This is a genomic window from Caballeronia sp. LZ029 (genome assembly GCF_031451275.1).
Lineage (GTDB): Bacteria > Pseudomonadota > Gammaproteobacteria > Burkholderiales > Burkholderiaceae > Caballeronia > Caballeronia jiangsuensis.
The window spans coordinates 491,573-606,915 of record NZ_JARUXO010000002.1; the positions used below are offsets into that span (position 1 = coordinate 491,573).

General features: G+C 63.9%; 75 protein-coding genes (2 of these 75 running past the window's edge). 37 read left to right on the top strand and 38 right to left on the bottom strand.

The annotated features are described in order from the left end of the window. The 5 genes in view from QCE73_RS17225 to QCE73_RS17245 are tightly spaced (at most 49 nt apart) and all read left to right on the top strand, a layout consistent with a single transcriptional unit that may run on beyond the window. Positions 1 to 871, top strand: the 3' portion of a protein-coding gene (locus QCE73_RS17225) for a CoA transferase (protein ID WP_309882552.1). Its footprint begins 365 nt before the window's first position; 871 of the gene's 1,236 nt are visible here — the last part of the coding sequence; its start codon lies beyond the left edge, outside the window; its stop codon occupies positions 869 to 871. Continuing rightward, positions 864 to 2,003 carry an acyl-CoA dehydrogenase family protein gene (locus QCE73_RS17230; protein ID WP_309882553.1) on the top strand — a complete coding sequence of 380 codons (1,140 nt, stop codon included), beginning with the start codon at positions 864 to 866 and terminating at the stop codon, positions 2,001 to 2,003. Before QCE73_RS17225 ends, QCE73_RS17230 begins: the two co-directional genes overlap by 8 nt. Before the next feature lie 21 nt (positions 2,004 to 2,024). Continuing rightward, on the top strand, positions 2,025 to 2,774 hold the full coding sequence (locus QCE73_RS17235; RefSeq protein ID WP_309882554.1) for an electron transfer flavoprotein subunit beta/FixA family protein: 750 nt from the start codon (positions 2,025 to 2,027) through the stop codon (positions 2,772 to 2,774). A 13-nt stretch (positions 2,775 to 2,787) separates the two neighbouring features. After that, positions 2,788 to 3,720 (top strand): FAD-binding protein, encoded by a 933-nt coding sequence (locus QCE73_RS17240; RefSeq protein WP_309882555.1) that lies wholly within the window; start codon positions 2,788 to 2,790, stop codon positions 3,718 to 3,720. Positions 3,721 to 3,769: 49 nt separating this feature from the next. Next, on the top strand, positions 3,770 to 5,200 hold the full coding sequence (locus tag QCE73_RS17245) for a cytosine permease (protein WP_309882557.1): 1,431 nt from the start codon (positions 3,770 to 3,772) through the stop codon (positions 5,198 to 5,200). Positions 5,201 to 5,206: 6 nt separating this feature from the next. Here QCE73_RS17245 and QCE73_RS17250 read toward each other — a convergent pair whose 3' ends face one another. Both QCE73_RS17250 and QCE73_RS17255 read right to left on the bottom strand, forming a co-directional pair. Then, positions 5,207 to 5,410 carry a hypothetical protein gene (locus QCE73_RS17250; protein ID WP_187603668.1) on the bottom strand — a complete coding sequence of 68 codons (204 nt, stop codon included), beginning with the start codon at positions 5,408 to 5,410 and terminating at the stop codon, positions 5,207 to 5,209. A gap of 58 nt (positions 5,411 to 5,468) precedes the next feature. Then, on the bottom strand, positions 5,469 to 6,482 hold the full coding sequence (locus QCE73_RS17255; protein WP_309882559.1) for a prohibitin family protein: 1,014 nt from the start codon (positions 6,480 to 6,482) through the stop codon (positions 5,469 to 5,471). A 137-nt stretch (positions 6,483 to 6,619) separates the two neighbouring features. Here QCE73_RS17255 and QCE73_RS17260 point away from each other — a divergent pair, with 137 nt between their 5' ends. After that, positions 6,620 to 7,363 (top strand): methyltransferase domain-containing protein, encoded by a 744-nt coding sequence (locus tag QCE73_RS17260; RefSeq protein WP_309882561.1) that lies wholly within the window; start codon positions 6,620 to 6,622, stop codon positions 7,361 to 7,363. 106 nt (positions 7,364 to 7,469) lie between these two features. Here QCE73_RS17260 and QCE73_RS17265 read toward each other — a convergent pair whose 3' ends face one another. Further along, a complete protein-coding gene (locus QCE73_RS17265) occupies positions 7,470 to 7,829 on the bottom strand; it encodes a DUF6072 family protein (protein WP_035499066.1) in 360 nt (119 codons plus the stop codon). Between the two features lie 173 nt (positions 7,830 to 8,002). Here QCE73_RS17265 and QCE73_RS17270 point away from each other — a divergent pair, with 173 nt between their 5' ends. The 8 genes from QCE73_RS17270 to QCE73_RS17305 all read left to right on the top strand — a co-directional run bounded on the left by QCE73_RS17270 (position 8,003) and on the right by QCE73_RS17305 (position 53,496). Beyond that, on the top strand, positions 8,003 to 9,304 hold the full coding sequence (locus tag QCE73_RS17270) for an NtaA/DmoA family FMN-dependent monooxygenase (protein ID WP_309882562.1): 1,302 nt from the start codon (positions 8,003 to 8,005) through the stop codon (positions 9,302 to 9,304). Between the two features lie 4 nt (positions 9,305 to 9,308). Then, complete coding sequence (locus QCE73_RS17275) at positions 9,309 to 22,532, top strand: non-ribosomal peptide synthetase (RefSeq protein WP_309882563.1); 13,224 nt, start codon at positions 9,309 to 9,311, stop codon at positions 22,530 to 22,532. Continuing rightward, positions 22,525 to 24,045, top strand: coding sequence for a 4-hydroxyphenylacetate 3-hydroxylase N-terminal domain-containing protein (locus QCE73_RS17280; protein ID WP_309882564.1), 1,521 nt, complete (start codon positions 22,525 to 22,527; stop codon positions 24,043 to 24,045). Before QCE73_RS17275 ends, QCE73_RS17280 begins: the two co-directional genes overlap by 8 nt. A 13-nt stretch (positions 24,046 to 24,058) precedes the next feature. After that, a complete protein-coding gene (locus QCE73_RS17285; RefSeq protein WP_309882566.1) occupies positions 24,059 to 24,262 on the top strand; it encodes an MbtH family protein in 204 nt (67 codons plus the stop codon). A gap of 20 nt (positions 24,263 to 24,282) precedes the next feature. Then, positions 24,283 to 25,917 (top strand): cyclic peptide export ABC transporter, encoded by a 1,635-nt coding sequence (locus QCE73_RS17290; RefSeq protein ID WP_309882567.1) that lies wholly within the window; start codon positions 24,283 to 24,285, stop codon positions 25,915 to 25,917. A gap of 220 nt (positions 25,918 to 26,137) precedes the next feature. Further along, positions 26,138 to 26,335 (top strand): MbtH family protein, encoded by a 198-nt coding sequence (locus tag QCE73_RS17295; protein WP_309882569.1) that lies wholly within the window; start codon positions 26,138 to 26,140, stop codon positions 26,333 to 26,335. A gap of 10 nt (positions 26,336 to 26,345) precedes the next feature. Beyond that, entirely contained in the window at positions 26,346 to 27,242 is an 897-nt protein-coding gene (locus tag QCE73_RS17300; protein ID WP_309882571.1) for a cupin-like domain-containing protein, read from the top strand. 85 nt (positions 27,243 to 27,327) lie between these two features. Next, on the top strand, positions 27,328 to 53,496 hold the full coding sequence (locus QCE73_RS17305; protein ID WP_309882572.1) for a non-ribosomal peptide synthase/polyketide synthase: 26,169 nt from the start codon (positions 27,328 to 27,330) through the stop codon (positions 53,494 to 53,496). A gap of 127 nt (positions 53,497 to 53,623) precedes the next feature. Here the strand turns inward: QCE73_RS17305 and QCE73_RS17310 are convergent, their stop codons facing one another. Further along, the gene (locus QCE73_RS17310) at positions 53,624 to 54,280 is read right to left on the bottom strand and encodes a GAF domain-containing protein (protein WP_309882573.1); all 657 of its coding nucleotides are present in this window, start codon (positions 54,278 to 54,280) and stop codon (positions 53,624 to 53,626) included. A 228-nt stretch (positions 54,281 to 54,508) separates the two neighbouring features. On the opposite strand from QCE73_RS17310, the gene QCE73_RS17315 reads away from it, so the two are divergent. Genes QCE73_RS17315 through QCE73_RS17330 form a run of 4 tightly spaced genes read left to right on the top strand, consistent with a single transcriptional unit; the run spans position 54,509 to position 64,517 of the window. After that, positions 54,509 to 55,393 (top strand): alpha/beta hydrolase, encoded by an 885-nt coding sequence (locus QCE73_RS17315; RefSeq protein WP_309882574.1) that lies wholly within the window; start codon positions 54,509 to 54,511, stop codon positions 55,391 to 55,393. Further along, a complete protein-coding gene (locus QCE73_RS17320; RefSeq protein ID WP_309882576.1) occupies positions 55,381 to 57,072 on the top strand; it encodes a cyclic peptide export ABC transporter in 1,692 nt (563 codons plus the stop codon). The genes QCE73_RS17315 and QCE73_RS17320 overlap by 13 nt, the downstream gene beginning before the upstream one ends. Positions 57,073 to 57,116: 44 nt before the next feature. Continuing rightward, positions 57,117 to 64,292 (top strand): non-ribosomal peptide synthetase, encoded by a 7,176-nt coding sequence (locus tag QCE73_RS17325; RefSeq protein WP_309882578.1) that lies wholly within the window; start codon positions 57,117 to 57,119, stop codon positions 64,290 to 64,292. A 15-nt stretch (positions 64,293 to 64,307) separates the two neighbouring features. Next, the gene (locus QCE73_RS17330) at positions 64,308 to 64,517 is read left to right on the top strand and encodes an alpha/beta hydrolase (RefSeq protein WP_309882580.1); all 210 of its coding nucleotides are present in this window, start codon (positions 64,308 to 64,310) and stop codon (positions 64,515 to 64,517) included. Here QCE73_RS17330 and QCE73_RS17335 read toward each other — a convergent pair. The 5 genes from QCE73_RS17335 to QCE73_RS17355 all read right to left on the bottom strand — a co-directional run bounded on the left by QCE73_RS17335 (position 64,497) and on the right by QCE73_RS17355 (position 69,351). After that, a complete protein-coding gene (locus tag QCE73_RS17335) occupies positions 64,497 to 65,243 on the bottom strand; it encodes an SDR family oxidoreductase (protein ID WP_309882582.1) in 747 nt (248 codons plus the stop codon). The two genes, QCE73_RS17330 and QCE73_RS17335, sit on opposite strands and share 21 nt — an antisense overlap. A 4-nt stretch (positions 65,244 to 65,247) precedes the next feature. Next, positions 65,248 to 65,610, bottom strand: coding sequence for a hypothetical protein (locus QCE73_RS17340; protein WP_309882583.1), 363 nt, complete (start codon positions 65,608 to 65,610; stop codon positions 65,248 to 65,250). Positions 65,611 to 65,743: 133 nt separating this feature from the next. Continuing rightward, positions 65,744 to 66,850: a PHB depolymerase family esterase gene (locus tag QCE73_RS17345; RefSeq protein ID WP_309882585.1), complete on the bottom strand. Its 1,107-nt coding sequence runs from the start codon at positions 66,848 to 66,850 to the stop codon at positions 65,744 to 65,746. Positions 66,851 to 66,940: 90 nt separating this feature from the next. After that, the gene (gene phaP / locus QCE73_RS17350) at positions 66,941 to 67,522 is read right to left on the bottom strand and encodes a TIGR01841 family phasin (RefSeq protein ID WP_309882586.1); all 582 of its coding nucleotides are present in this window, start codon (positions 67,520 to 67,522) and stop codon (positions 66,941 to 66,943) included. 95 nt (positions 67,523 to 67,617) lie between these two features. After that, the gene (locus QCE73_RS17355; protein WP_309882587.1) at positions 67,618 to 69,351 is read right to left on the bottom strand and encodes a M57 family metalloprotease; all 1,734 of its coding nucleotides are present in this window, start codon (positions 69,349 to 69,351) and stop codon (positions 67,618 to 67,620) included. A 393-nt stretch (positions 69,352 to 69,744) separates the two neighbouring features. Between QCE73_RS17355 and QCE73_RS17360 the strand changes: the two genes are divergently transcribed. The 4 genes from QCE73_RS17360 (at position 69,745) to QCE73_RS17375 (ending at position 71,563) form a co-directional block, all read left to right on the top strand. After that, positions 69,745 to 69,948, top strand: a complete 204-nt coding sequence (locus tag QCE73_RS17360; protein WP_035499088.1) for a cold-shock protein — start codon at positions 69,745 to 69,747, stop codon at positions 69,946 to 69,948. Between the two features lie 177 nt (positions 69,949 to 70,125). Beyond that, complete coding sequence (locus QCE73_RS17365; protein ID WP_035499089.1) at positions 70,126 to 70,344, top strand: hypothetical protein; 219 nt, start codon at positions 70,126 to 70,128, stop codon at positions 70,342 to 70,344. Positions 70,345 to 70,347: 3 nt separating this feature from the next. Continuing rightward, positions 70,348 to 70,488, top strand: coding sequence for a hypothetical protein (locus QCE73_RS17370; protein WP_309882589.1), 141 nt, complete (start codon positions 70,348 to 70,350; stop codon positions 70,486 to 70,488). Positions 70,489 to 70,564: 76 nt separating this feature from the next. Further along, positions 70,565 to 71,563: a serine protease gene (locus QCE73_RS17375; RefSeq protein WP_309882591.1), complete on the top strand. Its 999-nt coding sequence runs from the start codon at positions 70,565 to 70,567 to the stop codon at positions 71,561 to 71,563. Here the strand turns inward: QCE73_RS17375 and rpoD are convergent. The 3 genes from rpoD to QCE73_RS17390 form a co-directional block, all read right to left on the bottom strand. Further along, complete coding sequence (gene rpoD / locus QCE73_RS17380; protein ID WP_309882593.1) at positions 71,560 to 73,482, bottom strand: RNA polymerase sigma factor RpoD; 1,923 nt, start codon at positions 73,480 to 73,482, stop codon at positions 71,560 to 71,562. The genes QCE73_RS17375 and rpoD overlap by 4 nt on opposite strands. 99 nt (positions 73,483 to 73,581) lie before the next feature. Then, positions 73,582 to 73,797, bottom strand: a complete 216-nt coding sequence (locus QCE73_RS17385; protein WP_035499201.1) for a hypothetical protein — start codon at positions 73,795 to 73,797, stop codon at positions 73,582 to 73,584. Positions 73,798 to 73,861: 64 nt separating this feature from the next. Continuing rightward, the gene (locus QCE73_RS17390; protein ID WP_035499091.1) at positions 73,862 to 74,143 is read right to left on the bottom strand and encodes a hypothetical protein; all 282 of its coding nucleotides are present in this window, start codon (positions 74,141 to 74,143) and stop codon (positions 73,862 to 73,864) included. 476 nt (positions 74,144 to 74,619) lie between these two features. Between QCE73_RS17390 and QCE73_RS17395 the strand changes: the two genes are divergently transcribed. Beyond that, positions 74,620 to 74,883 (top strand): hypothetical protein, encoded by a 264-nt coding sequence (locus tag QCE73_RS17395; protein ID WP_309882596.1) that lies wholly within the window; start codon positions 74,620 to 74,622, stop codon positions 74,881 to 74,883. Between the two features lie 37 nt (positions 74,884 to 74,920). Here QCE73_RS17395 and QCE73_RS17400 read toward each other — a convergent pair whose 3' ends face one another. Then, a complete protein-coding gene (locus tag QCE73_RS17400; RefSeq protein WP_309882598.1) occupies positions 74,921 to 75,586 on the bottom strand; it encodes a TetR family transcriptional regulator in 666 nt (221 codons plus the stop codon). Positions 75,587 to 75,765: 179 nt separating this feature from the next. Here QCE73_RS17400 and QCE73_RS17405 point away from each other — a divergent pair, with 179 nt between their 5' ends. The 4 genes from QCE73_RS17405 to QCE73_RS17420 all read left to right on the top strand — a co-directional run bounded on the left by QCE73_RS17405 (position 75,766) and on the right by QCE73_RS17420 (position 81,300). Then, the gene (locus QCE73_RS17405; protein WP_035499094.1) at positions 75,766 to 76,893 is read left to right on the top strand and encodes an HlyD family secretion protein; all 1,128 of its coding nucleotides are present in this window, start codon (positions 75,766 to 75,768) and stop codon (positions 76,891 to 76,893) included. Continuing rightward, entirely contained in the window at positions 76,886 to 78,451 is a 1,566-nt protein-coding gene (locus tag QCE73_RS17410) for an MDR family MFS transporter (RefSeq protein WP_309882600.1), read from the top strand. Before QCE73_RS17405 ends, QCE73_RS17410 begins: the two co-directional genes overlap by 8 nt. Before the next feature lie 4 nt (positions 78,452 to 78,455). Further along, the gene (locus QCE73_RS17415; RefSeq protein ID WP_404989781.1) at positions 78,456 to 79,955 is read left to right on the top strand and encodes an efflux transporter outer membrane subunit; all 1,500 of its coding nucleotides are present in this window, start codon (positions 78,456 to 78,458) and stop codon (positions 79,953 to 79,955) included. 385 nt (positions 79,956 to 80,340) lie between these two features. Then, positions 80,341 to 81,300 carry a dienelactone hydrolase family protein gene (locus QCE73_RS17420; RefSeq protein ID WP_309882601.1) on the top strand — a complete coding sequence of 320 codons (960 nt, stop codon included), beginning with the start codon at positions 80,341 to 80,343 and terminating at the stop codon, positions 81,298 to 81,300. Positions 81,301 to 81,312: 12 nt separating this feature from the next. On the opposite strand, the gene QCE73_RS17425 is transcribed toward QCE73_RS17420, so the two are convergent. The 6 genes from QCE73_RS17425 to QCE73_RS17450 all read right to left on the bottom strand — a co-directional run bounded on the left by QCE73_RS17425 (position 81,313) and on the right by QCE73_RS17450 (position 85,650). Further along, positions 81,313 to 82,062 carry an IclR family transcriptional regulator gene (locus QCE73_RS17425; RefSeq protein WP_035499101.1) on the bottom strand — a complete coding sequence of 250 codons (750 nt, stop codon included), beginning with the start codon at positions 82,060 to 82,062 and terminating at the stop codon, positions 81,313 to 81,315. An 18-nt stretch (positions 82,063 to 82,080) separates the two neighbouring features. Next, complete coding sequence (locus tag QCE73_RS17430; RefSeq protein WP_035499103.1) at positions 82,081 to 82,833, bottom strand: amino acid ABC transporter ATP-binding protein; 753 nt, start codon at positions 82,831 to 82,833, stop codon at positions 82,081 to 82,083. After that, positions 82,830 to 83,474, bottom strand: a complete 645-nt coding sequence (locus QCE73_RS17435) for an amino acid ABC transporter permease (protein ID WP_187609235.1) — start codon at positions 83,472 to 83,474, stop codon at positions 82,830 to 82,832. The genes QCE73_RS17430 and QCE73_RS17435 overlap by 4 nt, the downstream gene beginning before the upstream one ends. A gap of 21 nt (positions 83,475 to 83,495) precedes the next feature. Continuing rightward, positions 83,496 to 84,212 (bottom strand): amino acid ABC transporter permease, encoded by a 717-nt coding sequence (locus QCE73_RS17440; protein ID WP_035499107.1) that lies wholly within the window; start codon positions 84,210 to 84,212, stop codon positions 83,496 to 83,498. A gap of 51 nt (positions 84,213 to 84,263) precedes the next feature. Beyond that, positions 84,264 to 85,106: a transporter substrate-binding domain-containing protein gene (locus QCE73_RS17445; RefSeq protein ID WP_035499109.1), complete on the bottom strand. Its 843-nt coding sequence runs from the start codon at positions 85,104 to 85,106 to the stop codon at positions 84,264 to 84,266. Between the two features lie 280 nt (positions 85,107 to 85,386). Continuing rightward, the gene (locus QCE73_RS17450; RefSeq protein WP_309883145.1) at positions 85,387 to 85,650 is read right to left on the bottom strand and encodes a DUF4148 domain-containing protein; all 264 of its coding nucleotides are present in this window, start codon (positions 85,648 to 85,650) and stop codon (positions 85,387 to 85,389) included. A gap of 191 nt (positions 85,651 to 85,841) precedes the next feature. Between QCE73_RS17450 and QCE73_RS17455 the strand changes: the two genes are divergently transcribed. The 3 genes from QCE73_RS17455 (at position 85,842) to QCE73_RS17465 (ending at position 88,090) form a co-directional block, all read left to right on the top strand. Beyond that, positions 85,842 to 86,291 (top strand): YaiI/YqxD family protein, encoded by a 450-nt coding sequence (locus tag QCE73_RS17455; protein ID WP_309882604.1) that lies wholly within the window; start codon positions 85,842 to 85,844, stop codon positions 86,289 to 86,291. 124 nt (positions 86,292 to 86,415) lie between these two features. Then, positions 86,416 to 87,189, top strand: a complete 774-nt coding sequence (locus QCE73_RS17460; RefSeq protein WP_309882605.1) for an alpha/beta fold hydrolase — start codon at positions 86,416 to 86,418, stop codon at positions 87,187 to 87,189. A gap of 13 nt (positions 87,190 to 87,202) precedes the next feature. Then, positions 87,203 to 88,090, top strand: a complete 888-nt coding sequence (locus QCE73_RS17465; RefSeq protein ID WP_309882606.1) for an alpha/beta hydrolase — start codon at positions 87,203 to 87,205, stop codon at positions 88,088 to 88,090. Between the two features lie 7 nt (positions 88,091 to 88,097). Here the strand turns inward: QCE73_RS17465 and QCE73_RS17470 are convergent, their stop codons facing one another. Continuing rightward, a complete protein-coding gene (locus QCE73_RS17470) occupies positions 88,098 to 90,038 on the bottom strand; it encodes an AMP-binding protein (RefSeq protein WP_309882608.1) in 1,941 nt (646 codons plus the stop codon). A gap of 293 nt (positions 90,039 to 90,331) precedes the next feature. Here QCE73_RS17470 and QCE73_RS17475 point away from each other — a divergent pair, with 293 nt between their 5' ends. Next, positions 90,332 to 91,528: an acetyl-CoA C-acetyltransferase gene (locus QCE73_RS17475; protein ID WP_309882609.1), complete on the top strand. Its 1,197-nt coding sequence runs from the start codon at positions 90,332 to 90,334 to the stop codon at positions 91,526 to 91,528. Between the two features lie 135 nt (positions 91,529 to 91,663). After that, complete coding sequence (locus QCE73_RS17480) at positions 91,664 to 92,812, top strand: porin (protein WP_309882611.1); 1,149 nt, start codon at positions 91,664 to 91,666, stop codon at positions 92,810 to 92,812. A gap of 42 nt (positions 92,813 to 92,854) precedes the next feature. Here QCE73_RS17480 and QCE73_RS17485 read toward each other — a convergent pair whose 3' ends face one another. The 3 genes from QCE73_RS17485 to QCE73_RS17495 are packed head-to-tail and all read right to left on the bottom strand — an operon-like array spanning position 92,855 to position 94,657. Next, complete coding sequence (locus QCE73_RS17485; protein ID WP_309882613.1) at positions 92,855 to 93,262, bottom strand: SgcJ/EcaC family oxidoreductase; 408 nt, start codon at positions 93,260 to 93,262, stop codon at positions 92,855 to 92,857. Next, positions 93,262 to 93,492 carry a hypothetical protein gene (locus QCE73_RS17490; protein ID WP_035499207.1) on the bottom strand — a complete coding sequence of 77 codons (231 nt, stop codon included), beginning with the start codon at positions 93,490 to 93,492 and terminating at the stop codon, positions 93,262 to 93,264. Before QCE73_RS17490 ends, QCE73_RS17485 begins: the two co-directional genes overlap by 1 nt. A 10-nt stretch (positions 93,493 to 93,502) precedes the next feature. Beyond that, positions 93,503 to 94,657: an acyl-CoA dehydrogenase family protein gene (locus QCE73_RS17495; protein WP_309883147.1), complete on the bottom strand. Its 1,155-nt coding sequence runs from the start codon at positions 94,655 to 94,657 to the stop codon at positions 93,503 to 93,505. 250 nt (positions 94,658 to 94,907) lie between these two features. Here QCE73_RS17495 and QCE73_RS17500 point away from each other — a divergent pair, with 250 nt between their 5' ends. Then, positions 94,908 to 95,813, top strand: coding sequence for an SDR family oxidoreductase (locus tag QCE73_RS17500; protein WP_404989789.1), 906 nt, complete (start codon positions 94,908 to 94,910; stop codon positions 95,811 to 95,813). A gap of 16 nt (positions 95,814 to 95,829) precedes the next feature. Continuing rightward, complete coding sequence (locus QCE73_RS17505) at positions 95,830 to 96,708, top strand: MaoC/PaaZ C-terminal domain-containing protein (protein ID WP_309882616.1); 879 nt, start codon at positions 95,830 to 95,832, stop codon at positions 96,706 to 96,708. Between the two features lie 39 nt (positions 96,709 to 96,747). On the opposite strand, the gene QCE73_RS17510 is transcribed toward QCE73_RS17505, so the two are convergent. The 5 genes from QCE73_RS17510 to QCE73_RS17530 form a co-directional block, all read right to left on the bottom strand. Continuing rightward, positions 96,748 to 98,421 (bottom strand): electron transfer flavoprotein-ubiquinone oxidoreductase, encoded by a 1,674-nt coding sequence (locus QCE73_RS17510; RefSeq protein ID WP_309882618.1) that lies wholly within the window; start codon positions 98,419 to 98,421, stop codon positions 96,748 to 96,750. Positions 98,422 to 98,450: 29 nt separating this feature from the next. Then, the gene (locus QCE73_RS17515) at positions 98,451 to 99,635 is read right to left on the bottom strand and encodes a CoA transferase (protein ID WP_309882620.1); all 1,185 of its coding nucleotides are present in this window, start codon (positions 99,633 to 99,635) and stop codon (positions 98,451 to 98,453) included. Between the two features lie 14 nt (positions 99,636 to 99,649). Further along, a complete protein-coding gene (locus tag QCE73_RS17520; RefSeq protein ID WP_309882622.1) occupies positions 99,650 to 100,495 on the bottom strand; it encodes an enoyl-CoA hydratase/isomerase family protein in 846 nt (281 codons plus the stop codon). Between the two features lie 153 nt (positions 100,496 to 100,648). Then, positions 100,649 to 101,437, bottom strand: coding sequence for an IclR family transcriptional regulator (locus QCE73_RS17525; protein WP_035499125.1), 789 nt, complete (start codon positions 101,435 to 101,437; stop codon positions 100,649 to 100,651). 7 nt (positions 101,438 to 101,444) lie between these two features. Further along, positions 101,445 to 102,299, bottom strand: coding sequence for a helix-turn-helix domain-containing protein (locus QCE73_RS17530; RefSeq protein WP_309882624.1), 855 nt, complete (start codon positions 102,297 to 102,299; stop codon positions 101,445 to 101,447). A gap of 355 nt (positions 102,300 to 102,654) precedes the next feature. Between QCE73_RS17530 and QCE73_RS17535 the strand changes: the two genes are divergently transcribed. Then, positions 102,655 to 103,209 (top strand): DUF2889 domain-containing protein, encoded by a 555-nt coding sequence (locus QCE73_RS17535; protein ID WP_309882626.1) that lies wholly within the window; start codon positions 102,655 to 102,657, stop codon positions 103,207 to 103,209. Beyond that, a complete protein-coding gene (locus QCE73_RS17540; protein ID WP_309882628.1) occupies positions 103,182 to 104,456 on the top strand; it encodes an acetyl-CoA hydrolase/transferase C-terminal domain-containing protein in 1,275 nt (424 codons plus the stop codon). Before QCE73_RS17535 ends, QCE73_RS17540 begins: the two co-directional genes overlap by 28 nt. Here the strand turns inward: QCE73_RS17540 and QCE73_RS17545 are convergent. The 9 genes from QCE73_RS17545 to QCE73_RS17585 form a co-directional block, all read right to left on the bottom strand. Continuing rightward, positions 104,430 to 105,374 (bottom strand): LysR substrate-binding domain-containing protein, encoded by a 945-nt coding sequence (locus QCE73_RS17545; protein WP_309882629.1) that lies wholly within the window; start codon positions 105,372 to 105,374, stop codon positions 104,430 to 104,432. The genes QCE73_RS17540 and QCE73_RS17545 overlap by 27 nt on opposite strands. 54 nt (positions 105,375 to 105,428) lie before the next feature. Next, a complete protein-coding gene (locus QCE73_RS17550; protein ID WP_309882631.1) occupies positions 105,429 to 106,577 on the bottom strand; it encodes a CoA transferase in 1,149 nt (382 codons plus the stop codon). Continuing rightward, positions 106,567 to 107,793, bottom strand: coding sequence for a CoA transferase (locus QCE73_RS17555; RefSeq protein ID WP_309882634.1), 1,227 nt, complete (start codon positions 107,791 to 107,793; stop codon positions 106,567 to 106,569). Before QCE73_RS17555 ends, QCE73_RS17550 begins: the two co-directional genes overlap by 11 nt. Positions 107,794 to 107,815: 22 nt before the next feature. Further along, positions 107,816 to 108,235 (bottom strand): OB-fold domain-containing protein, encoded by a 420-nt coding sequence (locus QCE73_RS17560; protein WP_309882635.1) that lies wholly within the window; start codon positions 108,233 to 108,235, stop codon positions 107,816 to 107,818. 10 nt (positions 108,236 to 108,245) lie between these two features. Continuing rightward, entirely contained in the window at positions 108,246 to 109,457 is a 1,212-nt protein-coding gene (locus QCE73_RS17565) for a thiolase family protein (RefSeq protein ID WP_309882637.1), read from the bottom strand. A gap of 11 nt (positions 109,458 to 109,468) precedes the next feature. Continuing rightward, entirely contained in the window at positions 109,469 to 109,966 is a 498-nt protein-coding gene (locus tag QCE73_RS17570; RefSeq protein ID WP_035499213.1) for a MaoC/PaaZ C-terminal domain-containing protein, read from the bottom strand. Positions 109,967 to 109,995: 29 nt separating this feature from the next. After that, positions 109,996 to 111,141, bottom strand: a complete 1,146-nt coding sequence (locus QCE73_RS17575; protein ID WP_309882639.1) for an acyl-CoA dehydrogenase family protein — start codon at positions 111,139 to 111,141, stop codon at positions 109,996 to 109,998. A gap of 179 nt (positions 111,142 to 111,320) precedes the next feature. Then, the gene (locus QCE73_RS17580; RefSeq protein ID WP_309882642.1) at positions 111,321 to 112,475 is read right to left on the bottom strand and encodes a CaiB/BaiF CoA-transferase family protein; all 1,155 of its coding nucleotides are present in this window, start codon (positions 112,473 to 112,475) and stop codon (positions 111,321 to 111,323) included. Between the two features lie 15 nt (positions 112,476 to 112,490). After that, positions 112,491 to 113,813: an aromatic acid/H+ symport family MFS transporter gene (locus tag QCE73_RS17585; RefSeq protein WP_309882644.1), complete on the bottom strand. Its 1,323-nt coding sequence runs from the start codon at positions 113,811 to 113,813 to the stop codon at positions 112,491 to 112,493. 259 nt (positions 113,814 to 114,072) lie between these two features. On the opposite strand from QCE73_RS17585, the gene QCE73_RS17590 reads away from it, so the two are divergent. Further along, positions 114,073 to 114,873 carry an SDR family oxidoreductase gene (locus tag QCE73_RS17590; RefSeq protein ID WP_309882645.1) on the top strand — a complete coding sequence of 267 codons (801 nt, stop codon included), beginning with the start codon at positions 114,073 to 114,075 and terminating at the stop codon, positions 114,871 to 114,873. A 21-nt stretch (positions 114,874 to 114,894) separates the two neighbouring features. Here the strand turns inward: QCE73_RS17590 and QCE73_RS17595 are convergent, their stop codons facing one another. Further along, a protein-coding gene (locus QCE73_RS17595; protein ID WP_035499136.1) for a DsbA family oxidoreductase crosses the window boundary here: on the bottom strand, positions 114,895 to 115,343 show its 3' portion. The gene runs 196 nt beyond the window's last position; only the last 449 of its 645 coding nucleotides appear in the window; its start codon lies off the right edge, out of view; its stop codon occupies positions 114,895 to 114,897.

Consider the following 115,343-nt stretch of genomic DNA (forward strand, 5'->3'; position numbering starts at 1 on the left):
TGCGAGCGTGTCGGGCTTCGGGCAGACCGGCCCCGAATCGCACCGGCCCGCCTACGACATCATTCTGCAAGCGCTGTGCGGGCTCATGGACGCGACCGGCGCGCCCGACGGCGAGCCGACGCTCGTCGGCGATTCCGTGTCCGACGTCGTGAGCGGCATCTTCGCGTCCTGGGGCGTGCTGGCCGCGCTCGTCGCACGCGATCGCACGGGCAAGGGCACGCATGTCGATGTATCGATGTTCGACGCCACGCTGAATCTGACCGCTGCGCTCGTCGCCCGCTATGCGGCCACGGGCGTCGCGCAATCGCGCGTCGGCAATCGCCATCCGACATCCGCGCCGTTTGGCGCGTATCGCGCGTCGGACGGCCACTTCGTCGTCGCGGTGCTCAACAACAAGCTGTTCGCCCGCCTCGCCGATGCGATCGACCAGCCCGAACTTGCCGACGACCCGCGCTTCGCGAACGACACCTCGCGCTGCGCGCACGAAGCCGTTCTGCGTGCGTGCATCGAGCGATGGGCAGCGAAGCGCTCGGTCGCCGACGTCAACGCCGCGCTGAGCGCCGCGGGCATTCCCGTCGCGCCGATCCAGAGCATCCGGCAGGCGCTCGACAGCGATCACGCGCGGATGCGCGGCGTGCTCGTCGATACCGTCGCAGCCGATGGCACGACGATGCGCCTGCCCGCGCAACCGCTCAAATTCTCGGCGTATCCGAACCCACGCACGACGCGCGCGCCGCGCATCGGTGAACACACCGCGACGGTCCTCGAAGACCTGCTCGGCCTCGACACGACAGCGATCGCCTCGCTCGCCGCGTCCGGCGTCGTGCATACCGGCGAACCCGACATCATCCAGGAGAAAGATCTTGCTTAAGCGACTGGGCGTCACCGACGCCGACCTCGAAATCGCGGACGCGATTCGCCGTTTCGCGCAGGCCGAACTCGCGCCGCACGCGGCACAGGTCGATCGCGAAGAAATCCCGACGACGCGTTATGTCCGCGCACTCGCCGAACTCGGCGTGATGGGCATGAACCTGCCCGAACGCTGGAACGGAATCGGCGCATCGCCGGCGGCGATCATTCTCGCGCTCGCTGAAATCGCGAAGGCATGCGCGGCCACGTCGTCGATGATCGGCGCGCACTATCTCGCGACCGATTCGATTCTCATCGGCGCATCGGATGAACTGCGCGAGCGCTATCTGCCGGACGCCGCGACCGGCGCGAAGCTCGGCGCCTTCGCGCTGACCGAGCCGCAGGCAGGCTCCAATCCCGCGGGCATGACGACGCAGGCCCTGCGCGACGGCGACAGCTATCACATTCGCGGCGTGAAGCACTTCATCTCCAACGCCGACGCGGCGCAGTTCATCGTCGTCTATGCGAAGACCTCGCCCGCGCAAGGCACGCGCGGCATCAGCGCGTTCGTGGTCGATCGCGACACGCCGGGCGTCACCGTCTCGCTGCCGGAAAAGCTGATGGGCATTCATGGCGCGCCCGCGCATGAAGTCGCGCTGGATTGCGTGGTGCCCGCCGCGAACCGGATCGGCGACGAAGGCAGCGGCTTTCGCACCGCGATGAAGGTGCTCGACAACAGCCGCCTAGATGTCGCGGCGACGAGTCTCGGCATCGCCGAAGCGGCATTCGGCGATGCGGTCGAATGGGCGAAACAGCGGCACGTCGGGGGCGAGCCGCTCGCGAACAAGCAGGGCTTGCAGTGGTCGTTCGCCGACATGAAGACGCGTCTCGAAGCGGCCTGGCTTCTGACGCTTCAGGCCGCCGCGCGCCGCGCCGCCGGTGAATCGTTCACGGAGATGGCGTCGATGGCGAAGCTCTACGCATCGGAGATGGTGTCGTTCGTCACGGACGCCGCATTGCAGGTTCACGGCGGCTATGGCTTCACGCGCGAGATGAGAATCGAGCGCCTCGTGCGTGACGCGCGCATCCTGCGGATCTACGAAGGTTCGTCGGAGATTCAGCGCACCGTCATCGCCCGTTCGCTGTTCGCTTGACACTACATCGGGAGACGAGTCGTGAAGGTTCTTGTAGCAGTCAAACGCGTCGTCGACGCGAATGTGAAAGTGGGCGTGAAGTCCGATCGATCCGGCGTCGATATCGCGAACGTGAAGATGTCGATCAATCCGTTCGATGAGATCGCTGTCGAAGCCGCCGTGCGCTTGAAGGAGGCCGGTGTCGCGACCGAAGTGATCGCCGTGTCGTGCGGTGTCGCGCAGTCGCAGGACACGCTGCGCACGGCGCTCGCGATCGGCGCGGACCGCGCGATTCTGGTGGAATCCAACGCGGAGTTGCAGCCGCTCGCGGTCGCCAAATTGCTCAAGGCGCTGGTCGACAGGGAACAGCCACAACTCGTCATCCTCGGCAAACAGGCCATCGACGACGATTCGAATCAGACCGGCCAGATGCTCGCCGCGCTGGCCGATCTGCCGCAAGCGACATTTGCTTCGGACATTGCAGTCGATAGCGGCTTCGCGACCGTCGCGCGCGAAGTGGACGGCGGCGCCGAAACCTTGTCGTTGAAACTGCCTGCCGTCATCACGACCGACCTGCGCCTCAACGAGCCGCGTTACGTCACGCTGCCGAACATCATGAAAGCGAAGAAGAAGCCGCTCGATACGGTTCGGCCTGAAGAACTCGGCGTCGATGTCACGCCGCGCCTGCAAACGCTCAAGGTCAGCGAGCCGCCGAAGCGCGCGCCCGGCGTGAAACTGCCTGGCGTGCAGGCGCTGATCGACAAGCTCAAGACCGAAGCCAAGGTCCTTTGACGGAGACAGGGAAATGACGATTCTGGTTATCGCGGAACATGGCAACACGTCGGTCAATGCGGCGACGTTGAAGACCATCGGCGCGGCGCGGAAGATAGGCGCGGATATTCATGTGCTGATCGCCGGTTATCAAGCTCATGGCATTGCAGAAGAGGCGGCGAAGATCGCGGGCGTGTCGAAAGTGCTGCTGGCCGATGCGCCGCAACTCGAAGCCGGCCTCGCGGAGAACATCGAAGCGACGGTCCTGCCGATCGCCGCGAACTACTCGCATATCCTCGCGCCCGCAACGGCCTTCGGCAAGAACGCGATGCCGCGCATCGCCGCGAAGCTCGATGTCGCGCAGATCAGCGATATCACCGCCATCATCGCCGACGACACCTTCGAACGCCCGATCTACCCGGGCAACGCCATCGCCACGGTGCGATCGGCCGATACGGTCAAGGTGCTCACGGTACGCGCGACGAGCTTCGATGCGGTATCGGCGGAAGGCGGAAGCGCTGCGATAGAGCGCATCGAAGCGGCTGCGGATCGCGGCCTGTCGCGCTTCGTCAACCGCGCAGCGACGAAGCTGGAGCGCCCCGAACTGACGAACGCCGGCACCATCGTGTCGGGCGGACGCGGCCTCGGCAGCGGCGAGAACTACGCGAGGATGCTCGAACCGCTCGCCGATAAACTCGGCGCGGCGCTGGGCGCATCGCGCGCCGCCGTCGATGCGGGCTTCGTCCCGAACGACTATCAGGTCGGGCAGACCGGCAAGATCGTCGCGCCGCAGTTGTATGTCGCCATCGGCATTTCGGGGGCGATCCAGCATCTCGCCGGCATGAAGGATTCGAAGGTGATCGTCGCGATCAACAAGGACCCGGACGCGCCGATCTTCGGCGTGGCCGACTACGGTCTCGTCGGCGATCTGCACGACATCGTGCCGGCTTTCGTCGACGCGATCTGAATTCGCACACATCTTACTCACGAAGTGCCTTACCGCTCAGGAGACGAGCATGGAACGTAACACTTCAGCACCCGCCGCGAACGCCTCGCTGATCGAGCGCCGCTCGATCGACTATATTCCCGACGCGGAGCGCCACGGCAGTCTGTTCAGCCAGTTCACCCTGTGGTTCGGCGCGAATCTGCAGGTCACGGCGGTCGTCGTCGGCGCGCTTGCGGTCGTGCTCGGCGGCGATGTGTTCTGGTCGCTGATCGGATTGCTGATCGGCCAGGTCATCGGCGGCGCGGTGATGGCGTTGCACGGCGCGCAGGGCCCGCAACTCGGCCTGCCGCAGATGATCTCCAGCCGCGTGCAGTTCGGCGTGTACGGCGCGATCATTCCGCTCGTGCTCGTCTGCGTGATGTACATCGGCTTCTCGGCGGGCGGCACGGTGCTCGCGGGACAGGCCATCGGCGCGCTCCTGCATACGGACAACACGACATCGATCCTGATCTTCGCGGCGCTGATCGTGCTGCTCACCGGTTTCGGCTATCGCGTCATTCACGCGATGGGCCGCGTGTCGAGCATCGTCGGCACGCTCGCGTTTCTGTATCTGTTCGCGAGCCTGCTGCACGGCCATGCGCCCGATACGCTGCTCGCGAACCGGCACTTCACCGTGGCTTCCTTTCTGCTGGCGATTTCGCTGTCGGCGTCGTGGCAGATCGCGTACGGGCCGTATGTCGCGGACTATTCGCGCTGCCTGCCGAAGTCCACTTCCGCACGCAAGACTTTCTTCGCCGTGTTCAGCGGCACGGTGATCGGCGCGCAGGTATCGATGACCTTCGGCGTGCTGGCTGCTGCGCTCGCCGGCGAGCGCTTTTCGGGACACGAGGTCGGGTTTATCGTCGGACTCGGTGCGACGGGCGCGATTGCCGCCGTGCTCTACTTCACGATCGCGCTCGGCAAGCTCACGATCACCACGCTCAACGCCTATGGCAGCGTGATGTCGGTCGCGGCGATCGTCACCGGCTTCGGCGGACAGCGCGAGATCTCGTCACGCACGCGGCTCGTCTTCGTGCTGCTGAGCGTCGCGGCATCGAGCGGACTCGCGCTCGCCGGACAGCACTCGTTCCTGAAGGCATTTTCTTCGTTCCTGCTGTTTCTGCTCGTGTTCTTCACGCCGTGGAGCGCGATCAATCTCGTCGATTACTACTGGGTCACGCGCGAACGCTACGACGTGCCCGCCCTCTTCGATGTCAACGGCCGCTACGGACGATGGAATGTCACGGGCATCACGGTCTATGCGCTCGGCGTGCTCGTGCAGATGCCGTTCGTCGCGACCGGCTTCTATACGGGCGCGTGGGTCGATGCGCTGGGCGGCGTCGATATATCGTGGATCGTGGGCATCGTCGTGCCGGGCATTCTGTACTACGCGATGTCGCGGCTCGGGCGATCGCAAGCGCCGGAGCGTGTCGCTTCCGAAGCGATGCCCAATGCGGATTAGCCTCGCCTAAATCTTCTGCTTGTCCCCGCGATAGATGATCTCGACATTCTCCGGCGAAGGCGTCAGAAGCAGGAGGCCGACGAACACGATGATCGGCGTGATGAACAAGCTCAGAAGAAACGTTCCGAGATAGCCAAGATGCGTGCGCCGGCCGCGATACGCGACGAGCAGGCTCAGAACGATATAAACGAGGCTGGGAATCACAATCATGATGGCCTCCCGTGATCGTCGCGGCTGCAACGAGCAATCAGCTTAACATCACAAGCATCTAACGTTGTTTAGCGCCTGGATTGGCGGCTCGCGACACGTTGGTTTCATCGCCGGGCGCGGTGCCGCCGCTGCTTTCGGAAGCGGCGGCGCCCGCGTCGCCGGCTTTTGGAAAGAGCTTCGGAAGATCGCGCCATTGCGGCAGCGGATGCGACTGCGGGTCGATCACTTTCGGCGCGGGAAGATCCGGCTGCTTGGCGATGTCGCTTCCGAGAATCAACGGAAGCTGATCTTTCCCGCCGCCGACCACGACGATCTTCGAGTTGCTGGAGTTCGACAACTGCACGGTCGCTTCGATGCCTCGCCATGTCAGCAACTGAGGCGTCAGCGCATTGGCGACGATCGAATAGAACGTCTGAATGCCGATGGCCTCGATCCGCTTGCGCTCCGCTTCGTCCTGCGCCTGCGCGATCAGGAATTTATACGCCTGCGCATTCTGTTCTTCCGTGAGCTTTCTGTTGATCGAGTCGTTCACCGTGGTCGGCAGATCGAGATCGCGCACGACGACGCGCTCGAAGAAAATCAGCCCCTTCGCAGCCGGCGATCCGTGCATCTTCTCCAGTATGCGGCCTTCCAGCTCTTCGACATTGATGCGATAAAGATCATGCGGATCGCATTTGCCGATGATGTCGCGCACGGCGCCGAGCGAAATCGGGCGCACGACCCGGTCGACGTAGTCATAGCCGACTTCCTGATGCAGCTTCCCCGCGTTATCTGGCACCGGCCGATACAGCACGGAAATCTGCACCTGAACGCTCAGGCCGTCGCGCGCGAGCGCGTGCACACTTTCGTCGAGCGTCTTGGTCCTGACTTCGTAGGTATAGATCCGGTCGAACGGCCACTTGATGTTCAGCCCTTCGTGATAGACGAAGTCCGTCTCCGTGCCGTGTCTCAGCAAGCGATAGAGCACGCCGACATGGCCCGCCGGAATGATGATGAACGTGAAGGGAATCAGCAGCAGCACGATGACGCCGACGACGAGCGACACCGCGATGAACTTTTCGCTGCGGCTCATCCGATACCGGACGTGCCTGACTATGCGGTGCTTTTGAGGTTCGGAAGCCTCGTCATCGACTGGATCCGCTGGGCTCATCTGGCATCAACTCGTACGGATAACGAATAATTTGCAGAATTTTGCGGCGCAAAAAGTGTTTGCATAGTAACATCAAGCGCAAGATCGGACGACACCTGCACACGGAAATGCTCGCTCCCGCATCGGCCTCCATTCCCTCGGTAGACAGCGCTGCAACGCCCGCGCAATTGCGCCGCTTCTTCTATGCCGCGTATTGCGACACGCCCGCGCCCTTCCGATGGTTGAGCGCGATTCGCCCTTACGTCTGTCCTTACGACAAACTGCTGCCCTTCATTCGCGACGACGCCGAGGTTCTCGACGTGGGCTGCGGCGCGGGATCGCTGCTCACGCTGCTCGCGGCGATGAAAAAGATTCGCCGTGGCGTGGGTTGCGACGTCATGGCGCCGCCGCTGGAATCGGCGCGTGCCGCAGCGCAGCGTATCGACGCACAAGACATTCTGACGTTCGAGCACGTACGGTCGGTCGCCGAAGCGCCGGAAGGTCCGTTCGACGTCGTTGCGATGGTGGACGTCCTGCATCACGTCCCGCCGGGAAGCAGAAGCGACGTATTCGCCGCCGCGGCGCAGCGCGTCAAAGCGGGCGGCATTTTTCTCTACAAGGATATGACCGCGCGCCCGGGCGGGCGTCGGCTGGCCCACAATATCGACGATTACATCTTCACGCGCGAGTGGGTGGAGCAAGTCCCCGAAGGCGCCGTGGAAACCTGGGCCGGCGATCACCGGCTCGCTCTCGTGCATGGTGAATTCATTCCCCGTCTGATCTATGGGCACGAGCTTCGGGTGTTTCAGCGACTCGAGCATTGAAACGAGCGTGCACATGCTTTCAGATGCGCGGCGAGTGCTTCGGGCGCATCTGAAAAGTTATGCTCGGTGATGTTTGCAATCGTATCGGCAGAGAGCCGATGGGGAATTACTCGGCAGGCGGGCTCGCCGCTTCCGCTCTGGCCTTTCGCGTCTCCTTCGCCTTGGTGACGAGATCGTTGACGTGGTTCCACAGGTACTTGTCAGTGACCGATTTCGAGTAGGAATCGGCCGCCGCCAGCAGCAGACCGACCGGCCCGAAAAGCATCTTGATGCCGATGCCCGCGGCGACATGCGCAGCGCCATTGACGACATTTCCATCCATCAGGAGACTCGCGCCGGGGACGAACGCTTCGCCCACGAGCTTCACGCCATTGGTGGCCGGACTCGTGCTGCGCGTCACAGTGGGCGTGTCGCTGGTAATTCTTTCCGTATGAGGAGTCTCGGTGACCGCGGTGTTGTCTTTCATGTCTTGGCCCTCAGGTCAACTTAATTGACAACTTCAACCACACTAGAACAATATACGCAGAAATTCCGGTGACTACCAGTAAAAAGGTGGTGTCGCATGTTCGTACGAAACCCTGCTGGAAATGATTCCATCAAGGCATCACAAACGTGTGACATGGTACGCGGAGCCGCATCGTGACGCGCCGTCACATGCTTTTATCGGCTTACGTGCTGGTGCCCGGAAGTCACTTCGGCGCCATGTGGCGCCATCCCTATAGCGAAACCGATTTCTGCGATCGCAGGCTCTACGAAAACCTGGCTCGCAGCCTCGATCGTTATGGTTACGACTATGCGTTCGTGCCGGAATCGCTCGCCGTTCCAATGGGTGAAGATGGCGAATGGCAAACGATGACGAGCCGCGGTGCGAGCGGCGCGATCCGTCACGATCCCGCCTTGCTCGTTGCGCCGATGATCGGCGTCACGCGCCGCCTGAGGTTCACGGTCACGCTGTCGACGACCTATATGGAGCCTTATCATATCGCCAGAACGCTTAGTACACTGAATCATTTTAGTCAAGGTCGAATGGCGTGGAATGTCGTCACGTCGGCGGGGCCGAGCAACGGCATCAACTTCGCGCATCTGACATCGCTCGATCATCGCGATCTTTACGATCGTGCGGAAGAAGTGCTGACGGTGTGTCACGACCTGTGGTCATCGTGGGATGAAGGCGCGCTCGTTGCCGACAAGAAGTCCGGAGTCTATGCCCGCGCCGACAAGATCCATCAGATCGATCACAAGGGCCGTCACTTCGATATACGCGGCCCGCTGACGCTGCCGTATCGCGGCGGTCCCACGCTGATGGCCGCGGGCGTCTCGCCGCGAGGCCGCGACTTCGCGGCGCGCTGGGCGGAAGTCATCTTCGCGATACAGAGCGAGCCCGCCGCGATGCGCGAACTGCGCGACGACGTCCGCGCACGCGCCGCGCGCATGGGACGCTCGCCGCAGGACATACGCCTGATGGCGGCGGTGCAACCCGTGATCGGCGAGACGCGCGAAATCGCCGAGGCCCGCGCCGCGCATCTCGACACGCTCGTGGACCCCGATGCAGCGCGAAGCTATCTGGCGGCGATGCTGGGCCTCGACCTGTCGGGCGTTTCGGGCGATGCACCCTTGCAGCCGATTCTCGAAATTCAGCGCAAGCGGCCCGCGGTCGATGCGGGCGGCACGCTGGCGTGGCTTGCGAAGCTGCTCGATGTGAAACCCGACATTCGCGTCGATGATGTCGCCATCGGGCTGTCGGCGAGCACGGGCACGCCACGTCTCATCGGTACGGCGTCCGATGTCGCCGATCAACTGCAGGCGTTGTTCGAAGACTGTTGCGACGGCTTCGTCATCACGCCGACGCATTTTCCGGGCACCTTCGAGGAATTTGGCCGCGCCGTGATTCCCGAGCTGCGTGCACGTGGATTGACGTCCACTCATCATCAGGATGGCTGATTGAATGGACGCGTTGACCGATCCGATCGACGGCGGCCACGACGCGACGCGCTGGTCCGCCGACGAGCTGACGACGCTGACCGTATGCGACCTTCTGGAGCGTCAGGCCGCGCGCACGCCCACGACCGTGGCGTTATTGCACGGCGCGCGCCAGATGACGTACGCGGAACTGAACGTGCGCGCGAACCGGCTGGGCGATATGCTCATGTCGCACGGGCTCGGGCCGGGGGACATCGTCGCGATCGCGCTGCCGCGTTCGTTCGACATGGTGCTGGCCATTCTCGGCGTGCTCAGAAGCGGCGCGGCCTATCTTCCGCTCGATCCCGCGTATCCGGTTGATCGGCTCGCCTTCATGGCGCGCGATGCGCGGCCGTCGTGCGTGCTGACCAACACGAGCCTCGCCGCCGAGCTCGCCGAAATCGTGCGGGAGATTCCGATACTGCATATGGTCGATCTCCCCGCGAGCGATCATGTCGCGCGTGAGGATACAGCGCATCGCAGGGAAGCACGGCCGCTCGATGCGGCGTATGTCATCTATACGTCGGGCTCGACGGGCCGCCCGAAAGGTGTGGTCGGCCTGCATGCCGGCCTCGTCAATCGACTGTGCTGGGTGGCCGAAACCTACGCGTTCGCGCCCGGTGAAACGGTGCTCGCCAAAAGCTCGATGAGCTTCATCGATGGCGCGACGGAACTGCTCGCGCCGCTGATCGCCGGCGCCACGGTCGCGCTGACCGATGCCGACGTCGCCAGAGACCCGGCGCTGCTGGCGGCCGAGATTCCGCGTCTGGATATCGGCCGCATCACGGTTGTTCCCAGCTTGCTCGCGGCGCTGCTCGATCAGCCCGATCACGTCGCGCTCAACCGCTGTCCACTCTGGATATGCAGCGGCGAAACGCTGCCGCCCGCGCTGGCGGAACGCTTTGCCGCCTGCGTGCCCGATGCCTGTCTCGTCAATTTCTACGGGTCGTCGGAGGCGAGCGGCGACAGCCTGCATGCCGTCGCCACGCCGGCCAACGGCGCGCCCGTCGGCCACGAGATCTGGAACACATCGGCTTATGTGCTCGATGAACGCCTGCAACCCTGCGCCACGGGCGAAGCCGGCGAGCTCTATCTCGCGGGCGCGGGACTGGCCCGAGGCTATCTCGGACAACCCGGCCTCACGGCAGAGCGCTTTCTGGCAGACCCGCACGGTCCGTCCGGCTCGCGAATGTATCGCACCGGCGACCGGGCGCGACGGCGCGGCGACAACGAAGTCGAATATCTCGGCCGCGCCGACAGGCAGGTCAAGATACGCGGCTTTCGCGTCGAGCCGGGCGAAATCGAGGCTGCGCTCTTCGGGCATCCGCATGTCGCGGCGGCGGCCGTCCTCCTTCAGGTAGATGCGCCGGGCGATGAACGGCTCGTCGCTTATGTCGTGCCCGTGGCCGGCTATGAAGAAGCCGCCGTGCGCGAGTCGCTGGCGCGCCGGATGCCCGACTACATGCTGCCGTCGGCCTTCGTCGCGATGTCCGCGTTGCCGCTCCTTCCCAACGGCAAGCTCGATCGCGCCGCCTTGCCCAAAGCGATGCGTGACGGCGCTCGCGGTCCTTCCGGCAGAACGCCCGTCGAGATCGAACTCGCGCGCCTGTTCGCCGATGTGCTGCGGCTGGATGACGTCGGCATCCACGATGACTTCTTCGCATCGGGCGGCCATTCGCTGCTTGCCGCACAGCTCGCGAACCGGATACGCGCCGTATTGCAGATCGATGCGAGTGTCAGCGATGTGTTCCGCGCGCCGACCGTCGAACGGCTTGCCGCGTTGCTCGAAGGCGGCGGCACGCGGCGGCTGCGCCTGTCGGCGGAGGCATCGCGCGAGCGCGCCTGCCTGTCGGCGGGACAGCAGGGATTGTGGTTTCTGGCGCGGCTGGGCGATGGCGCGGCGGCCGCCGCCTACAACCTGCCCTACGCCTTCGAGCTGTCCGGTCCGTGCGATGCGCACGCGCTGCGCCTCGCGCTTCACGATGTCGCCGCCCGGCACGACAGCCTGCGCACGCTCTTTCGTCATGCGGACGACGGCCCGTATCAGCATGTCCTGCGCGCGAGCGAACTCGATGACCTGCTCGCCGTGACGGACATCACGCCCGCCGAACTCGATCGCCATATCGCCGACGAGACCGGCGCGCCCTTCGACCTCGAAAGCCGCGTTCCCTTCAGGGCGCGCCTGCTGCGCTGTACGCAAGATCGCGCCGTATTGGTTTTCAACTTTCACCACATCGCCTTCGATGGCGCGTCGCTCGCGCCGTTTCTGCGCGACGTATCGACGGCCTATGCCGCGCGGCGCGCCGGCACGCGACCGGACCTGCCGCCGCTGCCGGTGCAATACGCCGATTTCGCCGACTGGCAGCGCAAGCTGCTCGGCTCCGTCCACGAAACGGGCAGTCTCGCGCAACGGCAGCTCGCCTACTGGCGCGGCATGCTGGCCGAGCTTCCCGACGAATTGCCGCTGCCGCGCGTGCGCCCGCGACCGGCCGACGCGCTGGGCCGCGCCGAACGCATCGCGTTCCGGATCGATCCGGATTTGCATCGTCGCGCGGCGCACTTCGCGCAGGCTCATCACGCCACGCTCTTCATGGTGTTGCAGTGCGCGCTGGTCGCGGTGCTGCGGCGTTTCGGCGCCGGTACCGACGTGTTCATCGGCACGCCGGGCGAGGGGCGCTTCGACGAGCAGCTCAAGGACCTCGTCGGCTACTTCGTGAACAGTCTGGTGCTGCGCGTCGATGCGAGCGGCAATCCGACGTTTCGCGAACTGCTCGCACGCGTGCGCGATGTCGATCTCGCCGCCTACGCCAATCAGGATGTGCCGTTTTCGAGCATCGTGGAGACGCTCAATCCCGAGCGCGGCGCCGCGCGTCATCCGCTGTTCCAGGTTGCGCTGACGCTCGAATATGGCGATGATGCGCGGCTCTCGCTGCAAGGCCTGACGGCGACGCCGCGCGCCATCGGCAATGCGGCGGCCAAGTTCGATCTCGCGTTCGAATTCATCGCCCACGGCGGCGACGATGACGGTCACGGCATCATCGAAGGCAGCCTCGAATTCGCCGCCGCTCTGTTCGAGCCCGCCACGGCCCGCCGCATGACAACCGCGTTTCAAGGTCTGCTCGATCAGGCCATCGCCGATCCCGACGCGGGCATCGGGCGTCATGTCGTGCTCGCGCCGGAGGAACGCGCGGCGCTGCTCGGATTCGGCGCGCCATCGCAGACGCGCCAGCGGGAAGCGCAGTCGATCCCGCAACGCTTCGCGCAGATCGTCGAGCGGCAGCCGCATGCCATCGCGTTGCGTTGCGGCGCGCACGCACTGACGTATCGGCAGCTCGACCGGATGTCGAACCGGCTCGCGCATCGGCTCGCGGCGCACGGCGTCGCGCTCGAAACGCGCGTCGCCGTCGATATGGCGCGCTCGCTTGAGTTGATCGTCGCGACGCTCGCCATCGTGAAGGCCGGCGGATGCTATCTGCCGCTCTATCGCGGTCAGCCGCCTGAGCGCATACGGCGCATGCTCGAAGACACGCAAGCCGCGCTCGTGCTCCACGATACCGACACACACCCCGGCTATGGCGCCGTGGCAACGCTGCGCATCGATCCCGCGATGCTCGACGAAGGCGACGACAGTGCCCTCGCCATCGACATCGCGCCGCAGTGCCTGATCAACGTCATGTACACGTCCGGCTCGTCCGGGCTGCCCAAAGGCATCGAGCTGACGCACAGGGGCATCGTCGATATGGCGATGGATCTGCTCGATCTTACGGCGCAACGCGTGCTGTTCCAGTCGGCCTATGCGTTCGACGCCAGCAGCTATGAAATCTGGAGCGCGCTATTGCGCGGCGACGAGCTCGCCGTGGCTTCATGCGAGCAGTTGACGCCCGCCGATCTGCGCCGCGAAATCGCCGGCCACGGCGCGAACAATCTTCTTCTGACGACGAGCCTTTTCAATCTGCTGGTCACGGAAGACCTGGAGTGCCTGAACGGCCTGCGCACGATCCTGACGGGCGGCGACACGGCCTCGGTCGCGAGCTTCCAGCGCGTCTTGCAACGCTTTCCGGAGATCACCCTCCTGAACTGCTACGGCCCGACCGAGACCAGCGTGTTCGTCACAAGCTTTCCGGCGAGGCCCGACCGGCGGCTGCGGCATCCGGTTCCGATCGGCGCGCCGCGTGCTTCCGCGCAGATTCACGTGCTCGACGACTTCCTGAACCTTTGCCCGATCGGCGTGGCGGGCGATCTCTATATCGCGGGCGATGTCCTCGCGCGCGGATATGTCGGGCAGACGGGCATCACGGCCGAGCGCTTCGTCGCCGATCCCTACGGACGGCCCGGCGCGCGCATGTACCGCACCGGCGATCTCGCGCGCTGGAACGAACAGGGCGAGCTGGAATTCGCCGGCCGCGCCGATCAACAGGTGAAGGTGCGCGGACTGCGCGTGGAACCCGGCGAAATCGAAACCGCGCTGTCCGAGCAGCCCGCGATCCGCGCGTGTGCGGTGCTGGCGCAGCAGGACGGCGCGACCGGCAGCCGTCTCGTGGCTTATGTCGTCGCCGACGAGCATTACGACGAGCGGCATGTGCGCGCGGCGCTCCGGCAGCGTCTGCCCGACTACATGGTGCCGGTCGGCTTCGTGAGGCTCGACAGGCTTCCGATCACACGAAACGGCAAGCTCGACCGCAAGGCGCTGCCGGCCTATCAGGCGCGAACATCGGCGACGCGCCCGCCCGCGACGCCGCGCGAAGCCGCGCTGGCGAAGCTGTTCGCGGACGAGCTCGATATCGAATCCGTCGGTGCGGACGATGGCTTCTTCGCGCTGGGCGGCGACAGCATCCTGTCGATTCAACTCGTCAGCCGCGCGCGCAAGGCGGGGCTCGTGCTGACGCCCGCGGATGTCTTCCGCGAAAAGACGCCGGCTGCGCTCGCTGTCGTCGCGCGCGATCTGAGCATCGAGCCGCAGGCCGCCGATGCAGCATGGCCGGACATGCTGGCCGCGTTGCGAGCCGACGTTCCCGACGCGGCGGACGTTCTCCCGCTCGCGCCGTTGCAGGAAGGGCTGTTCTTCCATGCCATGTTCGACGCCGCCGGTCCCGATCCGTACATCGTGCAACTGGTGCTCTCGTTCGAAGGCGACCTGAACCGTAACCGGCTGCATGCCGCGCTGAACAGCCTGATCGAACGGCACGAAGCGTTACGTGTCAGCTTTCACGCCGTCGATGGACGCACCGTGCAGGCGCTGCGCCGCGCCGTCGAAACGCGCTGGCGAGACATCGATCTAACCGACGCCGCGAATCCGCACGACGCGCTCGCGGACTGGCTTCGGCAGGACCGCGAGCATCGCTTCGATCTGACTTCGGCGCCGCTGCTGCGCGCCGCCCTGCTGCGGCTCGGCCACGGTCATCATCGGCTGGTGCTGAGCCTTCATCATCTCCTGATCGATGGCTGGTCGATGCCCGTCATCGTGTCCGAGCTGATGCAGGCTTACGCCGGCGAAGCGCTCGGCCATGCGCCGCCGTTGCGCGATCAGTTCGTCTGGCTGGCGAAGCAGGATCGCGAGTCCGCACGCAGCGCGTGGAAGGCGGCGCTCGACGGGCTGGACGGACCGACGCGTCTCGTCGCCAACGCGGACCCCGGCGCGAACGCCGCGCGGCAGGAATCCGTCGCCGGCACGCTCGATACGGAAACGACGGCGCGTCTCGTTGACTGCGCGCGCCATCGCGGCCTGACGCTGGCCACCTTCGCGCAGGGTGCGTGGGCGATCCTCCTCGGCCATTGGGCCGGGCGGCACGATGTCGTCTTCGGCGTCACGGCAGCGGGACGGCCGGCCGAGTTGCAAGACGTCGAAAAGCGCGTCGGGCTTTTCATCAACACGCTTCCGCTGCGCGCGACCCTGCACGCCGGCGAGACGGTCGCGCAGTTGCTCGAACGCATCCAGCGGGACCAGTCCGCGCTGCTGCCTCATCAGCACATCGGGTTGACCGAGGTGCAGGCGCTCGTCGGGCACGGCGAGTTGTTCGACACGCTGGTGGTCGTCGAAAACTATCCCGCCGCGCGCATGCAAAGCGAGATCGACGGCGTCGTGCTGGCAGGGATGACCGTCAACGACACGACGCACTATCCGGTCAGCCTGATGGTCACGCCGGGGCGCGAACTGGAGTTGCGGATCGATCATCGCGCGGATCGGGTGTCCGCCGACGATGCGCGGCGGCTTCTCGCCACGCTCGTGCAAATCCTGCGGTCGATGGCGGCGCAGCCGGACGGTCTCGTCGGGCGCATCGACCTGCTTGCGCGCGGCGAACGCGACGAGATCGAGCGCTGGAACGCAAGCGCGCATCCCGTCGATCAGGACGATGTCGCGGCGCGCTTCAGCGCCCAGGCGGCGCGCACGCCGGACGCCATCGCGGTGACGCAGGGATCGGATCAACTGACGTATCGCGAACTCGACATGCGCTCGAACGCGCTGGCTCATTTCCTCGTCGAGCACGGCATCGGGCCGGAGCGCATCGTCGCCCTGACCATGCACCGGACGCCCGACATGGTTATCGCGATGCTCGGCGTGCTCAAGAGCGGCGGCGCCTATCTGCCGGTCGATCCGCATTATCCGCAGGCACGCATCGACGCGATGCTCGCCGATGCGCGGCCCGCGCGCACGCTCTCCACGCTGCCGCCGCTCGCGGGCTGGCCCACCAGCGCGCTCGTGCGCGCCGTCGCGCCCGGTCATCCCGCGTATGTCGTCTATACATCGGGTTCCAGCGGCAAGCCGAAGGGCGTCGTCGTGACGCGTGCGGGCATCGCGAGTCTGGTCGGCGCGCAGGCCGAGCGCTTCGGCATCACGGAAGCATCGCGCGTGTTGCAGTTCGCGTCGCTCTCGTTCGATGCCGCCGTCTCCGAAGTGCTCGTCACGCTGCTGCGCGGCGCGCGCCTCGTTCTCGCCGATCCGGCGTTGATGTCGGCGGAGCGTCTCGCCGGGCTGATCCGCGAGCAGGACATCACCTGCGTGACGCTGCCGCCCGCGCTGCTGGCGGTCATGGACCCGGCGACGATTCCCGCCGCGTGCACGATCGTCACCGCCGGCGAGGCGATCTCGCCCGACACGGCGGGACGCTGGTCGAACGGGCGTCGGCTCATCAACGCCTACGGGCCGACGGAAGTCACCGTATGCGCGACGATGAGCGACGACCTCGCCGGCCAGCTCGCGCCGCCGATCGGACGTCCGGTGTGGAACAGCCAGGTGCATGTGCTCGACGCCTGCCTGCGACCGTGCGCGGCGGGCGTGACCGGCGAGATCTACGTCGCGGGCGCGGGACTGGCGCGCGGATACTTCGCGCGGCCCGACCTGACGGCCGAGCGCTTCGTCGCCAATCCGTTCGGCGCGGCAGGGACGCGGCTTTATCGCACGGGCGATCTGGGACGCTGGCGAGCCGATGGCCAACTCGACTATCTCGGCCGCGCCGATCAGCAGATCAAGTTACGCGGCTTTCGCATCGAGCCGGGAGAAATCGAAGCCGTGCTGATGGAAGACGATGGCGTGCGCTCCTGCGCCGTCGCCGTGCGTGAACGACAGCTCGTCGCCTACGTCGTGCCGGCATCGACGTTCGAAGCGCAATCGCTGCGCGCCGCCGTCGCGAGACGTCTGCCCGCGCACATGGCGCCGTCGGCGTTCGTGGTGCTCGACGCGCTGCCGCTCACGCCCAACGGCAAGCTCGATCGCAAGGCGTTGCCCGCGCCGCCGCGCGAGGTATCGGCGCGGCGCGTTCCGGCGACCGAACGGGAAGCCGCGATCGCGCGGCTCTTCGGCGAAGTGCTCGACCGCGAGGATGTGCAGGCGGACGACAGCTTCTTCGCGCTGGGCGGAGACAGCATCCTGTCGATCCGCTTCGTGAGCCGCGCGCGTGCGGCGGGTCTCGATCTGAGCCCGGCCGATGTGTTCCGGCACAAAACGCCATCCGGCCTCGCGCAGATCGCCGGCGTTCTCTCCGATGCCGGACGCGCCACGGCATCGCCGCCAAAAGACGATGCGACCGGCCGCGTGCCCGCCACGCCCATCATGCGATGGCTAAGCGGGCGCGGCGGCGCGATCGGCGCATTCAGCCAGTCCATGCGGATAAGCTTGCCGGCCAACGCGCGTCACGCGACGCTCGTGCAGGCATTGCAGGCGGCAATCACGCGGCATGCGTTGCTGCGGGCGCGTCTTATCGACGGAGAACTCGATGTAACCCCCGGCGACGCCGATGCAGCGACGCTGCTGCAACGGATCGATGCACGCGACTGGACCAGCGCCGAAGTCGAACGCGACGCCGCGCGTCAGCAACACTCGCTCGAACGATGGCTCGCGCCGCAACAGGGCCGCGTGCTGCGGGCCGTCTGGTACGACCGGCGCGCGGCGGCGAGCATGCTCCTGCTCACGATCCATCATCTCGTCGTGGATGGCGTGTCATGGCGCATCCTGCTCGACGATCTCGCAGAGGCCTACGATCTCGCCGCGCGCGGCCAGCCGTGCGTCCTGCCGCCCGTGCCGACGTCCTTTCACCGCTGGGCGCGCCATCTTCACGAGGATGCGCACGCCGCGCGGCGCGTCGCCGAACTCGATCGCTGGCGATGGATCGTCTCCGCCGCCGACTTGCCGCTCGCCGCGCGCCCGCTCGAACGCACCGACACGCTGGCGACGGCGCGCCGCGTGAGCGCGCAGCTCGACGCCGCGACCACGATGCGACTGCTCGGCAGCGTTCCCGCGTTGTTCCGCGGCGGCGTGAACGACGTCCTGCTCGCGGGCTACGCGCTCGCCGTGGCCGGATGGCGCGGCGCGAGCGGTCCGGTCCTGCTCGATCTCGAAGGGCATGGCCGCGAGCCGGGCGACAGCGGCCTCGATCTGTCGCAGACGGTGGGCTGGTTCACGAGCCTTCATCCCGTGCGCATCGATATCGACAGCGTCGAAACCGGCGCGATGCCGCTTTCCGCGCTCGTGAAGCGGGTCAAGGAAGCGTTGCGGGCGCTGCCGGATAACGGCATCGGATATGGGCTGCTGCGCTATCTCAATGCGCGGACGGCCGCGCATCTGCAAGGCGCGCGCGCGCAACTGTCGTTCAACTATCTCGGCCGCTTCGGCGGTTCGGGCGGCGTCTGGTCGGCGGCAGGCGGCCTGTCGCTCGAAGGCGGCGACGATGCCGATGCGCCCTTGTCCCATGCCATTGCGCTGGATGCACAGGTCATCGACGGCGACGACGGGCCGCAGCTGCACGCGCACTGGACCTTCGCGGGCGGCCTGTTCGACGAGACATCGATTCGCGAACTGGCCCGCCGCTGGTTCGACGCGCTCTGCGGCATGGCGCGGCTCGAATCCGGCGGCCTGACGCCATCGGATGTCGGCGGCGATTTCACGCAAGCGGAGATCGACGCAATCGAGATCGCGACGCCCGGCGCGCAGGACATCCTGCCGCTTCTGCCCTTGCAGGAAGGGCTGTTGTTCCATTCGCTCTACGATGCGTCCGGCCCCGATCCCTATATCGCGCAAGTTTCGCTGACCTTGGAAGGACACGTCGATGCCGCGCGTCTGCGGACCGCGGCGGACGCGCTGCTGGCGCGTCACGAAGCCTTGCGCGTGAGCATTCGCACCGTGAGCGGGCGGCCGGTTCAGGTCGTCGCCGGTTCGGTGAACGCGCCGTGGCGTGCGGTGGATATTTCGGGCGCGCAAGACATCGCCGGGGCGCTGTCGGCCCTGCTCGCGTCGGAACGCGAACGCCGCTTCGATCTCGAACGCGCGCCGCTCCTGCGCTTCGCGCTCGTCAAGACGGGTCCGCGACGGCATCGGCTCGTGATGAGCAACCATCATCTGCTGCTCGATGGCTGGTCGATGCCGGTCGTGGTGTCCGATCTGATGTCGCTGTATGCGGGCGATGCGCCGAAACCCGCGTTTGCGCTGCGCGATCAACACGCATGGCTGAAGCGCCAGGACAAGGCGGCCGCGCGCGCCGCCTGGCGCGAAGCGCTGCGCGGACTGGACGGGCCGACTCGGCTGACGCGGCCCGAACCGGGTTCGCCTGCGCCCGACGCGCGCACGATCCGTATCGATCTGCCCGAGAGCCTGAGCGGCGCGCTCGTCACGCTGGCGCAACGCCACGAAGCGACGATGAGCACGATCCTCCAGGCCTCCTGGGCCGTGCTGCTCGCCCGGCTCACGGGACGCGGGGACATCGTGTTTGGCATCACCGTGTCGGGGCGTCCCGCCGAGTTGCCGGATATCGAGCGGCGCGTCGGCCTCTTCATCAATACGCTGCCGCTGCGCGTCGCGCTCGATCCGGGCGAGCGCTGGCCCGATCTGTTCCGGCGCATGCAGGCGGCGCAAGCGGACCTGTTGCCGCATCAGCATCTCGGCCTCACGGAAATCCTGGAGCAGTCCGGACACGGCGAACTGTTCGACTCCCTGCTGATCGTCGAGAACTATCCGATGGATGCTCGCCGCCTGCACGGCGCGTCGGATGGGCTCGCGATCGCGGGCATCGACGGTTACGACGGCACGCACTATCCCGTGACGCTCGTCGCGATGCCGGGCGAACGCATGACGCTGCGTCTCGATTGCCGGATCAGCCAGTTCGATGCCGAAGCAGCGCACAAGTTGTTGAACCGGTTCGTGCGCGTGCTGGAGCACGTCGCGGCGGCGCCGGAAGAGGCGGTCATCGCCCGCGATCTGCTCGCGCTCGCCGAAGCCGAACGCATGAGCGCGTGGAATCGAACGACGCGCGCCATTCCCGATGACGACGTCGCGGCGCAGTTTTCGCGGCAGGCGCGGCGCACGCCTGAGCTCGTCGCGATCGAGCAGGACGAAACGCGCTGGACTTACGCCGATATCGACCGGCGCTCGGATGATTTCGCACATGCGCTGATCGCACGCGGCATCGGACCCGACGATCTGGTCGCGCTGACCTTGCCGCGCACGCCCGACATCGTGGTGGCCATGCTCGGCGTCCTGAAGAGCGGCGCGGCCTTCCTTCCGATCGATCCCGCTTATCCGCAGACGCGCATCGCGACCATGCTCGCCGACGCAAAACCCGCGCTCGTCGTCGAACGCTTGCCGGCGCACGACGGCGGCGTCGCGGTATTCGCCGCCATCGCGCCCGCTGCGCGCGCCGAGCATCTGGCCTATGTGATCTATACGTCCGGCTCGACCGGCACGCCCAAGGGCGTCGCGGTGCCGCGCGCCGGCCTCGTCAACCTGCTTGCGGCGATGCAGGAGCGCATCGGCCTGAAATCCGGCGACCGCCTGCTCGCGGTGACGACGCTGGGCTTCGATATCGCGTGCCTCGAATTGCTCGGTCCGCTGCTCGCGGGCGCGACGATCGTGCTGGCCGCCTCCGACGACGTGAAGGATCCGCGCCGGCTCGCGCGCCTCGCCGATGCATCGCGGGCGAACGTGATGCAGGCGACGCCGACACTCTGGGACGCGCTGCTGCGCGAAATCGAAGATGGGCCGCAGCCCGCGTTCAAGCTCGCGCTGACCGGCGGCGAAGCGCTGTCCGCGCGCCTCGCGGAACGGCTGCGCGCTCATGCCCGCCGCGTGATCAATGTCTATGGGCCGACCGAAACCACGATCTGGTCGACATCGGCGGAGCTTGCGGCGGACCGGGCGCGAAACGGCATCGGACGGCCGGTCTGGAATACGCGCGTGCATGTGCTCGATCGCTGGCTGGGCCGCTGCCCGCCGGGGACGGCTGGCGATCTCTATATCGCCGGGCGGGGACTCGCGCGCGGATATATCGGCAGGCCCGATCTGACCGGCGAGCGTTTCGTCGCCGATCCCTACGGCGCGCCGGGCGAACGCATGTATCGAACAGGCGATCTGGCACGCTGGTCCGCCGACGGCGAACTCGAATTTCTCGGCCGCTCCGATCATCAGGTCAAGATACGCGGCTTTCGCGTCGAGACTGGCGAGGCGGAAGCCGTGTTGCGCGCGCAGGCATCGGTGCGTGACTGCGCCGTTGCGCTGGTGGACGGGCAACTGGCCGCTTATGTCGTCGCCGATGCGGACTACGACGAAGCCCAGGTGCGCGATGCACTCGCCCGCAGTTTGCCCGACTACATGGTGCCGGCAAGCTTCACGACGCTCGATCGCCTGCCCGTGACGCTCAACGGCAAGCTCGATCGCGCCGCGTTGCCAGCGCCCATGCACGCGCCGCGACGCTTCCTCGCCCCGCGCGACGCCCGCGAAGCGGAACTGGCGCGGCTCTTCGCGGAGGCGCTGGAGCGCGAGGCCGTATCGATCGACGATAACTTCTTCGCGCTCGGCGGACATTCGCTGCGCGCGGCGCGGCTCGTCAACCGCGTCCGCGATTCGCTGGGCGTGGATCCCGGCATTCGCGCGCTGTTCGAGGCGCCGACCGTCGCGCGGCTGGCCGCGCGGCTGCGGCACGGTCAGGCGTCGGATGCGCTCGCGCCGCTGTTGCCGCTACAACATGCGAGCGCCGCCGCGCCGCTCTTCTGCGTGCATCCCGGATATGGCCTGAGCTGGTGCTATGCGACGCTCATTCCGCATATCGGCGTCGATGTTCCGCTCTACGGTCTGCAATCCCCGATGCTGAGCGGCGAGGCGCCGCCGCCTTCGGTCGCCGGGCTCGCGGACCGGTATATCGCGCATATCCGCACGATCCAGCCGCGCGGTCCGTATCGCCTGATGGGATGGTCGTTCGGCGGCCTCGTCGCGCATCGGATCGCGACGAGCCTCGAAGCGCAGGGCGAGACCGTCGCGCATGTCGTGCTGCTCGACAGCACGCTGCCCCAGAGTCCGCCGCACGACACGCTCGCGCCGGCCACGCATCTTGGCAATGTCCTCGCGATGATCGGCTATCCGGCCAGCGACACCGCGCCCGGCGCGCTGCGCTGGGACCGCGTGATGGACCATATGCGCGCGATCGAAAGCCCGCTCGCGCATGTACCGCAAAGCGCGTTGCCGGCGCTGGTCGAGGTCACCGCTTGTCATGCGGCGCTCGCCGCCGCGTTCCGGCCCGCGCCGCTCAGCGCGCCGGTCACGTTCATGCGCGCCACGGCGACGCCGTCCGGCGAATCGTCGCTGCGTGCATGGCGCGCGAGCGCACGCGGCGCGCTCGACATCATCGATGTGCCCTATGAACACGACCACATGATGCGGGCCGACGCGCTCGCCGTCATCGGACCGATCATTCGTGATCTATTTGCCAATCGGGTGAGACACAGTGAATGAGCTATCGCGGCATCTGGCGGCGCGGCCGCTGACCGGTCGGGCATTCATCGACAGCCTGCAGGACGGACGCGAGGTCTTCTTCGACGGCGAGCGGATCGACGGCATCGCGACTCATCCGGCGTTCCGCAACAGCGCGCGCTCGCTGGCGCGCCTCTACGACGCCCTGCACGATCCCGCGCAGCAACCCGGCCTCACCTGCGCGACCGATACGGGCAACGGCGGCTACACGCACTGTTACTTCCGGCACGCGCGCAACGCGGAGGATCTCGTCGCGCAGCAGCAGGCCATCGCGGCATGGGCGCGCCTCACCTATGGCTGGATGGGACGCACGCCGGACTACAAGGCGTCGATCATGAACACGCTGAACGTGAACGCCGATTACTACGGGCCGTTCGCCGGCAACGCCCGGCAATGGCACAAGCTCGCGCAGGAAACCGTGCCCTTCATGAATCATGCGCTCGCCAATCCGCCGATCGATCGCGCGCGGCCCGAGAAGGCGCAGGACGTCTACATCCATATCGACGAGGAAACCGACGGCGGCCTCGTCATCTCGGGCGCGAAGGTCGTCGCGACGTCCGCCGCGTTCACGCACTACACGTTTCTCAGCCATCACGCCGGCATCGCCAAAAGCGACAAGAGCCGCGCCGTCATGTTCTTCACGCCGATGAACGCGCCGGGGCTCAAGCTCATCTGCCGGAACTCGTACGAATATCAGGCGACCCAGGTGTCGAGTCCCTTCGATTCGCCGCTCAGTTCCCGCTTCGACGAGAACGACGCAATCCTGATCCTCGACCGCGTGTTCGTGCCGTGGGAGAACGTGCTGAGTCACGGCACGGACGCCATGCCGCCGGATTTTCCGACCGCGTCCGGGTTCATGCACGGCACGAGCTTTCATGGCTGCACGCGATATGCGGTAAAGCTGGACTTTCTCACCGGGCTGCTCTCGAAAGCACTGCACGTCACGAGCGGCGACGAGTTTCGCGGCAATCAGGTGTTGCTCGGCGAGGTCATCGCGCTGCGTCACATGTTCTGGTCGCTCGCCAACACGATGGCGCGTCAGCCCGACCGCTGGATCGACGGCGCCGTGCTGCCGAATCTGCACGCCGCGCTGGCGTACCGCGCGCTCGCTCCGGATTCGTATGGGCGCATCAAGGAGATCGTCCACAAGATCGTGGCGTCCGCGCTGATCTATCTGCCCTCTTCCACGCGCGACTTCGACAACCCGGAAATCGACCGCTATCTGTCGCGCTACGTTCGCGGCTCCAACGGCATCGGGCATCGCGAACGCATCAAGCTGATGAAGCTCATGTGGGACGCGGTCGGCACCGAGTTCGCGGGGCGTCACGAGCTGTACGAACGCAATTACATGGGCAGCCACGAAGAAGTGAAAGTGCATCTGCAAGCGATGGCGTCGGCGGACGGATCACTGAAACAGATGACGGATCTCGTCGATCAGTGCCTCGCCGACTATGACGAACACGGATGGGTGAATCCCGTCTGGAAAACGCCATGACCCGGAGAGCGAGATGAATCCTTTCGATGACGAGACCGGCGAGTTTTTCGTTCTGCGCAACGATGAAGGGCAGCATTCACTGTGGCCGTCGTTCGCGGCCGTGCCCGCCGGATGGAACCGCGTGTTCGGCGTGGCGACGCGTCATGCATGCATCGACTACATCAACGAAAACTGGACCGACATACGGCCGGCGAGTCTGCGGCGTGAAGCGCCGTAGCATGGAGACCACGAGCACCCATGAAATTCATCAAGCTGCTGTTCGGCGAGGCCCGGCGCAATCGCACGCCCTTGCTGCTGGCATCGACATTGCCAGGGGTGATGATGTCCGGCGTGATCGCGCTGGTCACGACCGTGGCGAACTACGATCAGTCGAAGGGGCCGAATCTCTATCTGATGGCGTTCTTCGTCATCGCGAGCGTGGCGCTGCTTCTCGCGATGAACTATGCGCTCAACGCCACCACCGCCGTGATCTCGAACTTCATCCTGCAAAAGCGCCTGGACATCGCGCGGGCGGTGCGCTCGCTGGATCTGGAGGCCTATGAAAACATCGGCGCGATGCGCGTGGATTTCGCCATCGGCCGGGACTTGCAGACGATCGAGGAAGCCGCGCCGACCGTCATCGTGCTGATCTATTTCGTCACGCAATTATTGTCGTCGGCGCTGTATATCGGTTACCTGTCGCTGATCGCTTTCGCGGTCACGCTGCTGTTTCTCGGGGTCGCGACGTTCTTTTATCGCAGCAGTTATGCGCATGCGGAAGCGCTGTCGAAAGAAGCGACGGAACTCGAAAGCGCGTTTCGTTCCAGCTTCGATCATCTGTTGCGCGGCTTTCGCGAGATCAAGATGAATGCGCGCCGCGATACCGATCTCTTCGACAATTACATCGTGCAACGCGCGCTCGCCGTGCAGGATTTGCGCGTGAGTTCAGGCCGTGGCTTCAATCGCGGACAGACTCTAAGCGACGCGTTCTTCTACGGCCTGCTCGGCTGCATGGTGTTTCTGACGCCGTACTACATCAGCAATTCATCGACGCCCGCGAAGATCATTCTCGTCATCGTGTTTTCCGGCGGGGCCATCGCCAGTCTGATTCAGGCGCTGCCGGCGGTTTCCCGCGCCGATCTCGCGGTCGATCGGCTGCACGCGCTCGAACGCGAACTGGAGCAGGCGAAACGCGCGGCCGAAACGGGCCCCGGCGCATCCGCGCCCGTACTGGCGCATGGCATCGCGCTGCGCGACGTGAGTTACACCTATAAGTCGCCGGGCGAGCAGCAAGGCTTTCACGTCGGTCCGTGCGATCTGTTCATCAAGGCCGGAGAGATCACGTTCATCGCGGGCGGCAATGGCAGCGGCAAATCGACCCTGCTGAATCTGATCACCCAGTTATATGCGCAGGATGCGGGCGAAGTGCGCTGGGATGACAAGACCGTCACCGATGCCAACGCGACAGCCTACAGGCAGCTCTTTTCGGTGATCTTCTCCGACTTCCATCTGTTCGACCGTCTCTATGGCCTCGACGCCGCGCACGACGATCTGGCCGATCTGATTCGGGAAATGGACCTGTCCGACAAGGTTCACTACAACCTCGGGCGCTTCAGCACGACGGACCTGTCGAGCGGTCAGCGCAAGCGGCTCGCGATGGTGAGCGCGCTCGCGGAAGGCCGGCCCGTGCTGATCTTCGATGAATGGGCCGCCGATCAGGACCCGCAGTTCCGTCGCTATTACTACGAGAAACTTTTGCCGAGGCTGAAGGCGGCGGGCAAGACGATCATCGCCGTCAGTCACGACGATCGCTGGTTCAACGCCGCCGACAAGGTCGTCTGGATGGAAGAAGGCAAAGTCCAGCGCGTGATGACGACACCCGCCGCTACATGAACGCTTCGTGACACGCGCGATGACGTTCAATTCCGCTTGATCCGGAATCGAAGCCGATATGTAATAGCGAGGCATTCCTCATCACTGGCGCAAGACGCTCATCGGTCTGGGGCGCGCCGCTTCCGGCATGGCCGGATTGCCTGCGCGACTTCTAATTCATTGCTAACTCCCGGCGCCTATATTTCGTTGCAACCCGAAGCACGAACAAGGGAGCAACAGCATGGACAACCCATTCGACGACGATGACGGCACGTTCTGTGTCCTCATCAACGAATCGCGGCAGCGCTCGCTCTGGCCCGCTCATCTCGACGTTCCTGCCGGCTGGGAAGTGGAGCATACGATTAGTTCACGAAAGCAATGTCTGGACTACATCGATGCGCACTGGACCGATCAGCGGTCCGACCGAACCCCGATATGAGGAGTGGAAAATGACGAAGCGCGTCGTGAAAGTTATCGATCTCGTTCCGGGCCGGGCTGTACAGCTTGCGGCCATCGACAATCAGGCGATCGACCACGAAAGGTTCTGGCGCGACCATGTATGCGCACAGCAACCCGTCGTGATCAGACACGCTGTCACGAATTGGCCCGCTTTCAGGAAATGGGGCACGCCCGGCTACCTCGAAGCGCTGGCGAATCGCCAGGTGGGCGTGTCGGATACGTTCAACGCCAGTCCGGCCGGCGTCTGGTATCAAAACCTCCCGAAGTACGGTCTCGATGAAGCGATCGCGTGTCTGCGCAACGCGGGTCCGGACGACACCTTCGCCATTCGCGCCTTGCCGATTCCGCAGGAATGGAAGGCCGACCTCGGAAGCTACGATTTTCTGCACGCGAACCGGGATTTGCCGCCACGCGCTTATGCGCGCGACCGCCTCTTCATCTATCGGAATGCCTCGACCGAATGGCATTACCACACGACGGACGAGACGCTGACAACGCAGATCGTCGGCAGAAAGCGCGTCTCGATGTTCAGGCTCTCGAAGGAAGACTGGCATGCATACGCCGTGCCGATCAAATCCAACCTGCATCACATGGATGAACGGGCGCGCTTCTTTCCGGCGGACGCATCGCTGACCAAGTTCGAAGCGACGCTCGAACCCGGCGACGTTCTCTATATTCCGCCGTTCTGGTGGCATGGCGTCGATCCCGCCGATACCGGATTCGGCATCACGCTGGCGCATTGCTTCCGCACGCCGTTCAACCGGCTCGGCTCGCTCAGCGATCCGGCCGTGAAGGACGTGATCCGGGCACAGGGCAGTCTCATGCTGGCGCTTCGCATGAGAGCCTTCGTCGCGCTGGGCTCGCTTACCCGAATCGTGAATCCCTGAAGTGTTTCGTCCAGAACTCGCGTAACGATGTTTTCGAACATCGGTTTCCGGAGCACCCGCGTGCTCTCATTTACGGATTGATGCCATGCTCAGCCTTCCTCTCGCCCCCGCTCAATCGGGCATCTTCTTTCGACAGCAACTCGATTTGCGCGATCCGCGCTTCAATCTCGCGCAGCTGACGGAGATCATCGGACCGCTCGATGTCGAAGCGCTCAACGCGGCGCTGCGCCGGACGGTCGGCGAAGCGCAGGCGATGCAGGTGCGCATCGTCGTCACGGATGGCATGCCGCATCAGGTGGTGCCGGACGAGATGGAAGATTTCGCGCTTCGGGTCGTCGATGTCAGCGATGCGCCCGATCCTGTCGAAGCGATCGATCGGGAAGTGCAGGCCGCGCTCGCCAGCGCCATCGATCTCGACCGATACCCGCTGTTCGACGGTCAGCTTTTCCAGGCAGGCCCGACGCGGTTCTTCCTGTTCCAGCGGATACATCACATCGCGTTCGACGGCTTTTCGTTCTTCCTTTTCACGCAACGCCTCGCGGCGATTTATTCGGCGCTGGTCGAAGGACGCGAGCCCGCGCCGTGCGCGTGGGGACAACTCGCCGAACTGATCGACGACGATAACGCGTATCGCGCGTCGAATGCGTTCGAGAGCGATCAGCAGTTCTGGCGCGAATATCTGGCGGACTGCCCCGAGCCGGTGATTCTCGCCGAGTGCATGGCGCACGAGCCGATTCGCGCGGACATCACCACACAGGCGATCGCGCAGATGCGTCTGTCATCCGAAACGACGCAGCGTCTTCGGCAAGTCGCCGAACGCCACGGCGCGACGTGGCCGCAGTTCGTCACGGCGGTCATGGCCGCGTATGTCGCGCGTCTGAGCGGACAGCCCGAAGTGGTGCTCGGCTTTCCGGTCACGGCGCGAGTCGGCCGGCGGGCGAGAAACGTGCCCGGCATGATGTCCAACGCATTGCCATTGCGCGCGATGCTCGGCGCGGATACGTCCATCATCGATCTGCTCGGCGACGTCTCGCGGCAGAGCCGGCGCATCCTGCGTCATCAACGCTATCGTGTGAAAGACATACGGCGCGATGTGGGGCGCATCGAATCCGACAGGCCGCTCTTCGGCCCCACGGTCAATATCATGCCGGACTATAGCCTCGCGCTGGAGTTCGCCGGCTGCCGCATCGGATCGAATCGCTCTTTCTACGGAACCCCCGACGATCTCGCGCTGATCATCCACGACGAGGGCGACGAACTCGGTATCGAACTGATGTTCGACGGCAATCCGTCGCTCTATTCGTCCGAAGACGTGGATGCCCATGCAAGGCGCATCACGCGTCTGCTCGAAAACGCGCTCGAGCAGCCCGAAGCGCCGCTGCATTCGTTCGAGCTCCTTCTGCCCGAGAGAAAGGCGTGGCTCCAGTTGTGGAACGACACGGCCGCGCCTTATCCCGAGCATCTGTGCATTCATCAGCTTCTCGAAGATCAGGTTCGACGCTCGCCCGATGCCATCGCGCTCGAATGCGACGGCGAGTCGCTCACGTTCGCGCAACTCAATGCGCGTGCGAATCGTCTCGCGCATCGGCTGATCGCGGCGGGCGTGCGTCCGGAAGACCGCGTGGCGCTGTGCATGGCGCGCGGCATCGGCGCGATCGTCGCGCTGTTCGGGATACTCAAGTCCGGCGGCGGCTATATTCCGCTCGATCCGGCCTATCCGGGCGAGCGCCTGAGCTACATCCTCGGCGATACGGCGCCCGTGCTCCTGATCGCCGATGCCGCCGGACGCAAGGCGCTGGGCGATACCGGCGCGCTCGCCGTTCTCGATCCCGACGCGTCGCACGACGATGCACTCCCGCAAGGCGATCCGCTCGTGCCCGGCCTCGCCTCGCATCATCTCGCCTACGCGATCTATACGTCCGGCTCGACCGGCAAGCCGAAGGGCGTGATGGTCGAGCATCGCCATGTGGTGAATCTGCATCACGCGCTGCATTCGACGGTGTTCGCGCATTGCGCCCCGCACTCGGGCGTGACGCTGAACGCCAGCATCGCCTTCGATGCCTCGGTGCAAAACCTCACCGCGCTGCTCGGCGGACATCGGCTCGTCATCGTTCCCGCCGACGTGCGCACCGATGCGATGGCCCTGGTCGAGTTTCTCGATACCGCCCGCATCGATGTGTTCGACTGCACGCCGACGCAGCTCGATTCCCTCTTCTCCGCGGGTCTGCTCGAACAACGCACGTCGCCGCTGACGGTGCTCGTGGGCGGCGAGCCGCTCACGCCGCAGACGTGGAACCGTCTCGCACGGGCCGAGCAGATACGCGCCTTCAACGTCTATGGTCCGACCGAATGCACGGTCGATGCGACGGTCGCGGAGATCACGACCGAACAGGCGCGACCCGTCATCGGCAAGCCGCTCGCCAATACGCGCACCTATGTTCTCGATGCGCTGCGGCGCGCGGTGCCTCCCGGCGCGGTGGGCGAACTCTATATCGGCGGCGCGGGCGTGGCGCGCGGCTATCTGAACCGGCCCGAACTCACCGCTGAGCGCTTCCTCGACGATCCCTTCGTTCCGGGCGCACGCATCTACCGCACCGGCGATCTGGCGCGCTTTCAGCTCGACGGCAATATCGAGTTCCTCGGCCGCAACGATCATCAGATCAAGATTCGCGGCTTTCGTATCGAACCCGGCGAGATCGAAACGCAAATCCTCGCGCATCCTTCGGTGCGTGAGGCGGTGGTCATCGCGCGGGCGCGGCATCAGGGTTCGCAGGATCAGCAGCTCGTCGCCTATGTCACGCTCTTTTCCGGGACCGATGCCAGCGCGCTGCGTGAGCATCTCGCCTCGCGTCTGCCTGACTACATGGTGCCTTCGGCCTTCGTCACGCTCGACGCGCTGCCGCTCACGCCCAGCGGCAAGCTCGATCGCCGCGCGCTGCCCGATCCGCAAGCCGATGCGTTCGCGTTGCGTCCGTTCGAAGCACCGCAGGGCCGAACCGAAATCGCGCTCGCCGATCTGTGGGCCGAATCGCTCGGCCTGGAACGCGTGGGCCGTCACGACAACTTCTTCGCCCTCGGCGGCCACTCGCTGCTTGCGGTGACGCTCATCGAACGGCTGCGGCGCATCGGCCTGCATGCCAGCGTGCGCGACCTGTTCGCCACGCCGGTGCTCAGCGCGCTCGCGGCTTCGCTCGAACATGCCGCGCCGAAGCCCGAGATCGTCGTGCCGGCCAACGCGATAACGCCCGGCTGCACCGCGATCACGCCGGACATGCTTCCGCTCATCACGCTGACGCAGACGGATATCGATCGCATCGTCGAACAGGTGCCCGGCGGGCTCGCGAATGTTCAGGATATCTATGCTCTTGCCCCACTTCAGGACGGCATCCTGTTCCATCACATGCTGACGACGGAAGGCGATCCGTATCTGCAAACGGCGCGCCTCGCCTTCGACAGCCGCGCCCGTCTCGATGCATGGCTCGATGCGCTGCAACAGGTCGTCGAGCGGCACGATATCCTGCGCACCGCGTTCATCCACGATGGACTCAGCACGCCCGCGCAAGTGGTCTGGCGCAAGGCACCCGTGTCCATTAACGAAATCGCGATCACGCAGGGCGACGCCGCGGAACAGCTTGCCCGACATTTCGATGCCCGCACACAACGCCTCGATCTCACGCAGGCTCCATTGATGCGGATAGCGCTTGCCCCCGAATCGGAAAGCGGGCGCTGGCTCGTGCAATTGAACTGGCATCACCTGATCGGCGATCACGCGACGCTGGAAGTCATGCATGCGGAAATCGGCGCGATCCTCAACGGCCGGGGACAGTCGCTCGGCGCGGCCCAGCCGTTCCGCGATCTGGTCGCACAGGCGCGGCTCGGTGCGGCTCAGGACGCGCACGAAACCTTCTTCCGCGACATGCTCGCCGACGTGAGCGAACCCACGCTGCCCTTCGGCCTCACCGACGTTCATCATGACGGCTCGGCCGTCGCCGAAGCACACGCGACGCTGCCGGCGTCGCTCGATACGCGTCTGCGCGCTCAGGCCAAAAGCATCGGCGTGAGTCTTGCGAGCCTGTGTCATCTCGCCTGGGCGCGCGTGCTCAGTGCGGGCAGCGCGCTCGATTCGGATGGGCGCATCGTGTTCGGCACCGTGCTGCTCGGACGCATGCAGGCGGGTGTCGATCAGGCGCTCGGCCTTTTGATCAACACGCTGCCGATTCGCCTCGACGTGAACGATGCATCGGTCGCCGATAGCGCGCGCCGCACGCATGAGCGTCTCGCGGCGCTGTTGCAGCATCAGCATGCGCCGCTCGCGCTCGCACAGCGATGCAGTGGCGTCGCGGCTCCCGCGCCGCTCTTCAGCGCGCTGCTCAACTATCGCCACAATCAGGCATCGGCGGATGAGCGCGAAGCCTTCGAAGGTATCGAACTGCTCGGCGCGGAGGAGCGCACCAACTATCCGCTGACGCTTTCGATCGACGATAACGGCGACAGCCTCGAACTCACCGCGCAGACCGTCGCGCCGCTGTCGCCCGAGCAGTTGTGCGGATATATGGAGCAGGCGCTTTCGAGCCTTGCGCAGGCGCTCGAACAGGCGCCCGATACGCCGGTGAATCAGCTCGACGTGTTGCCGCCCGCCGTCCGCAACCTGCTCGTGCATACATGGAACGACACGGGCGCAACGTATCCGTCGGGTTACTGCATCCATCAGCTCTTCGAGCAACAGGCTCGACGAACGCCCGATGCCATCGCGCTCGTCTTCGAGGACGCGTCGCTGACGTATGGGCAACTCAATGCACGTGCGAATCAGCTTGCACATCGTCTGATCGCGCTGGGCGTATGCCCGGAAGATCGCGTGGCGTTGTGTGTGGAGCGTGGCATCGGCATGATCGTCGCGCTCCTGGCGATACTCAAGGCGGGCGGCGCATACGTGCCGCTCGATCCGGCTTATTCGGGCGAACGTCTGAGCCATATCCTCACCGACTCCACGCCCCGGCTCCTTCTCGCCGATGCGGCCGGCCGTGAAGCGCTCGGCGATACCGGCGCGCTGACCGTGCTCGATCCCGATGCATCGCTCGATGACACGCTGCCCCAGGACGATCCGCAAACGCCCGTCGCGCCTCCTCATCTCGCCTATGTGATCTACACCTCGGGCTCGACCGGCAAGCCCAAGGGCGTGATGGTCGAACATGCGCAGATCGTGCGTCTCTTCGATGCCACGCAGGACTGGTTCGGCTTCGACGAGCGCGATGTCTGGTGCCTGTTCCACTCGTTCGCCTTCGATTTTTCGGTCTGGGAGTTGTGGGGCGCGCTGCGCTACGGCGGCAAACTCGTGATCGTGCCGCAGCATGTGGCGCGCTTCGCACCCGACTTCCTTGGCCTGCTTCAGCGCGAGGGCGTGACCGTTCTGAATCAGACGCCCAGCGCGTTTCGCGCGCTCATTCAGGCGCAGGAAACGAACGATGCGCCCGATGCGTTGCGCTATGTGATCTTCGGCGGCGAGGCGCTGAATCCGTCGATGCTCGAACCGTGGTACGCGCGGCATTCGGACCAGAAGCCGCGTCTGATCAACATGTACGGCATTACCGAGACGACCGTGCACGTGACGTACCGGCCGCTGACTCGCGATGACTGTGCGGTCAGCAGCAGCCCGATCGGCGTGCGTATTCCCGATCTGACGGTCTATCTGTTCGATGCGCAAGGTCGGCTCGCGCCTGTCGGTGCGGTGGGCGAGTTGTATGTCGGGGGCGCGGGCGTGGCGCGGGGTTATCTGAATCGTCCGGAGCTTACGGCCGAACGTTTTATCGATGATCCGTTCGTTTCGGGCGGGCGTCTTTATCGGACCGGTGACCTTGGACGTTATCTTAGCGATGGCAGTCTGGAGTTCTTTGGTCGTAACGATCATCAGGTCAAGATTCGCGGCTTCCGGATCGAGCTGGGTGAGATCGAGGCGCAGATCGCCAGTCATCCGGCGGTGCGGGAGGCGGTGGTTATCGCGCGTGCTCGACAGCAGGATTCGCAGGATCAGCAGCTTGTCGCTTATGTCACGCTGGTATCCGAGATCGACGTGAACGCGCTGCGTGAACATCTCGACTCGCGTCTGCCCGACTATATGGTGCCATCGGCCTTCGTCGTGCTCGATGCGCTGCCTCTGACGCCCAATGGCAAGCTCGATCGTCGTGCATTGCCCGATCCGCAGTGGCAAGACCTTGCTGCTTATGTCGCGCCGCGCACGTCGCTCGAACATTCGCTCGCGGAGTGCTTTGCCAGTGTGCTCGGTCTCGAACGTGTCAGTGTCTTCGATAACTTCTTCTCGCTCGGGGGTCATTCCCTGCTCGCGACGCAGCTTGTGTCGCGTCTGCGTGAAGCGCTTTTGATCGAGTTGCCCTTGCGCACGCTTTTCGATGCGCCCAGCGTTGCTTCGCTAGCCGAGGCGCTGTCACTTGACGAACCATCTACTGGCACGTTGCCGCCTTTGGAGGCACTTGAGCGCCCTGCGTATGTGCCGCTGTCGTTCGCACAGGAACGCCTGTGGTTCCTCGAACAGTTGAATCCTGGACAGTCCACGTATCACATTCCGATCGCCCTGCGTCTGCATGGCTCACTCGATGTTCGAGCGTTCCATGCCGCGCTGAATGCGCTCGTCGCGCGTCACGAGAGCCTTCGCACGTCCTTTGCTCAACACGACGGTCAAGCCGTACAGCACATCGCTCCGACACTGGAACTTTCACTGCCGCTCATCGATGTCCACGCCACTGAAGTCCGGCGACTGGCACAAGACGAAGCACGTCGTCCCTTCGATCTTCAACGCGGTCCGTTGCTGCGCGCTCAACTGCTGCGCCTCGAAGAAGACGAACACGTTCTGCTGTTCACCATGCATCACATCGTCTCCGATGGCTGGTCCACCGGCGTGCTGGTGCGTGAACTCGGTGCCTGCTACACCGCTGCACTGCGCAATGAACCTCCGCCGCTGGAACCCCTGGCCGTGCAATACGCCGACTACACCCTGTGGCAACGCGACTGGCTTGCCGGTGCCGAACTCGATCGACAGACTCAATACTGGCGCAGTCAACTCGCCGAACTCGCGCCGCTCGATCTGCCCACCGATCGTCCACGCCCGGCGCAGATCAGCGGACGCGGTGCGACGCTGCCCTTCGCGCTGAACACCGAGGTCACCGATCGCCTGCATGCGCTCGCTCAACGCGAAGGCGTCACGCCTTTCATGCTGCTGCTCGCCGTGTTCCAGACATTGCTCGCGCGGCTGTCGGGGCAATCTGAAGTCGCTGTTGGCTCGCCTATTGCCAATCGCACACATGCGCAGATCGAGCCGCTTATCGGCCTGTTCGTCAATACCCTTGTCCTGCGTGCCGATCTGTCCGGCTCGCCCTCCTTGCGCGATCTGCTCGCGCAAGTGCGCGACACGACGCTGGCCGCGTATGCGCATCAGGATTTGCCCTTCGAAAAGCTGGTCGAAGCGCTCGCGCCGGTACGCGATACGAGCCGCACGCCGCTGTTCCAGGTCATGTTCGTGTTGCAGAACGCGCCGATGGAAGCGCTCGCCTTGCCTGGTCTCACGCTGACCTTGCTGCCCGCAGCCGAAGCGGGCGCCAAGTTCGATCTCACGCTGAGTCTGACGCATACGCAAGACAGTCTTGCAGGCACGCTCAGCTACGCCACTGATCTGTTCGATGAGGTCACCATCGCACGGCTGGGTGAACGCTTCACGCGATTGCTTCAACAAGCGCTCGATCAGCCCGATGCGCCGCTGCATGCGCTTGAACTGGTATTGCCGGAAGAGCGCGCACTGCTCGAAAGTTGGAACGACACGGCTGCTGCCTATCCCGAACATCTGTGCATTCATCAACTCTTTGAGCAACAGGTTCGACGCACGCCCGATGCCATCGCGCTCGTCTTCGAAGATGAGTCGCTCACGTATGCGCAACTCAATGCGCGTGCGAACCGGCTTGCGCATCATCTGATCGCGCTGGGTGTGCGTCCTGAAGATCGCGTGGCGCTGTGCATGGAGCGTGGCATCGGCATGATCGTCGCGTTGATGGCGATACTTAAAGCAGGCGGTGCCTACGTGCCGCTCGATCCGGCGTATCCGGGCGAACGTCTGAGTCATATCCTCACCGATGCCACGCCCCGCCTGCTGCTCGCTGATGCCGCCGGACGTGAAGCATTGGGCGATACCGGCACGCTCACCGTGCTCGATCCCGCTGCATCGCTCGACGGCTCGCTGTCGCAAGACGATCCGCAAACGGACGTCACCCCGCATCACCTTGCGTACGTGATCTACACGTCCGGTTCAACCGGCAAGCCCAAGGGCGTCGCGATCGAGCACCGGACGCTGGTCGCATCCACCTTCGCCCGCCACCAGTTCTACGAGCACGCAGCCAACGAGCGCTTCCTGCTGCTTTCGTCCCTCGCCTTCGACAGTTCCGTCGCCGGTCTCTTCGGGACGCTCACGAACGGAGGTTGCCTCGCTCTCGTCGATATCGACACTGCAAGAGATCCGAACGCAATCATCAGGCTCGTGCGCAATCGAGACATTACGCGCGTGTTATGCGTGCCGTCGCTCGGTCAGGCCATTCTCGACAGCATGTCGTCGAGCGGAGAGCATAAGCTTCGCGAGATCATCGTCGCGGGCGAAGCGTGTCCGCCGAATCTCGCGCGACAAAGCTCGACACTGCCCCGGCCAGTGCTGCTCTATAACGAATACGGTCCGACCGAAGCGACTGTATGGGCGACGGCGTATCGATGCCTTCCTGAAGAAACGAATCTGGTGCCGATCGGCCGGCCCATTGCCAATACACGCATCTATCTGCTCGATGCGCAGCGTCAGTTGATGCCGCCGGGTGCGGTGGGCGAGTTGTATGTCGGCGGCGCGGGTGTGTCGCGGGGTTACCTCAATCGTCCTGAGCTTACCGCCGAACGTTTCCTCGATGATCCGTTTGTTCCCGGTGCGCGTATGTATCGCACGGGCGATCTCGCAAGATATCGTGCCGATGGGAATATCGAATTCCTCGGCCGCAACGATCATCAGGTCAAGATTCGCGGCTTCCGTATCGAACTGGGTGAGATCGAGGCGCAGATCGCCAGTCATCCGGCTGTGCGGGAGGCGGTGGTTATTGCGCGTGCTCGACATGAAAAGACGCAGGATCAGCAGCTTGTCGCTTATGTCACGCTGGTATCCGAGATCGATACGAGCGCCTTGCGTGAACATCTCGATTCGCGTCTGCCCGACTATATGGTGCCGTCCGCCTTCGTCGTGCTCGATGCGCTGCCTCTCACACCCAATGGCAAGCTCGATCGCCGTGCATTGCCTGATCCGCAGTGGCAAGACCTTGCCGCTTACGTCGCGCCGCGCACGTCGATCGAACATTCGCTCGCGCAGTGCTTCGCCAGTGTGCTCGGTCTCGAACGTGTCAGTGTCTTCGATAACTTCTTCTCGCTCGGTGGTCATTCGCTGCTCGCGACGCAACTCGTTTCGCGTCTGCGTGAAGCGCTCTCTATCGAGTTGCCCTTGCGCACGCTGTTCGATGCGCCCAGCGTTGCATCGCTCGCTGAGGCGCTGTCGCTCGAAGAACCATCTACTGGCACGTTGCCGCCTTTGCAAGCACTTGCACGTCCGGCACACGTGCCACTGTCCTTCGCACAGGAACGCCTCTGGTTCCTCGAACAGTTGAATCCCGGGCAGTCCACGTATCACATCCCGATCGCCTTGCGTCTGCATGGCTCGCTCGATGTTCGTGCGTTTCATGCCGCGCTGAATGCGCTCGTCGCCCGTCACGAAAGCCTGCGCACTTCGTTTGCGCAACACGACGGTCAGGCCGTACAGCACATCGCTCATGAACTGGAACTTGCACTGCCGATCATCGATGTCCACGCCACTGAAGTCCAGCGTCTGGCACAAGACGAAGCGCGTCGTCCCTTCGATCTTCAGCGCGGTCCGTTGCTGCGTGCTCAACTGCTGCGCCTTGAAGAAGACGAACACGTCCTGCTGTTCACCATGCATCACATCGTCTCCGATGGCTGGTCCACCGGCGTGCTGGTACGTGAACTCGGCGCCTGCTACACCGCCGCACTGCGCAATGAACCGCTCGCGCTTCCGCCTCTGGCCGTGCAATACGCCGACTACACGCTGTGGCAACGCGACTGGCTCGCCGGCGCTGAACTCGATCGACAGACTCAATACTGGCGCAATCAGCTCGCCGAACTCGCGCCGCTCGATCTGCCCACCGATCGTCCACGGCCCGCGCAGATCAGCGGACGCGGTGCGACGCTGCCCTTCGCGCTGAACGCCGAACTCTCAGAGCGCCTGCATACGCTGGCTCAACGTGAAGGCGTCACGCCCTTTATGTTGCTGCTCGCTGTGTTCCAGACGCTGCTCGCGCGCTTGTCGGGGCAATCCGAGGTTGCTGTTGGTTCGCCTATTGCCAATCGCACACATGCGCAAATCGAGCCGCTTATCGGCCTGTTCGTCAATACGCTGGTGCTGCGTGCCGATCTGTCCGGCTCGCCCTCCTTGCGCGATCTGCTCGCGCAAGTGCGCGACACGACGCTGGCCGCGTATGCGCATCAGGATTTGCCTTTCGAGAAGCTGGTCGAAGCGCTCGCGCCGGTTCGCGATACCAGTCGCACGCCGCTGTTTCAGGTCATGTTCGTGTTGCAGAACGCGCCGATGGAAGCGCTCGCCTTGCCTGGCCTCACGCTGACCTTGCTGCCCGGGGCCGAAGCCGGCGCCAAGTTCGATCTCACGTTGAGTCTGACGCATACGCAAGACGGGCTTGCAGGCACACTCAGTTACGCCACCGATCTGTTCGATGAAGTCACCATCGCACGGCTGGGTGAACGCTTCACGCGATTGCTTCAACAAGCGCTCGATCAACCCGATGCGCCGCTGCATGCGCTCGAACTGGTATTGCCGGAAGAGCACGCATTGCTTGAACGCTGGAACGACACGGCTGCTGCCTATCCCGAACACCTGTGCATTCATGAACTCTTCGAGCAACAGGTACTACGTACGCCCGATGCGCTCGCACTCGTCTTCGAAGATGAGTCGCTGACCTACGCGCAACTCAATGCGCGTGCGAACCAGCTTGCGCATCATCTGATCGCGCTGGGCGTGAAGCCGGAAGAACGCGTGGCGCTGTGCATGGAGCGTGGCATCGGCATGATCGTCGCGTTGATGGCGATACTCAAGGCAGGCGGCGCTTACGTGCCGCTCGATCCGGCGTATCCGGGCGAACGTCTGAGTCATATCCTCACCGATGCCACGCCCCGCCTGCTGCTCGCTGATGCAGCCGGACGCGAAGCGCTGGGCGATATCGGCACGCTCACCGTGCTCGATCCCGCTGCATCGCTCGATGGCTCGCTGTCGCAAGACGATCCGCAAACGGACGTCGCTCCGCATCATCTTGCGTACGTGATCTACACGTCCGGTTCCACTGGCAAGCCCAAGGGCGTGATGGTCGAGCATCGCAATGTCGCGTATCTCCATCGCGCATTGCAATCGACGGTGTTCGCGCATTGCGCTCCGAACTCCGGCGTCAGTCTGAATGCAAGCATCGCATTCGACTCCTCGCTGAAGAGCCTCACGTCCTTGCTCGCGGGACATCGACTGATTTTGATCCCAGCGGATGTGCGCACCGATGGCTCTGCGTTGATCGAATTTCTCGATGCGCGCGACGTCGATGTGCTCGACTGCACACCCACCCAGCTCGACGTGTTGATCACCACCGGCCTGCTCGAACAGCGGCGATCCGAGCTGACGTTGCTGGTGGGCGGCGAAGCACTCTCGCAGCAGACATGGATTCAGCTCGCACATGCCGATCAGATCCGCGCGTTCAACGTCTATGGTCCGACCGAGTGCACCGTGGATGCCGCTCTCACGGAGATCACAATTGAACAGATGCAGCCCGTCATCGGCAAGCCGATTGCGAACGCACGCATCTATCTGCTCGATGCGCAACGTCGGTTGATGCCGCCGGGCGCGGTGGGCGAGTTGTATATCGGTGGTGCAGGCGTGGCGCGGGGTTATCTGAATCGTGACGATCTCACTGCCGAGCGTTTCCTCGATGATCCGTTCGTTCCCGGTGCGCGTATGTATCGCACGGGCGACCTCGCAAGATATCGCGCCGATGGGAATATCGAATTCCTCGGCCGTAACGATCATCAGGTCAAGATTCGTGGCTTCCGTATCGAACTGGGTGAGATCGAGGCGCAGATCGCCAGTCATCCGGCGGTGCGGGAGGCGGTGGTTATCGCGCGTGCTCGACAGCAGGATCAGCAGCTTGTCGGGTACGTCACGCTGACATCCGAGATCGACACGAGCGCCTTGCGTGAACATCTCGATTCGCGTCTGCCCGACTATATGGTGCCGTCTGCCTTCGTCGTGCTCGATGCGTTGCCGCTGACACCCAATGGCAAGCTCGATCGCCGCGCGCTGCCTGATCCGCAGTGGCAAGACCTCGCCGCTTATGTCGCACCGCGCACCTCACTCGAACATTCGCTTGCGCAGTGCTTCGCCAGCGTGCTCGGTCTCGAACGTGTCAGTGTCTTCGATAACTTCTTCTCGCTCGGTGGACATTCGCTGCTCGCGACACAACTCGTGTCGCGTCTGCGTGAAGCGCTTTCTATCGAGTTGCCCTTGCGCACGCTGTTCGATGCACCCAGCGTTGCTTCGCTTGCCGAGGCATTATCACTCAATGAACCATCTACTGGCACGTTGCCGCCTTTGGAGGCAGGTCCGCGTCCAGCACATGTGCCACTGTCCTTCGCACAGGAACGCCTGTGGTTCCTCGAACAGTTGAATCCCGGACAGTCCACGTATCACATCCCGATCGCCTTGCGTCTGCATGGCGCGCTCGATGTTCGTGCGTTTCATGCTGCTCTGAATGCGCTCGTGGCGCGTCACGAGAGCCTGCGCACGTCCTTTGCGCAACACGATGGTCAGGCCGTGCAGCACATCGCTCCGGCACTGGAACTCGCACTGCCGATCATCGACGCCCAAGCCGCCGATGTCCAGCGCCTGGCACAAGACGAAGCGCGTCGTCCCTTCGATCTTCAACGCGGTCCGTTGCTGCGCGCTCAACTGCTGCGCCTTGAAGACGATGAGCACGTCTTGCTGTTCACCATGCATCACATCGTTTCCGATGGCTGGTCCACTGGCGTGCTGGTACGTGAACTCGGCGCCTGCTACACCGCTGCACTGCGCAATGAACCTCCGGCACTGCCGCCTCTGGCCGTGCAATACGCCGACTACACGCTGTGGCAACGCGACTGGCTCGCCGGCGCTGAACTCGATCGACAGACTCAATACTGGCGCAATCAACTCGCTGAACTTGCGCCACTCGATCTGCCTACCGATCGTCCACGCCCCGCGCAGATCAGCGGACGCGGTGCGACGCTGCCCTTCGCGCTGAACGCCGAGCTCTCAGAGCGCCTGCATGCGCTCGCTCAACGTGAAGGCGTCACGCCTTTCATGTTGCTGCTCGCCGTGTTCCAGACGCTGCTCGCGCGGTTGTCGGGGCAATCTGAAGTTGCTGTCGGTTCGCCTATTGCCAATCGCACACATGCGCAGATCGAGCCGCTTATCGGCCTGTTCGTCAATACGCTGGTGCTTCGTGCCGATCTGTCCGGCTCACCTTCCTTGCGTGATCTGCTTGAGCAAGTGCGCGACACGACGCTTGCCGCCTATGCGCATCAGGATCTGCCCTTCGAGAAGCTGGTCGAAGCGCTCGCGCCGGTACGCGACACGAGCCGCACGCCGCTGTTTCAGGTCATGTTCGTGTTGCAGAACGCGCCGATGGAAGCGCTCGCCTTGCCCGGCCTCACGCTGACCTTGCTGCCCGGGGCCGAAGCCGGCGCCAAGTTCGACCTCACGCTGAGTCTGATGCACACACAAGACGGTCTTGCAGGCACGCTCAGCTATGCGACCGACTTGTTCGATGAGCGCACCATCGCGCGGCTGGGTGAACGCTTCAAGCGCTTGCTTCAACAAGCGCTCGATCAGCCCGATGCGCCGCTGCATGCGCTCGAACTCGTGTTGCCCGAAGAGCACGCACTGCTCGAAAGTTGGAACGACACGGCTGCTGCCTATCCAGAACATCTGTGCATTCATCAGCTCTTCGAGCAACAGGTTCGACGTACGCCCGATGCCATCGCGCTCGTTTTCGAAGATGAATCGCTGACCTATGCGCAACTCAATGCGCGTGCAAACCGGCTTGCCCATCATCTGATCGCGCTGGGTGTAAGGCCGGAAGAACGCGTCGCGCTGTGCATGGAGCGTGGCATCGGCATGGTCGTCGCGTTGATGGCGATACTCAAGGCAGGCGGTGCGTACGTGCCGCTCGATCCCACCTCTGTCGCCGAACGGCTCGAGTACATGCTCGACGATGCGCAAGTGTCGTTGCTCCTTACTGAACCGCAGCTTCTCGAACGCTTCACGGACATCGCGCGGAACGTGAACGTAGTCTGTCCCGACGTCGAAGCGAGTCGTATCGAAACCTGCGCGGATACGGACCCCGCCGCCAACGTGTTCTCCCGTCACCCGGCCTATGTGATCTACACCTCCGGCTCCACGGGCAAGCCGAAGGGCGTCGTCCTGAGTCACCGGAACCTCGCCAATTATCTGAGCGGCGTGCTGGCGAGAATGAACGTCCGCGCGCAGAGCAGCATGGCCCTGGCTTCGACCATCGCCACCGACCTCGGCCATACGATCCTGTTCGGTGCGCTGGTGGCAGGGCATGAACTGCACGTGCTGTCGACCGAGCGGACGTCCGATGGCTACCTCTTCGGGCAATACATGCGTGAACGCAATATCGATGTGCTGAAGATCGTGCCCGGTCATCTGCGCGCGCTCGTCGACGTGACGCTCGATACGCCTGCATTGCCCGCGCAATTGCTGGTGCTGGGCGGAGAAGCGACCCGCTCCGACTGGATCATGTCCTTGCAGGCGCTGAAGCCCGGCCTGCGCGTCCTCAATCACTATGGTCCGACGGAAACAACCGTGGGCGTGCTGACCCACGCGCTGAACGACGCCATCTCCTATGGCACGTCGATTCCCATCGGACAGCCGCTCGCCAATACACGCGCATACGTGCTCGATGAAAACCTGCGCCATGTGCCGATCGGCGTCATCGGCGAGCTTTATATCGGTGGTGCGGGTCTCGCGGACGGTTATCTTCGGCGCGCGGCGCTTACCGCGCAACGGTTCGTCGCCAGTCCCTTCGTTCCCGGCGCGCGCATGTACCGCACGGGCGACCTCGCACGTTATCGCGCCGACGGTAACATCGAGTTCCTTGGCCGCAACGATCATCAGGTCAAGATTCGCGGCTTCCGTATCGAGCTCGGCGAGATCGAAGCGCATTTGACCGATCATCCGGCGGTACGCGAAGCGGTGGTCATCGCGCGTGCGCGGCATGAGGAGTCTCACGATCAGCAACTCGTCGCGTATGTCACGCTGACATCCGATATCGATGTCAGCGCCCTGCGCGAATATCTCGCCTCGCACCTGCCCGACTACATGGTGCCTTCGGCTTTCGTCGTGCTCGATGCGCTGCCGCTTACGCCCAACGGCAAACTCGATCGTCGTGCATTGCCCGATCCGCAAGCCGATGCCTTCGCGCTGCGTCCCTTCGAAGCGCCGCAAGGTGCCACCGAAACCGCGCTCGCCGATCTGTGGGCCGAATTGCTCGGCCTCGAACGCGTCGGCAGGCAGGACAACTTCTTCGCGCTCGGCGGCCACTCGTTGCTTGCCGTGACGCTCATCGAGCGCATGCGCCGCGTCGGCCTGCATGCCAGCGTGCGCGACCTGTTCGCCACGCCCGTGCTCTGTGCGCTCGCGGCTTCGCTCGAACATGGTGCCGTTGCCGCAGAGATTGTCGTACCAGCCAACGCGATAACACCTGACTGCACCGCACTCACGCCGCCCATGCTGCCGCTGATCACGCTCACGCAGACGGACATCGATCGTATCGTCGCTCAGGTGCCCGGCGGCCTCGCCAACGTGCAGGATATCTACGCGCTCGCGCCGCTTCAGGAAGGCATCCTGTTCCATCACATGCTGACCACCGACGGCGATCCGTATCTGCAAACCGCGCGTATCGCCTTCGATAGCCGTGCGCGGCTCGATGCGTGGCTCGATGCCTTGCGCGAGGTGGTCAAGCGCCATGACATCCTGCGCACCGCCTTCATCTACGACGGCCTCAGCACGCCCGCGCAAGTGGTCTGGCGTGACGCGCCCCTGTCGATCGACGAGATCAGTCTCACGGAGGACAACGCTGCCGATCAGCTTGCTCGACATTTCGATGCGCGCTCACAGCGTCTTTCTCTCGCTCAGGCTCCGCTGCTTCGACTCACCCTCGCTCGCGAACCCGGCTCGGCACGCTGGCTGGCGCTGCTCGTCTGGCATCACCTGATCGGCGATCACGTCACGTTGGAAGTGGTCCAGAAGGAAATCGCGGCACTGCTCGATGGTCGCGCACACACGCTCGGCACGGCTCAGCCGTTCCGCGATCTGGTCGCGCAGGCGCGGCTCGGCGCGACCCGGCAAGAGCACGAAGCGTTCTTCCGCGACATGCTCGCGCAAGTCAGCGAACCCACGCTGCCCTTCGGCCTCACCGACGTTCATCACGATGGCTCGGCCGTCGCCGAAGCGCGCGTTACGTTGCCCGCATCGCTCAATACGCGCCTGCGCACTCAGGCCCGCAGCATCGGCGTGAGTCTCGCGAGCCTGTGCCATCTCGCGCTGGCACGTGTGCTCAACGCTGCCAGTGCGTCAAATCCGGATGGTCACGTCGTGTTCGGTACGGTGCTGCTCGGACGTATGCAGGCAGGGGTCGATCAGGCGCTGGGTCTGCTCATCAACACGCTGCCGATTCGTCTCGATGTGAACAATGCATCGGTCATCGATAGCGTGCGTGACACGCATGAACGGCTCGCCGCGTTGTTGCAGCATCAGCACGCGCCGCTCGCGCTCGCTCAGCGATGCAGTGGCGTCGCCGCGCCCGCGCCGCTCTTCAGCGCCTTGCTCAACTATCGCCACAATCAGGCCTCGACCGATGAACAACAGGTCTTCGACGGTATCGAGCTGCTCGGCGCCGAAGAACGCACCAACTATCCGTTGATGCTCGCGGTCGAAGACGATGGCGAGAGCCTCGGCCTCACTGCGCAGACACTCGCACCGTTGTCGCCCGAGCAACTGTGCGGCTACATGGAGCAGGCGCTGTCGAGTCTTGCGCAGGCGCTCGAACAAGCCCCTCAGACGCCGGTGAATCAGCTCGACGTGTTGCCGCCCGAGACCCGCACCTTGCTGGTCCAGACGTGGAACGACACCGCTGCCGCCTATCCCGAACATCTGTGCATTCATCAGCTCTTCGAGCAACAGGTGCAACGTACGCCCGATGCTATTGCACTCGTCTTCGAAGATGAATCGCTGACTTACGCGCAGCTCAATGCGCGTGCGAATCGGCTTGCACATCATCTGATTGCGCTGGGTGTACAGCCGGAAGACCGCGTGGCGCTGTGTGTGGAGCGTGGCATCGGCATGGTCGTCGCATTGATGGCGATACTCAAGGCAGGCGGTGCATACGTGCCGCTCGATCCGGCGTATCCCGGCGAGCGTCTGAGCCATATCCTCACCGACTCAACGCCACGGCTGTTGATCGCCGATATAGCTGGCCGTGAAGCGCTGGGCGATACGGGTTCTCTGCGCGTACTCGATCCCGATGCATCGCTTGACAGCTCGTTGTCGCAAGACGATCCGCACACAGACGTCGCTTCGCATCATCTCGCTTACGTGCTCTTCACCTCCGGCTCGACCGGCAAGCCCAAGGGCGTGATGGTCGAGCATCGCGAGATGCTGAACTTCCTCTGCTCGATGCGCGATGTCACCGCGATGCGCGCAGCCGATACGCTGCTCGCCGTCACGACCATCTCCTTCGATATCGCCGGGCTGGAGCTGTATCTGCCCTTGAGCACCGGTGCGTGCGTGGTGCTTGCCCGCAGAAGCGACGCAGCCGATCCGCTTGCGCTTCAAACGCTGCTCGCGAAGCACGGCATTCACTTCATGCAGGCGACTCCGGCAACCTGGCGCATGCTGCTCGATGCGCAGTGGTCGGGCTCCGCACAACTCACGGCGTTGTGCGGTGGCGAAGCCTTGTCCGAGGGACTGGCTGCGCGTCTGGGCGAGAAGGTCAAGTCGTTGTGGAATCTTTATGGTCCTACCGAAACTACGGTCTGGTCCTCGTGCTATCAAACCGGGCTCGAAGCGAGTACGTCATCGACGGTGCCGGTTGGTCGTCCGATCGCCAATACTCGCATGTATCTGCTCGATGAGCGCTATCAACTGGTGCCGCCGGGTGCGGTGGGCGAGTTGTATATCGGCGGGGCTGGAGTGGCGCGGGGTTATCTGAATCGTGACGATCTCACCGCCGAACGTTTCCTCGATGATCCGTTCGTTCCCGGTGCGCGTATGTATCGCACGGGCGACCTCGCAAGATATCGTGCCGATGGCAATATCGAGTTCCTCGGCCGTAACGATCATCAGGTCAAGATTCGCGGCTTCCGTATCGAACTGGGTGAGATCGAGGCGCAGATTGCCAAACATCCGGCGGTGCGGGAGGCGGTGGTTATTGCGCGTGCGCGCCAGCAGGATCAGCAGCTTGTCGCGTACGTCACGCTGGTATCCGCGATCGATACGAACGCCTTGCGTGAACATCTCGACTCACGTCTGCCCGACTACATGATGCCGTCGGCCTTCGTCGTGCTCGATGCGCTGCCGCTGACACCCAATGGCAAGCTCGATCGCCGTGCATTGCCCGATCCGCAGTGGCAAGACCTTGCCGCTTATGTCGCACCGCGTACGTCGATCGAACATTCGCTCGCGCAGTGCTTCGCCAATGTGCTCGGCCTCGAACGCGTCAGCGTCTTCGATAACTTCTTCTCGCTCGGTGGTCATTCGCTGCTCGCAACACAACTCGTGTCTCGTCTGCGTGAAGCGCTTTCGATCGAATTGCCCTTGCGCACCCTGTTCGATGCGCCCAGCGTTGCATCGCTTGGCGAGGCGCTGTCCCTCAACGGACCGTCCGCTGGCACGTTGCCGCCTTTGCAGGCGGGTCCGCGTCCAGCACATGTGCCACTGTCGTTCGCACAGGAACGCCTGTGGTTCCTCGAACAGTTGAACCCCGGACAGTCCACGTATCACATCCCGATCGCCTTGCGTCTGCATGGTGCGCTCGATGTTCGCGCGTTCCATGCTGCTCTGAATGCGCTCGTCGCCCGTCACGAAAGCCTGCGCACTTCGTTTGCACAACACGATGGTCAAGCTGTGCAGCACATCGCTCCGGCACTGGAACTTGCACTGCCGCTCATTGATGCCCAAGCCGCCGATGTCCAGCGACTGGCACAAGACGAAGCGCGTCGTCCCTTCGATCTTCAACGCGGCCCGTTGCTGCGCGCTCAACTGCTGCGCCTTGAAGAAGACGAACACGTCCTGCTGTTCACCATGCATCACATCGTCTCCGATGGCTGGTCCACCGGTGTGCTGGTGCGTGAACTCGGTGCCTGTTACACCGCCGCGCCGCGCAATGAACCGCTCGCGCTGCCGCCTCTTGCCGTGCAATACGCCGACTACACGCTGTGGCAACGCGACTGGCTCGCCGGTTCGGAACTCGAACGCCAGACTCAATACTGGCGCAATCAACTCGCCGGACTCGCGCCGCTCGATCTGCCCACCGACCGTCCACGTCCCGCGCAGATCAGCGGACGCGGTGCGACGCTGCCCTTTGCGCTGAACGCCGAACTCTCCGATCGCCTGCATGTGCTGGCTCAACGTGAAGGCGTCACGCCTTTCATGCTGCTGCTCGCCGTGTTCCAGACGCTGCTCGCGCGGCTGTCGGGGCAATCTGAGGTTGCAGTGGGTTCGCCTATCGCCAATCGCACACATGCGCAAATCGAGCCGCTTATCGGCCTGTTCGTCAATACGCTGGTGCTGCGTGCCGATCTTTCAGGCGCACCCTCGTTGCGTGATCTGCTCGCACAAGTGCGCGATACGACGCTGGCCGCGTATGCGCATCAGGATTTGCCCTTCGAAAAGCTGGTCGAAGCGCTCGCGCCGGTACGCGACACCAGTCGCACGCCGCTGTTTCAGGTCATGTTCGTGTTGCAGAACGCACCGATGGAGGCGCTCGCCTTGCCCGGTCTCACGCTGACCTTGCTGCCTGGGGCCGAAGCCGGCGCCAAGTTCGATCTCACGCTGAGTCTGACGCATACGCAAGATGGTCTCGCAGGCACGCTCAGCTACGCCACCGATCTGTTCGATGAAGTCACCATTGCACGGCTGGGTGAACGCTTCACGCGATTGCTTCAACAAGCGCTCGATCAACCCGATGCGCCGCTGCATGCGCTCGAACTAGTATTGCCCGAAGAGCACGCACTGCTCGAACGTTGGAACGACACGGCTACTGCCTATCCCGAACATCTGTGCATTCATCGACTCTTTGAGCAACAGGTTCAACGTACACCCGATGCGCTCGCGCTCGTCTTCGAAGATGAATCGCTTACTTATACGCAACTCAATGCGCGTGCGAACCGGCTTGCGCATCATCTGATCGCGCTGGGTGTGAGGCCGGAAGAACGCGTCGCGCTGTGCATGGAGCGTGGCATCGGCATGATCGTGGCGTTGATGGCGATACTTAAAGCGGGAGGCGCTTACGTGCCGCTCGATCCGGCGTATCCGGGCGAGCGTCTGAGTCATATCCTCACCGACGCCACGCCGCGCCTGCTGCTCGCCGATGCAGCCGGACGTGAAGCACTGGGCGATATCGGCACGCTCAACGCGCTCGATCCCGATACATCGCTCGATGGCTCGTTGTCGCAAGACGATCCGCAAACGGACGTCGCCTCGCATCACCTTGCGTACGTGATCTACACCTCCGGCTCAACCGGCAAGCCCAAGGGCGTCGCCATCGAGCACCGGAACGCCGTCAACTTCCTGACCTGGAGTCACGAGGCCTTCACGCCGGAAGAGCTTTCGCAAACGTTGTTCGCAACCTCGCTCAATTTCGATCTCTCGATCTACGAATGCTTCGCGCCCTTGACAAGCGGTGGAACAGTCCATCTGGTCGACAACGTCCTCGCGCTCATGAGGCGTCCGCAGGAGGTCAGCCTCATCAATACGGTGCCATCGGCTATCACGTCGCTGCTGGATGCATGCGCATCGCTGGCATCGGTCCGGACGATCAACCTCGCCGGCGAGCCGCTGAAGCTCGCGCTGATGAAGCGAATCTTCGCGGAAACCGGGATCGATCGGCTGTGCAATCTGTACGGCCCCTCCGAGACGACGACGTACTCGACCTGGATACAGATGCACAAGGGCGAGCGTTTGACGGAGACCATCGGCAAGCCCATCGCGAACACGCAGATTTATCTGCTCGATGCGCAACGCCGGCCGGTGCCGCTCGGCACGGTGGGCGAACTCTATATCGGCGGAGCAGGCGTGGCGCGTGGCTATCTGAATCGGCCCGAACTCACTGCCGAGCGCTTCCTCGACGATCCCTTCGTTCCCGGCGCGCGCATGTATCGCACGGGCGACCTCGCACGTTATCGCGTCGATGGCAACATCGAGTTCCTCGGCCGCAACGATCATCAGGTCAAGATTCGCGGCTTCCGTATCGAACTCGGCGAGATCGAAGCGCATTTGACCGATCATCCGGCGGTGCGCGAAGCAGTGGTCATCGCCCGTGCGCGGCATGAGGAATCGCAAGATCAGCAACTCGTCGCGTATGTCACGCTGATCACCGATATCGATGTCAGCGCCCTGCGCGAATACCTCGCCTCGCACTTGCCCGACTACATGGTGCCTTCGGCCTTCGTCGTGCTCGATGCGCTGCCGCTTACGCCCAACGGCAAACTCGATCGTCGTGCATTGCCCGATCCGCAAGCCGATGCCTTCGCGCTGCGTCCCTTCGAAGCGCCGCAAGGTGCCACCGAAACCGCGCTCGCCGATCTGTGGGCCGAATTGCTCGGCCTCGAACGCGTCGGCAGGCAGGACAACTTCTTCGCGCTCGGCGGCCACTCGTTGCTTGCCGTGACGCTCATCGAGCGCATGCGCCGCGTCGGCCTGCATGCCAGCGTGCGCGACCTGTTCGCCACGCCCGTGCTCTGTGCGCTCGCGGCTTCGCTCGAACATGGTGCCGTTGCCGCAGAGATTGTCGTACCAGCCAACGCGATAACACCTGACTGCACCGCACTCACGCCGCCCATGCTGCCGCTGATCACGCTCACGCAGACGGACATCGATCGTATCGTCGCTCAGGTGCCCGGCGGCCTCGCCAACGTGCAGGATATCTACGCGCTCGCGCCGCTTCAGGAAGGCATCCTGTTCCATCACATGCTGACCACCGACGGCGATCCGTATCTGCAAACCGCGCGTATCGCCTTCGATAGCCGTGCGCGGCTCGATGCGTGGCTCGATGCCTTGCGCGAGGTGGTCAAGCGCCATGACATCCTGCGCACCGCCTTCATCTACGACGGCCTCAGCACGCCCGCGCAAGTGGTCTGGCGTGACGCGCCCCTGTCGATCGACGAGATCAGTCTCACGGAGGACAACGCTGCCGATCAGCTTGCTCGACATTTCGATGCGCGCTCACAGCGTCTTTCTCTCGCTCAGGCTCCGCTGCTTCGACTCACCCTCGCTCGCGAACCCGGCTCGGCACGCTGGCTGGCGCTGCTCGTCTGGCATCACCTGATCGGCGATCACGTCACGTTGGAAGTGGTCCAGAAGGAAATCGCGGCACTGCTCGATGGTCGCGCACACACGCTCGGCACGGCTCAGCCGTTCCGCGATCTGGTCGCGCAGGCGCGGCTCGGCGCGACCCGGCAAGAGCACGAAGCGTTCTTCCGCGACATGCTCGCGCAAGTCAGCGAACCCACGCTGCCCTTCGGCCTCACCGACGTTCATCACGATGGCTCGGCCGTCGCCGAAGCGCGCGTTACGTTGCCCGCATCGCTCAATACGCGCCTGCGCACTCAGGCCCGCAGCATCGGCGTGAGTCTCGCGAGCCTGTGCCATCTCGCGCTGGCACGTGTGCTCAACGCTGCCAGTGCGTCAAATCCGGATGGTCACGTCGTGTTCGGTACGGTGCTGCTCGGACGTATGCAGGCAGGGGTCGATCAGGCGCTGGGTCTGCTCATCAACACGCTGCCGATTCGTCTCGATGTGAACAATGCATCGGTCATCGATAGCGTGCGTGACACGCATGAACGGCTCGCCGCGTTGTTGCAGCATCAGCACGCGCCGCTCGCGCTCGCTCAGCGATGCAGTGGCGTCGCCGCGCCCGCGCCGCTCTTCAGCGCCTTGCTCAACTATCGCCACAATCAGGCCTCGACCGATGAACAACAGGTCTTCGACGGTATCGAGCTGCTCGGCGCCGAAGAACGCACCAACTATCCGTTGATGCTCGCGGTCGAAGACGATGGCGAGAGCCTCGGCCTCACTGCGCAGACACTCGCACCGTTGTCGCCCGAGCAACTGTGCGGCTACATGGAGCAGGCGCTGTCGAGTCTTGCGCAGGCGCTCGAACAAGCCCCTCAGACGCCGGTGAATCAGCTCGACGTGTTGCCGCCCGAGACCCGCACCTTGCTGGTCCAGACGTGGAACGACACCGCTGCCGCCTATCCCGAACATCTGTGCATTCATCAGCTCTTCGAGCAACAGGTGCAACGTACGCCCGATGCTATTGCACTCGTCTTCGAAGATGAATCGCTGACTTACGCGCAGCTCAATGCGCGTGCGAATCGGCTTGCACATCATCTGATTGCGCTGGGTGTACAGCCGGAAGACCGCGTGGCGCTGTGTGTGGAGCGTGGCATCGGCATGGTCGTCGCATTGATGGCGATACTCAAGGCAGGCGGTGCATACGTGCCGCTCGATCCGGCGTATCCCGGCGAGCGTCTGAGCCATATCCTCACCGACTCAACGCCACGGCTGTTGATCGCCGATATAGCTGGCCGTGAAGCGCTGGGCGATACGGGTTCTCTGCGCGTACTCGATCCCGATGCATCGCTTGACAGCTCGTTGTCGCAAGACGATCCGCACACAGACGTCGCTTCGCATCATCTCGCTTACGTGCTCTTCACCTCCGGCTCGACCGGCAAGCCCAAGGGCGTGATGGTCGAGCATCGCGAGATGCTGAACTTCCTCTGCTCGATGCGCGATGTCACCGCGATGCGCGCAGCCGATACGCTGCTCGCCGTCACGACCATCTCCTTCGATATCGCCGGGCTGGAGCTGTATCTGCCCTTGAGCACCGGTGCGTGCGTGGTGCTTGCCCGCAGAAGCGACGCAGCCGATCCGCTTGCGCTTCAAACGCTGCTCGCGAAGCACGGCATTCACTTCATGCAGGCGACTCCGGCAACCTGGCGCATGCTGCTCGATGCGCAGTGGTCGGGCTCCGCACAACTCACGGCGTTGTGCGGTGGCGAAGCCTTGTCCGAGGGACTGGCTGCGCGTCTGGGCGAGAAGGTCAAGTCGTTGTGGAATCTTTATGGTCCTACCGAAACTACGGTCTGGTCCTCGTGCTATCAAACCGGGCTCGAAGCGAGTACGTCATCGACGGTGCCGGTTGGTCGTCCGATCGCCAATACTCGCATGTATCTGCTCGATGAGCGCTATCAACTGGTGCCGCCGGGTGCGGTGGGCGAGTTGTATATCGGTGGTGCGGGCGTGGCGCGGGGTTATCTGAATCGTGACGATCTCACCGCTGAGCGTTTCCTCGACGATCCGTTTGTTCCCGGTGCGCGTATGTATCGCACGGGCGACGTCGCACGTTATCGTGCCGATGGCAATATCGAGTTCCTCGGCCGTAACGATCATCAGGTCAAGATTCGCGGCTTCCGGATCGAGCTGGGTGAGATCGAAGCGCAGATCGCCAGTCATCCGGCGGTGCGTGAGGCAGTGGTTATTGCGCGTGCTCGCCAGCAGGATCAGCAGCTTGTCGCGTATGTCACGCTGACATCCGCGATCGATACGAGCGCCTTGCGTGAGCATCTCGATTCGCGTCTGCCCGACTATATGGTGCCGTCGGCCTTCGTCGTGCTCGATGCGCTGCCGCTCACGCCCAACGGCAAGCTCGATCGTCGTGCGCTGCCCGATCCGCAGTGGCAAGACCTTGCCGCTTATGTCGCACCGCGTACGTCGCTCGAACATTCGCTCGCGGAGTGCTTTGCCAGCGTGCTCGGCCTCGAACGTGTCAGTGTCTTCGATAACTTCTTCTCGCTCGGTGGACACTCCTTGCTCGCCGTACAACTGATGGCGCTTATCGACGCCCGGCTCGGCCAGAACATATCCATCCGGGTCTTGTTCAACGCCCCATCGGTGGCCGAACTGGCGGACCATCTGAGCACTGCCCCTTCGAACACGGAATTCGACGCGATCCTGCCGATCCGTACCCCCGGCGACGGCACGCCGCTGTTCTGCATTCATCCGGTCGGCGGACTCGCCTGGAGCTACGCGGGACTTGCTCAAAGCATCGAAGGAAATCGGCCAATCTACGCCGTGCAGACGCCCGCGCTCCAGCAACCCGACTACAGTCCCGCGACTATCGCAGAGATGGCGAGCGATTACATCGCGCGCATCCGGAGCGTTCAGCCTCAGGGGCCCTATCGGCTGTTAGGCTGGTCCTTCGGTGGACTGGTTGCCTATGAAATGGCGACGCAGCTTCAACGCGCCGGCGAGACCATCGATCAGCTCGTTCTGCTGGACTCGCGTCTGCCCGATGGCCGGGAAGCACGCGAATTCGACGAATGCGCGCTCATGGCAGCGGCCTTTTCCAACATGCCCGAGGAACTGACGCTCGCGCTTCGCGAGATGCAGACGACCACGGAACGTGTCGACGCCCTGCGGCAGCATCGGCTGATTCCGGCCTACATCACCGATGGACACGTGATGACGCTGATCGATGCAACGCGGCGGAACATGCATCTGCAAGGCACGTTCGCGCCAGCGCAGTTCGGCGGCGATATCGTCTACTTCACGGCCACGCGGTCCGAAGCGGACGGTCAGGCGCGGCATGTCGCGCAATGGCGCGAGCGGGCGGAAGGCGCTGTCGTGAACTTCGATATCGATTGCGCACACGGCGAAATGTGCCAGCCCTCCTCACTCGCGACGATCGGACGAAGTCTCGCTTCGCTGAGCGTCTTCGAAGGTGCGGCGCGTCGTCATCCCGGTGAGGAACTCGGCGTGAAGTGAAGCTTGCCATCGGCTCCACGGCCGATGGCAAACAACGAAGAGGAGAAGTCAGATGATCGTGCGAATCTCACCAACAAAAAAAGCGGCGGCGCATGGCGCGCCGCCGCTCGTCACGCGAAGCCAAAGGTTAGCTTTCGCGCCGGTTATTTCGATCGCTATGCTTGCGCACGTTGCTCGCGAGTTCGGAAATGATCTCGGTCGCCGCGCCGATGATCTGGTTGAAGTCGAAGCCCGCGCGCGTCATCTCGCGATAGAAGGATCGGGCGAGCAGCTTCGAGAGCTGGCTCGGATTCTGGATCGATTGAGCAACGATGTCACCGATAGTCTGATCCGTCGAGCGCTTCAGCGTCATGCGCGCGAACGGCGAGGCAACGAGCTTCTGCAGTCTGTCCGCTTCGACGGCCCTCGTGATGAACGCGGCGAAAATGCGCAGCAGCTTGAGGTCATGTTCATCGAACCGCTGTTTGTCTCGCGGCCCCGAAACCTGCACCACGCCAATCGCCTTTCCATTCGACTCGAGGACCGAGAACATCTTGTCGCGCGCGTCCGAGTATTCGACGATGGCCGCCGTCGCGCCGAGATGCACCTCGCCGAAGGACACATAGTGCCCCGAGCATACGTCGGCGATGCGCTCGTCCGCCGTCACGGAAACGACACAGCGTTTCGCACCCAGCGCCTCGGCGACCATCGACGCGAGTTCTTCGGGTGAGCCGAGGGAATTGCCCGTGACCGCAACCGCGTCCTGTGCGACTGGCTCTTTGAAAGCAGGGTTCGAATTTGTCATGTGCGCATCCACCGGAAAGTTACATCGTGTTGTCGGATCGTCGGTCAGTCTTACGTTCCATGAAGGCCCGGACCGACAGAACATGTGAATGAAGTCAAGTTAGGCGCGGAAAGTTAGGAACCTGTTAGCGGGTGCATCGGCCACTTTTACCCCGCTGGTTCGTGACCTAATCCGGTTCTAACTCTCGAGCGTCAAGCTGTCTCCGCTCGATCCTAACAGGTGACAATCATGAAACGACCCTCTTTCGTGCAGCGACGCAGCGTCAGAATCCGTAATGGCCGTTTCGACATATCGGTCGAGGATTCGGGCAGCGCCGGTACGCCCTGTGTGCTGCTTCACGGCCGCGGCGAGTGCAGCGGCGTGTGGCGCACGCTGACGGAATCCGCCTGCGCCGATAACCGCTTCGTGTCCATCGATCTTCGCGGGCACGGCGATTCGAGCTGGGACCCGGAGCGCGCATACGATGCGCGAACGCTCGCCGGCGACGTGCTCGAAGTCCTGCTCGCAATGAACATACGAAAGCCCGTGCTGATCGGTCATTCGCTCGGAGGCAGCGTCGCATTGCATCTTACGGGAATGCTCGAACAGGTCACGGCGGGTTTGGTGCTGGTCGACTTTGGACCGGATTCCGATGGCGCTGGTTCGCAAAAAGTGTCCGCTGAAATACGCGAAACGCCGGTGCGTTTCAACTCGATCACCGAGTATGCGCAGTGGCTGCAGGAGCGCCGTCCGCTTGCGAATGAGCGTGCGTTGCAGCATCTCGCGGCGCACGCGCTGCGCCGCACCAATACGGGCGCCTTCGAGCCGAAGCTCGACAGGGCCGTCGCCGATGACTCGCCGAAGGAAAGCGCGCGCGATGAGCACGTCTGGGCCATGCTCAGGTCCGTGCGCTGCCCGAGCCTCGTCGTGAGAGGCATCGGGTCCGCATTGCTTACGCCGCAGATCGCGTGGCGCATGGCGAATCAGGCGCTGCCCAAAGGGCAACTCGCGACGATCCCGCGCGCAGGTCACTCCGTGATGACCGACAATCCCGACGAATTCAACCGGACGATCCAGACGTTCCTTGCGTCTCTTGCACCCGCAGCGAGCGGAGACGCGTCATGTTCTCGCTGATCCCTCCGCAGATTCGACGCGAGTCGATGCCGCGCATTGTCGTCGCTGTCATTGCCGGGTTCGTCGGGGCCATTTGCAGCGCCGAAATCGCACGGCTGATCAGTACCGTCGCCAGCGGTCACATACCCACGCGCGCACTTGCGATCGGCTTCTTCGCCGTCTGCGCGGCACAACTGCTCTTCAGAACGACATCGCAGATTCTCATCATGGACTTCGGGCAGCAGGTGATATGCAGCCTGCGCATCGAGTTGTGCCGGAAGATTCTGCATACGCCGTATAAAAAGCTGGAGGCGCTCGGAAAGCCGCGCCTGCTCGCCATTCTCACAACGGATGTCAACACGTTCGCGCAGGCCGCGCAGATGCTGCCGGTCGTGTTCGGACATCTGGTTTTGACTGCCGTGTGCCTCGCCTATATGGCCTGGCTTTCATGGCAGGCCTTCGCGTGCTTCTTCGTCTTTCTGATCACCGCGGCGGTCATCTATCACAGCGTGGAGCGCTGGCCGCTGCGAGAAATGCAGGCGGTTCGCGATCAGCTCGACGTCATCTTCCGGCACTTCCGCTCGCTGCTCGAAGGCACGCGCGAATTGCAGCTCAATACTTCGCGAGGCCGATACTTCACCGATCACGTGGTTCATCCGACCGCGCATCGGTTCAGGCGATCCTTCACGCGGGCGATGCTGCTCTATTCGCTCGTCGCCAATGCGGGCGGCATGTTGTTCTACGTCGCTATCGGTCTGATCCTGCTCGTCGTGCCGCACTGGTTTCCGCAATCGCCGGGCGTGCTGGTGACGCTCACGCTGCTGCTTCTGTTTCTGATCCAGCCGGTCAGCGAAGTGATGACGAGCTTGCCGATTCTGCGGCAGGCGTCCATCGCATTGGGGCGCATCCGCATTCTCGATGCCGAGCTGACGCACGCGCCAAATGACGACACGCCCGCGACGCAGGACGATCCGTTCGCCGTCACAAAGGAAGGTGCGCCGTTGCTCAGATTCGCCGGCGTATCGCATCGCTATCCGGGGCTGACCGAGGATCGTCCGTTCACGCTCGGGCCGATCGATCTGTCGATCAGACAAGGCGAGGTCGTCTACCTGATCGGAGGAAACGGCAGCGGCAAGACCACGCTCGCGATGCTGCTGCTCGGGCTCTACGAACCCGAGCAAGGACATGTCGAGCTGAACGGCATCAAGGTCGACAGACATAACCTCGTGCAGTATCGTCAGCGCTTCTCGGCTGTGTTCGCCGACTTTCATCTGTTCGACGAAATCCTTTGCCAGGATCAGGCTCAGGTCGCCAAACAGGCGACGCATTATCTGCGCACGCTCGAACTCGATCACAAGGTAAGCATCCGGGACAACCGGTTCAGCACCACCAGTCTTTCGTCGGGGCAACGCAAGCGGATGGCGCTGATCTCGTCCTATCTCGAAGATCGCCCGATCTATCTTTTCGACGAGTGGGCCGCCGATCAGGACCCCGTGTTCAGGCGCGTGTTCTACACGGAGCTCATTCCCGATCTCAAGCGCCGCGGCAAGACGGTCATCGTCATCTCTCACGACGACGCCTACTTCGAATGCGCCGACAGGCTCGTGCAGGTGGCGCAAGGCCGTCTCGTCGATGTATCGGCTGAAGCGCTGAAGGCGGGCTTGTACGCAAGACGCTACGACTCGCCCGTGGCCGACTGAACGCGTCGGGGCCGTCCGGTTAAAACTTCTTATCGAGTGAAACCATGCTCAGCTTTCCTCTTACGCCCGCGCAGCTCGGCATCTTCTTTCGACAACAAGTCGATTTGCAGGATCCCCGATACAACCTTGCGCATCTGACGGAGATTGCCGGGCCGCTCGATATCGAGGTGCTGGAATCGGCCTTGCGGCAGACCATCTCGGAAGCGGACGCAGTGCAGGTTCGTCTGCGCGGCACGGAAGGATTGCCGCATCAGATACTGGAGCCGGTCGATTTCAGGCTCCCGGTGCTCGATGTCAGCGGCGAGGCGGACCCGCTACAGGCAGTGGAAGATCACGTGCAGGCGAGACGTTCCACCGCGTTCGATCTCGATCAGTGGCCGTTGTTCAACGTGGCATTGCTTCGGACCGCATCGGACCGGTTTTTCCTGTTTCTGTGCTTTCATCATCTCGTGTTCGATGGCTACTCGTTTCTTCTCTTCATCGAGCGGCTCGCGGAGATTTATTCGGCTCTGAAAGGCGGATCGCAACCCGCTCCGGCGACATGGAGCCGGCTTGCCGATCTGCTCGCGGACGACGAGGCGTATCGCGCATCCAGCGCTTTTCAAAAGGATCAGCAGTACTGGAGCGAGCATCTGGCCAATTGCCCGGAACCTCCGATCATCGCGGCGGACGTGGAGAATCCATCGCCCGAAGTCACGACGGTCAAGGCAAGGATCAACCTGCCGCCGGAAACGGTGGCATCGCTGCGTCAAACCGCTCAACAGAACGGCACCTCGTGGTCGCAGTTCATCACGGCTGCGATGGCCGCCTATCTGGCTCGCGTCAGCGGTCAAGCCGATGAAGTGGTGCTGGGGATGCCCGTCACTGCGCGGGTCGGGCGAACGGCCAAGAACGTGCCGGCCATGATGTCCAACGTGCTGCCGCTGCGAGTGCCCGTCGATCCGCGCGCGAGCATGATCGAGCTCGTCAAGCAGGTTTCCGCGCAGAGCCTTCGCGTGCTGCGTCACCAGCGTTATCGGATCAAGGATATCCGGCGCGATCTGGAACGCCTCGACATCGGTCAGCGATTGTTCGGCCCGATCGTGAATATCATGCCCGGCTTCAATAGCGCGATCGCGTTCACGGACTGCGAGGTTGCATCGACGCGCACGTTTTCCGTCACGCCCGACGACCTGACGTTGCACGTCCACGACGAGGGCCAGCAAGTTGGCCTGAGACTGGTATTCGATGCCAGCGCGGCAATGTACAGCGCCGACGCGGTGCGAACGCATTTGCGGCGATTCACGCATTTTCTCGAACAGGCGATCGCGCAACCCGACGTCCCGTTGCATACCCTTCCCCTGCTGCTGCCCGGCGAGCGCGACGTGCTCGAAAAATGGAACGGGTCGGCCACGCCCTTGCCGCAGGCGCAGTGCATCCATCGGTTGTTCGAGCAGCAGGCTGCGCGCACGCCGGATGCAACCGCGCTCGTCTTCGAAGGCCAGCCCGTCACCTATGCGCGGGTCAATGAGCAGGCCAACCGGCTCGCCCATCAGTTGATTGCGCTGGGCGTCGGACGCGAAGCGCGCGTGGCGCTGTGCATGGAGCGTCGTCCGGAACTGGTGATTGCGCTCCTGGCGATTCTCAAGGCGGGCGCCGCCTATGTGCCGCTCGATCCGGCCTATCCCGGCGAACGGCTGGCCTACATGCTCCGGGACGCCGCTCCCGTGTTGCTCATCGCGGATACGGCGGGTCGCGCGGCGCTCGGCGATACGGGGGAACTGCCGGTGCTCGAACCCGGCGCTTTCGATGACACTTGGCCCGATCACGATCCGCAAGTCGCGGGGCTCGGTTCCCGCGACCTCGCCTATGTGATCTACACGTCCGGATCGACGGGCGCGCCCAAGGGCGTCATGGTCGAACATGGCAACATCGTCAATCTTGCCGTCGCGCAAATCGCGCTCTATGGCGTTGGTCCGGAGAGCCGCGTCGTCCAGTTCGTTTCGCCGGGCTTCGACGTCAGCGTCGCCGATGTGTTCATGACGCTGGCCGCGGGCGCCGCGCTTTATCTTCCGGTGCGTGACGACTGCCTCGCGGCCACATCGCTCATCGACTATATGCGGCGGCACGCGGTCACGCACGCCCAGTTGCCCCCGGCGCTGTTGCAGGGACAGAATTCGCTGGCGCTCCTGCCGAGGCTTCAGGTTCTCGTGCTGGGCGGCGAGTCGCCGGGTGTCTCGCTGATGCGCACGGTGCAATCCGATATCACGATCTTCAACGCCTATGGCCCGACCGAAACCACGGTCTGCGCGACGGCGTGGCGCAGGCCGGACGGGTTCGACGGCAACACCGTGCCTATCGGCCGGCCGCTCGCCAACACGCGGATATATCTGCTCGACGCGCACGGCCAGCCGATGCCGCCGGGCGCCGTCGGGGAACTGCATATCGGCGGTGCAGGCGTTGCGCGCGGCTATCGGAACCGCCCGGAACTCACGGCCGAACGCTTCCTGCCCGATCCCTTCAGCGCGACGCCGGACGCGCGCATGTATCGCACCGGCGACCTCGCCCGCTGGCTTCCCGACGGCAATGTCGAGTTCCTCGGCCGCAACGATCTTCAGGTCAAGATCCGGGGCTATCGCATCGAGCTCGGTGAGATCGAGGCGCGGCTCGCGGCACATGAAGGCATCCGCGAGGCGGTGGTGGTGGCGCGCGAAGGCGGCGGCGGCAAGCAGCTCGTGGCTTATTACACGGCGGACGCATCGCGGGAAGCGTTGCGGAGCCAGCAATTGCGCGCCCACATGCTGGAGACGCTGCCGGAATACATGGTGCCGGCCGCCTACGTAATGCTGGACGCACTCCCGCTCACGCCGAACGGCAAAGTGGACCGGCGCGCGTTGCCCGCCCCCGACGACGCCGCGTTCACCCGTCGCGACTACGAAGCGCCGGCGGGCGATACGGAATCGATGATCGCGGCGATCTGGGCGGAGGTGCTGGGGCGCGAGCGCGTGGGCCGGCACGACAACTTCTTCGAACTGGGCGGCCATTCGCTGCTGGCGGTGACGCTGATCGAACGGATGCGTCAGGCAGGCGTACGCGCCGACGTTCGGGTGTTGTTCAGCCAGCCGAGCGTGGCTGCGCTGGCGGCTGCGGCGCAAAGCGTGCCCAACGCGGTGACGGTGCCGCCGAACGGCATCCCCGCCGGGTGCGAGGCGATCACGCCGGAGATGCTGCCGCTCGTCACGCTGACCACGCAGCAGATCGACGCCGTGGTCGCACAGGTCGAAGGCGGTGCGCGCAACGTGCAGGACATCTATCCGCTCGCGCCGTTGCATGAGGGGATGCTGTTCCACCATATCGCGGGCGGCGACGGCGATCCGTATCTGCAGAACATGATGATGGCCATGCCCGAACGCGTCGAGCTCGGGCGCTTCGTGCAGGCGCTGCAAACGGTGATCGCGCGCCACGACATCCTGCGCACGGCGGTGCTCTGGGAAGGTCTGCCCGAACCGGTGCAGGTAGTGTGGCGCGAGGCGCGTCTGATCGTCGAGGAGGTAACGCTCTTGCGGGAGGATGGCGAAATCGAGGCGCAACTGGCGCAGCGCTTCGACCCGCGACATCATCGGCTGGATGTGCGGCAGGCGCCGATGATGCGCCTCTACGTGGCGCGCGACGAGCCCAACGGCCGCTGGCTGCTGCAACTGCTCGGCCATCACATGGTGATGGACTACACGGCGCTGGAGATGATGCTGGAGGAGATCGAAACGATCCTGCGTGACGAGACGCAGTCTCTCCCCACGCCGCTGCCGTATCGCAACTTCGTCGCGCAGGCGCGACTGGGCATGAGCCAGAGCGAGCACGAGGCGTACTTCCGCGAAGCGCTTGCCGACGTCGATGAGCCCACGCTGCCGTACGGCCTGAGCGACGTGCAGAGCAACGGCCTCGGCATCGCCGAATTCAGGACGACGCTTCCGGTCCGGGTCAGCCAGCAGTTGCGCGAAGAGGCGCGCAAGCTCGGCGTCAGCGTGGCGAGCCTCTTTCACCTCGCGTGGGCGCAGGTGCTGGGGCGCGTGTCGGGCCGTGAGGACGTGGTGTTCGGCACGGTGCTGCTCGGCCGCATGCAGGGCGGCGAGGGCGCGGACCGCGTGCTCGGCATGTTCATCAATACGCTGCCGATCCGCGTCCGCCTGCATGACGTGAGCGTCGGCGATGCCGTGCGGCAGACTCATGCGGCGCTGTCGACGCTGCTGCACCATGAACACGCCTCGCTCGCGCTGGCGCAGCGCTGTAGCGGCGTCGCCGCGCCGTTGCCGCTGTTCAGCGCGTTGCTGAACTACCGTCACAGCCGGGCGTCCGACAAGGCGCACGGCGCGCGCACCACCGCGAGCGGCGTGTCGGTGCTGCACGGCGATGAGCGCACCAACTATCCGCTGTTGCTCTCGGTGAACGACTTCGGCGGCGACTTCGAACTCGTCGTGCAGGCCGATACGCGCGTCGATGCATCGCGTGTGGCGGGCTATATGGACTGCACGCTGGACGCGCTCGCACTGGCGCTGGCGCAAAGCCCGTCGCTGCCCGTGCGCGCGCTCGACATGTTGCCGGTCGCCGAGCGCGAACGCCTGCTCGTCAAGCGCAACGAAATCGCGGCAGAAGCGCCGGAAACCACGGTGATCGCGCTGTACGAGGCGCAGGTCGAAAAGACGCCGGACGCCGTGGCCGTGGTCCATGAGGACGCGCGTCTGACGTACGGGGAATTGAACGTCCGCGCAAATCAACTGGCTCATCGTCTGATCGATGCGGGCGTCAAGCCCGACGACCGGGTCGCGATCTGCGTGGAACGCGGCATCGAGATGATCGTCGGCGTGCTGGGGATTCTGAAGGCAGGCGCCGGATATGTGCCGCTTGACCCGGCTTACCCCGTCGAACGGCTCGCCTACATGCTCGACGATTGCGCGCCGGTGGCGGTGCTCGCGCAGGCGAGCGTGCGCGAGGTGCTGGGTGAACTGTCCGCGCCGATGATCGAACTCGACACGCGGACCTTCGAAGCGCAACCGACGCACAACCCGGTGGTCGCGGATCTGAACCCGCGTCATCTGGCCTACGTGATCTACACCTCCGGCTCGACGGGTCAACCGAAGGGCGTGATGATCGAGCATCGCAACGTGGTGCGACTGTTCAGCGCCACGGACCATTGGTTCGAGTTCGGCGCGAACGACGTCTGGACGCTCTTTCACTCGTTCGCGTTCGACTTCTCGGTGTGGGAAATCTGGGGTGCGCTGCTGTACGGCGGCCGTCTCGTCGTGGTGCCGAAGCAGGTGAGCCGCTCGCCGCAGGACTTCTATCGCCTGCTTTGCGAGGAAGGCGTGACGATCCTGAACCAGACGCCCAGCGCGTTCCGGCAACTGATCGCCGCACAGGGAGAAAGCAATCTGTCGCATCGATTGCGCCAGGTCGTCTTCGGCGGCGAGGCCCTCGAACCGGTGATCCTCCAGCCGTGGTACGCGCGTGAGCAAAATGCGGCCACGCAACTCGTGAACATGTACGGCATCACGGAGACCACGGTGCACGTGACCTATCGTGCGCTGAGTCCCGAGGATGCGCAGCGCACGGGCCGCAGTCCGATCGGCGGGCGAATTCCTGACCTGCGGCTGTATGTGCTGGACGGTCAAGGTCAGCCGGTGCCCGAGGGTGTGACCGGCGAGATATACGTGGGTGGCGCGGGCGTGGCGCGCGGCTATCTGAACCGTCCGGAACTCACCGCGCAGCGCTTCGTGAGCGATCCGTTCACGAGCGATGCGCAAGCGCGGATGTACAAGTCGGGCGATCTGGGCCGATGGCTCGCCGACGGCACGCTCGAATACCTCGGCCGCAACGACGATCAGGTGAAGATTCGCGGCTTTCGCATCGAGTTGGGCGAGATCGAAGCGAAGCTGCTGGCATGCAAAGGCGTGCGCGAGGCCGTGGTGATCGTTCGGCAGGACAGTTCCGGCGACAAACGGCTGGTCGGATATGTGGTCGGCCGCGACGGGACTGGGCCATCGGCGGCGGATTTGCGAGAACAGCTCTCGATGGTGCTGGCCGATTACATGGTGCCGAGCGCCTTCGTGAATCTGGAGGCGTTGCCGCTGACGCAGAACGGCAAGCTCGACCGGCGCGCGCTGCCGGCGCCGGACCAGTCTTCGGTGGTGACGAAGGACTACGAGGCGCCGCAAGGCGAGGCGGAAATCGCGATCGCCGCAATCTGGCGGGAGCTTCTGGGCGTGGAGCGTATCGGGCGTCACGACGATTTCTTCGCGCTCGGCGGCCACTCGCTGAAAGTCATCACGTCGTTGTCGCGGCTTGCGAGTGCGTTCGATAAAAAGATCGCACAGCTCGATTTCTATCGGCAGCCGACCGTCGCGGGCGTGGCTGCGCTGCTCGCTCGCGATGCCCCCACGGCGAGCACACTCGTGCCGGTCATCGCGCGCGGTTCCGCCACGACGCGTATGACCGTCGTATGCGCGCCGTATGCCGGGGCGTCCGCGACCGTGTTCCGGCCTCTGGCCGATGCCCTGTGCTCACGCGATCCGACGCTCGCGGTGCGCGCAATCGCGCTGCCCGGTAACGAGCTAGGCAGCGATCCGCGCGATTACGTGTCGGTGGTTCAGATGGCGCAGGCCTGCGCCGACGAGCTCGTCGCGGCGGACACCGGCGATATTGCCGTGTACGGTCATTGCGTGGGGAGCTTCCTGGCGTTCGAACTGGTGCGCCAGATCGAGCGCCGGGGGCGCAAGGTCGCGCTCCTCACCGTTGCGGCGGCGTTTCCGCTTCCGAGGCTTTTACGCTGGCTGCCGATGCCCTCGCCGTGGAGCCTCACCAGCGACAGCAAGCTTCAAACGTTGATTCGACGCTGGGGCGGTCCGACCGACGCGATGGAACCCGATGTGCTTGCCTTCATGATGGGCAATTTCCGCAGGAATGCACAGTTGACTTTCGACTACGAGAAACATCGCGCCGACGACAAGATCGCCGCGCCGATACTCAGCATCGTCAGCGCCGACGATCCGCTGACGCGCGGATATGCGCGCCGGTTTCGCGCGTGGTCGGCGCTGTCGGATCGGACGGCTTTGGCCGTGTTGCCCGAGGGACAGCATTACTTCGTGGGCACCCGGCCGGAACTCGTCGCGGATGTCGTCTGCAAACATCTCGACGAGCACCGCGAACCCCGGCCTCTGCCACTCGCGCGGAACGTCGAGGCATCGTGATGAAAGGAGATTTTCGTGGTCAAGGCAGGCACGTTTCGCGGCAGTCGGATCGGTCTCTTCTACGAGGAGTTCGGAGAGAGCGAAGAGCTGGCGTCTCTCGATTTGCCCGTGCTGATCATTCAGGGAAGCGACGATCCGATCTTTCCGCCCGCGCATGGGGCACGCGCTCGATCCCGCGTTCTTCGATGCGATCGCAGCGGCGAATCAAAATGGACTGATGCCTGACATGCCGCCGTCGACTGCGAGGTCGGCGCCTGTCATGTAGCGCGACGCATCGGATGCGAGAAAAAGAATCGCGGCGGCGATTTCCGCCGGGTCGGCCGGGCGCTTCATCGGAATCACGCGCGACCATTCCAGCAGTTGCGCTTCCGACATTCCGAGGCTATCGAAGATCGGCGTATTGGCCACGCCCGGAGAAATGCTGTTGACGCGTATGTCGGACTCGACGAATTCCGCCGCGAAGCTCTTTGCGAGCGAAACGACCGCCGCCTTCGACGCGCAGTAAGCGGAAAAATTTTTGGTGCCCTGATTGGCCGCGAGCGACGCCACGAGGATGATCGACGCAGGCCGTGCAAGGAACGGCAGCGCCTCGCGCACAGTCGCGTAGACCCCGCCGACATTGGTGTTGAGTACATCGGAGAATTGCGCCAGCGACGTGTCGCGCACCGGCGTTTGACGGGAAACACCCGCGTTGGCAACGACGACATCCACCTTGCATTTGAAGTGGCCGACTGCCTTCTCGTATAGCTTACGCATGTCGTCGGGGATCGCGGCGTCGGCAACGACAGGCAATACTTTCTCGCCAAGTTTCTCCGCGGCGCGTTGCAGTTTCTCCGCGTTACGCCCGCTGATGACCACGCGCGCGCCTTCGGCCACGAATCGTTCGGCGGCGGCGAAGCCTATGCCACTGCCGCCGCCTGTCACCACTGCGAGTGCATGCTTGAGTAACATCGCGTCATACCCGCAAGTTGACGACCAATGCGCGGCCTGAACGGATCGCGCGTGTCGTATGGCCTGTGCCGTCCATGTCGCCGGCAATGAACATCGCGCCTGCTGCAAACCGTTGCGAAGCGTCGCTGCCTTGCACGGTGATTTCGAGTTCGCCATCGAGCACGATGACATATTGTCTAGCTGGCGGGTTATGCCAGCCGAGCACATAGTCTGCGTCGAACTCGTGCACGAGCACGCTTTCACACGGCTGCGGCGACGATAAGGAAACGGCGACGCCCTTGAATATCACCGGACTCGCTTCGAACGCGTGAATGGTTCTGAACGCCGAATGTCCGTCGAGGCCGCTGTATATCTCGATGCATTCCATCGTCCCTCCTCGTGTCACGCCACGTTCCGACGATGCGCGAACGAATTCGCGTTTTGATCGACTACCCGGAATGTCGAATCAAAGTCTAGGCGGCGAGGGGGGAGAATTCAAAGCGGACTTCTTCGATGAACCTTCAGTATTGCCGGCTGCCGTCTCTCGTGAATTGACCGAAGAATCGCGCAATCTCGCGGCTCGCTGCCGGTCCGCGCGTGTCCGTATGGGTGCCGTCGGGATGGCCTCCGGACCACGCATGACCCAGTCCGTGCACGACCCACTGCTCGCCGATCGGTTCACCGTCACGGTCATGAAACACTTGACGGGTATAGGCGTGGCCGCCCGCTTCGTCGGCGACGTAGATCGAGGATGACGTCACCGTGTCGTCGGACATGCCATGCAGCAACTGGCTCATCGACACGATCTGTTCGCTGTTGCGCGGATGCACGGTGTCATCGGCATCGCCGTGAAAAACGATCAGAGGCACCGCGCGCGGTTTGGGGCCGTCCGACAGGGTGTCGGGCAAGCGCACTTTGCCCTTGCCGTCATTCATCGCGCAGAGCGCCGTCATCTGCTCGTCGGCGACGCCGAACGCCAGGCCCGAATGAATCGCCGCGGCCGCGTAAAGCTCCGGATGCGTCACAGCGAGATTGACGGCCAAAGCACCACCCGCCGACATACCCGCGATATAGACGCGAGCACGATCCACGTTATAAGTGGCCGCGACCTCGCGCGTGAGGGCCGCGATGGCCGCCGCTTCGCCTGATTCGCGCGTCTGATTCGCCGCCATGAACCAGTTCCAGCACCTCAGTGGATTCGAACTTTCCGGCTGCTCCGGATAGACGACGATAAAGCCCTTCTCTTCGGCGACGATATTCATCCCGGTCCCCGATGCGAAGTCGTCCGGGTCCTGTTGCGCGCCGTGGAGCATGACGATCATCGGCAGCGGCTGGCCTTCGTATGTGGTCGGAACATAGACCTTGAATCGATAGCGCTCGTTGCCATGCTCGAAGCTCTTGCTCGACCAGCGATGAGCGCCCGCTTGCGCGATCGTGCTGTCGCTGTGCGGCGGTTCATCTTCGGAGTATGTCTTTTTCGTTTCGCTTGCCGATGGCAGCGGAGTCGCAGGGCTTGCGACCGCTGTCTCAGTGTTGTCGAAGAATTGCGCCGTGAGACCGACGATTTCGCGAGGAAACATCGACCAGAACGAGTCGTGCGCCCACGCAAGCGGATGGAAGGGATTCATCGATTTTCCCGTCGGGTCGAGCAGAATAAAAAACCCGCGTGATGCGGGTTTCGAAAGTCAACAGTGGCACGTCAGGGCTGACGGCACGGATTAGCGCTTTGCGTCGGCCTTGGCAGCACGCACGGCCTTCTCGGATGACTCGATCGCTTCGACGCCTGCATCCGCGAGATCGGTCGATGCGTCGGCAGCGCTCGACAGCAGTCCGACAGCCTCTTGCGAAGCAGATTCGGTCGCCTTCTTCAGTCCGAAGCCGAACTGCTCGATCGGGCCGCGCGCTTCGTTGAGAATGTCCGTCTGCGTCGCACGAACGATCTGCCAGAAATGCCTCGTATAAGCAGCCGCCTTTTCGGGCGTCTCGGCCAGCAGCGTCGATTGCCAGCTCAGAAAGTCGGCCGGCTTTGCCTGCGGGCCGGCCTTGGCAACGGCCGTGCTCTCTTCGAAGACGGTCTTGGCCGTCTGCACGTTCAGTTCAGCAAGTTGCTGAAGGCCGCTCGCATACCGCTTTGCAACATTCACGAGGACCTGAAGGCTTGCTGCCGGGTAGACAAACGTTTGATTCGCGAAAGAAGAAGGAAACATTGTTGCTCCTGAGTTCAGCTTCGTAGAAAAAGCTGTATTTATGACCGGTCGCGATTTTGCTGCACCGCAATATAGAGACCCATCATACGGCACTTTCGGCTGTCGTCAAGTGAGCATTCGTGTTTTCCTCACCGTGTGAGCGGTGGTGCGGAATCCTCCTTTAAGTCCTACGAATCGCGAACCGTTTCTCAGCGCGTCACCACCACGAAGGGCGCAACGCCGCTCGACACCGTACCGCTGGTGAACGACCGCAGCCCGAGGTCGGTGCTCCGATATTTTCCGTCCGAACGCTGCTTCAACTGATTGACGGACCACGTGTCACTCCGTTCCAGGAGTACGGACCCGGACGTCGGATCGAATTGCATGTATCCCACAAGGCTTGGCGATGTCAGCAACGTCGTCTTCGCTCTGCTCGTCACGTCATAGAGGATGATCGCGCTCGGGCTCGTCGCATTGTCATCGGCGAAAAGAATCTGCCCGTTACCGATTGCCGTGAGGAATTTCGGTTTCTTTTCCGGCAGATCGGTCAGCACGCGCCAGATGCCGCTCTCCAGATCCATTTCCGTCAGGCTGCCCTCGCCTGCAAACGACGTGAAGCTCACGAAATAGGCCTTTTTCGCATCGGCGGTCACGGTGAATTCATCGTTCATCGTGCTCGACGCCGAACCCGCCGGATAGCCGCCCACGATAAACCCGCTGGCCGCCTCGATGCGAAGAACTTCCAGCTTCGTCCCCGGCGCGTTCGCAAGCGCGAAGAGGTATTGATCGTCATTCTTCGCCGTTACCAGCTTGATGACGCTGTAATCCTCGGGCAGCACCATCTTTCTGAGCAGCGCCCCCGAGTCGGTATCGATGACGCTGATCACGTTCTTGTTCGACAGATAGACCTGCTTGCCATCCAACGCGGGCTGGAAGCTATAACCCGTGGAAGTCGTCAGCAGCGGCCCGATAGGCGTGACGTGCAGCACCTTGTTGGTCGCGGTATCGATCGTGGCGAGATCGAGCGATGTCGGACTTCTCTCCAGTAGCACGTGCAGCCGCTTCCCGTCGACGCTGGCGAACATTCGATCGACCTGCTTGTAGTCGCCCGTCAATGAAAGATCGATCGATGCCTTCGCTGTGCGCGACGCGAAATCGTACGCGGTGACCTGAGCCGGAGCCTGGGCGCGCGTCAACGTGTACACGGTTTCGCTGACCCGGGGAGGTCCGTAGTACTTCTGCACCATTTCGATGTCGGTGGCGCTCAGCTTGCCGTCACCGTTCCAGTTCGGATTGCAGTAGTTCATGATCGATGCGAGATCCCAACTGCCGATCATCGTATCGCCCGAGGTGCCTTGCGCGGGCTCGATGCATGTCGATGGCGTGTCGGGCCGGTTCTGCTCGTGCGCGAAGCCCAGCGCGTGGCCGAATTCATGCGCGGCAACGCGGCGGATGCAATATTCCTCACGTCCCTGGCAACTCGGGCTCCAGTTCCTGAAGGTGAAATCGAGCGCCATTCCGCCTGCGACGTTGTTCAGCATCGCGCCCAGGCCGACGGTATGCGGTCCGCTCGCCGCAATGTCCTCGACGGTTATCCGCACGCCGTAGTAGTTCGGATCGTTCGTGCATTGCCGCCATCCAGTGAACCGCACGCCCGAATTCTGCTCCCAGGTTTCCTGAACCGCGAGGCGGCTCCAGTTCCGTTCCGCGGAGTATCGCGCGAAATCGGCGTTGTTCATGTTCCAGCAAACGCCGATGGGAACGCGGTCCCAGATGACCGTCGACAACGCGTAACCCTTGGTTGCCGCTTCCTGCTGCGCCGCTGGCTGGCCAGTTGCGCTCTTTCCGTTCGTGACCGCTGCATCGGAGCCGGCGTCGCCGCCGCATCCGGTAATCAATACTCCTGAAGATATCGCCAGAACCAGCCCTCGTATCCTTCTCATTCTCTTCTCCGTTTTTCGAGACCATGCAGGCTTGCGCATGGCGGAAGGAAATATATTTTCAGCGCGTATTCAGACCGGAGGCTCTCCATTACGAATTATTTCCGCAAGCTTCTGCCTGGCTGCGTGCGGACGTCAATCATTAATTATCCGAATTGTCGGATGAGGAAGCGCCGCGCCGCCGAGGGGCGTGGCCGGAGCGCCTTCCCGTCACGTATCCGCACTGAAATCGACTAATAGTTGACCATTTCACATGGGTTTGGTATGATTGCAGCCGAAGTTCAAGAAGTCGACTGCTGCTCATCAATAGTCCGTTTTAGTGCCGGAATTCGTTGTCCACTCCCTCCTTGATGCTTCTCTCGTTCAACACCCACATCAGATTCTCAAGGATTTTTCATGGATAACGGCATCGTTAAATGGTTCAACGACACCAAGGGCTTCGGCTTCATTACCCCGGATAACGGCGGCGATGATCTGTTCGCGCACTTCTCCGAAATTCGCGCCGACGGTTTCAAGACCCTGGTCGAAGGTCAGAAGGTGAGCTTCGAAACGAAGCGCGGCCCGAAGGGCATGCAAGCCTCGAACATCAAGCCGCTCTAATCGCAGCGTCACGGGGTCCGTTGTGCGGATCCCGTTCCCCTCTGGTTTTTCCGCTTCCCTCCCTCACCCTCTTCATTGCCGCACGTCCCGACATCGCTCGGTGATATATCGCGCGCACTCTTTTCTCATTCGTTGCGTTTGAACGTAAGTATCAGCGCCCAAAAAATATAAAATCTAATGGCATCCATTCAGAGTTATCACGGTTATGCGGTACAAGCGACCGCACACCGCCTGCCGGACCGGACGTTTTCGGCAAACGTGTCTGTAGACCGTAAAAATATTCGTTCTTCCGAATCGCAGTACACCTTTTATTCCGTCGGCTATTTCTCGAAAGAAGTCGAGGCCATCGCTTACGCGCATCGCTGGGCGAAGGACTGGATCGACACCCGCGGATAGTGCATGACCGAGGCGCAAGCGCATCGCGACCCGTCTCCTTCACGTTGCCCGAAATGCCTTGACCGCTTCGGGCGAGGTGCGTATCGTCAATTTATGCTCGAGGCGGTATTCGATCCGCATCTTCCCGGCGACCGCCGCGCCTGAAGCGACGCATGTTTTTAAGCGGTCGCGTGGACAACGGTGACGCTGCAAAATTTCGCGTCACCAGGACACCACGGCAATGCATACGACCGAGTTCTATCGCAGCTCGAACGGTGACAGATGGCTCCTCTGCGACGGCGCGAATGCCGTTGTCCGGCACGTGCCAAACGCGGCGTCCGGCGGTTCTGTTTCGGACAAGCCTGTCGCGGAGTTCCTGTCGGAAAACAGCCTGCAAGATCAATATCCGCAGCACGACGCGTTGCGAATCTTCCTCGCAAGAAACAACACCAATCCGAATTTGCCCGACGAGCCCGACGCCGCGCGCAAGCCCACGGTCGAAGCCCTCTTGCTCACGGCCGTGCGGGTGCGCACGTTCGTGCAAGCACGTCATCTCACCAACGCGAGCGGCTTTTTCTTCGCGCGCGGAGAGCGCCTCTTTCTCGTCACGAGCCGTCATGTGCTGGTCGATGCGGCCAGCCAGCATTTCCCCGATCGCATCGAAATCGAGCTGCACGTGGATCGTGACAATCTGGGCGCGTCGGCGTGGGCGTCGCTGCCGCTATACGACGCGGGCATGAGCCTGTGGCGTCAGGCATCGGATACGGGCGGCGAGATCGATGTCGCCGTGCTCGAAGTGCCCCGCCATCAGTTGCCGCTCACGGCCGTGTTCGCCGCGTTTCGTCCCGAACATCTGCCCGCATCCAGCGACGCCATGCCGATCGGCGCTTCCGTGCTGATCGTCGGCTTTCCGCTGGGCTTTCATGACTCGCTGCATCATCTGCCGGTGGTGAGACAAGGCATCATCGCGTCGGCGTTCGGACTGCGGTTTCAGGGCAAGGGCTGCTTCATCACCGATGCGCGCACGCACCGCGGCACGAGCGGCGCACCCGTCGTGATAAGCCGCCATCCGGCCGATGAAAGCGGCGCGTCGTGCGCGCTTCCGTGGCGGCTGCTCGGCATTCATTCATCGACCATCGACATGACCACGCGCGATCTGCACGTGGACGAATCGCTCGGCCTCAACAGCGCCTGGTACGCCGATGTCCTCATGAGCCTCACGGAAGACCGACTCGACTAGTGATCGAGAAACGAGCGCAGTTTATCCGCGCGTCGCGGATGCATCAGTTTGCGGATGGCCTGACTTTCGATCTGCCGGATGCGTTCGCGCGACACGCCCAGATGCGTGCCTAGCTCGCCAAGCGTGAATTCGCTGAGCATGTCGATGCCGAAGCGCATGCGCAAAACGCGTGCTTCGCGCGGCGTGAGCGCGCTCAACGCATCGTCGATGGCAACGCGCAGGCTGGCGCGCACGACCGCATCGAGCGGCGATTCCGCGTTCGAATCCTCGATCAGGTCACCGAGCGTGGCATCGGCGTCATCGTTCGCTGGAGTTTCGAGCGAGATCAGGCGCATCGCCATTTTCTGAATGCTGCCGATGCGCGCCTCGGGCAACTCCATGCGCTCGGCCAGCACCGCGGGCTGCGCGGGCTTGCCGGTCTGCTGCAGAATCTCGCTTGAAATGCGGTTGAGCTTGTTGATTGTCTCGACCATATGCACCGGGACGCGAATCGTGCGCGCCTGGTCCGCGACGGCGCGCGTGACCGCCTGACGAACCCACCACGTCGCGTAGGTCGAGAATTTCCAGCCGCGCCTGTATTCGAACTTGTCGACGGCCTTCATCAAGCCGATGTTGCCCTCTTGAACGAGGTCGAGAAAGTGAACGCCGCGATTCACATATTTCTTGGCGATCGAGATCACGAGGCGCAGATTGGCTTCGATCATCTCGTTCTTCGCGTGCCGCATGCGGGATTCGGCCGCGAGCAGTTGCCGGCCGATTTGCTTCAGGCGCTGAACCGGCATCGCGGCGTGCCGTTCGAGATCGATCAGACGGGATTGCTCGGCCTGAATGGCGGGCAGGCTGCGTTCCAGCGCTGCGCCATAGTCGCGCGATGTCGCGGCGGTCTTCGCGGTCCAGTCGAGATCGGTCTCGTGACCCGGAAACGATGCGATGAACTGCTCGCGCGGCATGCCGCACCGGTCGATGGCAATACTGGAAATTCGCCGCTCGATCTGACGCACGTGCACCAGCCGCTGCTGGATATCGTTGCAGGCGCGGTCCACCGTGCGGGTCGAGAAGCGCACGCGCGCCAGTTCTTTTCGAATGATGTCGTGAGCGCCCGGAACGCTGGTCGTGCCCGCTTCGCGCAATTGTTCGACGCATTCTTCCACCCCCGCAAAGAGCGCGAGTGCGTCGTCCTTGAGTTGCGTCAGCCGCAAGCGGTTCGCTTCGTCCTCGGCTTCGGGATCGCGTTCCTCGTCGGCACGCTCGGGTTTATCGATCTCCGATGGCATCGTCTTGTCATCGATACCGTCGATCAGTTCGTCGATGCCAAGCTCGTTCTCCGCGACCTGCCGCGCGCTCGCGAGGATCATCGAGATGGTGGGCGGAGAGGCCGCGATGGCCTGAATCATCTCGTTGATGCTCGCTTCGATCCGCTGCGCGATTTTCACTTCGGCCGCGCGCGTCAGCAGTTGCTTCGCGCCCATCTCGCGCATGTACATGCGCACGGGATCGGTGGTGCGGCCGAATTCGGCATCGACAGTCGAGAGCGCGACTTCGGCGTCTTCTTCCGACTGATCATCGAGCGCGACGACCGGGACTGCGTCGTCGAGCAACAGCGTCTCGGTGTCGGGAACCTGTTCGTAGACCGCCACGCCCATTTCGAGGAACGTGCGCGAAACATCATCGAGCACGGAAGGCTGCGCGAGATCGCCAGGCAGATGATCGTTGATTTGCGCATGCGTGACGAAGCCTTGATCCCTGGCCACACGGATCAACGCGCGTACCGCACGCTGCTGTTCGTCGGCGCGTCGCTGCCGGTCCGGTTGCGATGCGTCCGCAACGGCCGACTTGCCCTTTTTCGCCGTGACGACGCGAACGTTCTGCGCGTCCGGTTGCTGACTTTCAGTTGCTTCTTTTCGACGGGAACCGGCCATCCTCGCTCCACAATCAGCTTCTTTTGCCAATGTGAGACGTTAGGAGGCGCGGCGGCCTGCGCAGACGAAATCACGGCATGTCAATCTACCGAGGTCGATTCAACCGAACCGCACTTCAAGCCACTGGCGCGCCCAGTTCGCCGCGAACGCGACGGCATCGTCACGGCGGTCGAAGCCGGCAAGATCGCCGCTGACGAAGACATCCATCACGCTGCCGTCCGCACGGTCGGCGCAGATGCGCGCATGCGCCATATATTCACCGTCGGCCCGGCGCGGCGTCGGATCGATGCGAATGTTGCGGGTATCGGCTTGCATCATGCTTCCCCTTGCCGTTTGCGACGGCAGGTCATCGTCGGCGCTGCGAAGCGTGCTCACAGCGCTAGTCAAGGAACGTCCGCGCCTGCGGGCACTTGTCGATCATCTGCTCGGCGTACGCGATCGATGCGCGACGCGCGTCGCCGGCGCTCTGAAACGGCTCGCCCGCGCTGATCTTGAATACGCGGCTGCGCGATATACCCATTTCCGCCGACGGTTCCTGAATACGCACGGCAGCATCGAATCCATCGTCCTGGCTGTATGCGTGACTGGCGCCGGCCGGCCGATGCGAAAAGACGAGCGGGCATATTTCCAGGCCACGATATAGGCGGTTTTCGACTGTCATCAAATGATCTCGGACCGCGCACAGGCGGCAGTGTAGTAAGGGGGCGTAGAGCAGTATCGGCAAGGTGACACGATCGACCGCGTTGCACGGTCTCCGATCTGAGGCTGATCCCGTTCGGGGCCGGCGCTTGAGCGCTATCGGATGCTACGAATTGATTGCCACTCGCTGGATTCATCCATCCTACGCGGTTTGAGGATTTTGTATAGCGAAATTTTGACGAATTAAACCGATGCCACCGACGTCTCTTCAAGACGAAACAGGCAAGCGCGCCGCGAAAGTCCTTTCCACCCGACTCGACCCGCTACTGAGCGGATGACGCTTATTTTCGCCACGCCTTGCACGCGGAATGAACTCGTTATGCGATCGCCTGCCAAATCGATCAAGTCAGGTACATGCGTTGCGTCCGTTTGTCCCATTAGCACGCTTGCCGGGCGCATCGCGCACTTCAACGCTTCGCCAATGATATCGAGGCACGCATGAAAGTCGGCATCATCACACACGTGAATTGCCCTTGCGGGCATCGCGGCTCGATTGTGGAACGCATCTACGACGATGGACAGTCACACTGGTATCGCGCGACGCTGGAAGGCCTGTCGGACACTGGTCACTACCAAGGCGCCGACCGCCTCTTCGCCGATAACACGCCTGCATGTGAAGCGTGTGGCCGTTCGCTGTCTCCGGAAGATGTCGATTCGAGCGAGTTCATGACGCGGCAGATTCGCAGGCACGCGGAAGTCTGATTTACTTCGGATTCCGAAGCCTTGTGCGATCCGGGCGTCACTTGAGAACCGCCGCCTCCACCGCCGCCAGATACGCGGCCAGCGCCCGCTTGACTTCGCGCAGATAGCGGCGCGCCAACTGCACGTCGCCCATCGATGGACGCAACTTGACGGCCAGCGCGCCGCCCGCGAGCGCATGGAGCATCTCCACGTAGAGTTCGCGCTCGGAAGCTTTCACGCCGGGCATGCGTGCGTCGATCACCTTTCTCATCATGCCGGACTTGCGCTTCTTTTTCGCTTCGTCGTGCGGCATGACCGACATCAGGATCAGAAAGTCGGTCTTGCGCTCGAAGTATTCGATATGCGGCGTCATGATGCGATCGATCACCGCTTCCGCCGATAGTCCCCGCCACGTCTCGCTATCGATCCGTCCGAGCTCGTCTTCGAGTTCGTCGAGCGCCGCCGCGTGACGATCCCACAGCGCGGCGAGCAGGCTGTCGCGATCCGGAAAGAAGTGATACATCGAGCCGATCGGCGTCTGGGCGCGCCGGGCGACGCCGTGCATCGTCACGCCCTCAAGACCCTTTTCCACGATCAGTTCAGCGGTCGCGTCGAGCACGGCCTCGATGCGCGCCCGCCCGCGCGCCTGTAGCGGCGAACGCGCGGTGCTGCCGCGCTCCTGATCTTGCAACTCGCTTTCGTTGTCGGTGCGAGGCTTCTTCATCGTCTCTCCTGGCACGGGCGAAACTAGACGCGATCGTCTAGATTCGTGCATACTAGACGCCATCGTCTAGTTTGGCGAGCGCGCCGCGTGTATCGAACATGCAGCAAACGCGCTCACCGTCTCGTATTCATCGAAGACTACCGCACGCAGGCGGTAGCGCAAGCAATCCCGGAGAAATCATGTCAGTCACAGCGCCCACGCACGGCGGCCAACCCACTGACGCCGCCCAAGGCAAAACATCACGCAAGCGCGTGCTGATCGCGATCGGCATCGTCGCGGTCGTCGTCGGCGTTGCGTGGGGCCTGCGCTGGTGGACTGTCGGCCGCTTCGTCGAAACCACCGACGACGCCTATCTCAAAGCCGACAGCGTGACCATCGCGCCCAAGGTGAGCGGCTACATCACGGAAGTGCTGGTCGAAGACAATCAGTCCGTCGCGGCGGGCGCGCCGCTCGCGCGCCTCGATACGCGGCAGTATCAGGCATCGCTCGATCAGGCGAAAGCGACGCTCGACGCGCGCGCCGCCGATATCCAGCGCGCCGAGGCCGAGCTGAAGCAACAGCACGCGAACGCCGAACAGGCGAAGGCGCAGGCCGACGTGTCGCGCGTGAGTCTCGCGCACGCGGAGGACGACGTGACGCGCTATCGTCCGCTCGTCGCGACCGGCGCGGAAACCGCCGAGCGCCTCGCGAGCCTCGTGTCGACGCGCGATCAGGCGCGCGCCACGCTCGCCGCGAATCTCGCCGCCGCCCGCTCCGCCACGATGCAGATCGGCGCGACCGAAGCGCAGATCGCGCAGGCCCGCGCGCAGATGGAAGCGGCGCAGGCGCAGCTCAACCAGTCGAAGCTCGATCTCGACGACACGACGCTCGTGAGTCCGGTCGCGGGCCGCGTGGGCGACCGCACGATCCGCGTCGGCCAGTACGTGCAACCCGGCACGCGGCTGATGACGGTCGTGCCGGTCCAGTCGCTGTATCTCGAAGCGAACTTCAAGGAAACGCAAGTGGGCCGTATGCGTATCGGCCAGCCGGCGACGCTGCATGTCGATGCGCTCAAGGGCACGGACCTGCACGGCGTCGTCGAGAGCTTCGCGCCCGGCACCGGCGCGCAGTTCGCGCTCCTGCCGCCCGAGAACGCGACCGGCAACTTCACGAAGATCGTGCAGCGCGTGCCGGTGCGCATTCGCGTCGATACCGGTCCGGAAACGCGCAAGGTGCTGCTGCCGGGATTATCGGTGACGGTCGATGTCGATACCAAAGCCGCCACCGACGACAGCAAGCGCGTCGCCGCCGAGAATCGCCATGACTGAAGCGCACGCACGCGCGAGCGCCGTCGACTGGATCGCGGTCACGGCCGGCGCGCTCGGCGCGCTGATGGCCACGCTCGATATCTCCATCACCAACTCCGCGCTGCCGCAGATCCAGGGCGAGATCGGCGCGACCGGCACCGAAGGCACCTGGATCTCGACCGGCTACCTGATGTCGGAAATCGTGATGATCCCGCTCGCCGCATGGCTCACGCGCGTGTTCGGCCTGCGCAATTTCCTGCTCGGCAACGCGGTGCTGTTCACGCTGTTCTCGGTGATGTGCGGCCTCTCCACCTCGTTGCCGATGATGGTCGCGGGCCGCATCGGCCAGGGCTTCACCGGCGGCGCGATGATCCCGACCGCGCAGACCATCATCCGCACGCGGCTGCCGCGCGAGCAGATGCCGGTCGGCATGACGATCTTCGGTCTGATCGTGCTGCTCGGGCCGCTGCTCGGCCCCGTGCTCGGCGGCTGGCTCGCGGAGAATATCTCGTGGTCGTGGTGCTTCTTCGTGAACGTGCCGGTGGGCATCGCGCTCGTCGCGCTGCTCGTCACCGGGCTGCCCGCCGAGAAGTCGCACTGGGAGGCGTTTCTGAAAGCCGACTGGATCGGCATCGCGGGACTGGCGATCGGCCTGAGTTCGCTCACCGTCGTGCTGGAAGAAGGCCAGCGTAACCAATGGTTCGAATCGGGCGAGATCGTGATGCTCACCTGCGTCACCGCGTTCGGCTTTCTGCTCATCGCGCTCTCGCAGTTCGTCGCGAAGAAGCCGATCGTGCGGCTCTCGCTGCTACGCAATCCGCGCTATGCGAGCGTGATCCTGATCGTGTTCGCGGTGGGCGCGGGGCTTTATTGCGTATCGTTTTTGCTGCCGCAGTTCCTGAGCATCGTCGCGGGCTACAACGCGTTGCAATCCGGCGCGATCATGCTCGTGTCGGGCGTGCCCGCGTTTCTCATCATGCCGGTGCTGCCGCGTCTGCTCGGCAAGGTGGATTTTCGCGTGCTCGTCATCACGGGTCTGCTGTTCTTCGCGGCGAGCTGCCTGCTCGATATCTCGCTCACCGCGCAGAGCGTCGGGCACGATTTCTTCTGGTCGCAAATCCTGCGCGGCTTCGGCCAGATGCTCGCGATGATGCCGCTCAATCAGGCGTCGATGGCCGCGGTGTCGCGCGAGGAATCCGGCGATGCCGCCGGCCTCTACAACATGGCGCGCAATCTCGGCGGCTCGGTGGGCCTCGCGATCCTCGGCACCGTGATCGATCGCCGCGACAATTTTCATACGGCGGCGATCCGCGAATCGCTGACGGCCAACTCCGTGATCGGTCAGGAGCGCATGGCGGCGAGCGCCGCCAACTTCGCGGCACAGGGCGGCGACATCGCCCACGCGAAGATGCAGGCGCTCGGCCAGTTGTCGATGCAGATCGGCCAGCAGGCCATCGTCATGACTTACTCCGAAACCTTTTACGTGCTGGCCATCGCGCTGCTCGCGTGTCTGCCGCTCGCGCTTCTACTCAAGACTCCGCGCGCGCAGGCCGGCGAGATGCCGTCCGCCGGCCACTGATGTCATGAATCTTTCGACGATGTTTCCTTCCCGCTTCACCTGTCTGCTTCCGTTGGCCGCGCTCGCGCTCGCCGCGTGCACGGTCGGCCCCGACTATCACGGCGCGCCGGAAGTCGCGCCCGACGCCGCGAAGAGCGGCGCGTTCGTGCGCGCCCCGGCGCAGGGCGTCGTCGCGACGCACGCGCCCGCTACATGGTGGCAGGCGCTCGACGATCATCAACTGAACACGTTGATCGATGCCGCGTTCACGCACAATCCCGACCTCAAGATGGCACGCGCGCGTCTGCGTCAGTCGCGCTCGCAACTGAGCGGACAGCGCGCCAATGAGTTGCCCAAGGTGTCGGCTTCGGCGGCGGCGCTGCGCACGCGTTCGCCGGATACGTCGATCTTCGGCTCGTCGTCGGGCGATCAGGGCGCGCCGGCATCGAACGGACGCGGTCCCGTCGATTTCTATACCGTGGGCTTCGACGCCTCGTGGGAAATCGATCTCTTCGGCGGCACGCGCCGCGCGATCGAAGCCGCATCGGACGAAGCCGACGCCGTGGACGCCGATCTTTCCGACGCGCGCGTGTCGCTCGCGGCGGAAGTGGCGTCGGTGTACATCGACTTGCGCGATCAGCAGGAACGGCTCGCGCTCGCCGAACACACGGCCGAGTATCAGCAGCAGATGCTCACGCTCACCGAGCAGCGCCGCGCGCGCGGCACGGCGGCCGAAGTCGATGTCGAACGCCTGACCACGCAGGTCGATACGACGCGCGCAACGCTCGTGCCGCTGCAAGTGCAGATCACCGATTCGCTCGATCAACTCGCCGTGCTGACCGGCCGCACGCCCGGCGCGCTCGACGCGGAACTCGGCGCGCGTGCGCCGCTGCCCGCGTTGCCGTCGTCGGTGCCGATCGGCGATCCGGCGACGATGCTGCAACAGCGCCCCGATATCCGCGCCGCCGAACGGCGTCTCGCATCGAGCAATGCGCAAATCGGCGAGCATGTCGCGGATTATTTTCCGAAGGTGTCCTTGCTCGGCGATATCGGCTTTTCCGCGTCGAACCCGGGTCATTTGCTGCGCAAGCAGAATTTCTCGTGGGTCGGCGTGCCGTATCTGCAATGGAATCTGTTCGACTTCGGGCGCACGGCGGCCAATGTCGATGCAGCCGAAGCCGCGCGCGACGAAGCCGAAGCGCGCTATGAGAAGACCGTGCTCGGCGCGCTGAAGGACGCCAATTCGTCGCTGTCGCGATACGGCAATCAGCGTGAGCACGTGGTGCGGCTTCAGCAGGTTCAGGCATCGGCGGAACGTTCGGCCACGCTCGTGCGGCAGCGTTACACGGCGGGCGTATCGACGCTCATCGATCTGCTCGATGCGCAGCGCACGCAGTTCGCCGCGCAACAGGACGTGGTGGCCGCGCAGGCTGAATTGCTGAAGGATTTCGTGTCGCTACAGAAGAGTCTGGGTTTGGGATGGGAGTCGTCGGGCGCGGCCGTGTCGGTGGCGCGCGTTTCCTGAAGCGTCGCATCGGAAAAAAAAGAGCCCCGTCAGTATTCGCGACGGGGCTCTTTGCTTTCAGCGGCGCAACACGCTTACTTGCAGTGGCGTTCCCAGTGATGATGCACGCGCACCTTGTGGCAGACCGGTTCATGATGATGCGAAGCAGCGAAAGCCGGAGCGACCGAAAAAAATGCCATGCCAGCGGCCAATACGGCGAGAACAGCCTTTTTCATGAGTTCGTTGTCTTGGAGATGAAAGAGGCACGATCGTAACAGCGTGAGTTTACGAGTACCTGTCCGTAGTCCGGCATGACGCAAAAGCGCTTCGGCGACGCGGCCTCGTCGGCGTGTGAATGCTCTAACATCAGCCATTCCTTCGGCGAACGGACGAGGAGCCGACCGTCATGAGATTCGCTGCCGTCACCGCGTTCGCGCTCGTTCTCGCGCTTCTTGCCGCGCCGTCCTTCGCAGCCGATGTCGGCTTCGAGGAAGTCAGGATCGCCAACGGTGAGGAACCGCCGCTGCTCGTCGGCATCTGGTATCCCACTGATGCGCCGGCCTCGGGCGACCCTGCGCGGACGATCGCGGGCAATGGCTTATCGCTGATCGTGATGTCGCACGGCGGCGGCGGCTCGTATGACAGCCACCACGATACGGCCATCGCGCTGGCTCATGCGGGTTTCGTCGCAGCGGCGGTGAGCCACGCCGGCGACACGTTCGACGACCAGACGCATGTGCTGGAGATATGGCGTCGCCCGGTCCAGCTTCGCCGCCTGATCGATTACATGCTCGCACAGTGGCGCGGCCGCGAGCATCTCGATCCGGCGCGCATCGGTGCATTCGGCTTCTCGAACGGTGGCTTCACCGTGCTCGTGGCCGCTGGCGGCGTGCCGAATCTCTCCGCGATCGCGCCGTATTGCCGCGCGCATCCGGATCACGACTTATGCCGGGCGCTTCAGCATGCCGGCGTCGATCCTGATGTCGGCGTGAACGTGCCCGCCGACGCCTGGGTGCCGGACGCCCGCATCAAGGCGGCAGTCATCGCGGCTCCGGCGTTCGGCTTCACTTTCGGGCCCGCGGGCCTGAAAGACGTGCGCATCCCGATCCAGCTCTGGCGAGCCGCCGACGATCATCATCAGCCGAACCCTTTCTATGACGAAGCGGTGCGCGCGAACCTGCCGCAAGCGCCGGAGTATCACGTCATCGCCGACGCGGGACACTACGACTTCCTGCCGCCCTGTAGCGCGCGTCTGATGCGCCAAGCGCCCGCCATCTGCACGAGCGCGCCAGGCTTCGACCGGTCGGCGTTCCATGAACGCTTCAACGCCGACGTAGTGCGCTTCTTCGACGCAATGCTGCGATAGGAAGCAAATGCACTATCGCTGCGACAGCGCGTTCGCGGACTGCAACAGATCGTCGAGCATCGCCTGCCGCCGTTGCGGATCGGTATCGCGACCGGTCATGAAGCACAGCGCCGCGATCGGCATGCCGGCGCGATCGCGCACGGGCGCCGCCATGCACAGGCGAAACGCGTTCGACAAACCTTCCGTGCAGCAGTAACCCAAGTCCTTCGCGCGCTGAACATCGCGCATGAATTCATCGAAGTCGATATGCACGCCGTTATCGAGCGTGAAGTCCTCGCGCGGAATCAATGCGCCGATTTCCCCGGCGTTCATATGACCGAGCAGCAGACGTCCGGTCGCGGTCCACGGAATCGGCACTCTCACGCCGATGTCCGAGCTGATGTTGAACGGGCGCGCGCTGTTCTCGGACAGCACCACGGTGTACTTGTTGCCCTCCAGCATGCACAACTGGGTGGTCTCGTCGTACTTGCGCACCAGCGCGAGAATCGACTGATGCGCGCGGCTGATCAGGTCGTTGTGCGTGGCGTAATCGGAGCCGTAATAGTGCATCTCGCGTCCGAAGAACACGCTTCCATCGGCGGAGGTTTCGAGCCAGCCGACATCCGCGAGTATCGCTACCAGCTCGTAGATGCTCGAACGCGGCGCACCGGTCGCTTCGATCAACTCGCGCATCGTCATCGGGCGCTGTGCGAGATGCAATTGCCGAAACATCGCAATGACCCGGTCCACGCCTCTCGCTCGCGACGATTCTGTAACTGCCATGCATTCGCTCCGTATGCGTCAATGGTCGAGCACGCGATGCAGGAACTGCCGGGTGCGCTCGTTCGATGGATTCACGAAGATCTGCTCCGGCTCGCCCTGCTCCGCGATCACGCCCTTGTCCATGAAGACGACGCGATCCGCCGTCTTGCGCGCGAAGCCCATTTCGTGCGTGACGACGACCATCGTCATGCCGTCGCGTGCGAGTCCGCGCATCACTTCGGTGACTTCGCCGACGAGTTCGGGATCGAGCGCCGAGGTCGCTTCGTCGAAGAACATGATGCCCGGCTCGACGGCGAGCGCCCGCGCAATCGCGACGCGCTGCTGCTGTCCGCCCGACAACTGGCTCGGGTAATGATCGGCGCGATCCGCGAGGCCGACGCGATCGAGCACGTCCATTGCGCGCTTGCGGGCATCGGCGGGATTCATCTTGCGCGCCTTGATCAGCGCGAGCGTGACATTGCCGAGCGCGGTCTTGTGCGGAAACAGATTGAACTGCTGGAACACCATGCCGACGTGACCGCGAATGTCGCGTGCGCGCTTCGGGTCGTGCATCGGCACGTCGTTGACCCAGACTTCGCCGGAATCCGTCGTTTCCAGTCCCGCCATGATGCGCAGCACCGTGCTCTTGCCCGAACCCGACGCGCCGATCAGCACGAGCACTTCGCCCGCGCGCACTTCGAGATTGATCTCGTTGAGCACGCGCGTCGCGCCGAATGCTTTACTGACGCCCGAGAGCGAAATGACGGGCTTGGTCTGGCTTTGATTGCTCACGACAGTCTCCTGCGGTCATGGTGGCGCACCCACTGCGAAAGCGGGAAGCACACGACGAAATAGATGAGTGCGACGAGTCCGTATATCTCGACCGGCTTGCCGATGCGATCGACGATCGCCTGCCCGCCGTGCATCAGTTCCGACATGCCGATCATGCTGACGATCGACGTGTCCTTGATGAGCGAAAGATACTGGCCGATGAGCGGCGGCAACACGATCCTGCCGGTCTGCGGCAGCACGACGAACGCGAACGCCTGCATGCGCGACAGACCGAGAATCTGCGAGACTTCCCATTGGCCCTTCGCCACCGACTCGATCCCGGAACGGAACACTTCGGCGATATACGCGCCCTGATACACGGAGAGGCCGATCACCCCGGCGGCGAATACATCGATCGCATAGCCGAAGTAAGAGACGCCGAAGTAGATGAACATCAGCGTGATCAGCACGGGCGTGCCGCGAAACAGCTCGGTATAGAGGCGTGCGATGCGATCCGTGCCCCACGGTCCAAACGTTCGCAATACGGCGGCAATAAGGCCGATCAGCGTGCCGCCGACGATCGACGCGATGGACAGCAGCAGCGTCGTCACGAGACCTTGCAGCAGGATCGACAGACTGGTTCTCAGCAATTCAATTGACATGATCCAACTCCGATTCGGTGATCAGGCGCGGTTGGCGCGGCGCAGCGCGAGACCGCCGAAGCGCGCGCGCGGCCGGACGATCAGCGGCGGATGAAACATCCGTGCGCCGAGCTGCCCCGCGATCCACGACAGCACGTTGCTCAGCACCAGATACGCGACGAGCACGACCGCGAATGTCTGGATATAGAGCAGCGTGCGCGAGTTGATCACGGTCGCGGTGCCGGTCAGTTCGGGCAATGCGATCGCGGACAAGAGCGACGTGCCGAGCAACAGTTGAATCAGGTAATTGACGATCGCCGGATAAACCGCACGCGCGGCCTGCGGCAACACGATCTCCGTGAAAATCTGGCCGCGTTCGAGACCGAGAATGCCCGCGGCTTCGAGCTGCCCGCGCGGCACCGACTGAATGCCCGCGCGAAACACTTCCGACAGATAAGCGCCGACGTTGAGTCCCAGCGCGATCACGCCGGCCCAGTACGCATCGAGCGAAATTCCCGCCGACGGCAAGCCGAAGAACACGATGAATATCTGCAAGAGAACCGGCGTATTGCGGATGATCTCGACGTAAGCCCGGGCGATGAACCGGATCACGCCGAGCGGCGACATGCTGGCCAGCGCCGTCAGCAGACCGAGCAACACCGCCAGCACGAACGCGAGAAGCGTCACTTGCAGCGTCAGCCAGCCCGCTTTCAGGAACTCGGGGACATAGCCCCACAAGGTTAGCCACTCGTAACTCATATCAGCCTCCGCATCGTGCCGGTTTCATGCGATATCGACATCACGCCTTCCTCAGAACTGCGGGTTGAGCGGATAACGCGGATCGACGCCGAACCACTTCTTGTAGAGCTGCGCGTTGAGCTTCGACGCGTTGATGTTGAAGAGGAACAGATTCAGGTAATTGAGCCACGCCTGATCGCCGGCCTTAACGCCGAAGCCGTTGTATTCGAGCGGCACGAGGGCTTCGTTGGTCACGGTCAGTTCGGGGTCGAGCGTCGCCTGATACGCGAGGAAGTTGTTGTCCTCGATCATCGCGTCGGCTTGACCTTGCTTCACGGCGAGAATCGCGGCCTGCGAGCTGTCGTATTCCTGGATCTTGATCGGAATGTTCAGCGAGCGGACTTCATCGCCGTTGGTCGAGCCTTTCACGGTCGCGATCGTACGATTGCCCATGTCTTTCACGGACTGAATGCCGCTGCTCTTCTTCACGAGCAGCGCTTCGCTCGCGACGACATACGGCGTCGTGAATTCGATGACCTTCGCGCGTTCCAGATTGCGCGTGAAGTTGCAGAACACGACATCGACCTTGCTCGTCTGCAGGTTCGGAATCCGGTTCGCGCTCGTCGTGTTCACCACTTCGAGCTTGACGCCCATCTGTTTGGCGAGCTCCTTGGCGAGATCGACGTCGTAGCCATCGGGCTGACCGGCCTTGTCGTAGAAGCCGAACGGCGCGAAGGTCAGGCAGTCGCCGACGCGCAAGGTCCCGCGCTGAAGCACCGCCTGAAGCGTCGAACCGGAACCTGCCGCCGCGCCGCCTTCGGCCGGCGTGGAAACCTTGGTACACGCGGACAGCGCCAGCGCCCCGGCGATGACGAACAGCGAGACAGTTCTGGCGCCTATGTTCGAGAGTTTCATTTGCAGGTCCTGTTCTTGAGGAAGGAAATGACGGAACCGGTTCCAGACTCGTTCCGCATCGAAAATCGGGTTATCGCTCGTTGTCCGGTATATCGGACAGACATCTGGCTAATCGGAATGCAATGCAGTGTTGGATAAGAGAATTCCGCGCGCAAGCCGCCCGAACCCTAATTGCACGGATTTTTTTGTTCAGATACCGGCGAGTTAGCACGCACGTGCGCAACCATCACGGCGTCCCGTGATGGCGCTCAAGCCCTGTGCGATGACTTCGGCTGCGAAACTACTGGCTCGCGCCCGCCCCGATCCCCGCCTTCTTCTGAGCGTTCTGCAAATCCTGGGGATAGTTGGGATCGTTCGCGCGGCCGGGGTTGTAGCCCGCGTCTTCGAGTTTCTTCAACTCGGCGTTCTTCTTGGCGCGCGCCTGTTTGCGGGCGGCCTTCTTTTCCGCTTTCGTCGTGGGTGCCGCTTGCGTCGCGTCAGTGGCGGTCGAACCGGTATCCTGAGCATAGGAAAGCGGAGTCGCGGATGCGCCCACAACGCCCATGATGAGTGACACAGCAATGCTTGCCAGCTTCGTTCTCACGGTGATTCTCCGTTCTGGAGGAGATGCGTTTCACGAAAGTATAGGGCGTTCGGGTCCGCGCTGCGTCGCCGGAAGTCATCGTGCGATACTCGTCGCGCCGTCCTGCCCGCTTCCATTCGCGACGGCGGCTTAACATTCCGGGATACCAACCGATGCAAATCATCGTCGATGCCGACGCCTGCCCCGCCGTCGTGAAAGATATCCTGTTTCGCGCAGGCCCGCGCATGAACGTGAACGTCACGCTGGTCGCCAATCAGTTCCTTCGCACGCCGCCCTCGCCCTGGATACGCGCGATTCAGGTGCCCGCCGGTTTCGACGTCGCCGATGCGCGCATCGTCGAGATGGCGCAGGCGGGCGATCTCATCATCACGGCGGACATCCCGCTTGCCGCCGCGGTGATCGCGAAGGGCGCGTTCGCGCTCGATCCTCGCGGCGAATGGATGAGCACGGAGAACATCGAAGAACGGCTGTCGATCCGCGCGATGATGGACCAGTTGCGCAGCTCCGGCGTCCAGACGGGCGGCCCCGCGCCGTATGCGCCGCGCGACGGCAAGAATTTCGCCGCGCAACTCGATCGCTTCCTCGCGAAGCACGCGCGATAGACACGCCCCGCCCTTCCGAAATACGGAACAACGCATCGATCGACGTTGACGCCTCGCGCGCCCGCGATGAAATTGAGTGCTGACCGATAGAACGGAGATGGCGCGAACCGCGCGCAGCGAAGTCATGAACGTTTCAAGTCACATGCCCGAACCGGCGCGCTGGTGGAAAAGCCACGACGGCGTTCGTCTCGCCGGCGATGCCTGGGGCGACCCCGACGGCGTCCCGGTCATCCTGCTGCACGGCGCGGGGCAGACGCGGCACGCCTGGCATCGCACGGGACGGCTGCTCGCGGATGCGGGCTATCACGCCATCGCGTTCGATGCGCGCGGTCACGGCGATTCGGACTGGCCCGCGGACGGCAACTACAGCCAGAGCGCGATGGTGCGCGACCTCGAATGCATCGCGGTATCGCTGGGTGCGCGTCGGCCCGTGCTGATCGGCGCGGCTACCGGCGGCGCGACGAGCCTGCTCGCCGTGGGCGAGAATTACGTCGATGCCCGCGCGCTTATCCTCGTCAACATCGCGCCGCAGACGGAAGCCGGCGGCGTCGCGCGCGTGCAGTCCTTCATGCGGCAACGATCGCCGGAAGACTGCGACCCGTATTTCGTCGCGTGGCCGCGAGACATGGCGCGGCGGCATCGGCGGCTCAGCGCGTGCGCGCGCAAGCTCGCGGTGCCCACGCTGCTGATGCGCGGCGAGCGTTCGGATGTCATCAGCGAGGAAGGCGCGAGCGAATTTCTCAAGCTGTGTCCGCACGCCGAATACCTCACCGTGCGCGACGCGGGTCATCGCGTCGGCAAAGGCAATGACGTATTCGGCGATGCCGCGCTGCGCTTCATCGAGCGGCGTGCGTGCGCCGAGCGGCCACGCGCGCGGCGTCTCTACGAATGCGCATGAAAAAGGAACGACGATGAGCGCAGGAACCCGACTCGCGGGCGCACCGCAACCGATGCACATGTGGACCGGGCCATCGGGCATCGCGCTCGCCGCCGATACCTGGGGCGACCCGGGCGGCCCGCTCGTCATCCTGCTGCATGGCGGCGGCCAGACACGTCACGCGTGGGGCGAGACGGGCGCGCGGCTCGGCGAGGCCGGTTATTTCGCCGTGGCCTACGACGCACGCGGACACGGCGATTCGGGCTGGAGCCCGGACGGCGACTACAGCCTCGACGCGCTCGCGCAGGATCTGCAATGCGTGATCGATTCGGTGAACGGCGCGCGACCCGTGCTCGTCGGCGCATCGCTGGGCGGCGCGACAAGCCTCGTCGCGATGGGCGAAGGCCTCGTCGATGCGAGCGCGCTGATCCTCGTCGATATCGTGCCGTACACGGAGCCCGCGGGCGTCGACCGGATTCGCGCTTTCATGCGCCAGCGTCCCGAAGGCTTCGATTCGCTCGAAGCGGTCGCGGACGCCATCAGCGAATATCGACCGTCGCAATCGCGCCGTCGCAGTCCGGAGGGTCTCGCGAAGAACGTGCGGCTCGGCGACGACGGGCGTTATCGCTGGCACTGGGACCCGCGCTTCATCGAACGCCCGCTCGATATTCGCGGACGCCACGAACGATTGTCGGCGTGTGCGCGCGCGTTATCGGCGCCGACCTTGCTCGTTCGCGGCGCAAGTTCCGATGTCGTCAGCGAGAAAGGCGTGCGCGAGTTTCTCGCGCTGTGCCCGCATGCAGATCATGTGAACGTCGCGGAAGCGGGGCATATGGTGGCGGGCGATCGCAACGACCGGTTCGGGCGCGTCGCGATCGACTTTCTGCTGCGCAACGTGCCGGTCCGGGACCGGCACGGCTGAAGCGCGTTCAGGACTGCGCGGCGCGGCGAATCATGTCGATGGCCGCCGGATTGTCGAGCGACGAAAGATCGCCCGGCGAACGCCCGCAATACACGCTGCGAATCACGCGCCGCATGATCTTCGAGCTGCGCGTCTTCGGCAACTGCTCGACGACGTGCAGCGCCGACGGACGGAACGGCCTTCCGAGCCGTGTATCGACGTGGCGCGCGACAATCTGCTCAAGCTCGGTCTGCGACACGGGCGCGCCCGCCATCGGAATGACGAACACCACGAGCTTTTGCCCTTTGACGGGATCGTCCACGCCGATCGCGGCGGCCTCCGCGATCTCCGGCAATTCGAGCAGCACTTCCTCGATTTCCGCCGGCCCGACGCGCTTGCCCGCGAGCTTGATCGTGTCATCGGAACGGCCGAGCATGAACCAGTGACCGTCCTCGCGATGCATCGCGAGATCGCCGTGCACCCAGATGCCGGGCACCGTGCGCCAGTACGAATCGAGGTAACGCTCGTCGTCCTGCCAGAACGATTGCGTCATGCCGACGAACGGCGCGCGCACCGCGAGTTCGCCGATCGCGCCGACGAGCGCGTGTCCGTCCGCATCGACGACATCCACGGCCACGCCCGGCGAACTCGTGTTGAATCCGCTCGGCACGATGGGCTTCACGACCACGCTCGACAGCAACGCGCCCGACACTTCCGTGCCGCCCGTGTAATTGATGACGGGACGCTCGCCTCTGCCGAATGCGCGCTGGAACCAGACGAAGTGTTCCGGATCGATGCCCTCGCCCGCCGTGATGAGCAGACGCACGGAAGACACGTCGCCTTGCATCGCCACGTCGGCGTTGGCCGCGAGACCGCGAATGAGCGTCGGCGCGGAGCCGAAATGCGTGATGCGATGCCGCTCGATCAGACGCGACATGCGCGACCAGTCCGGAAAATCCGGCGCGCCGTCGTAGCAGACGAGCGTCGCGCCGCGCAGCAACGCGCTCGACATCACGAGGCTGCCTGCGATCCAGCCCATGTCGGCGGGCCAGCAGAACACATCGCCGGGCTTCACGTTGAAGTGCACCGCCGAATCGTGCGCGATCTTCATCGGAAAGCCGCCGTGCGTGTGCACCGCGCCCTTGGGCTTACCAGTCGTGCCCGACGTGTAGATCACCATGAACGGATCGCCGGACGCCATTACTTCAGGCGCTGCATCCCGCGCCGCCGACGCGACCGCCGACCAGTCGACGACATTGCCGCGAAAGCCACGCGCTTCATTGCCGTCCTTCCAGATCAGCGTGTCGATATCGGGCAGGCGCGTGAGCGCTTCATCGACGAGCGCCCGCGCATCGACCCATTTGCCGCGCCGCGAAAAACCTGTGGTCGCGATGAGCGCGCGCGCCGTGCACGACGAGAGGCGCGAGACGATCGCATCGACGCCGAAGCCGCTGAAAAGCGGCACGGCGATGGCGCCGATCCACGACAGGCCGAGCATCGTCACGGCGGCTTCGATGCCGTTTTCCATCAGCAGGCCGACGCGATCGCCGCGTCTCACGCCCTGCGCCCTGAGGCCCGCCGCAAACGATGCGACACGCGCCTTCAGCTCGCTGAACGTGACGTTGTGCACCGAGCCGTCTTCGCGTTCCGCGACGATCGCGAGCCGTTCGGCGCTGGACGGATCGTCCGCCCACTTGAGCACGGAGTTCACCCAGTTGAGCCTGCCGCCGTCGAACCATTTGGGGAATTCCTTTCCCGCCGAATAGTCCGCATACGCGCGATACGGCTCGTCCCACACGATGCCGCAGTAATCGAGCACCGTCTTCCAGTAACGGTCCGGCTCCGCGCTCGCGCAGGCCAGCAGCGCGTCGTAGTCCTGCACGCCGAGCCGTTCGATCAGCGCATTCACGTTCGACGTCGCGATGTCTTCGGCGCTCGGCCGCCACGCACTTTTCTGATGATCGTTCATTGCAATTCCATACCGATGAGATGAAGCCGGAAACCGGAACCTGGAACGAGGCCCGATCATTGTCGCTCCAATCCTGAGCGGCAGGGCAATGCCCGTCAACGCGGCACGCGAGCATGTTCCGTGCAACGAAACGGCATCGCGAAGGCGCGCGACCTTCGCATAGGGCGCAACCCGCATATCGCATTCGACGTGCTATCGAAGTACGGAAATGTCTTTCGTCCTGCGTTGACGGAAGTATCGTGCGGCTCGCATCGTGCACGTACTTATCCGATATCCACATCGAAGGACGATTCATGAGACGAGCAGCCATTGTTGCACCCGTGCGAACGCCCGTCGGCGCGTTCGGCGGCAGCCTGCGCGGCGTACCGGTCGAAGACCTCACACGGCCCGTGATACAGGCTGTGCTCGAACGCACGCGCATCGATCCCGCGCGCATCGACGATGTCGTGTTCGCGCAGTCGTATGCGAACGGCGAGACGCCCTGCATCGGCCGATGGGCGGCGCTCAATGCGGGTCTGCCGGTCAGCGTGCCGGGCATGCAGCTCGACCGGCGCTGCGGCGGCGGATTGCAGGCCATCGTCACCGCCGCGATGATGGTGCAAAGCGGCGCCGCCGATGTCGTGCTGGCGGGCGGCGTGGAAAGCATGAGCAACATCGAGTACTACACGACCGACATGCGCTGGGGCAAGCGTTCGGGCTCGGTGCGCTTTCACGATCGGCTGGAGCGCGGCCGCGAACGCTCGCAGCCGGAAGATCGCTTCGGCTATATCTCGGGCATGGTGGAAACCGCCGAGAATCTCGCACGCGAATACGGCATCACGCGGGCCGAAGCCGATGCATTCGCGGCGTCGAGTCATCGGCGCGCGGCCGCGGCGTGGGAAGCAGGCAAGTTCGACGATGAAGTCGTGCCCATCGCCGTGCCGCAGCGAAAGGGCGATCCGCTCATGTTCACGCGCGACGAAGGCATCCGCGCCGACACGACCGCCGATTCCCTCGCCCGCCTCAAGCCGCTCATGAAGGACGGCGTGACGACGGCGGGCAACGCGAGCCAGCAGAACGACGCGGCGGCCGCGTGTCTGATCGTCGCGGAAGACAAGCTGGATGCGCTCGAACTTGCGCCGCACGGCTATCTCGTCGGCTGGGCCGCGGCGGGATGCGAACCGGCGACCATGGGCATCGGTCCGGTTCCCGCCGTCGAAAGACTCTTCGCGCGCACGGGCTTTTCGTTCGATCGCATCGATCTGGTGGAACTGAACGAGGCATTCGCCGCGCAAGCGCTCGCCGTGCTGAAAGGCTGGCAATGGGACGACCGCGAACGGCTGAACGTGAACGGCTCGGGCATCTCGCTCGGGCATCCTATCGGCGCGACAGGCGTGCGCATGATGACCACGCTGCTCAACGAACTGCGGCGGCGCGGCGGGCGTTACGGCCTCGAAACCATGTGCATCGGTGGCGGTCAAGGGCTCGCGGCGATCTTCGAAGCAGCATAAGCAACCGAACCTGAATCTGCACCGTTAGCGCGTTCGACAGCCTGACGGTGTCTGCGCATGTCCATTAATTCGTCATCCGAAATAGCTTTTTAATAACCAGCAGTCGAAGTCCTACAAAATCAAGGAGACACGTCAGTGAAAAGGCATCTTTTGTCGGTCGCGGTAATCAGCAGCGTTGCGGGCGCGGCGCACGCGCAAAGCAGCGTGACCTTGTACGGTCTCGTCGATGCGGGCGTGAACTATGTCAGCAACGACAACGGCAAAGCAAACTGGACGATGACGATGGGCGTCCTTCAAGGCAATCGCTTCGGCTTCAAGGGCGTGGAGGATCTCGGCGGCGGAACCCGCGCGATCTTCCAGCTCGAGAACGGCTTCACCGGCGGCGGCGCGCTCGCGCAGGGCGGACGTCTCTTCGGACGACAAGCATGGATGGGCATCGCCAACGATCGCTTCGGCTCGCTCACGATGGGCCGTCAATACGATTCCATCGTCGAATATATTCAGCCGTTGAGCGGCATTCCGTATACGGGTCTCGCGCATCCGTTCGACAATGACAATATGGACAACTCGTTTCGCGTGAACAATTCCGTCAAGTACACGAGCCCGAACTTCGGCGGTCTGAAGTTCGGCGGCATGTACGCGTTCAGCAACACCGCGACGACGGACAACGGCTCCGGCTTCGCGACGAACCGGCTCTGGAGTCTCGGCGCGAGCTATACGCAAGGCAGGCTGTCTGTCGGCGCGGCGTATATGCATCTGAATGCGCCGAATGCGAATACGACGGGCGCGATCTCGGGCGATTACATCAACGTGACGACAACGTCGCCGCTGCATGCCGCCGGCCTCACCGGCGCGGTGATTCGGGAGGACGTGGCCGCGGCGGGCGTGACGTATCAGCTCACGCCTGTCACGCTCGGCTTCGTGTATAGCCACTCCAAGTTCTATTCCGCGAGCGATTCGCTCCGCTTCGACAACTACGCGGCGACCGCAAGCTGGCAGATCACGCCCGCGTTCATTCTTTCCAGCAACTACACCTACACGAACGGCCAGGCGCACAACTCGGATCTGAAGCCTCGATATCATCAGGCCGAGCTGATCGCCGATTACTTCCTCTCGAAACGCACCGATGTATATCTGCTCGGCGCATGGCAGCATGCGGTCGGCGACGCGCCGGTCGCATCGATCGCGCCGGATACGTACGGCGCGGGCGGCACGTCCGCGCCCGATGCATCGACCACGCGCAATCAGGTGCTCGTGCGGCTCGCGATGCGTCACAAGTTCTGATCGGCTCGTTCATGCCGGCGCACGCGATGTGCGCCGGCATGGTCAGATCGGCGGCGATTCCGGCTCGTTGGAAAAATGATGCTGACGGATGCGCCACGCACCGTCGATCGAAGCGATGACGAGCGTCGTGCGCAAGCGCGCTTTCGATGTCTTGTTCCCGGCAAGCGAGAACGTGAATTCGCCGTATCCCTGCGCGAGAAAGCAGTCCGGGCTCAGACGAATGAAGTGCTGGTCTGTCAATGCGAGCGTGGCCGATTCGATCACGCCAACGTAAGACGCGAAATACGCGAGGATGCCCGCCTCGCCGACGGACTGCCCTTTTCGTCCGCCGAAGAACAACGCGTCCGGCGCATAGAGCGCGCCGAATGCCTGCACGTTCCAGTCGCGCGCCGCCGTGTTCCATGCGGCTTCGACTTCGCTCAGAACCTCTCTTGCGACCCACTCGCTCATCACGCGATTCTCATCGTCAGGCGGCGCGGCGCGGGCGGGAAGAGATGCCACGCGCCGTCGGCATGTTTGAAGAAGCAGATCGCGACATCGCCGCTGGCGTCGCGGGCGTCGACCTGCACGCATCGCAGCCGCTCGCCGCGATGAATCGAGCGTACACGAAACGGAATCGCCCGGTTGGGTGTGATCCAGCTTTCCACGGCATCACGCAGGGACTTTCGCGCGGACATCATGTCGCTCTCCTTACCCGCGCGCTTCACGCAGCATGTTGCGCGCGATGACCAGTTGCTGCACCTGCGTCGTGCCTTCGAAGATGCGGAACAGGCGCACATCGCGGTAAAAACGTTCGATGCCGTATTCGCTCATATAGCCCGCGCCGCCGTGAATCTGCACCGCGCGATCCGCGACACGCCCGCACATCTCCGATGCGAACAGCTTCGCGCACGATGCCTCCGTGCTCACGTTCAATCCTTCATCGCGACGGCGCGCGGCATCGAGAACCATGCAGCGCGCCGCATAGAGTTCGGTGCGGCTGTCCGCGAGCATCGCCTGCACGAGCTGAAACTCGCCGATCGCCTGGCCGAACTGCTTGCGCTCGATCGCGTATTGCACCGTGTCGTCGAGCATGCGCTGCGCGACCGCCACGCAGATCGCCGCGATATGGATGCGCCCTTTGTCGAGCACTTTCATCGCTGTCTTGAAGCCCTTGCCTTCCACGCCGCCGATCAGATTCGCGGCGGGCACGCGGCAGTTCTCGAAGATGACGTCGCACGTATGTGCGCCGCGTTGCCCCATCTTCTTGTCGCGCTTGCCGAAGCCGATGCCCGGCGTGCCCGCCTCGACGATGAACGCCGAGATGCCGCCGGAACTCTTGTCCTCGGGATCGGTGCGCGCCATCAGCGTGAAGATGCCCGCTTGCGGCGCGTTGGTGATGTAGCGCTTCGTGCCGTTGACGACGTAATGATCGCCGTCGCGTATCGCGGTGGTGCACAGCGAGGCCGCATCGGACCCGGCTTCCGGCTCCGTCAACGCGAACGACGCGATGATCTCGCCGGTCGCGAGACGCGGCAGATACAGCGCTTTCTGTTCCTCGGTGCCGTCGAGCAGAATGCCCTGCGAGCCGATGCCCACCGTCGTCCCGATCAGCGAGCGGAACGCGGGCGATGCGCGCCCCAGTTCGAACATCGCGATCACTTCTTCTTCCATCGTCAATTGCAGGCCGCCGTACGCTTCGGGGATGGTCAGCCCGAAGAGGCCCATCTCCTTCATGTCGCGAACGATGTCCTGCGGAATCTCATCGCTCTCGGCCACGCGCTCTTCGTTGGGGATCAGGCGTTCACGAACGAAACGCGCGATGTTGTCGCGCAGCACGTTCATCGTTTCGGTGTCGCGAATCATGGTCTTCAGTCTCTCCGGATGCTTCTGTGATGTGCTCATGCTGCGATTCGCGAGGCACCCGCGTCAACGGCATGTGATGGCACGTTCCGTACTTCGATTGCGCCTCTTCCGTACGTGCGCCGTGTTTAGCGCCGCGCTCCTTTTCGATGTACGGAATGTCCTCGCGCATCGCGTTGACACATATCGGCCGCGCGCTTCATCGTCGGAGTCAGGCAATCGGGATTCAACGGAGACGCATATGACGAGCAGGATGATGGAAGGCAAGGTGGTGGTCGTATCGGGCGCGGGCGGCGGCATCGGCCGCGATATCGCGCTGCTGATGGCGCGTTACGGCGCGCGCGTGGTGGTCAACGATATCGGCGCGTCGCTCGAAGGCACGGGCCGCGACAGCACGCCGGGCGAGCGCGTCGTCGAGGAGATTCGCGCGGCGGGCGGCGAAGCCGTATCGAACACCGACAGCGTCGCGGAAAGCGGCGCGGGCGAACGCATCGTCGAACAGGCGCTCGATGCGTTCGGGCGGATCGATTGCGTCGTGAACAACGCGGGGATTCTGCGCGACCGCTTCTTTCACAAGATGTCGGACGAGGAATGGGATGCCGTGCTGAAAGTGCATCTGTACGGCAGCTTCAATCTGAGCCGCGCCGCCGCGAACCGCTTCAAGGATCAGGAGAGCGGCACGTTCGTCCACATGACATCGACCTCGGGGCTGATCGGCAATCTCGCGCAGGCCAACTACAACGCGGCGAAGATGGGCATCGCCGGGCTTTCGAAATCCATCGCGCTCGATCTCGGCAGGTTCAAGGTGCGCTCGAACTGCATCGCGCCGTTCGCCTGGAGCCGCATGGTCAGCTCCATTCCCACCGATACGCCCGAGCAGGCGGCGCGCGTCGAAAAGATCAAGCAGATGACACCCGCGAAGATCGCGCCGCTCGCGGTCTATCTCGCGAGCGACGGCGCGCGCGATGTGAACGGTCAGATCTTCACCGTGCGCAACAACGAAATCTTCCTGATGAGCCAGCCGCGCCCCGTGCGCTCCGTGCATCAGAGCGAGGGCTGGACGCCCGAATCCATCGCCGAGCACGGCATGCCCGCGCTGAAGTCCTCGTTCGTGCCGATGGACCGCTCCGGCGATGTCTTTAGCTGGGACCCCGTGTGACGCGACGGAGACTGACTTGGCGATCGATTATCAGAAACTGAAGAACTGGCCGTTCGACGACGTGCACCAGACCTACACCGAGCGCGATAGCGCGCTGTATGCGCTGAGCGTCGGCTTCGGTGTCGATCCGCTCGACACGCGCGCACTGAAGTTCACCTACGGCCCTGAGATGGCCGTCGCGCCGACGATGGCCGCCGTGCTCGGCTTTCCCGGACAGTGGATGCGCAACCCCGAGAGCGGCATCGATTACGTGAAGGTGGTGCATGGCGAGCAGCGCGTGACGCTCATGCGGCCCTTGCCCGCCGCCGCGACGATCATCGGGCGCACGCGCGTGCAGTCGATCGTCGACAAGGGCGAAGGCAAGGGCGCGCAAGTGCTGATGTCGCGCGATGTCATCGACGCATCGAACGGTGAAGTGCTGGCGCGCGTCGAGCAGTTGAACTTCTGCCGCGGCGATGGCGGTTTTACCGCACGCGGTCAGCCGCACGATGCGCCGCTGCCCGCGCCTTCGGCCGTGCCGGAAACGCAGGCGGATATCGTCTGCGATCTGCCCGTGCGTGCGGAAGGCGCGTTGCTGTATCGACTGAACGGGGATGTGAATCCGCTGCATGTCGATCCCGCGACGGCGCGTGCGGCCGGCTTCGAGCGCCCCGTGCTGCATGGACTGGCGACCTACGGAATCGCCGGTCACGCGATTCTGCGCGCGGTGTGCGGCTACGATGCAGCGCGCCTCAGGATGCTCTACACGCGCTTCTCTTCGCCCGCGTTTCCGGGCGAGACGATACGCGTCGAAATATGGCGCCAGTCAGGAACGGCGCTGCGGTTTCGCGCGCGATCGGTGGAACGCGATGTCGTCGTGCTCAACAACGGCGAGGCTGAAATCACCGAAGCCTGAGCGCGGCGCGTGCCCGATTCCATCGGGCACGCGCTGCGCTCACATGTTCGGATAGTTTGGCCCGCCGCCGCCTTCGGGCGTCACCCACACGATGTTCTGCGTCGGGTCCTTGATATCGCATGTCTTGCAGTGAACGCAGTTCTGCGCGTTGATCTGCAGGCGGTCCTCCTGCGCATCGTTCTTCACGAATTCATACACGCCAGCGGGACAGAAGCGCGCTTCCGGGCCCGCATACGTGCGCAGATTGATATCGACCGGAATGCGCGCATCTTTCAGCGTGAGATGCGCGGGCTGGTTCTCTTCGTGATTCGTGTTCGAGATGAACACCGACGACAATCGGTCGAACGTGAGCTTGCCATCCGGTTTCGGATACGCGATCGGCCTGCATTGCGAAGCGGGCTTGAGCGTCTCGTGATCCCAATGCCGATGATGCAGCGTCCACGGCGCATTACCGCCCAGCACCTTTTGCTCGATGCCCACCATCAGCGTGCCGAGGTAAAGTCCCTTGCTCATCCATTGCTTGAAATTGCGCGCGCGATACAACTCGTCGTGCAGCCACGAACCCTTGAACGATGCGGGATAAGCGGCGAGTTCGTCCGAGCGCCGCCCGGCCTGAACCGCATCGAAGGCGGCGTCGGCGGCGAGCATGCCGGTCTTGATCGCCGCGTGCGAACCCTTGATGCGCGATGCGTTGAGAAAGCCCGCATCGTCGCCGACGAGCGCGCCGCCCGGAAACACGAGCTTCGGCAAGGACATCAGCCCGCCCGCCGTGATCGCGCGCGCGCCGTACGACACGCGCTTGCCGCCTTCGAGAAACGTGCGGATCGACGGATGCGTCTTGTAGCGCTGAAATTCCTCGAATGGCGAGAGATACGGATTCGAATAGCCAAGTCCGACGACGAAGCCGACCATCACCTGGTTGTCGTCGAGGTGATAGAGAAACGAACCGCCGTAGGTGTCGCGGTCGAGCGGCCAGCCGGCGGTATGAATGACGAGTCCGGGCTTGTGCTGCGCGGGATCGATCTCCCACAACTCCTTGATGCCGATGCCGTACACCTGCGGATCGGCGCCCTCGCGCAGCCTGAAGCGCTCTGACAGCTGCCGTCCGAGATGACCGCGCGCGCCTTCGCAGAACAGCGTGTACTTCGCGTGGAGTTCCATGCCGAGCTGGAAGTTTTCGGTCGGCTCGCCATTCCTGCCGACGCCCATGTTGCCCGTCGCGACGCCCTTCACCGAACCGTCATCGTGATACAGCACTTCGGCTGCGGGAAAGCCAGCGAAGATTTCCACGCCCAGTGCCTCCGCCTGCTGACCGAGCCAGCGCGTGAGATTCGCGAGGCTGATCACATAGTTGCCGTGGTTCCTGAAGTTATCTGGCAGCGCCCAGTTCGGCACGGAACGCGCGCCGGATTCGGACAGGAACAGAAAGCGGTCTTCCGTCACGGCGACATCGAGCGGCGCGCCTTGCGACTTCCAGTCGGGGATGAGTTCATCGAGCGCGCGCGGGTCCATCACCGCGCCCGAAAGGATATGCGCGCCGATCTCCGAGCCTTTCTCCAGCACACAGACACCGAGTTCGACACCCTGCACCGCCGCGCGCTGTTTGAGTCGAATCGCGGCGGACAATCCGGCCGGACCGCCGCCGACGATCACCACGTCGTAGTCCATCGATTCGCGTGGACCGTATTGTTCGAGGACATTCGTTTGAGACATGAGCTTCGACTTCCCGATACATGAAGACTTCACGCCACGCCGAGTTCGCGCAGCGCCTGAATTTGCGCGTCGCCGTAGCCGGCTTCGTGCAGGATCTCCGTCGTGTGCTCGCCGATGGTCGGCGGCCGCGATTCGATCGAAGGCGGTGTGCGCGACAGCATCGCCGGCGATACGACGATCGGCGCCTTGCGCGCCAGCCCCGGATAATCCACCCAGTCGAACGCGTGCGAAGCGTGGATCGCCGGATCGTCGAGCGCCTCGCGCGGCGAATAGACGGGGCCAGCGGGAATGCGCGCCGCTTCGAGCGCGGCGAGCGCTTCCTCGCGCGTGCGCGACGCACACCACGCCGACATCATCTCGCTCAGCGCCGCGCCGTTTTCGCCGCGCCGCAGGTCGTCGGTGAAACGCGGATCGTCCATCAGCGCGGGATCGCCGATCATGCGCACCCAGCGCCTGAAAAGCGGCTGCCCGATCACCTGCACGATGATCCATCCATCGCGCGTACGGAAGATGTCCGACGGTCCGTGTATCGGGCTGCGATTGCCGGTCGCCTGCCGGTCGATGGACAGCACCGCTTCCTCGATCAGCGCGCCGCTCGCGAACATCAGCGCGGTTTGCAAGAGCGACGCCTCGACCACCTGCCCCCTGCCGCTCGTGCGCCGCTCGTAGAGCGCCATCACGGTGCCGAGCGCGCACGACAGCGCGGTCGCGAAATCGACGACCGGCACCATCGCCTTGGCCGGGCTTTCCGGCGTGCCCGACATGTAGACCGCGCCGCTCATCGCCTGGCCGACGCCATCGAAACCGACGCGATTCGCCGCATCCGCATGTGACCCGAACGCTGACGACGCCGTGAGAATGATGTCCGGTTTGATCGCGCACAGCGACTCGTAATCGAGGCCGAGATTGGCGAGCGTCGCGGGCGGCATGTTGGCGATGACCACGTCGGCGTCGCGAATCAGCCGCTTCACGACCTCGCGGCCCTGAGGATGATCGATGTCGAGCGTGATCGAACGCTTGTTGCGGTTCGATTGCAGAAAGAACGCGCCCTCGCCGCTTTCCGTGACCGGCATGACGAAGCGGTCTTCGCTGCCGCCGACGCGATCGACGCGGATCACTTCGGCGCCGAAGTCCGCGAGCAGCGCCGCGCAAAAAGGCCCTGCGATATAGCGCCCGAAATCGAGGACGCGAATGCCTTGAAGAACCTTGGCCATGTCGTGTCGTCCTCTCAGGCGCTGCGTGCGGGCGAAACCGGCGTGGTCACCGGGAACGCGGGCGCGCGCTTCTCGCGGAACGACGCCACGCCTTCGCGCACTTCCGCGCCGCCGAAGCCGAACATCTCCAGCGCGAGCGATGCATCGAAGGTCGGGCCCGCCTGACGCAGCCAGTTGTTGAGCGCGTACTTGGTCAGCCGCACCGCCGAAGGCGCGCCGTTCACGAGGCGCGTGGCGATAGAGAGCGCGGTGTCCTGAAGCTCGGCATCGTCCACGGCGAGCGATACGAGCCCGATCTGTTCGGCCTTCTCGCCGCTCACCGGCTCGCACAGCATCAGGTGATACTTCGCCTTCGCCATGCCGCACAGGAGCGGCCAGATGATCGCCGCATGATCGCCGGCTGCGACGCCGAGGCGCGTATGCCCGTCCACGAGTTTCGCGGAACGCGCCGCAACCGATACATCCGCGAGCAGCGCCGCGACCAGCCCCGCGCCGACAGCCGATCCGTGTATCGCCGAGACAATCGGCTTCGAGCAGTTGATGATGTTGTAGACGAGATCTTTCGATTCGCGCCACACGCGCACGCGCGCATCGAAGGACTCGATCATTTCCTCGACCATGTCGAAGTCACCGCCCGCCGAGAACGCGCGGCCCGCGCCGCACAGGATCACGGCGCTCGTTTGCGCGTCTTCATCGACATCGCGCCAGACGCGCGCGAGTTCATCGTGGCCGCGCGCATCGAGCGCATTGAGCCGTTCGGGGCGATTCAGCGTGATGCGCAGCACGCCGCGCGCGGGACGATCGAATGCGAGCACACGATACGACGCATAAGACACGTTGGACTTCACAGACTCCGACATGGATTCTTCCTTTCTCTCTGGAATTCGGTGAACCCATCGTGACGACCGCGACCGATAGCGTCAACGCGATGCGCCGCGTTGTTCCGTACGTCGAAACCGGCTCTGCTGCGCGCTGTCTCGCGCGTGAGTCGAAGCGGATTTCGAAGTACGGAATCACGGCTCGCAATCGACATCCGCGAGCAGTTCGGTGAGCCTGTGCCCTGCCGCGTGAAGCGCGGGAATCGCGCGCTTGCGGATCGCGGTCATGTCGGGTTCGAGTTCGACCGCGCCGCAGTTGAGCGACATCAGCGTGCGCGTGCGTCCCACCGTCAGCGGCAACGCGATGCCGTACGCATTGCGCTGATATTCGCCGACGGCCATGCAGACGCCCGTCGTGCGCAGATCCTCGAACGCGGTGTCGAGGTTCTTGCGCACGATGTCGGCGTTCTTGCCCGGCGTCGCGAGAATCGCCGCGATGCGTTCGCGGCGTTGCGCTTCGGGCAGCGCGTACAGATGCGCGCGCCCGACCGAGGTCGTTTCCATCGGCAGCAAGGTGCCGACACCGAGCCGCAAAGTCGCGATCCGCGCGCTCGTCCTGCACGCGATATACAGCATGTCGAGATGATCGGGCACCGCGAGCGCGACGCACAGTTCGAGCTTGTCGGCGAGCGTTTGAAGAAACGGATTGACGAGGCGCGTGACGGGGCTCGCTTCGAGATAGGCGTGCCCGATGCTCAACGCGCCCGCGCTCAGCTCGAACTGCCGCCCGCCGCTCACGCGCCGCAGAAAGCCGATGCGGATCAGCGTCGCGGTGATGCGCGACACCGTCGCTTTCGGAAAACCGGTGCGACGCACGAGTTCCGCGTTCGACAAAGGCGCACGGTCGGCGCGAAACGCGCGCAACACTTCGAGCCCGCGTTCGACGGTCAGCGTGACGGGCGTGGTATCGGCTGGGGTGGTCATCGTCGCCTCAATCGTCGAAAAGCACCTGCTCCTGCAGATGCTGCGCCGCCGCCACGAGTCGCGGCCCGAGTTCACGTTCGACGCGCGCGCGCCCGAGCTTCGCGCTCGGCCCGATGCACGCCAGCACGAGCGGCGTCTGATCGCGAATCACGAGCGGCGCCGCGACAATCGCGAGGTCCGGCTCCCATTCGCCGAGCGATGTGCAATAGCCCGCGTTATGCGTCTGCGAAATGCCTTCGCTGATGCGCCGCCGCAAATGCGGCCAGTCTCGCCCCGCCCGGCGCTCGACATTGCCCAGCAGATAGAAGCGTTCGAGTTCGGGCAGCGCGGCGAGGAGCGCCCAGCCCATCGGCGATGAAGCGATACGTAGCCGCGCGCCCGCATGGAGTTCGAGATCGATCGTCGCGGGCTTGCTCGCGCATGTTTCGAGGACGATCACATCAAGACGATCGCGCGCGGCCAGCACGACGTAGGTTCCGCTCGCATCGGCGAAGGACTGCATTTCGAGGCGCGCGAGGCGCTGCACGCTCGAATGCGCTATGGCCGCATAGCCGAGCGAAAGAACGGACGCCGCGAGCCGGTATTTGCGCTGCGCCGGCGAATAATGCAGATACCCGAGCGCCACCAGCGAACGCGCCATGCGCGACACGGTCGGCGCGGGAATGCCGGTTTCGAAGACGATTTCCTGATTGCCGAGCCACGGCTCCTGCGGCGTGAACGCGCCGAGTATCGCGAGGCTGCGGGCAAGCGGCACGACCATCGCCGCGCCCGTCTGTTCGCGCGACGCATGCGCGCTGTCCGACAGCGCCGAATCCCAACGCGTCTGATGTGTTCCGGCAGTGCGGCTCGGCTGCGTCGACATGATTCACTCCTTCTTCATGCTCTCGATTACAGGTTTTCGCGTCGAGAACGTCAACCGGTTGGCGAATGTGTTCCGTACTCTGAAAGGCTCATTTTCTCGGCGGAATGCCGTTTAGGCCGTGTGCACCGAACGCTCGTTCGGCCAAGAACGCTTTTCAATGTACGGATAGGCCGATCGTATCGCGATCATTTACCTAACGTTTGTTACCCTATCGCGTGTTCGGCCAAGCGACCATCGGGTAATGCCCTCGTTCAGTATCCGCGAGATGCTTTCAAACTACGGAACACGCGCGCTCCTGGCGTGGACATCGCATGAAGAAGCCGCTTATGTTGAGAACAGCATACGAGGCGAACCCATGACGATTCCAAATGACGACGTCACGCGCGAAGAAATTCATCATCGCCAGATCGACATGCGCGGATTCCGGCGCAGCGACGGGCTCTTCGAAGCGAGCGCGATTCTCATCGATTCCAAGTCGCACGATTTCACGCCGCCCGGCGGCGCGCGCACGGCACGCAGCCATACGCCGATTCACGACATGGGCGTGACGCTCGTCTTCGACGCGGACATGATCGTGCGCGACGTGCGCACGTTCATGCGCGCGCATCCGTACGATACGTGTCCCGGCGGCGGCGATTCGCTGCGCGCGCTGATCGGCCTGCGCATCGGCGCGGGCTGGAATGGCGAGGTGCGCAAGCGTCTGCCATCGTGCGACACGTGCACGCATCTGAAGGAACTGCTCGGCCCGCTCGCGAGCACCGCGTTCCAGACGATGGTGGGACTGCGGCCATCGGCATTGAACGACCGCGACAGCGACGGCAGGCCCGTCAAGATCGACAGTTGCCATGCATACGGCGCGACGCGCAATCTCGTGAAGCGTTTATGGCCCGACCATCACACGCCGACATGAATCTCTCCGCGCTGATCCGCCCCGGCGATACCGTCATGTGGGGCCAATCCCACGCCGAACCCGTCACGCTGATGCGCGCGCTCGTCGAAGAGCGGCATCGCATCGGGCGTGTGCGGCTCTTTCTCGGCATCGGCCTCTCGAACGTGCTCGCGCCCGAACACGCGGACGCCTTCGACTTTCTGGCGTACTGCGGCAGCGGCTCCAACCGGACGCTCGCGCGCGCGGGCGTGCTCGACATTCTTCCCGCGCACTATTCGCAGCTTCCGCAACTCGTGCAAAGCGGTGCCTTGCGTGTCGATGTCGTCATGCTTCAGGTATCGCCGCCCGATGCGCTCGGCCGTCATTCGCTCGGCCTCGCGCGTGAATATCTGGTCGAAGCGTTGAAGGGCGCGCGCACGATCATCGGCGAAGTGAATCGCGACGTGCCCTGGACGCATGGCGGGCCGTATCTGCGCGAATCGGACTTCGATCTGCTGGTCGAATCGGATGCCGCGTTCGCGGACCCGCCCGCGAGCGCGCCGGGTCCGGTCGAAACGGCCATCGGGAAAAACGTGGCGAGTCTCATCGAAGACGGCGCGACCTTGCAGACCGGCATCGGCGCCATTCCCGACGCCGTGCTCTCGCAGCTGATGGACCGCCGCGATCTCGGCGTGCACACGGGCAGCATCGGCGACGGCATCGCGACGCTGTGCGAAGCGGGCGTCGTCACGAACGCCAGGAAGGCGATCGATGCGGGCGTCAGCGTGGGCGGCGTCATCATCGGCTCGGCGCGCGTGCGCCAGTTCGCGCATCGCAATCCCGCGTTGGAACTGCGCGGCACCGAATACACGCACGATGCGAACGTGCTGCGGAGATTCGATCGCTTCGTCGCGATCAATTCCGCCGTCGAAGTCGATCTGACCGGGCAGGTCAACGCGGAAGTCGCGGCGGGAACGTATGTCGGCGCGGTCGGCGGCGCAGGCGATTTTCTGCGCGCCGCGCAGGCGAGTCGCGGCGGCGTGCCGATCATCGCGATGCCGTCGACGGCGGGCAAACACAGCCGCATCGTCGCGCGACTCGCCGGGCCCACGACGATCCCGCGCAGCGACGCGTGCGTGATCGTCACGGAATACGGTGTGGCCGACCTGCGCGGACTGTCGCTCGCGCAGCGTCTTTTGCGCATGATCGATGTCGCGCATCCCGATCATCGCGAAGCGCTGGAGCGGGAGGCGCGCGACGCGTCATTGCGCGTCGTCGTGGCGCGTTGATTCGTCGCGCGGCTGATCGAGCAATTGCTGCATCAGCGCGCGCGTGGTCGGACTCGGACTGCGGCCGCGCGGCGTCGCGATATGAATCCTGCGCACGGCCCACGGCTCCGCCAGTTCGATCACCGAAACGCGGTTCAGCAGTTCGTGGCCGAGAAAGCATTCGGGCTGCACGGTCACGCCGAGCCCCGCCTGCACCAGACTGATCGCGACGCCCGCGCTGCGCACGCAATGGCGCGGCTCGAATTCCGTGCCGAGACGGCGCGCGGCCGCGCGAAACGCGCCGAGCATCGCATCGACGGTGATGAGTTGTTCCGGCAGCAATTCCTTGAACGTGACGCTCGAATGCGCGCTCAGCGGATGCCCTTGCGGCACGACCACGACCATCCGGTCATGCCGATACGGCGTGACATCGACGCCGCCGAGATCCAGCTCGTGCGCCGCCGCGAAAAGCCCGATATCCGCCTCGCCACGCGATACGGCGTGAATGATCTCGGCGTTTTCGAGTTCGCGCAGCACGAGATGCACGAGCGGATATTCGCGGCTGAACTCGCCCAGTTCGCGCGACAGAAACGGCACGTACACCGAACGCGCCGACGCGACCGTCAACTCGCCCTGCATGCCTTCCGTGAACGCGGCGATCTCGGCGCGCATGTCTTCGAGACTGCCGAAAATCGTGCGGATATAGCGCGCGAGCACGTTGCCCGCCGGACTCGCGACGACGCCTTTCGGGCTGCGTTCGAGCAGCTTGACGCCGGCGATGTCCTCGAGATCCTGAATGCGCTTGGTCGCCGTCGATGCGGCGATGTTTTCGCGGATCGCGGCCAGGCCGATCTGTTGTTCCTCGACCGCGGAAAGAAAGAGCTTGAGCGTGAACAGATCGACCTGACGGATCAGGTGAAGCCGGTTGAAGGTTCCCATGTCTCCTCTCGCGCATCGCCGATGCGCTCATTGTGCGCTCTTTACAGGCGCTTTCTACTGGTGAACGTTCAGCAAGGCCTCCAGCCGGTCGTTGTCCGCGCCGATATCCCGCGCCGCGTGCAAGGGCGGCGGCCGCTTGCCTTCGAACGACAGCGGCAGCCCGACCAGACCGATCTCGTCGTCCGGCGGCGTTTCGATGATGCCGAGCGCCTTCGTCTGCGCGTGATGCACGAGTTCGTCGGTGGTCTGAACCGGCGCGACCGGCAAGCCCGCCGCCTGCAGGCGCGCCTGCCAGAACGCACGCGTTTCCCGCGCGAGCCGCGCGCCGATCAGGCCGTCGATCTCCGCGCGATACTTCAGCCGCGCCGCGTTGGTCGCGAAGCGCTCGTCGCGCGCCCATTCGGCATGATCGAGCGCGGCGCACAGCTTCGCGAAGAGCGCATCGTTGGCGGCGCTGATGATCAGATAGCCGTCCGCCGCCGGATAAGCCCGGTGCGGCACGATGAACGCGACGCCCGAGCCGTGCCGCGCGCCGAGTTCGCCGTCGGCGCTGTAATTGGCGATGCCGACCGACATCCACGCGATCGCCGTCTCCAGCAGCGAACTGCTGACGCTCGCGCCGCAATGCTTCGCCTGTCGCCGGTAGAGCGCCGCGAGAATGCCGATCACGGCCCACATGCCGGTGCCGAAATCGACGATGGACACGCCCGCGCGCACCGGCGACTGCCCTTCCTCGCCCGTAATGCTCATGATGCCGGAGAACGCCTGCATCAGCGGATCGTAGCCGGGCAGATCGTTGAGCGGTCCGGTGCGTCCGAACGCGCCGATCTCGCAATGGACCAGTTCGGGCTTGGTCACGCGCAGGCTGTCGGCGTCGAGGCCGTAGCTCGCGCTCGCGCCCGGCCGCAGGTTATGGATGAACACATCGGCATGTTCGGCAATGAGCTGATGCAGCATCCCGAGCTGCGCCTGATCCTTGATATCGATGCTGATGCAGCGCTTGCCCCGGTTGATCGCATGGAACGCGGCGCCGCTGCCCTTCCATGTGCTCGGCCCCCAGCCGCGCGAGGAATCGCCGCTCGGCCGCTCGACCTTCCACACTTCGGCGCCGAGCGCGGCGAGAATGCGGCCGCTGAACGGCGCGGACGCGCTGTCGCTCAACTCCACCACCACGACGCCCGACAAAGGCAGATCACGTAGCATGTTCGTTCTCCGGTTGTGCTGGTTGCGCGGCCCACGCGCCGCCGGACAGCAGGATGGCTTCGATCTCGTCGCGCGAAAAACCGTATTCGTCCAGCAACTGCACGGTGTGCTCCCCGAGGCGCGGCGCGGGATGACGCAACGCGGGCGCGCTCTCGCTCCATCGCTGGGGAATGCCGATGCCGCGCAGCCTGCCTTCCGACGGATGTTCCTGCTCCTCGAAGAAGCCGATCTGCTTCATGTGCGGATCGTCGAGCAGCGTCGCGGGCGTGTTCATCTCGATGACCGGAATGTCCGCTTCGACCAGCAGCTTCATCCACTGCGCGGTCGACTTCGTTTCGAAGGTGCGCGCGAGATACGCGTACAGATCGGCGATATGCTGCGTGCGGCCGTGGATGTCGGCGTAGCGCGGATCGTCGGCCATGTCCGGATGCCCGGTCAGCACGAAGAAGCGTCGCCAGTGATGATCGGCATAGACGTTCACGCCGATGTAGCCATCGAGCGTGCGATACGGGCGGCGGTCGCCGTTCATCATGCGCGCGTAGCCCCAGTCGCCGATCGGCGGCACGAAGGTATGGCCGTAGAGATGATCGCCCATCACGAAGTGCGCGAAGGTCTCGAACATCGGCACCTCGACTTCCTGGCCGACGCCGCTTTTCTCGCGCCGGTACAGCGCCATCGATACCGCCGAGCACAACGCCATGCCGACGACGCGATCCGCGATCGCCGTCGCCACGTATTCGGGCTCGCCGCTCTTGCGCGCCTGCAGCACCGGCATGCCGACGCCAGCCTGGATCAGATCGTCGTAGGCCGGGCGATCCGCATACGGACCGTTCTGCCCGAAGCCGAACGCGCCGCAATACACGATGCGCGGATTCACCTCGCGCACATCTTCGTATGCGATGCCAAGCCGCGCCATCGATGCGGGCCGCAGGCTGTAGATCACCACATCGGCCTGCCGGATCATGCGTTGCAGCGCCGCCGCGCCGCGTTCGTGTTTCAGGTCGAGCACGATGCTGCGCTTGTTGCGGTTCAGATGCAGGAAGATCGCGCTCATGCCGCGATGCCTGCATGGTCCGACGCCGCGCGTCGTGTCGCCTTCGCGCGATTCGATCTTGCACACGTCCGCGCCCATGTCGGCGAGCAGCAGCGATGCGTACGGCCCCATGAAATTCGACGTGAGATCGAGAATGCGCACGCCGTCGAGTGGTCCTGCCATGACGTCTCCTCCAGCTTGTTCGTTATCGGTCGGACAGGACGAAGACCGGCATCTTCTGCGCACCGCGTTCGACGATGCGCATCGTCACGCGCTCGCCGATGCGCACGGCGTCCGGTTCGGTATCGATCTGCGAGAACAGATAGTAGCCTTCGTCCATCTTGATGAAGCCGACCGTGTACGGCGTGATCGATGCCCACACGGGCGTCGGGCCGCGCATGATCGTGCTGTGCGACCAGACTTCGCCGCGCCCTTGCGAGCGTTCCCAGCCGAGCGATTGTGAACCGCAATGCGGACAGTAGGAATGCGCGGGCCACACGGCCTGCGCGCAGCCGGCGCAACGCTGGAACGTGAGTTCGTTCTCGGAGAGCGCGGCCCAGTAAGGTTCGGCATCCGGAAGGCGGTAGGGTTGCGGCCAGCCCTGCGCCGAAATGGCTTCTGTCATGTGCGTTCTCTCAGGTCGTGGACGACAGCATCAGCACGGCGCCCGCTGCCAGCATCCCGCCCGCGCCCTGCACCAGCACGGTCTTCGGACGGTTTCTCGCGGCGAGGCCGAGCGGCGTGCCGCGCAACTGGCGGATCGCCTCGACGATGCTGTCCATGTTGCAGGAAATGCCCGGCTGCCCGAACGAGAGCCAGCCGCCGTTGGTATCGGTCGGCAGATCGCCGTCGATGCCGGTACGGCCCTCGCGATACAGATCGATGCCGCGTCCCTTCTTCGCGAAGCCGAGGTCTTCCATCACGATCGGCCCCATGTGCGCGAAGTTGACGGAGATCTGCGTCATGTCGATGTCCGATGGCGTGAGGCCGGACATCGCATAGGCCTGACGCGCCGCTTCGGCCGTCGCGGTATGCGTGAGATTCGGGAATGCGCCGAGGCCTTCGAACTTGCAGCGGCGCATGTTCATGCGATCGGTCAGATACTCGTGCGTGCTCGCCGATCCGTAGCCGAGCACGTAGACGGGATCGCGTGCGTCCTTCACGTTGTCCGGCGATGTCACGACGAGCGCGCCGCCCGTGCCGCCGCCCCAGGTCGAGCACATCCAGCGGCGCAGCGGCGAGGCGACATACGGCGAACTCAAAACCTTCGCGCGATCGATCTCGCCGAACTTCGCCTTCGCCGCGTGCGGATGATGCCGCCCCCAGCGCTGATTCGCGATCACGACATCGGCGAGATCGTCTTCCGTGATGCCGAACTCGTGAAAGTAGCGGCACGCGGCCTGCGCATACAGCGCGGGAATGGTCGGGCCGTACGGAATCTCGAACTGCGGATCGGCGTCGGCTTCGGCGCCCATCGCGACGGCATCGACGAATAGCTCGGTCGCGTCGCTTTGCAGGCACAGCACGTACTCCGCGCGGCCCGCCGCGATCATCTGCGAAGCGATGGCGATGGTCGATGTCAGCCCCGCGCCGTGCATCGTCAGTTCACTCGTGATGGTCACCGGCATCTGCATGTGCGAGATGAAGATGTTGCTCCACTGCGAGCGCTTGTCGGCCCACGGCGAGCGGCCGGTGAACACGGCATCGATCTGGTCGCGACCGATGCCCGCGTCGGCGAGTGCGTTGTGCGTGGCTTCGGCCGCGAGCTGCAACGGGTCCTTGCGATTCGCGAGCGATGCATACGCATCGCCCATTCCGACGATCGCCGCGACGGGTTGAGGCGTCATGCTCGCTCTCCTCAGTCCTGAAGCTCGGGCTGCGATCCGGCGACGAGCGCGTCGAGATCGGCGCGCGTTCTCATCATGAGAAGGCTCCATTCGCTGCGCTGCACGACTTCGCCGCGCTGGTTGAATGCCTTGATCAGAAACGAGCCGACGCCGTACTTGTCGTCCTTCTCCTTCTTGCCGATGACTTCGGCGCTCACATAAACGGTATCGCCGATCTTCACCGGATTGAGAAAGCGCATCTTGTCGACGCCATAGTTCGCCTGAATCGCCGGGCCGAACTGCAGCAGGCCCGAGAGCAGCGAGAAGGTCAGCATGCCCTGCACGAGGCGCTCGCCCCAGCGCGTCTTCGATGCGTATTCGGTATTCGAGTGAATCTCGATCCAGTTGCCGGTGAACATGCAGAACATGACCACATCGCTTTCGGTCACGGTGCGGCCCGCCGAGCGGAATTTCTGGCCGATCTCCAGTTCGTCCCACGGCACGTTGACGCTGTTATTGACGACGCTCATCGATATCTCCTGTGTGATTTTCGAGGGGTTCACTGACGCATCGATTTCGCGATGATCGTGCGTTGAATCTGCGACGTGCCGCCGCCGATAGTCGACTGAATGCTCTCGCGCAGATAGCGCTCCATGTCGGCTTCGGGCAGGTTCGCGTAGCCGCCCAGCACCTGCATGCCGGTGAGCGCGCACTCTTTCAGCGTCTCGGAGCCGTAGAGCTTGGCCATCGACACTTCGCGGCTGCACGGCACGTGCGCGGCGGCCATTTGCGCGGCGCGATAGCAAAGCAGGCGCGCGGCATCGACCTTGGTCTGGCAGTCGGCCAGCATGTGGCGGATCACCTGGAATTCGTACAGTTGCTTGCTGAACTGGATGCGCTCGTGCGCGTAGCGCGTGGCCGTGGTCACGGCCTGTTGCGCGTTGCCGGTGTAGGCCGCCGCGACCGCGCAGCGTTCCAGTTCCAGATGCTCGGTGATGATCTTCCAGCCCTGACCGACATCGCCGAGGAGCGCATCGCCGGGCACGCGCGCTTCGTCGAGAAAGATTTCGGTGGTGCCCGTCGCGTGACGCGAAAGCGTCGGCAGCTTGTTGATGACGACGCCCTTCGTGTCGTTCGGAATCAGCAGCACGGACAGGCCGCCGTGCTTGTCGTCGTTACCGGTGCGCACCAGCATCGCGATGGTCGTGTCCTTCGCCGCCGCACCGCTGCACCAGAGCTTCTGGCCGCTCACGATCCAGTCGCCGTTGCTGTCGCGACGCGCGCGCGTCTTCGTGTTGGCGGCATCGGAACCCGCGTCCGGCTCGGAGATCGACACCGAGAAGCGGATCTTGCCTTCGATGAAGGGCTTCACGTAACGCGCCTTCTGTTCCGGCGTGCCGAACTTGATGATGTTCATCGCCGTGAAGGTCGGCACGAGCACCGAGCACGCGAAGTCGAAGCCGAACTTGCCGAGGCCTTCGGCCATCAGCGAGTAATCGAAAATGTCGCCGCCCGAGCCGCCCGCTTCTTCTGGAATCAGAATGCCGAGCCAGCCTTGCTGCGCGATCTTCTCGTAGGCCTCGTACGGATACTGTCGTTCCATGTCGCACTTGCGCACGTATTCGACGGTGATCTCGTTGTCCATGAACTTGTTGACGGTGTCGAGCCACATCGTTTGCGACTCGTCCAGAAAGTTTGCGGGCATGTCTTCTTGCTCCTCGTTGAATGACCGATGTATCGGTATTTGCAGGTTAGAGCGATGCGCCATGCGATCCAACTGGCGTTTTTCGAAGCCCGGTTTCGATGATGTCGAAGCGTGTTGCGCGTGCGCGGAAACGCAAACAACGCCCTCCGGCGCTGTTTGCGGGCTGCAACGAAATGGGTTCAGACGATCGCGCCGGCTTCGCGCAATGCGTTCAGTTCGTCGGGAGTAAAACCCCAGTCGGCGAGCACGGCGTCGGTGTTCTCGCCGGGCGCGGGCGGCGGCCGCTGGATCGCGCCCGGCGTGCGGGAAAAGCGCGGCGCGGGCGCGGGTTGCATCACGCCATCGTTCTCGACGAACGTCTCGCGCGCGCGCAAATGCGGATGATCCGGCGCTTCGGCCATCGACAACACAGGCGCGATGCACACCTCGCGCCCTTGCGCGAGCGCGCACCATTCATCGCGCGTGCGGGTGCGAAAACGCGTGGCGAAGATCGCGTGCACGGCGGGCCATTGCGCGCGGTCGTGCTGAGCGGGCATTTCGTCCTCGCGCAAGTCCAGCAGCGCCAGCGTGTTGCGCCAGAAACGCGCCTCGTTCGATCCGAGGCTCAACCAGCGCGCGTCCTTCGTCTCGTACACGTTGTACCAGGGCGCGCCCGAGTCGAGCCGGTTGACGCCCCGCTCATCGCGCCAGTAGTCGCCCGCGCGCAGGCCGTAGAAGAGCGTCATCAGCGATGCGGAACCGTCGACCATCGCCGCGTCGATCACCTGACCTTTGCCCGAGCGCTGCCGTTCGAGCAGCGCGGATACCACGCCCAGCGCGAGATACAGCGAACCGCCGCCGAAATCGCCCGCGAGATTCAGCGGAATCGCGGGACCGCCTTGCGCGCGCCCCACCGAATGCAGCACGCCGGTGAGCGAGATGTAGTTGATGTCGTGTCCCGGCGCCTGCGCGAGCGGCCCGTCCTGTCCCCAGCCGGTCATCCGCCCATAGACGAGCGCGGGATTCACGGCGAGGCACGCATCCGGTCCCAGTCCGAGTTTTTCGGCGACGCCGGGACGGAAGCCTTCGATGAGCGCATCGGCTGAACGGACCAGCTTCAGGACGGCGTCCGTGGCTTCCGCCTTCTTCAGATCGAGCGCCGCACTGCGACGCCCGCGATGCAGCAGATTGAAGCGATGTTCCACCGGCGCGCCGCCGTCATAGCCCGGCGGCCTGTCGATGCGAACGATATCCGCGCCCAGATCCGCCAGCAGCATGCAGCAGAACGGCGCCGGACCCACACCGCCCAGTTCGACGATGCGAATGCCCGCGAGCGGCCCTCGTGCGTTTTCCATGTCGGTCGTCTCCGGTCACGTGCTTTTCGCTTGCGCATACGGCACGTCGTATTGCGCGGCCTTCGGTATGAGCGTGACGACGCCGGCGGCCATCAAGGCGGGAATCGCGAACGCATAGAAGTTCCAGTGATGGCCCAGGTTCGAGCCGAGCACCCATCCGCCGATCATCGGTCCGAGAATCGAGCCGATGCGCCCGAGACCTTGCGCGGCGCCGATCGCGGAACCGCGGCACGATGCCGGAAAATAGGCGCCGATAAAGCCGTAGACGAGCGTCGACGAGCCGATGGACCCGAGGCCCGCGCCGAACACCGCCAGCATGAGCCAGGTGTGATCCGGCTTCTGGCTGAGCACGAGCAGCGAGATCGAGCAGATGAGGAAATACGGCACGAGCACGCGCTTAGAGCCGAAGCGATCGGCGAGCCACGAACCGATCAGGTTGCCCACCACGGCGCCGAACTGCATCACGAGAAGGAACTGTAGCGATGAACCCAGCGGATAGCCCGACTTGCGCATCAACTGGGGCAGCCAAGCGTTGAGTCCATAGACGACGAGTTGCCCGCAGAAGCACATCAGCGCGAACAGCAGCAGCGCGGCGCGGAATTCGGGCGATGTCAGCAGCCGATATCCCCGCGCGCCCGCCGCCGCGACGTGCGAGCGGCGATGTTCCTCTTCGTCGCGTGCGATTTCGTCGAGGTCGATCGCGTAGCGCGCAGCGAGCGCGCGCGCTTCATCTGTGCGGCCGCGGTCCAGAAGATGGCTCGCCGACTCGGGCAGGTAGAAGAACATGACCGGCAGAATGAACACATAGAGCGCGCCGAGTCCGTAGAGCACGCGCCAGCCCTGCTCTTGCAGCATCGCGATGGCGAGCAGCGCGCAGATCACGCCGCCGACCGGATAGCCCGTGAGCGCGATCGCGCTGTAGAGTTGCCGGCGGCTGCGCGGCGCGTATTCGATGGTGAGCGCCACCGCCGACGGCACCACGCCGCCGAGCCCGATACCGGTGACGAAACGCGCGATGCCGAGCGCCTGCGGCGAATGCGCGAGCGCGCAGAGCAGCGAGCCGAGCGAGAACCACAACACGCCCGCCATCATGAGCTTGCGCCGCCCGATGCGATCGGACAGCGGACCCGCTCCGAGCAGGCCGACCATCAGGCCGGCGAGCGTCCAGCTCCCGATCATGCCCGCGCTCGCGGGACTCAGGTTCCAGCCGGGTTCTTCCAGCAGGCGCGGGATGGTCGCACCGTAGACGATGAGATCGTAGCCGTCGACTGCAATCGTCAGAAAGCACAGCATGACCACGAACAGACTGCTTCGCGGCGGTCTTGAAGATAGATTCACATCGTCTCCTGTGTCGGATTATTCGAATGTCCGCTGATGGGCTCATCGAGTGAGCCGTCCCAATATAGGCACGCGAAATTTTCAGACCTAGTGACGGTTTTCGAATCGGGTATTCGGTGTCGTCGAATCGCGGCGCGGCATGTCGTTCGGATTATGCGAAGCGCCGGTTCGAAACATTGCAGTTGCCGGGGCAAGCGTTGCGCGCCTAACGTGGTGATCGGCACGAGAGGAATCGTCAAATCATCGAGGGCGCAATGCAATGAGCGATCTGGAAGGAAAAGTGGCCATCGTCACGGGCGGCACGGGCGGCATCGGCAAAGGCATCGCGTTGCAGCTCGCCACGCGCGGCGCCGTCGTCGTGATCAGCGGGCGCAGCGCGGCGAAAGCCGAAGCCGTGCTCGCCGAACTGCGGCAGGCCGGCGCAACGGCGGGCTTCATCGCGGCCGACGTGCGATCCGGCTCCGATATGACCGCGCTCGCCGAAGAGACCGCGCGCAGATTCGGCGGCATCGACATCGTCGTCGCAAACGCAGGCGGCAACGACGACGAAGCACGCTCGCCGCAAGTGCGCGGCCCGTTCGGCGATATCGATCTGGCGCGCGTGGCGGCCGTCGTCGCGGAGAACACCTGCGCGAAGCTATTTCCCGTGCAGGCGGCGCTGCCCTATATGCGCGCGCGGGGCGGCGGCAGCGTGATCTTCCTGACATCGGAGGGCGGGCGCGTGCCGACGCCGGGGCAAACCGCCGTCGCGACGTTCGCCGGCGGGCTGATCCGCGCAAGCAAGGTGATAGCGAAAGAACTGGCGCGCGACCGCATCCGCGTGAATTGCGTGTGCGTCACGGTCGTGCGCGACAGTCCGTCGTGGGAAGCGGTGTTCGGCGAGGACAGCACGGTGTCGGAGCAGCATCGCCGACAGTACGAGAAGATCGTCGCGGGTTGCCCGCTCGGCGTCGCGGCGCCGGCGGACATCGGACGCGTGGTGGCGTTCCTCGCTTCAGACGAGTCCGCCTACCTCACCGGCGCGACACTCAGCCCGACGGGCGGGCTCACGCTGCACTGAAGGCCGTCGCGACCCTGCCCTTCAGCCCTTCTCGTCGATGATCTTGCGGATCGCCTGCTCGAACGCTTCGGAAGGCTGGCCGCCGCTCACGAGATACTTCTGGTCGAAGATGATCGCGGGCACGGACTGGATGCCGAGTTGCTGGACCTCGCGCTCCTCGGCCCGCACTTCATCGGCATAGGTGCCGTTTTCCAGCACCGCGCGCGCCGCTTCGCCATCGAGACCGACGCTTCGGGCCGCTTCGATGAGCACGTCCGGATCGCTCGTATCCTTGCCGTCGCCGTGATACGCGCGCAACAGCGCGAGCTTGAGCGGCAGTTGCTTGCCTTCGATGCCCGCCCAGTGCAGCAGCCGATGCGCATCGAACGTGTTGTACACCCAGTTGCGTTCGCCGAAATCGAAGCCTTCCTGCGCGCCGCGCTCGCGGATCATCGCCTGCGTCTCGCGGATCTGCTCCGGCGTGCGGCCAT

Excerpts from the sequence above, each read along its gene's own strand:
- QCE73_RS17240 (WP_309882555.1), top strand. The coding sequence starts at position 2,788 with ATGACGATTCTGGTTATCGCGGAACATGGCAACACGTCGGTCAATGCG.
- QCE73_RS17245 (WP_309882557.1), top strand. The coding sequence starts at position 3,770 with ATGGAACGTAACACTTCAGCACCCGCCGCGAACGCCTCGCTGATCGAG.
- QCE73_RS17250 (WP_187603668.1), bottom strand. The coding sequence starts at position 5,410 with ATGATTGTGATTCCCAGCCTCGTTTATATCGTTCTGAGCCTGCTCGTC.
- QCE73_RS17255 (WP_309882559.1), bottom strand. The coding sequence starts at position 6,482 with ATGAGCCGCAGCGAAAAGTTCATCGCGGTGTCGCTCGTCGTCGGCGTC.
- QCE73_RS17265 (WP_035499066.1), bottom strand. The coding sequence starts at position 7,829 with ATGAAAGACAACACCGCGGTCACCGAGACTCCTCATACGGAAAGAATT.
- QCE73_RS17275 (WP_309882563.1), top strand. The coding sequence starts at position 9,309 with ATGGACGCGTTGACCGATCCGATCGACGGCGGCCACGACGCGACGCGC.
- QCE73_RS17285 (WP_309882566.1), top strand. The coding sequence starts at position 24,059 with ATGAATCCTTTCGATGACGAGACCGGCGAGTTTTTCGTTCTGCGCAAC.
- QCE73_RS17290 (WP_309882567.1), top strand. The coding sequence starts at position 24,283 with ATGAAATTCATCAAGCTGCTGTTCGGCGAGGCCCGGCGCAATCGCACG.
- QCE73_RS17295 (WP_309882569.1), top strand. The coding sequence starts at position 26,138 with ATGGACAACCCATTCGACGACGATGACGGCACGTTCTGTGTCCTCATC.
- QCE73_RS17300 (WP_309882571.1), top strand. The coding sequence starts at position 26,346 with ATGACGAAGCGCGTCGTGAAAGTTATCGATCTCGTTCCGGGCCGGGCT.
- QCE73_RS17305 (WP_309882572.1), top strand. The coding sequence starts at position 27,328 with ATGCTCAGCCTTCCTCTCGCCCCCGCTCAATCGGGCATCTTCTTTCGA.
- QCE73_RS17310 (WP_309882573.1), bottom strand. The coding sequence starts at position 54,280 with ATGACAAATTCGAACCCTGCTTTCAAAGAGCCAGTCGCACAGGACGCG.
- QCE73_RS17315 (WP_309882574.1), top strand. The coding sequence starts at position 54,509 with ATGAAACGACCCTCTTTCGTGCAGCGACGCAGCGTCAGAATCCGTAAT.
- QCE73_RS17320 (WP_309882576.1), top strand. The coding sequence starts at position 55,381 with ATGTTCTCGCTGATCCCTCCGCAGATTCGACGCGAGTCGATGCCGCGC.
- QCE73_RS17325 (WP_309882578.1), top strand. The coding sequence starts at position 57,117 with ATGCTCAGCTTTCCTCTTACGCCCGCGCAGCTCGGCATCTTCTTTCGA.
- QCE73_RS17335 (WP_309882582.1), bottom strand. The coding sequence starts at position 65,243 with ATGTTACTCAAGCATGCACTCGCAGTGGTGACAGGCGGCGGCAGTGGC.
- QCE73_RS17340 (WP_309882583.1), bottom strand. The coding sequence starts at position 65,610 with ATGGAATGCATCGAGATATACAGCGGCCTCGACGGACATTCGGCGTTC.
- QCE73_RS17345 (WP_309882585.1), bottom strand. The coding sequence starts at position 66,850 with ATGAATCCCTTCCATCCGCTTGCGTGGGCGCACGACTCGTTCTGGTCG.
- QCE73_RS17355 (WP_309882587.1), bottom strand. The coding sequence starts at position 69,351 with ATGAGAAGGATACGAGGGCTGGTTCTGGCGATATCTTCAGGAGTATTG.
- QCE73_RS17360 (WP_035499088.1), top strand. The coding sequence starts at position 69,745 with ATGGATAACGGCATCGTTAAATGGTTCAACGACACCAAGGGCTTCGGC.
- QCE73_RS17365 (WP_035499089.1), top strand. The coding sequence starts at position 70,126 with ATGGCATCCATTCAGAGTTATCACGGTTATGCGGTACAAGCGACCGCA.
- QCE73_RS17370 (WP_309882589.1), top strand. The coding sequence starts at position 70,348 with ATGACCGAGGCGCAAGCGCATCGCGACCCGTCTCCTTCACGTTGCCCG.
- QCE73_RS17375 (WP_309882591.1), top strand. The coding sequence starts at position 70,565 with ATGCATACGACCGAGTTCTATCGCAGCTCGAACGGTGACAGATGGCTC.
- rpoD (WP_309882593.1), bottom strand. The coding sequence starts at position 73,482 with ATGGCCGGTTCCCGTCGAAAAGAAGCAACTGAAAGTCAGCAACCGGAC.
- QCE73_RS17385 (WP_035499201.1), bottom strand. The coding sequence starts at position 73,797 with ATGCAAGCCGATACCCGCAACATTCGCATCGATCCGACGCCGCGCCGG.
- QCE73_RS17390 (WP_035499091.1), bottom strand. The coding sequence starts at position 74,143 with ATGACAGTCGAAAACCGCCTATATCGTGGCCTGGAAATATGCCCGCTC.
- QCE73_RS17395 (WP_309882596.1), top strand. The coding sequence starts at position 74,620 with ATGAAAGTCGGCATCATCACACACGTGAATTGCCCTTGCGGGCATCGC.
- QCE73_RS17400 (WP_309882598.1), bottom strand. The coding sequence starts at position 75,586 with ATGAAGAAGCCTCGCACCGACAACGAAAGCGAGTTGCAAGATCAGGAG.
- QCE73_RS17405 (WP_035499094.1), top strand. The coding sequence starts at position 75,766 with ATGTCAGTCACAGCGCCCACGCACGGCGGCCAACCCACTGACGCCGCC.
- QCE73_RS17410 (WP_309882600.1), top strand. The coding sequence starts at position 76,886 with ATGACTGAAGCGCACGCACGCGCGAGCGCCGTCGACTGGATCGCGGTC.
- QCE73_RS17415 (WP_404989781.1), top strand. The coding sequence starts at position 78,456 with ATGAATCTTTCGACGATGTTTCCTTCCCGCTTCACCTGTCTGCTTCCG.
- QCE73_RS17420 (WP_309882601.1), top strand. The coding sequence starts at position 80,341 with ATGAGATTCGCTGCCGTCACCGCGTTCGCGCTCGTTCTCGCGCTTCTT.
- QCE73_RS17425 (WP_035499101.1), bottom strand. The coding sequence starts at position 82,062 with ATGGCAGTTACAGAATCGTCGCGAGCGAGAGGCGTGGACCGGGTCATT.
- QCE73_RS17435 (WP_187609235.1), bottom strand. The coding sequence starts at position 83,474 with ATGTCAATTGAATTGCTGAGAACCAGTCTGTCGATCCTGCTGCAAGGT.
- QCE73_RS17440 (WP_035499107.1), bottom strand. The coding sequence starts at position 84,212 with ATGAGTTACGAGTGGCTAACCTTGTGGGGCTATGTCCCCGAGTTCCTG.
- QCE73_RS17445 (WP_035499109.1), bottom strand. The coding sequence starts at position 85,106 with ATGAAACTCTCGAACATAGGCGCCAGAACTGTCTCGCTGTTCGTCATC.
- QCE73_RS17450 (WP_309883145.1), bottom strand. The coding sequence starts at position 85,650 with ATGGGCGTTGTGGGCGCATCCGCGACTCCGCTTTCCTATGCTCAGGAT.
- QCE73_RS17455 (WP_309882604.1), top strand. The coding sequence starts at position 85,842 with ATGCAAATCATCGTCGATGCCGACGCCTGCCCCGCCGTCGTGAAAGAT.
- QCE73_RS17460 (WP_309882605.1), top strand. The coding sequence starts at position 86,416 with ATGAACGTTTCAAGTCACATGCCCGAACCGGCGCGCTGGTGGAAAAGC.
- QCE73_RS17465 (WP_309882606.1), top strand. The coding sequence starts at position 87,203 with ATGAGCGCAGGAACCCGACTCGCGGGCGCACCGCAACCGATGCACATG.
- QCE73_RS17470 (WP_309882608.1), bottom strand. The coding sequence starts at position 90,038 with ATGAACGATCATCAGAAAAGTGCGTGGCGGCCGAGCGCCGAAGACATC.
- QCE73_RS17475 (WP_309882609.1), top strand. The coding sequence starts at position 90,332 with ATGAGACGAGCAGCCATTGTTGCACCCGTGCGAACGCCCGTCGGCGCG.
- QCE73_RS17485 (WP_309882613.1), bottom strand. The coding sequence starts at position 93,262 with ATGAGCGAGTGGGTCGCAAGAGAGGTTCTGAGCGAAGTCGAAGCCGCA.
- QCE73_RS17490 (WP_035499207.1), bottom strand. The coding sequence starts at position 93,492 with ATGATGTCCGCGCGAAAGTCCCTGCGTGATGCCGTGGAAAGCTGGATC.
- QCE73_RS17495 (WP_309883147.1), bottom strand. The coding sequence starts at position 94,657 with ATGATTCGCGACACCGAAACGATGAACGTGCTGCGCGACAACATCGCG.
- QCE73_RS17500 (WP_404989789.1), top strand. The coding sequence starts at position 94,908 with ATGATGGAAGGCAAGGTGGTGGTCGTATCGGGCGCGGGCGGCGGCATC.
- QCE73_RS17510 (WP_309882618.1), bottom strand. The coding sequence starts at position 98,421 with ATGTCTCAAACGAATGTCCTCGAACAATACGGTCCACGCGAATCGATG.
- QCE73_RS17515 (WP_309882620.1), bottom strand. The coding sequence starts at position 99,635 with ATGGCCAAGGTTCTTCAAGGCATTCGCGTCCTCGATTTCGGGCGCTAT.
- QCE73_RS17520 (WP_309882622.1), bottom strand. The coding sequence starts at position 100,495 with ATGTCGGAGTCTGTGAAGTCCAACGTGTCTTATGCGTCGTATCGTGTG.
- QCE73_RS17525 (WP_035499125.1), bottom strand. The coding sequence starts at position 101,437 with ATGACCACCCCAGCCGATACCACGCCCGTCACGCTGACCGTCGAACGC.
- QCE73_RS17530 (WP_309882624.1), bottom strand. The coding sequence starts at position 102,299 with ATGTCGACGCAGCCGAGCCGCACTGCCGGAACACATCAGACGCGTTGG.
- QCE73_RS17535 (WP_309882626.1), top strand. The coding sequence starts at position 102,655 with ATGACGATTCCAAATGACGACGTCACGCGCGAAGAAATTCATCATCGC.
- QCE73_RS17540 (WP_309882628.1), top strand. The coding sequence starts at position 103,182 with ATGGCCCGACCATCACACGCCGACATGAATCTCTCCGCGCTGATCCGC.
- QCE73_RS17545 (WP_309882629.1), bottom strand. The coding sequence starts at position 105,374 with ATGGGAACCTTCAACCGGCTTCACCTGATCCGTCAGGTCGATCTGTTC.
- QCE73_RS17550 (WP_309882631.1), bottom strand. The coding sequence starts at position 106,577 with ATGCTACGTGATCTGCCTTTGTCGGGCGTCGTGGTGGTGGAGTTGAGC.
- QCE73_RS17555 (WP_309882634.1), bottom strand. The coding sequence starts at position 107,793 with ATGGCAGGACCACTCGACGGCGTGCGCATTCTCGATCTCACGTCGAAT.
- QCE73_RS17560 (WP_309882635.1), bottom strand. The coding sequence starts at position 108,235 with ATGACAGAAGCCATTTCGGCGCAGGGCTGGCCGCAACCCTACCGCCTT.
- QCE73_RS17565 (WP_309882637.1), bottom strand. The coding sequence starts at position 109,457 with ATGACGCCTCAACCCGTCGCGGCGATCGTCGGAATGGGCGATGCGTAT.
- QCE73_RS17570 (WP_035499213.1), bottom strand. The coding sequence starts at position 109,966 with ATGAGCGTCGTCAATAACAGCGTCAACGTGCCGTGGGACGAACTGGAG.
- QCE73_RS17575 (WP_309882639.1), bottom strand. The coding sequence starts at position 111,141 with ATGCCCGCAAACTTTCTGGACGAGTCGCAAACGATGTGGCTCGACACC.
- QCE73_RS17580 (WP_309882642.1), bottom strand. The coding sequence starts at position 112,475 with ATGGAAAACGCACGAGGGCCGCTCGCGGGCATTCGCATCGTCGAACTG.
- QCE73_RS17590 (WP_309882645.1), top strand. The coding sequence starts at position 114,073 with ATGAGCGATCTGGAAGGAAAAGTGGCCATCGTCACGGGCGGCACGGGC.